Annotated in this window: 72 protein-coding genes; 37 read left to right on the top strand and 35 right to left on the bottom strand. The window is 50.4% G+C overall.

The genetic code is table 11. The features are described 5' to 3' along the window. Window positions 1-267: 267 nt before the first annotated feature. Together hslU and hslV are read right to left on the bottom strand one after the other, a co-directional pair. Window positions 268-1,608, bottom strand: a complete 1,341-nt coding sequence (gene hslU, locus E1189_RS21215; protein ID WP_155163170.1) for an ATP-dependent protease ATPase subunit HslU — start codon at window positions 1,606-1,608, stop codon at window positions 268-270. A gap of 27 nt (window positions 1,609-1,635) precedes the next feature. Further along, on the bottom strand, window positions 1,636-2,178 hold the full coding sequence (hslV, locus tag E1189_RS21210) for an ATP-dependent protease subunit HslV (RefSeq protein ID WP_155163169.1): 543 nt from the start codon (window positions 2,176-2,178) through the stop codon (window positions 1,636-1,638). Window positions 2,179-2,351: 173 nt separating this feature from the next. On the opposite strand from hslV, the gene E1189_RS21205 reads away from it, so the two are divergent. Further along, window positions 2,352-2,738 (top strand): hypothetical protein, encoded by a 387-nt coding sequence (locus E1189_RS21205; protein WP_155163168.1) that lies wholly within the window; start codon window positions 2,352-2,354, stop codon window positions 2,736-2,738. 17 nt (window positions 2,739-2,755) lie between these two features. Here the strand turns inward: E1189_RS21205 and trpC are convergent, their stop codons facing one another. The 6 genes from trpC to rpe form a co-directional block, all read right to left on the bottom strand. Further along, on the bottom strand, window positions 2,756-3,565 hold the full coding sequence (gene trpC / locus E1189_RS21200) for an indole-3-glycerol phosphate synthase TrpC (protein WP_155163167.1): 810 nt from the start codon (window positions 3,563-3,565) through the stop codon (window positions 2,756-2,758). Between the two features lie 14 nt (window positions 3,566-3,579). Continuing rightward, entirely contained in the window at window positions 3,580-4,617 is a 1,038-nt protein-coding gene (gene trpD / locus E1189_RS21195) for an anthranilate phosphoribosyltransferase (protein WP_155163166.1), read from the bottom strand. 14 nt (window positions 4,618-4,631) lie between these two features. Continuing rightward, on the bottom strand, window positions 4,632-5,231 hold the full coding sequence (locus tag E1189_RS21190) for an anthranilate synthase component II (RefSeq protein WP_155163165.1): 600 nt from the start codon (window positions 5,229-5,231) through the stop codon (window positions 4,632-4,634). Between the two features lie 20 nt (window positions 5,232-5,251). Then, window positions 5,252-6,724 (bottom strand): anthranilate synthase component I, encoded by a 1,473-nt coding sequence (trpE, locus tag E1189_RS21185; RefSeq protein WP_155163164.1) that lies wholly within the window; start codon window positions 6,722-6,724, stop codon window positions 5,252-5,254. A gap of 368 nt (window positions 6,725-7,092) precedes the next feature. Further along, complete coding sequence (locus E1189_RS21180; RefSeq protein ID WP_155163163.1) at window positions 7,093-7,797, bottom strand: phosphoglycolate phosphatase; 705 nt, start codon at window positions 7,795-7,797, stop codon at window positions 7,093-7,095. 31 nt (window positions 7,798-7,828) lie between these two features. Further along, a complete protein-coding gene (rpe, locus tag E1189_RS21175) occupies window positions 7,829-8,500 on the bottom strand; it encodes a ribulose-phosphate 3-epimerase (RefSeq protein ID WP_155163162.1) in 672 nt (223 codons plus the stop codon). 331 nt (window positions 8,501-8,831) lie between these two features. Between rpe and E1189_RS21170 the strand changes: the two genes are divergently transcribed. Then, window positions 8,832-10,409: an AbgT family transporter gene (locus tag E1189_RS21170; protein ID WP_155163161.1), complete on the top strand. Its 1,578-nt coding sequence runs from the start codon at window positions 8,832-8,834 to the stop codon at window positions 10,407-10,409. A 199-nt stretch (window positions 10,410-10,608) separates the two neighbouring features. Here E1189_RS21170 and E1189_RS21165 read toward each other — a convergent pair whose 3' ends face one another. Together E1189_RS21165 and E1189_RS21160 are read right to left on the bottom strand one after the other, a co-directional pair. Continuing rightward, the gene (locus E1189_RS21165) at window positions 10,609-13,104 is read right to left on the bottom strand and encodes an ABC transporter permease (protein ID WP_155163160.1); all 2,496 of its coding nucleotides are present in this window, start codon (window positions 13,102-13,104) and stop codon (window positions 10,609-10,611) included. Further along, window positions 13,104-13,838 carry an ABC transporter ATP-binding protein gene (locus tag E1189_RS21160; protein WP_155163159.1) on the bottom strand — a complete coding sequence of 245 codons (735 nt, stop codon included), beginning with the start codon at window positions 13,836-13,838 and terminating at the stop codon, window positions 13,104-13,106. The genes E1189_RS21165 and E1189_RS21160 overlap by 1 nt, the downstream gene beginning before the upstream one ends. Here E1189_RS21160 and E1189_RS21155 point away from each other — a divergent pair. After that, complete coding sequence (locus tag E1189_RS21155; protein ID WP_329602157.1) at window positions 13,813-14,472, top strand: arylesterase; 660 nt, start codon at window positions 13,813-13,815, stop codon at window positions 14,470-14,472. The two genes, E1189_RS21160 and E1189_RS21155, sit on opposite strands and share 26 nt — an antisense overlap. Window positions 14,473-14,492: 20 nt before the next feature. On the opposite strand, the gene E1189_RS21150 is transcribed toward E1189_RS21155, so the two are convergent. The 4 genes from E1189_RS21150 to E1189_RS21135 all read right to left on the bottom strand — a co-directional run bounded on the left by E1189_RS21150 (window position 14,493) and on the right by E1189_RS21135 (window position 18,603). Then, window positions 14,493-15,875 carry an AMP-binding protein gene (locus tag E1189_RS21150; RefSeq protein ID WP_155163158.1) on the bottom strand — a complete coding sequence of 461 codons (1,383 nt, stop codon included), beginning with the start codon at window positions 15,873-15,875 and terminating at the stop codon, window positions 14,493-14,495. Window positions 15,876-15,994: 119 nt separating this feature from the next. Continuing rightward, complete coding sequence (gene djlA / locus E1189_RS21145; protein ID WP_155163157.1) at window positions 15,995-16,807, bottom strand: co-chaperone DjlA; 813 nt, start codon at window positions 16,805-16,807, stop codon at window positions 15,995-15,997. 15 nt (window positions 16,808-16,822) lie between these two features. Further along, the gene (gene murU / locus E1189_RS21140; RefSeq protein ID WP_408014783.1) at window positions 16,823-17,548 is read right to left on the bottom strand and encodes an N-acetylmuramate alpha-1-phosphate uridylyltransferase MurU; all 726 of its coding nucleotides are present in this window, start codon (window positions 17,546-17,548) and stop codon (window positions 16,823-16,825) included. Beyond that, window positions 17,521-18,603: an aminoglycoside phosphotransferase family protein gene (locus tag E1189_RS21135; protein ID WP_196221551.1), complete on the bottom strand. Its 1,083-nt coding sequence runs from the start codon at window positions 18,601-18,603 to the stop codon at window positions 17,521-17,523. The genes murU and E1189_RS21135 overlap by 28 nt, the downstream gene beginning before the upstream one ends. A gap of 280 nt (window positions 18,604-18,883) precedes the next feature. On the opposite strand from E1189_RS21135, the gene E1189_RS21130 reads away from it, so the two are divergent. From E1189_RS21130 to E1189_RS21100, 7 genes are all read left to right on the top strand, one after another. Next, on the top strand, window positions 18,884-21,853 hold the full coding sequence (locus E1189_RS21130) for an LPS-assembly protein LptD (RefSeq protein ID WP_155163155.1): 2,970 nt from the start codon (window positions 18,884-18,886) through the stop codon (window positions 21,851-21,853). Between the two features lie 19 nt (window positions 21,854-21,872). Then, window positions 21,873-23,171, top strand: a complete 1,299-nt coding sequence (locus E1189_RS21125) for a peptidylprolyl isomerase (protein ID WP_196221550.1) — start codon at window positions 21,873-21,875, stop codon at window positions 23,169-23,171. A 20-nt stretch (window positions 23,172-23,191) separates the two neighbouring features. After that, window positions 23,192-24,190: a 4-hydroxythreonine-4-phosphate dehydrogenase PdxA gene (pdxA, locus tag E1189_RS21120; protein WP_155163153.1), complete on the top strand. Its 999-nt coding sequence runs from the start codon at window positions 23,192-23,194 to the stop codon at window positions 24,188-24,190. 16 nt (window positions 24,191-24,206) lie between these two features. Next, window positions 24,207-25,037 carry a 16S rRNA (adenine(1518)-N(6)/adenine(1519)-N(6))-dimethyltransferase RsmA gene (gene rsmA / locus E1189_RS21115; RefSeq protein ID WP_155163152.1) on the top strand — a complete coding sequence of 277 codons (831 nt, stop codon included), beginning with the start codon at window positions 24,207-24,209 and terminating at the stop codon, window positions 25,035-25,037. 15 nt (window positions 25,038-25,052) lie between these two features. Then, a complete protein-coding gene (gene apaG / locus E1189_RS21110; protein ID WP_155163151.1) occupies window positions 25,053-25,430 on the top strand; it encodes a Co2+/Mg2+ efflux protein ApaG in 378 nt (125 codons plus the stop codon). Window positions 25,431-25,459: 29 nt separating this feature from the next. Next, on the top strand, window positions 25,460-26,266 hold the full coding sequence (locus tag E1189_RS21105; RefSeq protein WP_155163150.1) for a symmetrical bis(5'-nucleosyl)-tetraphosphatase: 807 nt from the start codon (window positions 25,460-25,462) through the stop codon (window positions 26,264-26,266). A 137-nt stretch (window positions 26,267-26,403) separates the two neighbouring features. Further along, a complete protein-coding gene (locus E1189_RS21100) occupies window positions 26,404-27,621 on the top strand; it encodes a type II secretion system F family protein (protein ID WP_155163149.1) in 1,218 nt (405 codons plus the stop codon). 683 nt (window positions 27,622-28,304) lie between these two features. On the opposite strand, the gene E1189_RS21095 is transcribed toward E1189_RS21100, so the two are convergent. Both E1189_RS21095 and E1189_RS21090 read right to left on the bottom strand, forming a co-directional pair. Next, window positions 28,305-30,050: a hypothetical protein gene (locus E1189_RS21095; protein WP_155163148.1), complete on the bottom strand. Its 1,746-nt coding sequence runs from the start codon at window positions 30,048-30,050 to the stop codon at window positions 28,305-28,307. A 26-nt stretch (window positions 30,051-30,076) separates the two neighbouring features. Then, on the bottom strand, window positions 30,077-30,484 hold the full coding sequence (locus tag E1189_RS21090; protein WP_155163147.1) for a DUF3024 domain-containing protein: 408 nt from the start codon (window positions 30,482-30,484) through the stop codon (window positions 30,077-30,079). Window positions 30,485-30,737: 253 nt separating this feature from the next. Here E1189_RS21090 and E1189_RS21085 point away from each other — a divergent pair, with 253 nt between their 5' ends. Together E1189_RS21085 and E1189_RS21080 are read left to right on the top strand one after the other, a co-directional pair. After that, window positions 30,738-31,415, top strand: a complete 678-nt coding sequence (locus tag E1189_RS21085) for an anaerobic C4-dicarboxylate transporter family protein (protein ID WP_329602163.1) — start codon at window positions 30,738-30,740, stop codon at window positions 31,413-31,415. A 61-nt stretch (window positions 31,416-31,476) separates the two neighbouring features. Next, window positions 31,477-32,175, top strand: coding sequence for an aspartate/glutamate racemase family protein (locus E1189_RS21080; RefSeq protein WP_155163145.1), 699 nt, complete (start codon window positions 31,477-31,479; stop codon window positions 32,173-32,175). A 72-nt stretch (window positions 32,176-32,247) separates the two neighbouring features. Here the strand turns inward: E1189_RS21080 and ald are convergent, their stop codons facing one another. Next, window positions 32,248-33,369 carry an alanine dehydrogenase gene (gene ald, locus E1189_RS21075; RefSeq protein ID WP_155163144.1) on the bottom strand — a complete coding sequence of 374 codons (1,122 nt, stop codon included), beginning with the start codon at window positions 33,367-33,369 and terminating at the stop codon, window positions 32,248-32,250. Between the two features lie 446 nt (window positions 33,370-33,815). On the opposite strand from ald, the gene E1189_RS21070 reads away from it, so the two are divergent. The 3 genes from E1189_RS21070 (at window position 33,816) to E1189_RS21060 (ending at window position 36,901) form a co-directional block, all read left to right on the top strand. Then, window positions 33,816-34,694 carry a prepilin peptidase gene (locus tag E1189_RS21070; protein ID WP_329602156.1) on the top strand — a complete coding sequence of 293 codons (879 nt, stop codon included), beginning with the start codon at window positions 33,816-33,818 and terminating at the stop codon, window positions 34,692-34,694. A 13-nt stretch (window positions 34,695-34,707) separates the two neighbouring features. Further along, on the top strand, window positions 34,708-35,322 hold the full coding sequence (gene coaE / locus E1189_RS21065) for a dephospho-CoA kinase (RefSeq protein ID WP_329602155.1): 615 nt from the start codon (window positions 34,708-34,710) through the stop codon (window positions 35,320-35,322). Window positions 35,323-35,671: 349 nt separating this feature from the next. Then, window positions 35,672-36,901, top strand: coding sequence for a dicarboxylate/amino acid:cation symporter (locus E1189_RS21060; protein WP_155163143.1), 1,230 nt, complete (start codon window positions 35,672-35,674; stop codon window positions 36,899-36,901). Between the two features lie 32 nt (window positions 36,902-36,933). Here the strand turns inward: E1189_RS21060 and bioA are convergent, their stop codons facing one another. After that, window positions 36,934-38,205 (bottom strand): adenosylmethionine--8-amino-7-oxononanoate transaminase, encoded by a 1,272-nt coding sequence (gene bioA / locus E1189_RS21055; RefSeq protein ID WP_329602162.1) that lies wholly within the window; start codon window positions 38,203-38,205, stop codon window positions 36,934-36,936. A gap of 116 nt (window positions 38,206-38,321) precedes the next feature. On the opposite strand from bioA, the gene E1189_RS21050 reads away from it, so the two are divergent. Both E1189_RS21050 and E1189_RS21045 read left to right on the top strand, forming a co-directional pair. After that, complete coding sequence (locus E1189_RS21050) at window positions 38,322-39,503, top strand: endonuclease/exonuclease/phosphatase family protein (protein WP_155163141.1); 1,182 nt, start codon at window positions 38,322-38,324, stop codon at window positions 39,501-39,503. Window positions 39,504-39,553: 50 nt separating this feature from the next. After that, window positions 39,554-40,411 (top strand): 6-pyruvoyl trahydropterin synthase family protein, encoded by an 858-nt coding sequence (locus tag E1189_RS21045; protein ID WP_155163140.1) that lies wholly within the window; start codon window positions 39,554-39,556, stop codon window positions 40,409-40,411. A gap of 106 nt (window positions 40,412-40,517) precedes the next feature. Here the strand turns inward: E1189_RS21045 and E1189_RS21040 are convergent, their stop codons facing one another. The 5 genes from E1189_RS21040 to E1189_RS21020 form a co-directional block, all read right to left on the bottom strand. Beyond that, a complete protein-coding gene (locus E1189_RS21040; protein WP_155163139.1) occupies window positions 40,518-42,371 on the bottom strand; it encodes a hypothetical protein in 1,854 nt (617 codons plus the stop codon). Window positions 42,372-42,461: 90 nt separating this feature from the next. Next, entirely contained in the window at window positions 42,462-44,111 is a 1,650-nt protein-coding gene (gene groL / locus E1189_RS21035) for a chaperonin GroEL (RefSeq protein ID WP_155163138.1), read from the bottom strand. A 48-nt stretch (window positions 44,112-44,159) separates the two neighbouring features. Then, a complete protein-coding gene (locus E1189_RS21030; protein WP_155163137.1) occupies window positions 44,160-44,456 on the bottom strand; it encodes a co-chaperone GroES in 297 nt (98 codons plus the stop codon). Window positions 44,457-44,686: 230 nt separating this feature from the next. Beyond that, on the bottom strand, window positions 44,687-45,190 hold the full coding sequence (locus tag E1189_RS21025) for an FxsA family protein (protein WP_196221549.1): 504 nt from the start codon (window positions 45,188-45,190) through the stop codon (window positions 44,687-44,689). Between the two features lie 154 nt (window positions 45,191-45,344). After that, window positions 45,345-46,052, bottom strand: coding sequence for a HugZ family pyridoxamine 5'-phosphate oxidase (locus tag E1189_RS21020; protein WP_155163135.1), 708 nt, complete (start codon window positions 46,050-46,052; stop codon window positions 45,345-45,347). 365 nt (window positions 46,053-46,417) lie between these two features. On the opposite strand from E1189_RS21020, the gene E1189_RS21015 reads away from it, so the two are divergent. The 8 genes from E1189_RS21015 to E1189_RS20980 all read left to right on the top strand — a co-directional run bounded on the left by E1189_RS21015 (window position 46,418) and on the right by E1189_RS20980 (window position 56,278). After that, on the top strand, window positions 46,418-48,226 hold the full coding sequence (locus tag E1189_RS21015) for an acyclic terpene utilization AtuA family protein (RefSeq protein ID WP_329602154.1): 1,809 nt from the start codon (window positions 46,418-46,420) through the stop codon (window positions 48,224-48,226). Between the two features lie 72 nt (window positions 48,227-48,298). Next, entirely contained in the window at window positions 48,299-49,171 is an 873-nt protein-coding gene (locus tag E1189_RS21010) for an SDR family oxidoreductase (protein ID WP_155163133.1), read from the top strand. A 3-nt stretch (window positions 49,172-49,174) separates the two neighbouring features. Then, window positions 49,175-50,791, top strand: coding sequence for an acyl-CoA carboxylase subunit beta (locus E1189_RS21005; RefSeq protein ID WP_155163132.1), 1,617 nt, complete (start codon window positions 49,175-49,177; stop codon window positions 50,789-50,791). 70 nt (window positions 50,792-50,861) lie between these two features. Further along, a complete protein-coding gene (locus E1189_RS21000; protein WP_155163131.1) occupies window positions 50,862-52,019 on the top strand; it encodes an acyl-CoA dehydrogenase family protein in 1,158 nt (385 codons plus the stop codon). Window positions 52,020-52,033: 14 nt separating this feature from the next. Next, complete coding sequence (locus E1189_RS20995) at window positions 52,034-52,861, top strand: enoyl-CoA hydratase/isomerase family protein (protein ID WP_155163130.1); 828 nt, start codon at window positions 52,034-52,036, stop codon at window positions 52,859-52,861. After that, complete coding sequence (locus tag E1189_RS20990; protein WP_155163129.1) at window positions 52,858-54,816, top strand: acetyl/propionyl/methylcrotonyl-CoA carboxylase subunit alpha; 1,959 nt, start codon at window positions 52,858-52,860, stop codon at window positions 54,814-54,816. Before E1189_RS20995 ends, E1189_RS20990 begins: the two co-directional genes overlap by 4 nt. Continuing rightward, window positions 54,813-55,445, top strand: coding sequence for a TetR/AcrR family transcriptional regulator (locus E1189_RS20985; protein WP_155163128.1), 633 nt, complete (start codon window positions 54,813-54,815; stop codon window positions 55,443-55,445). Before E1189_RS20990 ends, E1189_RS20985 begins: the two co-directional genes overlap by 4 nt. Then, on the top strand, window positions 55,442-56,278 hold the full coding sequence (locus tag E1189_RS20980; RefSeq protein WP_155163127.1) for an SDR family oxidoreductase: 837 nt from the start codon (window positions 55,442-55,444) through the stop codon (window positions 56,276-56,278). The genes E1189_RS20985 and E1189_RS20980 overlap by 4 nt, the downstream gene beginning before the upstream one ends. A gap of 936 nt (window positions 56,279-57,214) precedes the next feature. On the opposite strand, the gene E1189_RS20975 is transcribed toward E1189_RS20980, so the two are convergent. Further along, window positions 57,215-58,711, bottom strand: a complete 1,497-nt coding sequence (locus E1189_RS20975; RefSeq protein ID WP_155163126.1) for a hypothetical protein — start codon at window positions 58,709-58,711, stop codon at window positions 57,215-57,217. Between the two features lie 354 nt (window positions 58,712-59,065). Then, on the bottom strand, window positions 59,066-60,001 hold the full coding sequence (rssA, locus tag E1189_RS20970) for a patatin-like phospholipase RssA (RefSeq protein WP_329602153.1): 936 nt from the start codon (window positions 59,999-60,001) through the stop codon (window positions 59,066-59,068). Between the two features lie 107 nt (window positions 60,002-60,108). Here rssA and E1189_RS20965 point away from each other — a divergent pair, with 107 nt between their 5' ends. The 3 genes from E1189_RS20965 (at window position 60,109) to E1189_RS20955 (ending at window position 65,122) form a co-directional block, all read left to right on the top strand. Continuing rightward, window positions 60,109-62,406: an alpha/beta hydrolase gene (locus tag E1189_RS20965; protein ID WP_155163124.1), complete on the top strand. Its 2,298-nt coding sequence runs from the start codon at window positions 60,109-60,111 to the stop codon at window positions 62,404-62,406. A 216-nt stretch (window positions 62,407-62,622) separates the two neighbouring features. After that, window positions 62,623-63,858 carry a multidrug effflux MFS transporter gene (locus E1189_RS20960; protein ID WP_155163123.1) on the top strand — a complete coding sequence of 412 codons (1,236 nt, stop codon included), beginning with the start codon at window positions 62,623-62,625 and terminating at the stop codon, window positions 63,856-63,858. Window positions 63,859-64,411: 553 nt separating this feature from the next. Further along, the gene (locus E1189_RS20955; protein ID WP_196221548.1) at window positions 64,412-65,122 is read left to right on the top strand and encodes a hypothetical protein; all 711 of its coding nucleotides are present in this window, start codon (window positions 64,412-64,414) and stop codon (window positions 65,120-65,122) included. Here the strand turns inward: E1189_RS20955 and dgt are convergent. From dgt to moaE, 5 genes are read right to left on the bottom strand one after another with little or no spacing between them, the layout of a single operon-like run. After that, a complete protein-coding gene (gene dgt, locus E1189_RS20950; protein WP_155163121.1) occupies window positions 65,101-66,564 on the bottom strand; it encodes a dGTPase in 1,464 nt (487 codons plus the stop codon). The genes E1189_RS20955 and dgt overlap by 22 nt on opposite strands. A gap of 54 nt (window positions 66,565-66,618) precedes the next feature. Next, window positions 66,619-67,695 carry a molybdenum ABC transporter ATP-binding protein gene (gene modC / locus E1189_RS20945; protein WP_155163120.1) on the bottom strand — a complete coding sequence of 359 codons (1,077 nt, stop codon included), beginning with the start codon at window positions 67,693-67,695 and terminating at the stop codon, window positions 66,619-66,621. Beyond that, window positions 67,695-68,363: a molybdate ABC transporter permease subunit gene (gene modB, locus E1189_RS20940; protein ID WP_329602152.1), complete on the bottom strand. Its 669-nt coding sequence runs from the start codon at window positions 68,361-68,363 to the stop codon at window positions 67,695-67,697. Before modB ends, modC begins: the two co-directional genes overlap by 1 nt. A gap of 11 nt (window positions 68,364-68,374) precedes the next feature. After that, complete coding sequence (modA, locus tag E1189_RS20935; protein WP_155163118.1) at window positions 68,375-69,142, bottom strand: molybdate ABC transporter substrate-binding protein; 768 nt, start codon at window positions 69,140-69,142, stop codon at window positions 68,375-68,377. Then, the gene (moaE, locus tag E1189_RS20930) at window positions 69,139-69,597 is read right to left on the bottom strand and encodes a molybdopterin synthase catalytic subunit MoaE (protein WP_155163117.1); all 459 of its coding nucleotides are present in this window, start codon (window positions 69,595-69,597) and stop codon (window positions 69,139-69,141) included. The genes modA and moaE overlap by 4 nt, the downstream gene beginning before the upstream one ends. Window positions 69,598-69,876: 279 nt before the next feature. On the opposite strand from moaE, the gene E1189_RS20925 reads away from it, so the two are divergent. From E1189_RS20925 to moeA, 5 genes are all read left to right on the top strand, one after another. Next, window positions 69,877-70,794: a hypothetical protein gene (locus E1189_RS20925; protein WP_230460575.1), complete on the top strand. Its 918-nt coding sequence runs from the start codon at window positions 69,877-69,879 to the stop codon at window positions 70,792-70,794. Window positions 70,795-70,830: 36 nt separating this feature from the next. Further along, window positions 70,831-72,534, top strand: coding sequence for a SufS family cysteine desulfurase (locus E1189_RS20920; RefSeq protein WP_155163115.1), 1,704 nt, complete (start codon window positions 70,831-70,833; stop codon window positions 72,532-72,534). 169 nt (window positions 72,535-72,703) lie between these two features. Continuing rightward, the gene (gene moaA / locus E1189_RS20915; protein WP_155163114.1) at window positions 72,704-73,684 is read left to right on the top strand and encodes a GTP 3',8-cyclase MoaA; all 981 of its coding nucleotides are present in this window, start codon (window positions 72,704-72,706) and stop codon (window positions 73,682-73,684) included. A 3-nt stretch (window positions 73,685-73,687) separates the two neighbouring features. Next, window positions 73,688-74,221, top strand: coding sequence for a molybdopterin-guanine dinucleotide biosynthesis protein B (gene mobB / locus E1189_RS20910; protein ID WP_155163113.1), 534 nt, complete (start codon window positions 73,688-73,690; stop codon window positions 74,219-74,221). Window positions 74,222-74,296: 75 nt separating this feature from the next. Continuing rightward, a complete protein-coding gene (gene moeA, locus E1189_RS20905) occupies window positions 74,297-75,532 on the top strand; it encodes a molybdopterin molybdotransferase MoeA (protein ID WP_155163112.1) in 1,236 nt (411 codons plus the stop codon). A 64-nt stretch (window positions 75,533-75,596) separates the two neighbouring features. On the opposite strand, the gene E1189_RS20900 is transcribed toward moeA, so the two are convergent. Then, window positions 75,597-76,988, bottom strand: coding sequence for an MATE family efflux transporter (locus E1189_RS20900; protein ID WP_155163111.1), 1,392 nt, complete (start codon window positions 76,986-76,988; stop codon window positions 75,597-75,599). Between the two features lie 174 nt (window positions 76,989-77,162). Between E1189_RS20900 and E1189_RS20895 the strand changes: the two genes are divergently transcribed. Further along, the gene (locus E1189_RS20895) at window positions 77,163-78,290 is read left to right on the top strand and encodes a methyltransferase (protein ID WP_155163110.1); all 1,128 of its coding nucleotides are present in this window, start codon (window positions 77,163-77,165) and stop codon (window positions 78,288-78,290) included. A gap of 99 nt (window positions 78,291-78,389) precedes the next feature. Here E1189_RS20895 and E1189_RS20890 read toward each other — a convergent pair whose 3' ends face one another. Then, a complete protein-coding gene (locus E1189_RS20890) occupies window positions 78,390-78,992 on the bottom strand; it encodes a TetR/AcrR family transcriptional regulator (protein WP_155163109.1) in 603 nt (200 codons plus the stop codon). Between the two features lie 144 nt (window positions 78,993-79,136). Here E1189_RS20890 and E1189_RS20885 point away from each other — a divergent pair, with 144 nt between their 5' ends. Beyond that, window positions 79,137-79,661 carry a TIGR00645 family protein gene (locus tag E1189_RS20885; protein ID WP_155163108.1) on the top strand — a complete coding sequence of 175 codons (525 nt, stop codon included), beginning with the start codon at window positions 79,137-79,139 and terminating at the stop codon, window positions 79,659-79,661. A gap of 107 nt (window positions 79,662-79,768) precedes the next feature. Here the strand turns inward: E1189_RS20885 and E1189_RS20880 are convergent, their stop codons facing one another. Further along, window positions 79,769-80,491 carry an SDR family oxidoreductase gene (locus E1189_RS20880; protein ID WP_155163107.1) on the bottom strand — a complete coding sequence of 241 codons (723 nt, stop codon included), beginning with the start codon at window positions 80,489-80,491 and terminating at the stop codon, window positions 79,769-79,771. Window positions 80,492-80,535: 44 nt separating this feature from the next. Here E1189_RS20880 and E1189_RS20875 point away from each other — a divergent pair, with 44 nt between their 5' ends. Further along, on the top strand, window positions 80,536-81,471 hold the full coding sequence (locus E1189_RS20875) for a LysR family transcriptional regulator (protein WP_329602161.1): 936 nt from the start codon (window positions 80,536-80,538) through the stop codon (window positions 81,469-81,471). A gap of 82 nt (window positions 81,472-81,553) precedes the next feature. On the opposite strand, the gene E1189_RS20870 is transcribed toward E1189_RS20875, so the two are convergent. Together E1189_RS20870 and folD are read right to left on the bottom strand one after the other, a co-directional pair. After that, on the bottom strand, window positions 81,554-83,710 hold the full coding sequence (locus tag E1189_RS20870; protein ID WP_155163105.1) for a hypothetical protein: 2,157 nt from the start codon (window positions 83,708-83,710) through the stop codon (window positions 81,554-81,556). 271 nt (window positions 83,711-83,981) lie between these two features. Then, window positions 83,982-84,875, bottom strand: coding sequence for a bifunctional methylenetetrahydrofolate dehydrogenase/methenyltetrahydrofolate cyclohydrolase FolD (folD, locus tag E1189_RS20865; protein WP_155163104.1), 894 nt, complete (start codon window positions 84,873-84,875; stop codon window positions 83,982-83,984). Window positions 84,876-85,105: 230 nt separating this feature from the next. On the opposite strand from folD, the gene E1189_RS20860 reads away from it, so the two are divergent. Continuing rightward, entirely contained in the window at window positions 85,106-85,336 is a 231-nt protein-coding gene (locus E1189_RS20860) for a hypothetical protein (protein ID WP_155163103.1), read from the top strand. The last annotated feature ends 199 nt before the right edge of the window (window positions 85,337-85,535 follow it).

Here is an 85,535-nt window from a genome sequence, read left to right as displayed (position 1 = left end):
CTTGTCATGATCATCAAAGCGCTTGTCATGCTCAGATTGATGCTTTTTAATTTGCTTAACATCCTGCCGCGTTTCACCAAGCAGCCGAACGACATCAGTTAGAGTATTGAGATTATGGTCGGGATCATTTTTAGCTTTCAGGACCATTGCGATTGCTTACCTGTAATAAATGAGCGTACAGCGTAGCAGATATTTACACAGGGGAAGCCACAAAAAAACCTGCCATGCCACGCACAACAGGTTTTTATATTGAAACAGCAACTCTTTTTAGAGAATATAACGGCTCAAATCTTCGTCCTGTACCAAGTCACCCAGGTATCTGGTCACGTATTCACCATCTATGGCAACATTCTCACCGGCAGCAGCCATATCTGCTGCGCCAAAAGAGATCTCTTCCAGCAGACGCTCCATAACAGTGTGAAGACGACGGGCACCTATATTCTCAGTACGCTCATTCACCTGCCATGCAACTTCAGCAATCTTGGTGAGTCCACTCTCCATAAACTCGATGCTCAGACCTTCAGTCTTCATCAGTTCTTTGTACTGCAGAGTCAGAGACGCATCTGGCTCAGTCAGAATGCGTTCAAAGTCCTGTACACTCAGAGCCTTCAGCTCAACACGAATAGGCAGACGACCCTGCAACTCCGGAATCAGGTCGGACGGTTTGGACAAGTGGAATGCACCAGAGGCGATAAACAGAATGTGATCTGTTTTTATCATGCCGTACTTGGTGTTTACGGTGCAGCCTTCTATCAGAGGAAGCAGGTCGCGCTGTACCCCCTCACGGGACACTTCACCACTGCCACCACCAGAACCAGCACGCTTGGCAACTTTGTCGATCTCATCCAGGAAGACGATACCGTTTTCTTCAACGGCCTGAACGGCTTTCACCTTCAGCTCTTCTTCGTTAACCAGCTTGCCAGCTTCTTCATCCTGCACCAGCTTCAGAGCGTCTTTTACCTTCAGCTTGCGAGTCTGCTTTTTGCCGGTGTTCATGTTGGAGAACATGTTTTGCAGCTGGCTGGTCATCTCCTCCATGCCGGGAGGGGACATGATTTCCACGCCCATCTTGGCTTCCTGGATATCAATCTCGATTTCCTTGTCATCGAGCTGACCTTCACGGAGCTTCTTGCGGAAGATCTGGCGGGTACCACTTTCTTCTTTAGGCTGACTGTCTTCTGAAAAACTGCGGGCCGGTGGTAGCAGAGCATCGAGGATACGGTCCTCTGCCGCATCCAGAGCGCGGTGCTTCACCTTCTCCATTTCCTGCTCACGCATCATTTTGATGGCAGCGTCCATCAAGTCCCGAACGATGGACTCGACATCTCGGCCAACGTAACCCACTTCGGTAAATTTGGTTGCTTCAACCTTAATGAAAGGAGCATTTGCCAGACGTGCCAGACGCCGAGCCACTTCTGTTTTACCCACACCGGTTGGGCCAATCATCAGAATATTCTTGGGGCTGATCTCATTGCGCAGGTCGGCATCCACCTGCATTCTGCGCCAGCGATTACGCAGAGCAATAGCTACGGCGCGCTTGGCTTCGTCCTGGCCGATAATGTGTTTGTCCAGCTCGTGAACAATTTCGCGGGGAGTCATGTTAGACATAATTCTTATCTCAAGCCGCTAAAGCGATTACTCGCTGTCTAGCTCTTCAATGGTTCGGGAATGGTTGGTGTAAACGCAGATATCACCAGCAATATCGAGGCTCTTCTTCACGATTTCCAGAGCAGGCATATCCGTATTCTGATTCAGGGCAATCGCTGCAGAACGAGCAAAGTTGCTGCCAGAGCCGATCGCCAGAATGCCATCCACAGGCTCCATCACATCACCATTACCGGTAATAATCAGGGAAGCCTTCTTATCTGCCACAATCAGCATGGCTTCCAGACGCTGCAGAGTGCGGTCGGTACGCCACTCTTTGGCAAGCTCCACTGCGGAGCGAACCAGTTGCCCCTGGTGCTTTTCCAGCTGGGCTTCAAAACGCTCAAACAGGGTGAAAGCGTCGGCAGTACCACCGGCGAAACCAGCAATAACCTTGCCATCGTAGAGGCGGCGCACCTTGCGGGCATTGCCTTTAATCACGGTGTCACCCAGAGAAACCTGACCATCACCACCAATAACAACCTTGCCGCCACGACGGACGGAAAGAATGGTTGTACCTCTGAACTGTTCCAAGAGAAACTCCTGCAAATGCATCTATGGAGGGGGATATGGGGCGGCTATCTGAAAAATTCAAGGAGACAAACAAAAAAGAACCTATTCAGACTCTCTAACATATATGTTATTGAAGGAACCTGAGCAGTGAAGACCAGCCTAATGGGCAACATATTCCACTAAGAGAGAATCCTATGCTTCCTGCTGTTACCCACGCCCTGCGCTCTACCAATCAAGTGGTTCAATCCCCGGAAACCGCACAGCCAGTCGTCGCAATATTTAAAGACCAGTGGACCTGCGTAGCTTTTGAAGGTCACATCAAGCACATGACAGAATGCGTCAAGTGCGGTAATGAGTATGCCGATATCGCAAGAATGAAGCTCATAAAGGACAACACCATTCGCATCGCTTACCAGTGCAAGCCTCAATGCAGCCTGCTTATTCCTCGTGAGCAACTAGAAAGAAACATCTATTTACCCGCTAGAATTATTCAACAACAGTTGCCTGCCAAACGATCCAGCGCTCACAATGGCGAAAATTGCTGCGACGAGTATCCTCAGCCAAAAGCTATGAAGAGATAAGTACCCAAATCATTGCTTTATAGGTACCCTTGAAACAACCGAGCCAGTTCTTCACCCGGCTCCTCTGCACGCATAAAGGCTTCACCCACCAGAAACGCACTCACTTTGTGGCTAAACATAGCCGCAATATCAGCACGGGTATGAATACCGCTCTCAGTAACAACCAGCCTGTCGTCAGGAATCTGCGCCAATAGAGAGTAAGTGGTTTCCAGAGTGACATCGAAGGTATGCAAATTCCGGTTATTGATACCCAGCAGCTTGTTATCCAGCTTGAGGGTATGCTCCAGCTCCTCAGCATTGTGTACCTCGATGAGCACATCCATACCCAGCTCACCGGCCAGTGCATTCAGTTCAAACATAACCCGATCATCCAAAGCAGCGGCTATCAACAGAATGCAATCCGCCCCCAAAGCACGGGCCTCATAAACCTGATAGGGTGAGACGATAAAATCCTTACGAATCACCGGAAGCTGACAAGCATTGCGCGCGTCTATCAGATAGTTTTCATGCCCCTGAAAAAAGTCACGATCAGTAAGAACCGACAGACACGCCGCGCCTGCCTTTTCATAGCTTCGGGCAATTTCTGCGGGATGAAAATCCTCACGAATCACGCCTTTACTGGGAGACGCCTTCTTAATCTCCGCGATAATTCCGGCATGGCCGACATTCACACATGCCGTAATAGCATTTACAAAGCCCCGAGGCGTATCCGCCTGTAAAGCTTTCTCTTTAAGGCTGGCCAGTGGCATCATTTCTGAGCGCTCAGAAATTTCTTCCCATTTCCGGGCAATAATTTTTTTCAGCACTGTTGGAGTATCAGGTGTCATTGTTCCCCCCTCCCTCAGTCGTTTTTGAAAACGCTGGTGAAGTCGGCCAGCTCTTTCATTTTTTCTAACGCCAGACCGCTGGAAATAGCATCCTGCGCCATAGCCACACCTTCCTGCAGAGAACTGGCGACATCGGCTGTGTAAATCGCCGCACCGGCATTCAGGGCAATGACATCAGCCGCCTTTTTGGCATACTTGCCTTCCTGCTTGCCCAGCGCATCGCGAATCAGTGCCAGAGACTCTTCAGGGCTATTGACCTCCAGCCCAATCAGGCTCTGGCTATCAATACCAAGTTCTTCCGGTTTAATGTGATACTCGTTCACCTCTCCGTCCTTCAGTTCCGCAACCAGCGTCTCACTGGCAAGACTGATTTCATCCAGGCCATCCAGGGCATGGACAACCATGACATGGTTATTACCCAGGCGTTGCAATACTTCCGCTATTGGACGACACAGTTCACCCGTAAACACACCAATCAGAAGATTAGGCACACCAGCCGGGTTGGTCATAGGGCCGAGAATATTCATAAAAGTACGAATACCCAGCTCTTTGCGGGGGCCAACAGCGTACTTCATAGCCGCGTGGTGATTCGGGGCAAACATAAAACCAATACCGATTTCCTCCACTGCACGGGCCACCTGCTCAGAGGTAAGATTCAGATTAACACCCGCCTGCCTGAGCACATTAGCACTGCCGGAGCTGCTGGAAACCGCCTGATTGCCATGCTTGGCCACAGATACGCCTGCTGCTGCTGCAACAAAAGACGATGCCGTTGAGACATTAAACAGGTTTGCACCATCACCACCAGTACCCACGATATCCACAAGGTATTCTGCTTTCACTTCTACCTTCGAAGCCAATTCCCGCATTACGGTGGCGGCACCGGCAATTTCATCAATACTCTCGCTCTTCATGCGCAATGCAGTGAGAAATGCGCCGATCTGTGCCTCAGTTGCGCCGCCAGTCATAATCTGATGCATAACCGCTTTCATCTCATCAAAGCTGAGATCAAGGCTTTGTACGACGCGGCCAATTGCTTCTTTAATATCCATCGTATTTCCCACTCTCAGTGCTTATTGAGTTGATGTTGTTGTTTTAAAAAGTTGGCCAGCAGGTCATGGCCAAAGTCCGTCATGATAGACTCTGGATGGAACTGCACACCTTCAATCGCCAGCTCCTTGTGGCGTAAGCCCATGATTTCATCCATGGAGCCATCGTCATTTTGAGTCCATGCGGTGATTTCCAGACACTCTGGCAGCGTCCCTTTATCCACAACCAGAGAATGATAGCGGGTACAGGTGAATGGGTTATCCACACCTTCGAACACACCCACGCCATTGTGATACACCGGAGAGAGCTTGCCATGCATCACCTCGCGGGCACGGATAACATCACCGCCAAATACCTGCCCGAGACTCTGATGCCCCAGACAAATCCCCAGCAGAGGAATCTTGCCGGCAAAGTGACGAATAGTATCCATAGACACACCGGCTTCATTGGGCGTGCAGGGGCCGGGGGAGATCACGATATGGTCAGGCTGTTTAGCCTCAATCTCTTCCACTGTGATTTCGTCGTTTCTGTATACCTCAACGTCAGCACCCAGCTCACCCAGATATTGCACGACGTTGTAAGTAAAGCTGTCATAGTTGTCGATCATCAAAAGCATGTGTTCTGTCTCCGTACTTCTCAAAGGCCATCTCGCGCCATATCTACCGCACTGAAAATGGCACGGCCTTTATTCAGCGTTTCCTTCCACTCCAACTCCGGCACAGAGTCTGCAACCACACCGGCACCTGCCTGAATATTCAGCTGCCCATCTTTAATCACAGCAGTGCGAATAGCGATAGCAGTGTCCATATTTCCATTCCAGGAGAGGTAGCCCACGGCACCGCCATAGATACCGCGTTTAACTGGTTCCAGTTCATCAATAATTTCCATAGCCCGCACTTTGGGCGCACCGCTGAGAGTCCCTGCTGGCAGCGTGGCTCGCAGAACATCCATTGCCGTCAGGTCATCCTCTAACTGCCCGGTCACATTAGAGACAATATGCATGACATGGGAGTAACGCTCCACAACCATCTTGTCGGTCAGATTTACAGAGCCGGTTTTGGCCACACGCCCGACATCATTACGACCCAGATCGATCAGCATCAGGTGCTCGGCAATCTCTTTCGGGTCAGCCAGCAGTTCCTGTTCCAGCTCTATATCCCGCTCAACCGTTGCACCCCGTTTACGGGTACCGGCAATCGGGCGAACGGTCACCTCACCGTGTTCCAGGCGAGCCAGAATCTCCGGCGAAGAGCCTACCACGTGAAAATCACGGAGGTTCAGATAATACATATAGGGAGAAGGGTTCAGGCAGCGCAGGGCACGATAGAGATTCAGCGGATGCTCATCATAAGGTAACGTCATACGCTGGGAAGGCACCACCTGCATCACATCCCCGGCAAAGATATAGTCCTTTATTTTATCCACAGAGGCTTTGAAGTCGTCTTCTTTCCACAGAGGGGTGAAGGTTTTTTCTGCCCGGTCTTTCTTGCCGTCGCCGGATGGCAGATAAGCACGTTTGTTCTTCAATGCCTGCAGGCGTGCATCAATAGCAGCTTCAGCGCGTACCAGAGCATCAGTCTCCGACGGATCAACATGGGTGATGAAAGTGACTTTGCCGGTGAGGTTGTCAAACACCACCAGATCATCCATCACCATCAAAAGAATATCCGGCGTACCCAGCACATCTTCAGGCTGAGAGTGTGCAAGGCGAGGCTCAATATAGCGCACAGTGTCGTAACCGAAATACCCCACAAGGCCACCATTAAAGCGAGGCAAATCGGGCAAATCCGGAACCTTAAACTGTCCCATGAAGGTTTCGATTTCTGCCAGCGGGTCCTGCACCTGACGCTGCTGAACAGTCTGACCATCGGTTTCCAGCACCCATTCATGGCCGGTCACCTTGAGCACCGTGCGGCTACCCAAGCCTATAAAGGAGTAACGGCCCCACTTCTCACCTCCTTCCACAGACTCCAGCAAACAGGAGTAATCGTTATCTGCAAGCTTGAGATAGGTAGAGAGAGGGGTGTCAAAGTCAGCCAGCACCTCACGGGTGACAGGTATACGGTTATACCCCTGACTGGCCAGTGTCTGAAACTGTTCAGGCGTCATGGCAGGTAATCCCTGTAGCGTAAATTTTTATCTGAAAATAATTGTAAATTCGATACCGCATTACACCATTGGGTAAGCATAAGCGGCAGGGGCGGTCAGGCGCAGAAACGCCATCGCCAGAAAAGAGGGGCAAAGATCAAGATCGGATTGTAAGTAGTCAGGCTATTCACTGGCCACTCCGTCTTATCAAAAAGTCAGCCACCATTCAGAGGGTAAGCTGGTGCGGATAAAAATATACAATGCACGAATACTATAAAAGCTGGAGAGCAATAGCAAACACCTCGCTGACATTCTCACTAGCAGCAGTGTCTAAGGCGTATCCCTCCCTTTCAGGGGGGGAGAGAAGGATACGGAATGGCAATCTTACCCTAACTTTGCTGAATCAGGATCAACTCATCCAGAGAGCTAACCAGCAAATCAGGATGAAAACTTTCAATCGGTTCGCCATGATTGTAGCCATAAGGCACCCCCACACACTGAACACCAGCAGCTTTAGCCGCTGCGATATCATGACGGGAATCTCCAACCATTAAGGTGTGCTCCTTTGACACCTCAGCCTGTGTCATTACATGAATCAAAGGCGCCGGATCAGGCTTTCTCAGAGGCAAGGTATCACCACTCACCACTTGGGAAAAGTAGTTATCCAATCCCAGTTGTTGTAGCAAATTACCAGTGAATCGTTCGCTCTTATTCGTAATAACGGCCATGTCCACATTGAGGCTTTTCAATGCATTCAGGCATTCATACACCCCATCATAAACCACACTGTAATGACCGCAGCTTTCATCATAGGCACGGTCGAAAAGATCTTTTGCCCGTAAGAATTCTGGCGAAGTCATATCTTCTGCCCACTCATGCAACTGTGCATCACGAAGTGCTCGCTGAACCAGCTTCGCTATGCCATTACCAATCCATACCCGCACCTTGTCGGTGCCAGCTGCTGGCTTGCCCAGCTCTTCGAGCATGGCATCTGTTGCCGTTACAATATCCGGCACACTGTCCACCAGCGTGCCATCAAGATCAAACATCACCAATTGGGGCATCTGGCCCGCAAACAGCCGGTGAATAAGCATCCCTGCCTCCAGGAATTCTAATGAAAAGTGTTTATCTGACCTGAGCCAGTTCATTACGCATCTGGCTGATAGCCGTCGCATAATTTCCCGAGTTATAAATGGCAGAGCCAGCCACAAATGTATCAACACCCGCTTCAGCAATCTCACGGATATTACCCACGCCCACGCCACCATCAATTTCCAGACGAATATCCAGACCACTCTCATCAATCATCTTGCGCACTTTACGGGCTTTATTGAGAGTAGAAGGAATAAACTTCTGACCACCAAATCCAGGGTTCACGGACATCAACAGAATCATATCCAGGCGATCCATCACATACTCAAGACAATCAGGAGAAGTCGCCGGATTCAAAACCAGACCAGCCTTGGCTCCACCATCACGAATCATCTGCAGGCTGCGATCCACATGCTCAGACGCTTCAGCATGAAAAGTAATGTAACTGGCGCCCGCCTTCAGGAAGGCCTCAATCATGGCATCAACAGGTTTTACCATCAAATGAACATCAATAGGCGCAGTAATGCCGTAATCCCGCAGGGACTGACATACCATAGGGCCAAACGTCAGGTTGGGAACATAGTGATTGTCCATAACATCGAAGTGGACAATATCAGCACCGGCATCCAGCACCGCCTGCGTATCTTCACCAAGGCGAGCAAAATCAGCAGAGAGAATGCTGGGCGCAATCTGAAAGTCTTTCATGGTATCTCTTGTCAAAGGTCGCGAGCGTGGAAAATCGGGATTATAACGGCTCACTTCAAGTACGGCTATTTATCAGCAACGTAAAGATATATCTGTTTTCAGGTCAAGGCAGGGTTTCAGGATTCAGCATCAAGCTTCTTTTTGTAAGGATGCCTCAGGACTTTTTCCTGCATTGATCTTAATCAAGGATTCGATAGCGACTTATACGTACATTGCCCTCCAACGGTTGAGCTGATCAAATTAACACAAAACCCAACAAAATCACTCACCCGATACGTTCACCAAATAAAAGCCTGCTAAGGCTAACATGCCAACAAAAAAGGGAACCACAATGTCCAGCGCTCACGCGGAAAGCGGCGGTAATATACCGCCGAAGCACCGGCAGTCTATTGCCGATCGCACCCTGAATTTTATAGAACGCAATGGTAACAAGCTGCCCTCACCGGCGATGTTGTTCCTTTACTGTCTTGCTATTACACTCGGCCTGTCGTTTGTTTTCTCGTTGATCAGCTTCGACATGGTCGACCCCCGCTCCGGTGAAACCATCGCCATCACTAACCTGATGACCGGAGACTACCTCGCCAGCTTCCTCGCCTCCTCTGTCACCACCTTCACCTCCTTCCCACCACTGGGAGTGGTACTCGTTGCCATAATGGGTGTTGGTGTTGCAGAAAGCTCTGGCTTTATCAGCACCACTCTGAAGAAACTCCTTAAGATGACCCCCACCAAATTCATCACACCTATGGTGGTGCTGATTGGTGCTATCAGCAGTATCGCTTCCGATGCTGGCTACGTGCTGGTTATCCCTATGGGCGGTATTATTTTCTATGCAGCGGGCCGTCACCCACTGGCTGGTCTGGCTGCGGCATTTGCCGGTGTATCCGGTGGTTTCTCTGCAGGTCTGGTGCCCAGCGCCATTGACCCACTGCTGCAGGGCTTCACCCAGGCCGCGGCCCAGACTTACGATCCCACCTACATGGTGAATCCGCTGTCTAACTTCTTCTTCACTTTCTCCTCCACCTTCCTGGTGGGTGTAATGGGCTGGTTCGTCACTGACAAGATTGTTGAGCCTCGCCTGCAGCGCAATGTGAAGATTGATGAGAATATTGAAATCGATCAGGACCTGGACACCATCAGCGAAGACGAAGCTCGCGGCTTCCGTAACGCCGGCCTGACCATGCTCGGTATGCTGGTTGCTCTGACGGTCATCGCCATTCCTGAAGCGTCCCCACTGCGAAACAGCGAAGGCCTGCTGACGGCCTTCAATGCGCCACTGATGGGCTCTATTGTTCCACTGATTTTCCTGATCTTCCTGATTCCTTCCATCGTTTATGGTCGTGCAACAGGTAAGTTCAAGAACTCTGGTGATGTGATTAATGCCATGGGCGAGTCCATGGTGCCAATGACTGGCTACATGGTTATGGCGTTCTTCTGTGCGCTGTTCCTGAAGGCGTTCGGTGATTCCAACATGGGTACTCTGATTGCCCTGTCTGGTGCGGAAGTTCTGCAAGCCATGGACATGCCTGGTCAGTTCACCATCATCGGCATTATCCTGCTGACCTGCGTTGTAAACCTGTTCATCGGCTCCATGTCTGCCAAGTGGGCACTGATCGGGCCTATCTTTATTCCCATGCTGATGGCTGTGGGTATCTCTCCCGAACTGGCACAGGCCGCTTACCGTGTGGGTGACTCCGCGTCCAACATCATCACGCCGATGCTGACCTACTTCCCGCTGATCGTGATCTTCTTTCAGCGTTACTCCAGGGAATCTGGTATCGGTACTGTGGCCTCTACCATGCTGCCATTCTCTATCGTATTCCTGATCGGCTGGACTGCCTTCCTGTTACTGTTCTGGGGGTTGGGCCTGCCGCTGGGTATCGCATCTACTTACGCCTACCCAATCGGCTAATAAAACGATACAGGTCATGTAATAAATACCCCCGAGATGTGAGTCTCGGGGGTATTCTTTTGTAGAGAGTCTTATAAGTGAAAAGTTTATCCACCAAAGCAGTGATCAACCTCCTGAATTACCTGTGGATAACCTTTCTATATTGGACGGTTCTAAGCTTTCATTGATGTGTTCATTTTTTGATCAGAATCAACATTTATCATATGCCTTTCAAAACATTTGAAGGTGACTGCTGTACAACACGCCGTACGCCCAACCACCCCGCGAAGCCAATGACCACAGCACCAAACAGCGGTAAGGAGAGCCACAACCACCATACAGGCGCCCAACTTATCTCAAATACACGTGTATTCAGCCAGAGGCTGCACAACTCTGTGCCAGCAGCGCCAATCAAGCCAGACACTGCACCAAACAGCACAAACTCACCGGCCTGCATGACCACTAACTGACGACGACTGCCGCCCAGCGAGCGAATCAAGGCGCCTTCCTGCAGGCGATGATCGATACTGGATTCAATCACAGATGCCATGACCAGTAACCCTGCCAACAGCAACGCACCCAGCATAGCTTCCACTGCTACAATGGACTGCTCCAGCATTTTTCGCACCTGGCCGATAACAGAATCCAGATCCAGCAGTGTCAGGGTTGGGAACTGAGTGATGAGCTGGTTTAGAAGCATTTTATCCCCAGCCTGCAGGTAAAAGCTGTTCAACCAGGAAACAGGTAAATCTTCCAGCGCAGCTTTCGGGAAGATCATGTAGAAGTTCGGGCGGAAGGATTCCCACTGCACGTCGCGTATACTGGTTACTGTTTCCGTCACTTCACGGCCTGACACCATAAACGTCAGCCGATCTCCCATCTTGATACCAAGGTGCTCAGTCATCTCTTCTTCAACAGAGACACCTTCCGTTGCACCTAACTCCCACCACTCGCCCTCCAGCAAAGTGTTGGTTTCCGGCAGTTCGGCCGACCATGTAAGGTTCAATTCTCTGTTAATAGAATTGTGACCCCGCTCCTCTTTAGAAACGGCCTGTCGTACATCCACACCGTTAATTTTCACCAGTCGTCCACGAACAATAGGAAACAAAGCACTGGATTCAATACGACTGTCTTCCAGAAAGGTACGATAGCCTTCCACAGACTCCGGCTGAATATTCAGGGCGAAGTAGTTTGGGGTATCTTCCGGCAAATCCCGCTGCCAGCGGTCCAGAAGATCAGTTCTCAGCACAAGAACAATCGCCATCGCCATAAAGGTCAGGGAAAACGCCAGCAGCTGTGCCGAAGACTGAGAGCGCTGCTGAATCATCCGCTTTAAACCCAATCGCCAATAGAGAGGCATGGGCTGTCTTGAGATTCTTTTATCCACAGCCAGCATGACAAACTGCACACCAACAGAAACTGTCACCAGTATTCCAGCCCCGGCCATCACAATGCCTGCTGTCATTAATAACTGCCCGGTGTGATACCAAAGAAGCAGTACCATAGATGCCAGTGAGAAAGCATAAACCAACCATGTAGATGGTGGTGTTGGTGCCAGTTCCCGCCGTAATACGCGCAACGGAGACACATTCTGCAATCGTAATAATGGAGCCAGCCCAAAGCCCAACAGGGTGATAATTCCAGTGGCTCCCCCTACAACCATGGGCAGGATACCCGGTTGAGGCAGCCAATCTGGCAGCACGCCTTTCAACAGCGCAACAATACCCGCCTGCATCAGCCAGCCAAGGGCTACACCGGGTATAGCCACCAGCACAGCGACCAGCACCAACTCACCGATAAACAGGTTCATAACCTGGCTGCGACTGCCGCCAAAACAACGCATAATGGCAGAATTATCAAAACGTCTTTCCGCAAACCGACGGCTGGCCATAGCCACGGCAATACCGGCCAAAAGAATCGCCGCCATACTTGCAAGACCAAGGAACTGCCTGAGCCGGACAACAGAGTTTCTTAAATCACGACGGCTGTCGTCCGCCATAATCAGCTGTTCACTGGCATTCAGCTTACCTTCCGACCAGGTTTGAAAGCGCTGCAACTGCCGTTGATCTCCGGCCAGCAAGGTTTTCCAACTGACTCGACTGCCCGGCTGAATCACCCCCGTCGCTTGCACATCCTGCATATTGAACATCAGGCGTGGAGATAAACTGTAGAAGTCTCCGCCACGGTCGGTTTCCAGAGTAATAGCTTTGGTAACTGTCAGTTCAGTCTCACCCAGCGTTACTTTGTCACCTATTTTTACACCCAAAAGCGGAAACAACCTTGGTTCCAGCCATGCCTCACCCGGTGCGGGCGTTTCATCCAGCGGCGCATCTTCCACAAATGGTTCAGGGGAGCCGCGCATATAGCCACGCAGAGGGTAATTGCCTTCCACGGCTTTGGCGGAAACCAGCTGCATTTCATCCCCAGTCATCACCACAGAGGGAAACTCCAGCACTGTGGATAACTCCAGACCCTGCTCCGCAGCACCAGCAGAAATACTATCCTGCAAAGGCTGAGGGCTGTGGATAACCATATCCGCACCAAGCACTTCGGCCACCTGCTGACCGAGAACCAACTGCAAACGATCGCTGAACAAAGAGATGGCCGTGCTGACGGAAACCGCCATTAACAGGGAAAGCACCAGCAGCCACAACTCACCGGCTCGCCAGTCACGCACCATAAATCGCCAACAGAGCTTCGTGTTGTTCAAACTCATTATGCCCCCCGTCCTGATTCACCATGAAGAGCACCACCTTGAAGATGCAGCACACGATCACAGCGATTTGCCAAATCAAGATCATGAGTAACCAGCACCAGCGTAGTGCCACTTTCCCGATTCACTTCAAATAACAGTTCAATAATCTTCTCACCGGTTTTCTCATCCAGATTGCCAGTGGGCTCATCGGCAAAGAGAATGGCAGGCTCACCGGCAAAGGCACGGGCAATGGCCACCCGTTGCTGTTCTCCTCCAGACAACTGCTTGGGGTAATGATCCATACGCTGATCCAGCCCCACTCGTTCAAGCAAGTGTCCGGCACGTTTAACAGGATTATCCTGACCAGACAGCTCCATCGGCAGCATTACATTTTCTAAGGCCGTGAGGTTAGGAAGTAGCTGAAAAGACTGAAACACAAAGCCTACGTGCTCCCCGCGTACACGAGCACGGTCGTCTTCATCCAGGTGATCGATACGGGAACCTGCCAGCACGACCTCCCCCGAGGTAGGCTGGTCAAGTCCCGCAAGAATACCCAGCAGGGTGGACTTACCGGAGCCTGATGCTCCCACAATAGCCGCTGCTTCTCCCGGCTTGATCTGCAGATCAAGGCCAGCCAAGATAGTCAGCTCACCACTGCGGGCTACAACCGTTTTGGTGAGATTTGAAGCCGCAACAGCAAGTTGCTTTTCATCACTGGGGGAATTACTGGTGTTATCAACAAAAAGGTTGGCCATAGGTTACCGTCTTATCATTATGTGGCTGTTGACAGCACTGCTTCTCGTTGGTTTGGGATTGTTCAGCCAACAGGTCAGAGCTGCAGAAAAAACGTTGTTGGTGTATGGCGACAGCCTGAGTGCCGCATACGGCATTGAACTGGAGAAAGGCTGGGTCGCACTTTTAGGGGACAAATTACGCCAGACACACCCTAAGTGGCAAGTAGTGAACCTGAGCATCAGCGGAGAAACCACATCAGGCGGCTTAAGCCGTTTACCAAAAGCTTTAAAAACGCATACACCCGATCTGGTATTGCTGGAGCTGGGTGCCAATGATGGTTTGCGAGGAACACCCTTGAAAGCCATCAAAGACAACTTCACTGCCATGATGACTATGATGGCAAAAGAGAAGATTCCGGTATTACTGTTTGAAATGCACATGCCGCCTAACTACGGCACGGCATACACCAAACGTTTTAACGGAATTTATAAAGATTTAAGCGAGACGTTTAGCGTACCACTTGTCCCGTTCTTTTTAGAGGGTGTGGCTGGACACGCAGAGTTAAACCAGCCAGACGGGATTCACCCCACTGCCAAGGCTCAGCCAAAATTGTTTGAGAACGTTTGGCCGAGCCTTAAACCACACCTTAAATAGGGGGGGGGGGAGGGGTCAAATCAGGACGGCTCTTCCACCCGCCCTACAAACCGATAAAAACGGGGGTTCTGTTCATCAATGACGAACAAGTCTCCCGTTCCCTGATAACCATCTTTGTAGCAAGGTTCTTCGCTCTCACCTTCTGGTTCACTGGGATAGTAACGATCGAACAGCGAAGGGCCTTTCACAAACAACTCCCCGGGAGTGCCCGGTTCGGTAATTTCCTGCGCATCACCCGCTACCAAACGAGTACGTACCATGCGGGACATACGGCTGTTCCAGCCATCCACCTGTTCATCAAAACGGGGAAACAGATGCTCTTCCCACTGGTCGCAACGATCGGCCGGTGTCGCCATAAGGCTGGCGCCTTCACTGGTGCTGTAGCAATTCAGGACAGCGACTTTTCCAGAACTGGCAATTTTCTGGGCAATGCCAGTATCCATAGAGGAAAAGCCGGAAATCACTGTACGCAATGAGCAAGGCTTACCCATGCTATCCAGTAACTCCTGTACAGCCACCAGCTGTGCCGGAGGCACGCCTGCACAGGTAATACGATTCTGTTCCAGCTGCTTTTTGAGAACCTCAGGCTCGCCCGTCTGGTTCAGCACCAGTCGCGCACCAGCCATCAGCCAGTTATAGAGAAACGCACCAATGCCCGACACTTCCGAAAGGGAAAACGAACACAGTAGTGAATCCCCATTACGCAACCCTGCCCCCTCATAAACAAATGAGGCCAGGGCAAACCATTGATTGTGGGTTCTGGGTATAGCGGGGTGTCTGTCCGTGTGGCGCTTCCATGTCAGGGTAAACACCTCATTAGGCGACACTGGCATAGAATCCATAATCGTCCCGAGGTGGCGAATTTCCTCAGGGGTAGCCGGCGATTCCAACGACAGGTTTAAAATATCCCCCACTGCAGATGGTGAGAAGCTGGCAAACTGACAGGATTCCGGCAGCCACGTACGCGCCTGCTTCAGGAGGTCCCGGTGACGATAACGACACCCCACATACATCACCGGCTCCAGCTGCAAAGACACTTCCGCCAGACTCGCCGTACTTTGATCCACAGACATGGGACACAACAGTGCACCAATACGAGCAACAGCCAGATACAGTACAACGGTTTCAACGGTATTGGGAAGTTGAGTCACAACTACCTGATCTTTCTTCAACCCTGCTGCCAGGAGGCGGGCACTGACATCGCGAACAGCAGAGAAAAGATCACTGTAGGTGAGCTGGCGTGGCGGCAGGTCGCTAAAGCTTTCACGGTCGGGAGGGTCAACCAGCGCAAGGCGCCCAGGGTGAATAGCTACAGTCCGTCGGAACAGGCTTTCCAGGGATTCCTCGCCCCAGAATCCTCGGCGTACGTAAAACTCGATAGACTCTCTGCTGCTGGTTTGCATGATCTGAACGCTTTTTTATGAGTTGTTATGATACACGTACAAAACGAAATCAGACTAGCCAGTCACAAACATAACATCAACCGTTATTTGCCTGAGCCAGCCTGATTGAACGACAGCGATCAAGAACTCTGTTTACGGTGCTTTTGAATCAAATCATAAGCCGCCTGAATTTCCTGCGTCTTCTTCTTCGCTACTTCCATCATCTCTTCCGGCAAGCCTTTGGACACCAGCTTGTCGGGGTGATGCTCACTCATCAACTTGCGCCATGCCCGTTTCACATCCCTGTCGCTGGCATCACTGCTTACACCCAGCGTTGCATAGGCTTTTTTCAGTTCATCGGCAGAGGAGCGCCCCTGCCAGCTACCCTGCTGATATCCACCACCAGCATGGTGAGAATAAAATGCCCGCTGTGCCTGAAAACGCTGGAACAGCATGTCAAAGGCCATTTTATTCACACCCAGCCAGTGACAGGCTTCGTGAAGGATATCCATTTCTGCCGGACTGATTTCACCATCCGCAAACGCCGCCTGCAACTGAATTTCCAGAAACATCTGAATCAGGCTGCCACCGGCACTCTGACGAAAATTGGTCAGTACCCGACCAATATCTGCTCCGCTCTTGCCTTGGTTGAACAGGCGAATCGCCTGCTGGCGTTGTTCCGGGCTGAGGCGCATCTGATTCATCAGCGCAGTCGCCAACTGAATCTCTTCTTCTTTCACACGACCATCAGCCTTGGCCAGCTTGCCCATTACCAGAAAGGTGGCTTCAAAGAAGGCGGTTTGAGTTTGCGTCTGGCGCTGGCGGCCATACACCATGCGGGGACGCTTACTTTGATTATCGAGCCATGCCCCCAGCAGCGCGCCCATAATTGCACCAAAGGGCCCGCCAAACATCATGCCGAGAAAACCAAATAAAACTGTTCTGAACCACATAAAATTATTGATCTCTTAACACTGCTCGCCAAATAGGCCTGCAGTAATATCCTTTTCCAGAGCCTGTAGTCGTTCCGGAGTTCCTACATCCAGCCAATACCCCTGATGCAGCTCTCCGGTCACTCTGCACTCAGTCATTTTCTCTTTCAGCAAAGGTGCCAGAGGAAAAACGCCGGGTTCGCAATTATCAAACAATTTGGGATGAAGAACACTGATTCCTGCGAAAGTGTGCTTATTTTTTCCACCGGTGCTGACTTGCCCATTCTCCAGAGCAAAGTCGCCATCGGGATTATGGCTGGGATTGGACACAAGTACCAAATGTGCCAGCATCTCAGAGTCAGTCAGTGTCAGGGAAAAAAAGTTTATATCGGTAAACACATCGCCGTTCACTAACAAAAAGGGTTGCTCCCCCAACAGTGGCAGCGCTTTGAAAATCCCGCCTCCGGTTTCCAGAAGCTCACTTTCACGGGACCAGAGGATATTAACGCCCCAACGCTCACCATTGCCAATCGCCTGCTCCAGCTGTTCACCCAGCCAGGAGTGATTAATCACGATGGTTGTAAAACCGGCAGCCACCAGCTTTTCAATGTGCCACTCGATCAGAGGCTTACCACCGGCAGGCAAAAGGGGCTTGGGGGTATGTAACGTCAGTGGTCGCATGCGGGTACCTTTGCCCGCCGCCAGAATCATGGCTGTCTTCAAAGGCTGGTTCATCAGTTCACCAGCCTGTAATCCTGCCACCAGGATTGCTTGCCCAAACGGGGAGCCACTTCTTCCTTCAGCCATTGCCCAGCATCCGCCAGTTCACTGTAACGCTCACACACCCATTGGAGATAGGCAAACACTCGGGGAATATCGTTGAGATAGCCGGTTTTCCCATCACGTTGCCAGAGTCGTATAAAGATGCCCAGTACCTTGATATGGCGTTGTGCCCCCATCCAGTCAAACCATTGATACAGCTTTTCCTTCTCTACGCCCTGTAGATGGGGAGACTGCCCGGCAAACTTATCCAGCCATTGGTATACCTGGCTTTGAGGCCAGTCGATATAGCAATCCCTGAGCAGGGATACGGGATCATAAGTCACCGGCCCCAGCACAGCATCCTGAAAATCAATCAGGCCCAAACCGTCGGGCAACATCATAATATTGCGGGAGTGATAATCCCGATGAACAGGAACTGTAGGCTGCTCTAGCGCAGAAACTGTTATTTTATCGAACAGCTCGTTGAGAAGCGCCTGCTCATCATCTCCTAACTCCATTTGCAAAAGCGTCTGCAGGCACCACTGAGAGAAAAGGCTCATCTCGGCCTGAAGGCGTTCGGCATTGTATGTCGGCAAGGGATAATCTTCAGGAACATGTGTACTTTGTAAAGCCAGCAACGACGCCATGGCCGACACATAGAGCTTATCTACACGCCTCCCTTCCACACGATACTGATCGAGGCTGGAATAAAGCAGCTGATCCCCAAAGTCTTCCAACAGCATATAGCCACGGCCCACATCCACCGAATGCACAGCGGGAGTGCGCACGCCCTGGGCACGCCAGCTGCGAGCGATGGAAGTAAAACGCTTGCAATCCTCATGCTCTGGCGGAGCATCCACGGCTATAAAACTGGTATTATTGGCGGTTTGCGCACGAAAGTAACGCCGGAAACTGGCATCACCGGAGACCGATTCCAAGGCTGTACTTTTACTACGCCCCAGCGTTATGGAAAGTTGCTCACTACACCAGTTATCCAGCTCGGAGTAGCGGTCATCGTCCGTGTTTGTACCTGACAGCGTGGGATTTGATTCCATGAATGAACAGATTCCTTCCGGCATTTAACGAGATTTCGACTAGCTTATACCAGCATCAGAGCCTGCTGGGGCTTTCAGATATGGTACAACACACTCGCTGATAAGTATGAGGCTTTCTTCATGCTCTGTGATGAACCCGAGTATTGCAGTATCATGCTCCTTTTTTGACGGGTCACGACTCATACTCAGGTGCACCGCCTGACATTGGATGGCACGAGATCAGGAGTAACCTTAGCGCGTATACGTACCGTCTGTACGCGCAAGGGGAATCTCGCCAGATATGATGGAGTCACCAACAGAAGCCGACGGGAAGGCCGGATTCAAACCGATGGCAAAAAACATCTTTATCTTGAGAAACAAACTCCCTCTGGTTATCACCACAGGTCTGCTTGCCAGTTTGCCTGTACTACCAGCAGCGGCGAATACAGAGCTCACACAGGACACCCAATGGCTGTGTCAGCAGAATACAGCGGGGAATGGCTGGCAATGTAATATTGCCCCCAGAAAGGCAGGCCCTATACCATTCGCCAAACGCGCCCCTGTTACACCTGCGCTGAAAAAAGCACCTGACATTCCAGTGGTTGTTGAAGGTCAGACCAGCCGTGCAGACAGCGCTCTGGCGGTTACAGCCCTGACAGCACCAGCTAATGCGGAGGTCTCCGCTCTGCCCGTTAGTCCTACAGCGGCAGGCTCCGAACAATCCACGTCCGTAGCCAGCGCCTTTGCTACTCTGGACTGGCGCCCCCTGAACCAGCTTCCCGCAGCCAGACAGACCACACGCAGCGCGCTGATGTGTGAAGGCGGCTATGTGGAGCCTTATCGCCCCGGCATTGATTTCAAAGGCGATCCCTCCGACGCACCGATTTTCGCGGAGGCAGATGAGTCCACTTATCTGGAAACCGGCCAGGGTACACTGACCGGCAATGTGGTTGTTCGTCAGGGCTATCGCCAGATTGAAAGTGATGTCGCCAATATGGACCGTAACACCAGCGAATCCAACTTCATTGGCAATGTTGTTATTCGCGAACCCAATATACTGATGGTGGGTGATCGTGCCGATGTGAATATGGACAGCGGACGAGCGGAAGTCACCAATGCCAAATATGTTTTCCATGATGCTGGCAGCCGGGGTAAGGCTCAAAGCATTACCCGTCGTGAAAGTGGCATTATTGATCTGGACAAAGCCACCTACACCACCTGTAAACCCGGTAGTTGCGTCTGGAAGCTGGATGCGGGAAAAGTTGAGCTAAACCCAACCAGCGGATTTGGCACAGCCACCAACGCCACGCTGGATCTGTGGAACCTGCCGGTGTTTTACACACCATGGATCAGCTTCCCTCTCGATGATCGCCGCAAGTCCGGCCTGCTGTTCCCCTCCTTTGCCTGGGACTCTGGCACCGACGGCAATGGTTTTGATTATACCCAGCCCATTTACTGGAATATTGCTCCGAATATGGATGCCACCATCACCCCCCGGGTGATGACAAACCGTGGCGCACTGGTGGAATCCGAGTTCCGTTACCTGACCCCATCAGCAAAAGGTGAACTGGGCGGAGCCTACACCACTGCCGACCAGGTTGAAGACAAAAACCTGAATTACGACCAGAACCGCTGGATGGTCAACCTGCTCCATGAGCAGAACCTCACCAGCAACTGGAGCTACAGGGTCAACTACACCGATACCAGTGACCGTGAGTATTTCGATGATTTCGGTACAGCCCTGAATGTTGACTCCATCAGCCCGCTGAAAAAAGAGATTTACACGACTTACGAGGGTGGAGGGCAAAGCTCTAATCAGTGGAAAGTCAGCCTTGGCACCCAGCAGCTGGAGAATATGACTCAGGATGCTGATGACCCTTACAACAAAGATATCGACTTCGACCTGACTGGCGCCTGGGATATCGGCTCTGGTTTTGGCTTTGATTACGCCGTGGGTTATACCGACTTCCAGCGGGATAAGGACTGGAAGTATCAGAAACAGCAACTGGTCACAACAGTTCCCGGAGAAGATGTTTACCGCGGTTTATGGGGTGAGCCGACAAGCAAGAACACAACCCATGCTATTGGTCAGCGCCTGAATACGGATTCCACCGTGAAGTACCGCTTTCAGAACATCTACTCCTTTGTAGAACCCGGTGTTCAACTTCGCACTGTGAATTACGATCTGGACCGTGTTGATGCCAACTCAATCTACGTTGACCAAAAACCCTTTAAAGACTTTGGCTATAGCGACAGCGACCTTCAGAAACCATCCACTGCGGGTGCAACGTACTATCTCGACAGCGGCCTGTTCTTCGACCGCCCAGCCAGCTTTGGCAACATGAAGTTCACCCAGACTCTGGAACCTCGGGCCAAGTATGTTTACACCCCGCATATCAAAGATCAGGATCTCAACCCTAACTTTGACTCCAGCGAAAGCTCTTTCAGTTACAGCTCCCTGTGGAGAAATGACCGCTTCTCCGGGCCGGATCGTATCGGTGATACCAATCAGCTGGCTCTCGGTATTACCAGCCGCTTCCTGGAAGACAATGGCTACGAGCGTTTCAAGTTCGGTATTGGCCAGATTTTCTATTTCCAGGATCGCAAACTATTTATTGATGCAACACTTAACGATAACAACAAAAACAATGACACGAATCTGACTGAAACCAACCAGCGAAAAGTTGATGCCAACAAAGCCTCAACATCACCACTGGCTACCCAGCTGGTGTGGAATATCCGTCGCGACCTGAGACTGACTCAGGACTGGATGTATAACACCAATGCAGGGCATAACTCAGAGTACGCAATTGGCATGCAGTATCTGCCAAAGGCCGGCAGCGTGTTCAATGCCCGTTACCGTTACCGGGATCAGGTTGACCGGACAGTGAAAGAAAGCTCAGGGGCGAACAAAGGCAATAATAAAATCGTTAACGGTAAGCCGGTCTATACCTCCGGCAACCTGGAAGAAGTCGATTTCAGTGCCGTATGGCCACTCACTCCACAGTGGAGCGTGCTGGGCCGTTACACCCACGACCTGACTAACAAACGCAATATGGAAAGATCGTTTGGTTTTGAACAGGAATCCTGCTGTTATATGATTCGAGTGATGTATCGTAACTGGATTGATCCAACCAAAGACATTGATACCGCTGAAACAGATAAAGGTATCTTCTTTGAGTTTGTACTCAAAGGTCTGGGCAACATTACCAGTAGTCGGGTTGGTGCCTTCCTGAACGAAATTACCGGATACAGCAGCCGTAAGGACTGATATAAGTTACGTTATGACAATGAAAAGCATTCGAAACGCCCTGCTATCCGCCACTCTGGCGGTGGCAGGCTTATCTGCCGTTGCCAACGTAGCAGTGGCCAAGGTTGTTCCTCTGGACAGAGTTGTCGCGGTTGTGGATAACGATGTCATCATGGAAAGCGAGTTGAACAGCCGACTGGAAACAGTTCGTCGCCAGATCCAGGAGCGCAACACCGCACTGCCCCCTGAGAATGTGCTCAAACAGCAGGTATTGGAGCGATTGATTATCGAAGACCTGCAGCTGCAGATTGCCGACCGCGCAGGCTCTCGTATCGACGATGCCTCCCTGAACGATGCCATTCGCAGCATTGCTGGCCGTAACGGCATGAGCCTTGATCAGTTCCGTGAGGCACTGGCTCAGGATGGCCTGTCTTACAGTGATGCCCGTGAGCAGATTCGTCGTGAAATGCTTATCAACCGTGTGCGCCAGCGCCGGGTGATGGAGCGTATTCATGTGACCGACCGGGAGGTGGAAAACTTCCGTAAGTCCGAAGAGGGTCGTCAGCAGTTGGCTATTGAGTACCGTCTTGGCCACATTCTTGTATCTCTGCCAGAAGGTGCAACGCCTGATCAGATTGCCAAAGCCCGTAAAAAGGCCGAAAGCATTTATGAGCAGCTGAAAAACGGAGCTGACTTCGCCCAGACAGCCGTCTCCCAATCCCAGAGCCAGAATGCGCTGGAGGGTGGCGACATCGGCTGGAGAAAAGCCGATCAGCTCCCCACCCTGTTTGCCGAAGTAGCCGTTGACCTGAAGAAGGGTGAAGTGTCCCGCCCTATCCGTAACCCCAGCGGATTCCACATTATCAAGCTGACAGATACCCGTGGTAATGAGCAAACTCTACAGGAGCAGGTGAAAGCCCGTCATATTCTGATCAAGCCCAATGAAGTGCGCAGCGATCTGGAGGCCCAGGAGCTGGCCCGTAACCTTTACAGCCGTCTCGAGAAAGGTGCAGATTTTGCCGAGCTGGCCAAGGCCTACTCTGATGACACGGGATCGGCCCTGAACGGTGGAGAGCTGGGATGGTCAAACCCACAGGATATGGTTCCAGCCTTCCGCGAGAAGATGCTGTCATCGTCACTGAATGTGGTTAGTGAGCCCTTCAAGAGCCGCTTCGGCTGGCATATTCTTGAGGTAGAAGGTAAGCGCAAAGAAGATATCAGCGATAAAGTACGCGCCGCACAGATTCGTGAGATTCTTGGCCAGCGCAAGTTTCAGGAAGAACTTCAGGTCTGGCTACGCGAACTGCGCGATCAGGCTTACGTAGAAATTAAACTCTAACGCTCAAAACTACACCCCGTATGTCACAAAACCGGATTCCACGGCTCGTTATCACCTCTGGCGAGCCAGCCGGTATTGGCCCCGATCTCTGCTTGATGCAGGCTACCCATAGCCATAGAGCAGAGATCGTCGTCATTGCCGACCCTGACCTTCTCCATGCCCGGGCTAAACAGCTCAGCCTTGATGTTTCCATAAAGCTATTCAGCCCGGAAAAATCTCCTGTTCCAGCGAAGTCGAACGAGCTGTTGGTGTACCCCTGTAAACTGCAGCAGGACGTTACTCCCGGACAACTGGATCCACGCAATGCCAGCTATGTACTGGATATACTCACCATGGCTGCAAAAGGCTGTGAAGATGGTTTATTTGATGCCATGGTGACCGCTCCCGTGCATAAAGGCGTTATCAATGAGAGTGGTGTTGCTTTTTCCGGCCACACGGAATTTCTCGCAGAACTCACCCATACACCGCAGGTTGTGATGATGCTGGCCACAGAGGGGCTGCGAGTTGCACTGGCAACCACTCATCTGCCACTTTCCCAGGTACCTGCGGCCATTACCAGTGAGTTACTGAACGATGTGATTACGATTCTCCATACTGATTTGAAAACCAAATTTGGCATTTCAGAACCCCGGATACTGGTGTGTGGCCTGAACCCTCATGCAGGTGAAGATGGTCATTTAGGGCGGGAAGAGATTGACATCATTGAACCTGCACTGGCCAGGCTGCGGGGACAGGGTATGAACCTTTCTGAGCCACTGCCTGCGGATACTATTTTCAACCCCGGCAGGCTGGAGCACGCGGATGCCGTACTGGCTATGTATCACGATCAGGGTTTGCCGGTACTGAAATTCAAAGGTTTTGGAGAAGCCGTGAATATCACACTCGGTTTGCCTATAATCCGCACTTCAGTAGATCATGGAACTGCCCTTGATCTCGCAGGTACCGGGCTGGCCCATGAAGGTAGCCTGAACACTGCCATTGTCTATGCCCTTGATATGATCAGCGCTCAGTTGCCTTGATCATACTCTATGACCCATGAGTAACACGACTATCAGCACTTCTATTGATAAACCGGCCATTCCTCATAAAGCGCGAAAGCGTTTTGGCCAGAACTTCCTCCATGATCCGGGCGTTATTGATCGTATTATCCGAGCCATTGGCCCTCGCACAAACGATCACCTTGTAGAGATTGGTCCGGGTCAGGGTGCCCTCACCAACCAGCTTCAGGCCACCGCACAGAAGATGGATGTAGTGGAGCTGGATCGTGACCTGATCCCGTTCCTGAAACTTCAGTTTGGTCTGAACGAGAACTTCACCATTCACGAAGCAGATGCTCTGAACTTCGACTTCGCCAGCCTTCGAGAAAGTGATGAACAGCTGCGCATTGTCGGCAACCTGCCCTACAACATTTCCACACCATTGATCTTCCATCTGGTGTCCTTTGCCGACATCGTAGAAGACATGCACTTTATGCTGCAGAAGGAAGTGGTAGATCGCATGGCTGCTGGTGCTGGTGAGAACAATTACGGCCGCCTCAGCGTAATGGTGCAATATTTCTGCAAAGTGGATTACGTTTTCCACGTTGGCCCTGGTGCATTCAACCCGCCCCCCAAGGTGGACTCTGCCATTGTGCGCCTGACACCTTATAAAGAGCTGCCCCACCCCTGTAAGGATCATCGTTTACTGGATCGCGTGGTGAAATCAGCTTTTGCTATGCGTCGAAAAACCATTCGTAATGGCCTTAAGCAGCTGATTACCGGGGATGAGCTCTCTGAGCTGGATATTGACCCAAGCCTGCGTCCAGAGCGTCTGCCTCTTGAGTCCTTTGTGAAAATTGCCGATTATCTGGCTGACAAACACAGCTGACAACAGGGGCTGCCCTTGGAAAGCCATCGCCTGATAGATGTTCGGGTAGAAACCGAGTTTCTGCCTGATCGTTCCAACGCTGCTAAAAAGCAATTTGCTTTTGCTTACCACATCACAATTACCAACAAAGGTGATTATGGCGCGAAGCTGCTAACCCGACACTGGTACATCGTTGATGGTGACCAGAAACAGCAGGAGGTTCAGGGCGATGGTGTTGTTGGGCAGCAGCCCTATATCCTGCCCGGCTCCAGCTACTCTTACAGCAGTGGCTGTATTCTTGATACACCAGTTGGCTGCATGCACGGTTCCTATCAAATGCTGGAAGATACCGGGGAGTTTTTTGATGCACACATCCCCCTTTTCAGCCTGCGGGTTCCTGCTGCTATTAACTAATACGTTCTCATCTCACAATTTGAATTTTAATGACCACATACGCGGTTGGTGATATTCAGGGATGCTATAGCACCCTTCGCAAGCTTCTGGACAAGGTGTCCTTCGACGAAAGCAAGGACAAACTCTGGGTGGCCGGAGACCTGGTGAACCGTGGCCCCGAAAACCTTGCCACACTCCGCTACCTGAGAGGTCTGGGAAAACAGTGTATTGCTGTTCTCGGCAACCACGATCTTCATCTGCTCGCCATTGCTGCGGGTGCACGCAACCCTAAACGCAATGATACCATTGAAGATGTTCTCAACGCTCCCGACCGTGACGAACTGCTTCACTGGCTCAAGCATCGTCCTCTTGTACATTACAGCGAAAAGAAATCCTGCATTATGGTTCACGCTGGCATCCCTCCTATCTGGAGTGAAAAGAAATGTCTGAAGCACGCCGCAGAGCTGGAGGCTGCCATTCAAGGGCCAGACAGCGATGCCTTTTTCCACAATATGTACGGTAACGAGCCTGCGACCTGGTCGAAAGAGCTGGAGGGCATTGATCGTCTGCGCATCATTGCCAACTACTTTACTCGCATGCGTTTTTGCAACGCCAAGGGCATGCTTGAACTGGATTCCAAAGGCAATACACCGCCTTCCGGTTTTGCACCATGGTTTCTTCACAACCACAAACACTCAAAAAAGACTACAGTGATATTTGGGCACTGGGCAGCTTTGGAAGGCCGCGTTTTCAAATCGGGATATGAAGCTCTTGATACCGGTTGTGTGTGGGGAGGTTGTCTGACTGTGATGCGCATCAAAGACCGGGTCAGGTTTTCGGTGGACGCTGACGGGTAATTCCCAGTACTATCTGAGGAAATAACCACTCAGCCAGTCCGGTTTACCAACAACAAGAATCGGTATGCGCTTCAAAGAAATATAAAGATTTAATGCGGCCGGGCCCAGGGTCGGAGCATTTAAGGACCGCTTATCAAATGGCAGATAAAAATAACAAATCCTCGATTTTTGTCTGGGAAGGAAAAGATAAAAATGGTCGCCTCGCCAAAGGGGAGCTTTCGAGTAAGTCTCTGGCGCTGGCCAAGGCTGAGCTGAGAAAGCAGGGGATTAGCCCTACTAAGGTGCGCAAAAAGAGCATCAATATTGGAGGTAGGGGCAAGAAGATCAAGCCCATGGACATCGCCCTGTTTACCCGGCAGCTCGCGACAATGACCAAAGCGGGCGTCCCCATGTTGCAGGCCTTTGACATCACTGCTGAGGGTATGGAAAAGCCAGCAATGAAGGATTTGTTGGGACAGATCAAAAATGATGTAGCAGGCGGTACCAATCTCGCCGACTCCCTTAGAAAACACCCTAAATACTTTGATGAACTCTACTGTAACCTTGTACATTCCGGTGAACAGTCTGGAGCGCTGGAGTCTCTGCTGGATCGAATCGCAACTTACAAGGAAAAAAGCGAAGCTTTAAAAGCCAAAATCAAGAAGGCCATGAACTACCCCATTGCAGTTATGGCTGTGGCCTTCATTGTTACCGGTATTCTGCTGGTTAAGGTTGTACCCCAGTTTGAGGAGGTATTTGCCGGGTTTGGAGCCGAACTGCCAGCCTTTACTCAGATGGTCATCAACATCTCAGAGGTGATGCAGGAATGGTGGTATATCGTGATCTTCGGCTTTGCCATCTTTATATTCGTCTTCAGAAAGCTGCTGGAGAGATCACAAAAAGCCCGAAACAAGATGGACCTGTTTATATTGAAGGTTCCGGTTATCGGCCAGATTATCGACAAGTCGGCCATCGCCCGTTTCGCACGAACACTCTCAACCACCTTCGCCGCCGGTGTACCACTGGTTGAAGCTCTCGACTCCGTAGCTGGCGCCGCTGGTAACGTGCTATATAGAGAGGCGGCTATAAAAATCAAAGAGGATATATCCACCGGTCAACAGCTTCAGTTTTCCATGCGCAACACAAATGTATTCCCGTCTCTGGCAGTGCAGATGGTTGGCATTGGTGAAGAATCCGGTGCTCTGGATGAGATGCTGGACAAAGTCGCCAACTACTACGAAGACGAAGTGGATAATATGGTTGACGGCCTCACCAGCCTGATGGAGCCGATGATTATGGTGGTTCTGGGTACACTGGTTGGTGGTTTGATTGTTGCGATGTACCTGCCGATCTTCCAGTTGGGTTCTGTGGTTTAAAACAGCTTTGTAGAAAGGTATTAAAACTATTGACATATGAATTAAACTATTAACACATAGAAATCCTGAACTGTTTTTCCTATGGCTGTTGTAATTTCATCTGAAGCTTGAGAAAGGCACACAACTCTATTTATCCGTGACCATCATCTTGTAAACATCGATGCCAGTAGAGGACCTCAAAATGGCCAGTATCAGGCTAAGTACCCGGACCATTGCTTTCGCATAATGGTGGCGAGTGAATTTTTTCGCACTTCAAGGAACAACGTCGGGGGCGTAGCCCGCTACGTGACAAGAGTTGTGACGCAGCAAGGGCGAAAAAAGACGCCGCCAGACTATGCGAAATCAATGGTCAGGGTACTTATTCTTCTTATCACATCAAGAATGCGGACAGAGCCTGACAGAAGAATTGATGGCCATAAACTGAGGGATCAACAAAAGTCTTTTTATATGCGTTCAGCGTGACTATGTTCCCGCCACTGACTGGTGACAATACCTGAAAAGGCAACTAACCCGGTTGCATAATGCAACACTTCTATATCAAAGGGTTTACTTGTTGGTGTTGTTCGTGACACACAAATATATCCCTTCCGCAGACCCACATGTTTACTGGGTTACAGTCTACCAATCAACGGTGGGAACATAGCCCAAAACAAGCCTTTTCCTCAACCGTGTACAGGAAGCTATCAGGAACATCCAACGCCCATAGCATTAAGGCTATCCCTGAATTTCTTTTCTTTGTTTTTTGGTATAACAACCTGAAGTTTGCCCAGACGCTGACACCATTTGGATAACACTTTGTCGTTTACGATCAGGTCAGCAATCTCCGGGGTTTTACACGTCATAACAAGCGCTTCGCTGTGAAGTTTAACTGCATCTCGGTTAGCTTCAGCCTGTTTCAGAAGGCTCTCACAGTCTTCTGGCAGAAAAGGTTGATTTTCTCGCATGAGTAAGAATGTTCTTAACTCATCGATGCTGCCGCCTACCTGAATAACCTCACTGATTTTTTTCCGGGATAGTTTCCATGTGTTCTCTTTGATGTTATCGGCGTAGAGCGACAGAAAACGCTGCTCCCAAGGCGTTGGGGTTTGCTCAAAAACAACACGGCCCTGCCGCTGAATGGTGAGTGTTGTTTCTGTCGACTCTGCTTCCGTTGCCTGATAGCTGCCAGACAAATCCAGTGCGTATGCCCCCAGAGAGGTCAGTCGGAAAAAACGCAAGCCATCGTAACGGCTCAGACATTCCATATCCCCAAAGTCGTCGTAATAGCAGTTGTCACTGTTTGGCGGAGCCATCACCACATCAATCAGGCCTAATGTGGCAGCATACTCCACCAGAAAACAGCGTATGTAGCGAGCTTCCAGTAAATCCCAGGGAGCGTTATAAAATTCTCCATAACTGGAATCATAGATATACAGGTAGTCCGGCTCTGCAGTAATTTCGAGCTTAGAGCCTGTCGTGAACATAAACTTGGAGAAGTCTTCGAAGGCATACCACGCCCCTACTCGACACCCCTTTAGATAAGTAATAATTTCCTGCCTTCTGCCCTTAACATCAGAAAAAAAACGCTTCCCTTTCCCGGTTTGTCCTTTGATGGTGTTAATACGACGAAATTCATCATCGGAGCTTCTGGTTACCCACTGCTCCCAAATTTCCTTCACCGTTTCCGCTGAGTTTTTTCCAGTGTTCTCTGCCAGAAGCAGTGTCGTTTTTGAGCACTTGCTGAACTTACTGTTCTCTAATAACCTGAGCCAACCATAAGACACCATAAGATCCATGCCTTTGGCTTCATCACAGGATGTCTTTTCATAGTATTCATGAGTGTCCTGAGACACTTTCTTTAGCGTGGCCAGAGAAGCTACTCCGGTTTTATCACTAACTTTGATTTGTTTGTCCTGAAGTAAAACAAGCAATGATTGCAGTTCACTTGGCGCCAGGCGTTCACGTTGAAAAACCTTGTAATGATCCGGCAAAGGATCAGGCAAAGTGCAGGATTTGAGCATGTCCGGTTCCGGCGGATCAATCAGCGATTGCAGAATTGACAACAAACCATCCGGTATTTTTGGTGATCCGTACCGGTCACCCTGAGGGTAGAAAAAGGGTTCAACCGATTCAGATAACCCTGCTCCGTAGAAGTAGAGAAGGCCATTTTTTCTGGTGCCTTCAGGAAACTCACCATACTTCGCTTCAAAGCGAGGCTTTTCAATATGCCCGTTGTAATGAAAAACAGACTCTCTTATGAATATCATCTCCAATTTCGGGAGTTTTTTCAGATAGGGCTTCAACAAGATCGGGTCAGAAAGCCCTTCACGCAACGCTTCTATCAGAAAAGCCTTACGAATTTGCTTTGGTTTAACACCAAAGTAAGTGAAATAACGCTTTTTCAGCGTATCAACGGTTTCCAGGTCTATTGCTTGTTGTAAATCTGACATGAGACTGTGTGCACTCTTTAATTGGGCTACGGCAGAAAGCAGGTTTCATTGGCAATCAGGTCAAAGCATTCCTGAATATCGACATCATAAAATACCTCAGCCCACTGTCCGGTGTGTCGCATATACGCCAGTGTGTAGTTGTTGCTGCCTTTATACGCCATGCGAGCAATCTTTATCTCAAAGTACGGGCGGATAGCCTTAGGGCTCGGGCAATGAGAAGTACCACAGAAATAGAAAAAACTGCCATGCCACTTGGTAAAAATATCCACCAGGTAGTTGAAGTCGTGATCTTCGGGGGGAGGCTTAATATGTTTTGGCCTGAGGTAACTTTCAACCCACTGATCCGCCTGCTCTTTAAGAGCAGCCTTTGTTGATGCTGAAACTTTGGGGTGTGATGCCCTTTTGGTGGCAGGCATCCACATATATTGACTCATAGTATTCTCTTCATAACTCTTCACAAGAGATTGGTGCAGATTTATAAGTCAAAAAAGCAAGTATTGCCACAACTCCAACAAGGCTCTAACTCCCGCTTAACTTTGAAGCGGTGACGAGACAGGCTGTACTTTCCATAACAGAGTGCAGTCTTTATACGCATTGCGGCCTAATTGGTAGTCTGAGCTCGTGTTCATGATCGCCTCATCTCTTTTTTATCCTGCTCTCTGGCTGTAGTTTCTCAATAAGTGAGAAATCAAATCAACAACCGCAACGACTTTAGACAAGAAGCTGCCTGCCTCTTCACACCATGCTATTCTGTTGTTTGTGATTGTACTGCTGTCGATTGTGGCTGTCGCCATGTTCCCGTCTATTCGGACGATTCAAGGTTCGACCATTGGCATGTCCACAATCATTCAAATGATGATGTTGGCTTTCGGTGGCATTATTCTTCTGGTAACCAAAACGCCTACTGTCAAAGTCCCTGACGGTGTGGTTTTTAAATCAGGTCTGGTTGCAGCCATCGCAATCTTTGGTATTGCGTGGATGAGTGACACTTATTTCAAGTTCGCTATGCCATCTTTCCAGAGCCATATCATGGATATGGTGCAGACTTACCCTTGGACCTTCGCGCTCGCCATGTTCATTGTATCTGTGGTTATGAACTCCCAGGCGGCTGTTTGCCGTATGATGCTGCCCGTTGGTTTGGCTATGAGGCTGTCTCCACAGCTACTGGTTGGCATCATGCCTTCCTGCTATGGATATTTCTTTATCCCGAATTACCCATCTGATATTGCCACCTGTAACTTCGACTCCTCAGGCACCACGAAAATTGGCAAGTATTACTTTAACCACAGCTTTATGACGCCCGGCCTGATTGGCGTTATTACAGCCTGTATATCCGGCTACCTGCTGGCTGGCCTTATGTTCTAACCAAACTCTCCCGATCGGAGTAGAATCAGAAAGTAATTATCCACTGCCGCGAGAGCATTTTATGAAAACAATAGGCCTGCTCGGAGGAATGAGCTGGGAATCCACCCAAAGCTACTACAAAACAATCAACGAAAGCGTGAAAGTCAAACTGGGCGGTTTGCATTCCGCGAAAGTCGCTCTTTACAGCGTCAATTTCGCCGAGATAGAAGAGCGCCAGCATCAAGGCAAGTGGGATGAAACTGCTGAGATTTTATCGGATGCAGCTCTCAGCGTAGAAAAAGGTGGCGCAGACTTTCTGCTGATTTGCACCAACACCATGCACAAGGTTGCTCCTCAAATCGAAGAGAAGCTCAGCATACCGTTACTGCACATTGCTGATACCACAGCAGAGAAGCTGATTGAAAGCAGTGTGAAAACTGTTGGCTTGCTCGGTACTGCCTTCACCATGGAGCAGAATTTCTACAAAGGCCGACTGACAGATAAGTTTGGTATTGATGTTGTTGTTCCTGAGCAGGAAGACAGACAAACCGTGCACAACATCATCTATCAGGAGTTGTGCAAAGGGGAAATCAAGGAAAGTTCTCGTCAGAGCTATATCTCCATAATCGACAAGCTTAAAGAGAGCGGTGCAGAGGCTGTTATTCTGGGGTGCACCGAGATTGCTCTGCTGGTTCAACAGCAACACACAGATGTGCCTTTATTCGATACCACAGCCATTCATGCGGAAGCTGCGGTTCAAATGGCCTTATCCGAAATTTGATTTCTCCATAAAAAATCCCCGGCTGATCACTCAACCGGGGACTGCTTTTTCACAACTCAAGCTGCTTTGGTTTTAGATTTCCTGCAGCATTTCCCGTGGGGAACGGTATTCCAGATCCTGAGCTTCAGCAACTTCTGGGCAAGTGATCACGCCCTTGCATACGTTCAGACCGTTCAGCAGGTGATGGTTTTCTTCCATCGCCTTACGTGGGCCCTTGTCAGCCAGTTCCAGAACGAATGGCAGAGTTGCGTTGTTCAGAGCCATGGTGGAAGTACGAGCAACCGCGCCAGGCATGTTCGCTACGCAGTAGTGAACTACGTCGTCAACGATGTAAGTAGGTTCAGCGTGAGTAGTGGCCTTGGCAGTTTCTGCACAACCACCCTGATCGATAGCTACGTCAACAATCGCGGAGCCTTTCTTCATCTTGGAGATAAGATCACGGGTGATCAGCTTAGGAGCCGCAGCACCTGGGATCAGAACGCCACCGATTACCAGATCAGCTTCAGTTACGTACTGCTCGATAGCGTGACGAGTGGAGAAGATAGTCTTGATACGGTTGCCATACTGAGCGTCCAGCTTACGCAGAACTTCTACAGAGCGATCCAGAACAACAACGTCAGCGCCCATGCCAACAGCCATTGCAGTTGCGCTTGCACCTACAACACCACCACCGATAACAACAACTTTGGCAGGTTCAACACCAGGAACGCCACCCATCAGTACGCCACGGCCACCGTGAGCTTTTTCCAGGCAGTGTGCACCAGCCTGAATGGACATACGACCAGCAACTTCAGACATTGGAGCCAGCAGAGGCAGGCGGCCAGCGTCGTCGGTTACAGTTTCGTAAGCGATGCAGGTAGCACCGGATTCGATCAGGTCATTAGTCTGAGGAACGTCTGGAGCCAGGTGCAGGTAAGTGAACAGAGTCTGATCACGACGCAGGCGCTTACGCTCTACTTCCTGAGGCTCTTTAACTTTAACGATCATGTCCGCCTGAGCGAAAACGTCTTCAGCCGTTGGCAGAATCTTTGCGCCAGCAGCGATATAATCTTCGTTGGAGAATCCGATAGAAGCACCGGCGTTGTCTTCAATAACTACGCTGTGGCCGTGGGAAATAACTTCCTGAACAGACATAGGAGTCAGGCCAACACGGTATTCGTGATTCTTAATTTCCTTAGGTACGCCAATAAGCATAACTATTCCCTTTTCTTTGTGATCAGTAAGTGTATACACCTAGATTAATGCAAAAAATGCAGTGGATGACTCTGTTCTTTCAAACAAAACAGAATTTTTATCTAAATAGGCATTTAAAAAGGCTACTTTTCAGGAAAAAAAACTACAAAAAACCAAACATATAAATTTTTATAAAATTTTCAAATTTGTTTTACTTAGTTTACGCATTGAATTTAAGCAATTACCCAACACACATGCGCTTAATACATTTTTGACCTGCATCAATTACAACAACTTCACACAAAATCGAATCAGCTCATGTACTAACCAGTACGTTCAGATATTGAACAGGCCCAGGTACTTAAGACAACCCCAGAAATATATGATTTCATAATGATGAGTATTTATACTCAGTTAACGACATCGCCCAGACCGGCGGATAGCAAATTAGAATAAGGACATCCCTAGTGGCTGAAATTGAAATACTCCTGAGTCATCCAACTATCTGGATCTGGTTTGTGACTATTCTCGGATTACTGGTTGGCAGCTTTCTGAATGTAGTCATCCATCGCCTCCCCACCATGATGGAGAAGCAGTGGACGTGTGAGTGTCAGGCTTTGCTAAACCCTGATGCCGATACTTCAGAAGACAACTCACCCCGCTATAATCTTTTGGTTCCCCCTTCTTCCTGTCCGAAGTGCGAGCACAAGATTCGCCCCTGGGAAAATATTCCTGTTATCAGTTATCTGTTTTTGCGGGGCAAGTGCGGCAACTGCAAAACCCCTATTTCTATCCGTTACCCTATTATTGAACTGGCCGCGGGTCTGCTGGCCCTGTTAAGCGCACTGGCTTACGGACCGGGCCTGGTTTCCTTTATGGTATGCGTGTTGAGCTGGATGCTGCTGGCAATGTCCATGATTGATGTTGACCATCAGCTCTTGCCCGATTCCATGACCCTGCCTCTTCTTTGGCTGGGATTGCTATTAAATGCCAACAGCATGTTTGTCCCACTGGAAGATGCTGTTTATGGTGCAGCTGCGGGTTACCTCTCGCTCTGGTCTGTTTACTGGCTGTTCAAGCTAGTGACTGGCAAAGAAGGTATGGGCTTTGGAGACTTCAAACTGCTCGCCGCCCTCGGTGCCTGGATGGGCTGGCAATTCCTCCCACTGATTATTCTTCTTTCTTCCATGGTGGGAGCTGTTACAGGCATTGCCATGATTGTTATACGAGGACGGGACCGTAATATCCCTATTCCCTTTGGCCCTTATCTGGCAGCCGCAGGTTTAATTGCCATGTTCAAAGGGGACGAACTTATTTCCAGCTATCTGCAGATGGCTATCTACTAAGGAGTAAACAACGGTGTTTGTTGTTGGAATCACCGGAGGTATCGGTTGCGGGAAAACAGTTGTGACCGACTATCTTGCCCAAAAAGGCATTGTCGTTGCTGATGCTGATAAAGCATCACGCGTTGTTGTGGAATCAGGAAAACCGGCTCTGCAAAAGATTGAAGAGCACTTCGGCAGCAACATGATTTTTGAAGACGGAAGTCTGAACCGTCGCGCCTTACGGGACATCATTTTCCAAAATGCGAATGAAAAAAAATGGCTGGAAAAACTTCTGCACCCACTGATTAACCAGCAGTTAAGGTTGGAGCTGAGTCTGGCTCAGTCACCTTATGTTATTTTGGTTTCACCTTTGCTTTTTGAAACCCGGCAGCATGACATGGTTGATCGGATTCTGGTGATTGATGTGACTGAGGAGGTTCAGATTGAGCGAGCTATAGCTCGCGATAACATATCCCAAGAGCAGGCTGAATCTATTGTACGCTCTCAGTCTTCGAGAGAAGAGCGTCGGAGTCGAGCGGATGATATTGTGAATAACAGCGGCTCTCTTGAGCAACTGTATCAGCAACTGGAAACACTCCATCGTTCCTATCTGGAGCAGGCTCGGGAAGCGCAAAGCGACCACCCTTGAACAGTTCAACATAACGGGTATTGCCTATGCGCTGCCCGTGAGAGACTAACAGTATATTCCCCTCTTCTATTAACGTGACGGTTAGCTTTCAATATAAGTTCAATAGCGCGATTGTTATCGGTTAAAACAGACACTTCCATCTTACCAAATCAAATACAATCCAGAGTTCTGACAAACAACAACCATACAGACGGAGCCTCAGCCCAAAGCAACACTTAACAAACGAAAGAGAATAAGCAAATAGCGAATGAACCTTAGATTGGCATAACAAAAGGTCTACCTTTGTGAACCATCAAGGCCAACCCCTTGTCTCTATTAATGGGATGGCAAAAAACAAAGGGGACGTCACATGGCCAGATCGGAAAAAGCTATACGCTTTCCATTCATACAATTTTTGGGGTCAGGAACACTCATTCTTGTCGCAGCAGCTCTTGGCATTGTGTGTGGGCTGTTGGATATCGCCGCTATTTATAGTGTGGCTGAAGCTGTCGGCGAACTGTTTATCCGGTTACTCAAACTGGTGAGCACACCTATTATTTTCTTTTCTGTGCTTTCAACCCTCACAGGCATGGCCAACCTTCACGATGCTGGTGTTCTTGGTGGAAGGGTTATCCGCTACACTCTGCTCACAACTATTATTGCCGCCACCATTGCCCTATTGCTGTTTTTGTTGATTAATCCGACCGGACAGGTAGATTTATCAACCTCTATAGCTGCTGCAGAGTTAACCGAGTCTCATTCGGGGTACTGGCAGTATGTCATTGAAATCATTCCTACCAGTTTTATCACACCGTTTCTGGAAGGGCAGGTTATCAGTGTGCTGTTTATCGCCCTGGTGTTAAGTCTTGCCATTCTGAATCTGCCTATCCATCGCCGTGAGCGACTGCAGATGCTGTTTGAAGATTTGTTTGCTGCCATTATGAAACTCACCGCAGGCTTTCTGAAACTTTTGCCTCTGGCGGTATGGGCGTTTGTCACTACCTTTATTGAAAGTCTTGCTCGGGAAAGTGTTGGCAGTCACCTATTGCTGTATTTCACCTGCATTCTGCTGGCGAATGTCGTGCAGGCGGTTGTGATTCTCCCTTTGCTGCTGGCCTCAAAAGGCATATCGCCTGTTCAGACATTTCAAGGTATGGCACCGGCTCTCACAGTCGCGTTCTTTTCAAAGTCTTCCAGCGCGGCTCTGCCTGCTGCCATGGATGCAGCCCAGACACGGCTGGGCATCAGCTCACGGGTGGCTCGCTTCAGCTTTCCTTTATGCACAACCATTAATATGAATGCCTGTGCGGGTTTTATTCTGATTACCGTGCTGTTCGTCTCCATGCTCAGTGGCATGACATTTACTGTCGCAGAACTGGCCGCCTGGGTTGTCATCTCGAGTATCGCAGCAGTGGGAAATGCCGGTGTTCCCATGGGTTGCTTCCTGCTGGCCAGCACATTGCTGGCCACCATGAACGTACCTCTGGAACTGATGGGTGTTATCCTTCCTGTTTATGCACTGGTTGATATGCTGGAGAGTGCAATCAACGTCTGGTCAGACGCCTGTGTCACCAGCATTGTTGATAAGGAAACAGCCTAAGAGAGCTCTCGAGAGTTAAAGCTCGTCGAGAGTTAAAGCTCAGCCACGACGTTACGTATTCCGGCACACAGAAATGCCAGATCATCATCACTCATAATGTAGGGAGGCATCACATACACGAGTTTGCCGAAGGGGCGAACCCAGATGCCTTCTTTCACTAGACGTGGCTGCAACGTATGCATATCAACAGGCTCTTTTAGCTCAACAACGCCTATAGCACCCAGCACTCGCACATTCGCCACAGCTGACATTTCCGTGCAGGCCTGCAGGCCTTCCTGCAACCGGTTTTCGATACGGGCCACCTGCCCAGACCACTCGCCTGTCGCCAGAAGATCCAGGCTGGCACAAGCTACACGGCAAGCCAGTGGGTTCCCCATAAATGTTGGGCCGTGCATAAACACGCCCTTATCACAGATGGTATGACTCACCTCTTCCGTGCAGATCGTTGCCGACAGTGTCATCACACCACCTGTCAGAGCCTTACCTACGCACATAATATCAGGCACAACATCAGCATGTTCACAGGCAAACAGCTTGCCGGTACGACCAAAGCCTGTAGCAATCTCATCGAGAATCAACAGCACGCCATACTCATCACACAGCTCTCGCACCCTACGCAGATAATCAGGAGAGTAAAAGCGCATGCCTCCGGCTCCCTGCACAATCGGCTCAAGGATAATAGCCACCAGATCCTGATGATTCTCATCCAGCGCCTGCTTCAGTTCGGTGATATAGCTTTCATCCCACGCATCATGGAAGCCACAGGCTGGCGCACCTACAAAAATATGCTCCAGCAACACACCACGAAACAAAGAGTGCATGCCATTTTCCGGATCACACACCGCCATTGCCCCGAAGGTATCCCCGTGATAACCGTTACGCACGGTCAGCAGACGCCGACGATTATCATTGCCTTTGCAACGCCAGTACTGCACAGCCATTTTGATAGAGACTTCCACAGCCACGGAGCCGGAATCTGCCAGAAATACCGTTTGCAACGGCTTCGGTGTCATTTCTACCAACCGCTTACAGAGCTCAATGGCCGGCTTGTGGGTGATGCCACCAAACATCACGTGGGGCATGGTTTGCAGCTGATCCTGTGCTGCAGATATAAGCGCCGGATGGTTATAACCATGAATTGCACACCACCAGGATGCCATGCCATCAACGAGTACAGTGCCATCCGTGAGTGTCAGATGCACACCGTCTGTTGACTCCACAGGGCACACCGAAATGGGATGGGTCACAGATGTATACGGATGCCAAATATGCTCCCTGTCAAACTGCAAATCGTCATCTGTCACTGTCGCATCTGATGTTAGCGGCACTCTACTCACGCCTGCTCCTTGAACCGGTGTCTTAAGTTTTTGCAAAATTGTTCTATCCTTCGCATCCAAGCAAAAAATAACTGCAAACTTACATGCTGAAAAGTTTTATTTGCTCCAGGCTACGCCAGCAGGGCTTTATTACTCTGGCACTGTTGACCGCATTATCTACCGCTGGTCTGCTGGCTGTGACTGCGCCCGTTTTACCTTATCTGTTGGGTTTTCACCCTGCCGATCTGGAGCACCATCCTGTTTACTGCACAGCCCAGACGCCTAAAATCAAACCCGGCGAACCCATCAAAGTGCTGGACTGGAATATCCAGTTTCTCGCCGGAGGTTACTACCCCTTCTGGCACTCTGACTTCAACTTGCCTTTGCTCACAGAGGGCGATATTCAAAAAAATCTGGAGGGTATTGTCAGGGTTATCCGAGAAGAAAACCCCGACATCATTCAGCTGCAGGAAGTTCACAGAACCCACCCACTCACTTTTCATAAAGATCAGGTCAAAATGCTCCATGGGAGGTTGGCCGACATACTGCCCTGCTACAGTGTTGGCACATACTGGAAAGCTCACTTCATTCCTAGCCGCTATATGACTGGTCAGATTGAAATGTCACTGGTTACCATGAGCCGCTACCGAATGGACAGAGCCACGACAGAAACTCTTCCTTCCACACGGAGAATGCGTATTCTTGTGCCGTTTTATCCTCGACACTCCCTGCTGGAAACCCGCTTTCCATTGGAAGGGGGTGGTTTTTTCAGCACCATCAATACTCACCTTGATGCTCCTACACTGGGCCGGGGCGACATGAGCGGACAGGTACATACCCTGCTCACACGAGTGACTCGCTGGACAGAAAGGCGAAGGCTATGGATGTTATCGGGTGATTTTAATATTCTCCCCCCGGGCTTTTATGACAACTTGCCTGAGAATCAAAAAGCCCACTATACGTCTTACTCACCTCTTACACCGTTTTATCAGAACTTTAAAGGTATCCCCGAACTCAACGATGTTCTTGGACCAAATGGCCATCAGTGGCTGACAGCCTACGATCTAAACCCTGAGCTGGATCTGGTGATTGATTACATTTTCCACCCTCACTACATCCATTCAGAGAACAGTGCAGTAAAACATGTACCACTGGACCTTTCGGATCATATGCCCGTGATAACGACTCTCAAACTCAAGCCCGAAAGCCAGGGCCTGTTGAGCTCGATTATAAAACCTCAAAAGACCGTGGAAGTCAGGGAAAGATCGCCAGATGACAAGAACTGACATACAATCCTGCCACCCAGAATGTATGCAGAGTCAGATTAGTTTTTATAATGAGCGCTTTATTCGTAGAACAACTCACCACCATCGACTTTTCCTACCTGTGCCCAGAACGCGGGCTAACCGGTGAAACCTGGCTGGTTGATGTCGTACTGACCGGTGAGTTGAACGACGAGGGTATGGTCTTTGACTTTGGTCATGTAAAGAAAGAGATCAAAACCATGATCGACAGTTATGCAGACCATGCCCTGCTTGTCCCTTTAGACCACCCGGCTGTGACTATAAAAGACGAGAAAGAATATCGCACGGCCGAACTCTCACTCAAAAGTGGTGGCTTTATCACCTGCCAGGCTCCACTGCCAGCCATATTGCCTCTTCCTGTTGATGGGATTACTCCGGAAGCTATCCGCCCACTGCTGGAGAAACATATTCTAAAAGGTTTGCCTGACAATGTGCAGAGTGTAGAAATGCATCTGTACCCCGAAGATATTCAGGGTGCTTATTTCCATTACAGCCATGGTTTGAAAAAGCATCAGGGGGACTGCCAGCGCATTGCCCACGGTCATCGTTCACAAATAAAAATATATAGCCACGATAAGCGCAGTACCGAGCTGGAGAGCCAAGTTAGCGGCCAGTGGCAGGATATTTATCTCGCCACTCGCGAAGACATTATTGGCTCCGAGGAAATTAACGGTATCAAGCACCTGAGCTTTGGTTATCAGGCCATCCAAGGGCGCTTTGAGTTGCAGATTCCTGCTAAGCGCTGCTACTTGATGGATACTGATACAACCATTGAACTAATTGCAGCTCACCTGGCTCAATCGATTGCTGACGATCAGCAGAGCGGGTCTGTGAAAGTGATTGTAAATGAAGGCTTTCACAAGGGTGCTATCGGTATTGCATCGGCTTAGAGGACTAAGTAGCTTCTACTCACCAGGGTCTATCGAACTTAGCCGTCCGTAACGAGAAAAAGACCGGTTTGAGACAGTTTTTATGCTGATTAAGCCCGACAGGCTGCTAGAGGCCCTTAGAATCAAAAGTCATTCCGTGATAGGGCCATATGCCTGCTATTGGGTCACTAAGGTAATATTGTTGGGGATTGCCAAAGCCAAACAATTCTCTACCTGTCGGGTCACTGCGACTCAAATGCTCTGTGGCTATATAGTGAGTGTTCGGATTTTTAAAGGAGACAGGTATCGGAATAGCTAATGGCAGCACGGTATATTGTTGATGCTGCTCATATAACTGAGGTACCTGAGTGAAAGCTGATGGGAAAGTCATTGCCGTAGTCGAAGCACCCACATTTCCATCAAGATTTATCTGTGGAGGCAAAATAGACGCATTACCTCGCCGACACGAGCCTTCACCTAAAACAATAACAGCCTTCTTCCGCTCGAAACTTCTCAATTTTTCAGGGTCCGACCTACTGACATGAAACTTGGGATAGGGATGATCAACAGTGAGATAAGACAACTGAGACATCTCTTCATTCCTCATCAACGGAGCTGGTGACACCTCCTCCAGATCATCGCTATCCATAGTGCCCACAACAAGATCATCTGAGGTGGAATGCTCTTCCTTCTCCCAGTGCTCCGACTTCATGCAGGGCCATTCCACTCCGGAGGATTGGTTGAACTCTGAAATTTCTCCTTTTTCTACCCCTCCGGGCTTCCAGCGTCCGGTTTTAAACACATCCTCGCAGGCAGAGAAATAAATATTCTTTACTGGCCCCGGCTCTGTTTCCAGGCGAGCATAGGAGACAACGGGGTTGATCATATCCGCTCCCACACCCCCTCGCCGTACGCTGATATCTGTCCACATGTTTGTATCCAGATTTGAAATAAAAGTCCCGACATCTGTTGCTACTGTTAAATAGCCCTTCCGAGTCCCTACCGCATTCGCGGTATAATCAATAGCGCGTATTTCCTGAAACGACAGTTTGCGCTCATCATCCAGAATAAAGTCTGTTGGGGAAATTTCTGTAGATCGTTCGAGCTGCAGGCCATGGGCCTTGGTTCTCCTGTAAAAATACAGCATTTTTGATGTGGCAATAAACAGGCCTATAGACGTCATCTCAACCCCCCGCAGAGGATCTGATGTTTTCAGATTTTTACGGTACAGAAGGTATCCTACCGGATTGACTTCATTAATACTGCTCGTATTCACATCAACACGGTAAAACGCAATCATTCCATCGTTGTCATCAGTAGAGCCCGGCTCTTCAACACAAACAATCACATTAAACTCACTGCTAGTATTATGCGCTCCTTCGCCGGAATCAATATCGTACATTTTTTCATAAGCTCGCAGATGCGTTACCCAAACAAGCTCCTCTGAAATCTTCGTAACCCCTTTCTGGCTGTAGCTTGGAGCATGATGCGGCCAGGGTTCTGTTAATAACTTCTTCGTATAGTGGAGCTGGTACAATGCACCTTTACTTCCAAGATATATCCAGCTTTTGTCATAGCTATTATGAACAGTCAGAGCTCCCGTGAGCTCTCCTGCCCTGCCATCCATAAGAAAAAAGTCAGCGGGCAATCCCAGCTCTCCGATTGACTTACAGTAGGCTGGTGCGTACTCGGCTGTCTGCATGCAGAGCTTAGTACCATCCATACTGACCCAGACAGCAACCTTTTCATCAAACGACACAAGGCTTTTTTTATCCGGTAAATTCTCACGCCCAAATATTCCAAGCGAGGCTTTTGGGAAAACAACAGCCCCTACGCCCATCAGGCATATGACAAAATAAATCAGCTTTGTGCGAATCGTATGAATAACCGTTCCCCCATAACAGTTATAAAAAACCAGATCATTAAAAGTCCATACAGTTAAGACGAAAAAACCGGCTTCGCCACCCTTTCGATACAACAAAAAAAACGGCTCGTGACATAAGACGTCGCAAGCCGTTTTTTTCAGCTGAGCTGAGGAGGGTATAGCGGCTTAACCGCTAACGGGGGATGATTACATCATACCGCCCATTCCACCCATTCCACCCATTCCACCCATACCGCCCATCTCAGGTGCAGCAGGCTTGTCTTCAGGCAGTTCAGCAACCATCGCTTCAGTGGTGATCATCAGGCCAGCAACGGAAGCCGCAGCCTGCAGAGCAGAACGGGTTACCTTAGCTGGATCCAGAATACCCATTTCCATCATGTCACCGAATTCACCAGTGGCAGCGTTGTAACCGAAGTTACCTTCACCATTGCGAACCTTCTCAACAACAACAGATGCTTCGTCACCAGAGTTAGCAGCGATCTGACGGATAGGGCCTTCCAGAGCACGCAGAGCCAGGGCGATACCGGCTTCCTGCTCCTTATTCACACCTTCAATAGAGATATTGCTCAGAGCGCGGATAAGGGCAACACCACCACCGGCTACAACACCTTCTTCAACAGCGGCGCGGGTTGCATGCAGAGCATCTTCAACACGAGCCTTCTTCTCTTTCATTTCAACTTCAGAAGCAGCACCCACCTTGATCACGGCAACACCGCCGGCCAGCTTGGCAACACGCTCCTGCAGCTTCTCTTTGTCATAGTCGGAAGAGGAGTTTTCGATTTCCGCACGAACCTGCTCAACGCGAGCAGAGATGTCTGCCTGGTTGCCAGCACCGTCAACAACGGTGGTATCTTCCTTAGTGATCACGATACGCTTGGCAGTACCCAGATCGTCCAGGGTGACTTTTTCCAGGCTCATACCAATCTCTTCGGAGATCACAGCACCACCTGTCAGAACAGCGATATCCTGCAGCATAGCTTTGCGACGATCACCGAAACCAGGGGCCTTCACAGCGGACACCTTAACGATACCGCGCATGTTGTTCACAACCAGAGTTGCCAGAGCTTCGCCTTCAACATCTTCAGCGATGATCAGCAGAGGCTTGCCGGCCTTGGCCACAGCTTCCAGAGTCGGCAGCAGATCACGGATGTTGGAGATCTTCTTGTCGAACAGCAGGACGAATGGGCTTTCCAGTTCAGCAGACATGCTTTCCTGGTTGTTGATGAAGTAAGGAGACAGGTAGCCACGGTCGAACTGCATGCCTTCTACAACATCCAGTTCGTTTTCCAGGGAGTTACCTTCCTCAACGGTGATAACGCCTTCCTTACCCACTTTATCCATAGCTTCCGCAATGATGGCACCAACGGTTTCGTCGGAGTTAGCGGAGATGGTACCAACCTGTGCGATAGCTTTGCTGTCAGCACAAGGAGTGGACATGTCCTGCAGCTGGGCAACAACAGCGGCAACAGCCTTGTCGATACCGCGCTTCAGATCCATTGGATTCATGCCGGCAGCAACGTACTTCAAGCCTTCATTTACGATGGACTGAGCCAGTACCGTCGCGGTAGTAGTACCGTCACCAGCCTGGTCGTTAGCCTGGGAAGCTACTTCCTTAACCAGCTGTGCACCCATGTTTTCGAACTTGTCTTTCAGTTCGATTTCTTTCGCAACAGATACACCATCTTTAGTGATGGTTGGTGCGCCAAAAGACTTCTCCAGCAGCACATTGCGGCCCTTGGGCCCCAGAGTTGCTTTTACAGCGTCAGCCAGAATGTTAACGCCTTCGAGCATTTTTTTGCGAGCGTCGTCGCCAAACAGGACTTGCTTAGCAGCCATCTTGATGTTCCTTTATTGGGTTAGAAAGTCATGCAACAGGCGTTGCAGTTACTCAGCTTCGATCACGGCCAGGATGTCGGATTCAGACATCAGCACGTGCTCAACACCATCGATCTTGATGGTGTTGGAATCGCTGTGATAACCACCGAATACGACCTTGTCACCCACCTTAACAACCAGCTCGATCAGGTTGCTGTTGTTGTCGATACGGCCAGCACCAGTCGCAACAACCTCTCCGCGGTTGGTTTTCTCGGCCTTGCCTGGCAGTACGATACCGCCAGAAGAAGTCGTTTCACTTTCAAAACGGCGCACGAGCACCTGGTCACGCAAAGGACGAAGCTTCATTGATCGTCTCTCCAACTCTGTTTTTAGTAAGAATGCCAATCGGCTTTTCAAAATATCCACCGCGCGGTACCAGATTGGCTAGCGAGGTGGTTATCGGGGAACAGTACCTGCTCCACCGACGAAAACTGTTTACCACAGGCCTTTCGGATATCATCTTCGATAAAGCGCTGCGGCCGCCCGACATGAATGGGGGCCGTGATTTCGCATTTCAACCCCACAAATCGAAAAAATTATTCTTCTCTTCGGTACTCGCCATCAATCACATCGCGAGGAGTGGGTTGACTGAAAGGCTGCTGGGTGCGGCCTCCAGAATCAGCTCCAAAGCCCTGTCCAAAACTGGCACCAGCAGAGCCACCGGAAGTGTATACCTGAAATCGAGAGCTGCTTGAGAGTCTTTTAATGATTTTTCTACGGATGGGAGCAATCAGACCACACAGAGCGATGCAGTCAGTAATAAAGCCGGGAGCCAGCAAAAGGGCGCCACAGAAGGCAATCACCAAACCTTCCATCATCTCCATGGCGGGGATCTGCCCGGATGCCATTTTTTCACGGGCACGGGTCAAGGCAGAAAACCCTTCCTGACGCAGAAGAAACAGACCTGCAGAAGCCGTGAACAGAATCAGGGCAATAGTAGGCAGCACACCAATCAGACCACCAACTTTAATAAGAATCATCAGTTCTGTTATGGGAAACAAAACCAGAAAAAAGAAACCAAGCCGCACTTTATTCTCCATGGGAGACAGCATCTCCGTTAGTGACAAAGGCTATATGGCGGTGGGCTTTTTGATTTCAAGGCGGGGAGACAGAAAAGTGAAAAACTATACACTTTACATACAAATCGCTTGGATACCAGCAGCCCCCGTTTAAGAGCTGCTGAGAATTTTGCAATCAGGCAGCCTTAGCCATAGCTACCAGAAACTGACGAATATCTCCGGCACTCTCAGCTTTATGTTCAAAAGGTATACGCACCAAACGCTTGTCAATGCGAACCATAAATCCATAAGGGTCGACACCAGCCATTTCCGGTGTTATACCTTCTGGTAGTTCAATACCAGCCTGGGCGCAGTATTTGAAAATGGCATCACCATGATCTTCATTCATATGGTTCACTACGCCTTCTTCCACAAAACCGGCGAAGGGATTAGCTTCCACAATCAAATCATTTTCAAGCCAGTGAATATCACCAAAGCCGCCAATGTAGCGATTGCGCACCGGAACAATGCGATAAAAATCAAAGTTGTGAGTATTGTGATAGCCACGGGATTCCGGGAAATAGTTGTAGTAACGCTGAATGGCTGCTTCATCGGTAATCTGTTCTGCATCGCCTACCCAGGTTAAACGGGCGCCGGTTTGCACATCGTCCATATTGGACTGAGCAACAATTAAAGACACCTTGGTGTTCTTGGCAATATTGCGGGTGTGCTGGGCCAGGGAGCTGATCAGAATAACCGGGTAGCCATCACCATCCAGACAGTAAGGTACAACGGAGCCAAAAGGGTAGCCTTCCAGAACCCGGGACTGGGTGGATAAAACACCGCTGTATTCTGTTCTCAAAAACTCTCGGGCATCACGGGCTGAAACGGTTCTATCGCTCATAGTTTTCGCTTATAAAGTTCGTCGAGTATGGTCTTGAAAGTGGCTTTACGCTCTTCTTACGAATGATAATAATTATCAATTGCAAGTCAACCGATTCTGTTTAGCTATGCGTTGAGTGTCGTAGAAATACATAGATAAGCCAGCAGCTCCCATCCCATAGGCTATACAGCTGGGCAACACTAGGGCTGACAGGCCCCGGAGCACCGTTCAGGCTAACAAGGGAGAGACCAAAGGAAACCAGTATCCCTCTCTAATCCGTGGACGCAGAATAAAGATACGTAGTTATACTTGTCGACCAAGCGCTTGCTTGGTAATCTCACTTATCGTTTTTGAGCTTCCATTTTTCTAACAGTGAGATTCGCACCGTGGCTGATAATAAAAAAACCGTGCGCATAGGCTGTGCCAGCGCCTTCTGGGGAGACACTGAAACTGCTGCCCACCAACTGGTACGCAAAGGCAATCTGGATTATCTGGTTTTTGATTATCTGGCCGAGGTCACCCTCTCCATCATGGCCGGTGCCCGCATGAAAAACCCAAGTGCCGGTTATGCCCCTGATTTTATCAAATACGCCCTCAAGCCCGTTCTTTCTGAGATTGCCGAGCAAGGTATAAAAGTCATCAGTAATGCGGGTGGCGTAAACCCCGGCGCTTGCCGAGAGGCGCTAGAAGAGCTTATTAGAGAATCCGGGCTCGACCTCAAAGTTGCCCTTGTTCTGGGGGACGATTTGATGCCGCAAGTGAAGGCGTTAAAGACAGCAGGCGTCACTGAAATGCTCACAGGCAATCCCATGCCCGGTGGCATCGTCACCATGAACGCTTATCTTGGAGCCGAACCCATTGTTCAGGCGCTCAAAGACGGTGCAGATATTGTTATCACCGGCCGTATTGCCGACAGTGCTGTTGTGACTGCGCCATTGATTCACGAATTCAACTGGCCCAGTGATGAATACACCCTCCTTGCTCAGGCCAGCCTTGCAGGGCATATCGTCGAGTGCGGCGCACAGTGCACCGGAGGCAATTTCACAGATTGGGAAGCCATTCAAGATGGCTACGACGATATGGGCTTCCCCATTATCGAATGTCAGACCGATGGCTCATTTGTTGTCACAAAACCGGAAGGTACCGGCGGACAAGTCACCCGGGAAACTGTTGCAGAACAGCTGGTTTACGAAATTGGTGACCCCCGTGCCTACTACCTGCCCGATGTCGTGTGTGACTTCACCCACGTTGAGCTGGAAGAGGTCGGCACCGACAGAGTACGCGTAACAGGTGCTGTCGGCTTTGCGCCCACCAACACTTACAAAGTGTCTGCCACCTGGATGGATGGTTTTAAATGCTCTGCCGCCTTCCTGCTGGCAGGCATAGATGCTCGCAAGAAGGGTGAAGCTGTTGCCAGCGCCATTCTCAGCAAAACCAGTCGTTTGTTTGAGGAGCGAGGGCTAGGCACTTACACCGGTCACAATATCGAAATTCTTGGCAGCGAAGCGACTTACCATGAACGTTCTCAAGCGCAAGGCACACGGGAGGTGGTAGTGCGCATCACCGTATCCCACACCAACAAACAGGCACTGACGCTTTTCTCGCGGGAAATTGCTCAGGCTGCAACGGGCATGGCACCGGGCATTACCGGCGTGCTGGGTGGCCGCCCGAATGTATGGCCGGTGATTCGTTTATGGTCCTGCCTTGTTGATAAGAACCAACTGAGTGTTCAGGTGGAAGCGGCAGGGCAGACAACAGATGTCGTGGTTTCAGACTCTGAAGGCTTCACACCTCCGGGAGATCAATCCTTGCAGGAGTTTGTGCCCGAAGCCTGCGGCGACTTCTCGGCAACTGTCCCCCTGATCAAACTCGCTCTGGCCCGCTCCGGCGATAAGGGCAACCACTCCAATATTGGTGTGATTTCTCGCAAGGATGAATACCTGCCCTTTATTGCCAGTGCATTAACGGAAGAGGCTGTTGCGAAATGGATGGAACCCATGCTCGATCCGGAAAATGGCAAAGTGACCCGATGGGTTATGCCGGGCATTCATGCCTTTAACTTTCTGCTGGAAAACAGCCTGGGGGGCGGTGGCGTTGCCAGCTTGCGGATTGACCCGCAGGGCAAAGCGTTTGCACAGCAGTTGTTGGAGTTCCCCATTCCCGTTCCCGATGAACTGGCCAGAGACCTTTTATAACTCAATCTATTCAGGCGGAGGTTCTCCGCCGGAACTCTAATCCAAAAAATAATAAAAACTTCGGAGTATCGAATGTCCTACAAATCCATCTTTAAAGATGATGCGTTCAAAGACAAAACCATCATCGTTACCGGCGGCGGCAGCGGTATCGGCCGCTGCACAGCCCATGAGCTGGCAGCACTGGGCGCCAACGTGGTGATTATTGGTCGTAAGCAGGAAAAGCTGGATCAGGTAATTGCGGAAATCAGCGAAGATGGCGGCACTGTCAGTGCATGGTCTCTGGATATCCGTAACGAAGAGGCTGTGCAGGCTACCGTGGCTGAGATTGTGACACAGTTCGGCGAAGTTCATGGTCTGGTAAACAACGCTGGCGGACAATTCCCCTCCCCCATGGAAGCTATTAACAAAAAAGGCTTCGATGCCGTTGTCGCCACCAATCTCACCGGTGGTTTTCTAATGGCCCGGGAAGTGTACAAAGCTTCAATGCGTAAACATGGCGGCAATATCGTCAATATCACCGCCGACAACTGGGGCGGAATGCCCGGCATGGCCCACTCCGGCGCAGCACGGGCAGGTATGGATAACCTCACCAAAACCGCCGCCTATGAATGGGGTCCGGATGGTGTGCGAGTGAACGCCGTGGCTCCCGGCTGGGTGGCATCCAGCGGCATGGACACCTACGAAGGCGTTATGAAGGCTATTATTCCGAAGCTGAAAAACAGCGTACCCCTGGGGCGTATGGCGACAGAAGCGGAAGTCAGCGCTGCTATTGTTTTCTTGTTGAGTGACGCCGCCTCCTTCATCAATGGCGACACAATAAAAGTCGATGGTGGTGCACCGCTGGGCAGCAATATCTTCCCTCTGCGCAAAGCAAAAGTGGAAAACAGCCCGGCCTGGGATGGTTTCCACCGTGCCGTTATGCCCGATGTGCTCAAGGAGGATTAAACCATGCCGGTGATTGAATCTCTGATTGATACCAGCAGCCAGACCTTTCAGGAAAACCGGGAGGTAATGGAGCAGCACATTCGCAGTTTTCGGGATATTGAAAAGCTGATTGAAAACAAGGCCTGGGAAAAGAAAGCCAAGTACGAAAAGCGTGGACAGCTTCTGCCCCGTGAACGCCTTGAACTGTTGATTGACCCGGACAAGCCTTTTCTGGAACTGTCCTCCCTTGCCGGATACAAGATGTATGGGGACAGAGACGGCAGCTCCGCAGGGGGGGGTGCCCTGTGCGGTATTGGCTATGTGTCGGGTATTCGCTGTATTGTGATGGTGGATAACTACGCTATCAAAGGCGGCACCATCACCCCTATCGGTTTGCAGAAGCGTTTGCGCCTTCAGCAAATCGCTCTGGAAAACAAACTGCCCATGGTCGCCTTAGCCCAGAGCGGTGGGGCGGATTTGAACCATGCGACAGAAACCTTCTCTCCCGGAGGCCGTGCGTTCTACAACCAGGCGCGTATGTCTGCTGCCGGGATTCCCCAGATCACTGTCGTTCATGGCAGTGCTACGGCGGGGGGCGCTTATCAGCCCGGCTTGTCGGATTACACGGTCATGGTACGCAAGCAGGCGACTATGTATCTGGCTGGCCCCCCTTTGCTGAAAGCGGCCACCGGTGAGATTGCCACCGATGAAGAACTGGGTGGTGCTGAGATGCACTGTCAGGCGGCAGGTACCGGTGAATATCTGGCGGAGGATGACCATGATGCCATTCGCATTGTACGGGAAATCATGGCCATGTTGCCTTGGGAGAAAAAGCTCCCTGCACTGCCTTCTGAACCTTTTGAAGAGCCACTTTACGATATCGAAGAGCTGTTGGGCATTGTGCCTGCGGATTTGAAAACCCCTTACGATGTACGGGAAATCATTGCCCGCATTGCCGACGGTTCAAAATTCCTTGAGTTCAAGGGCGAGTACGATCAGCAAACCATTTGCGGTCATCTTTCCATTGAGGGCATGACCTGCGGTGTGATTGGCAACAATGGCCCGATTACCCCGGAAGGTGCCACCAAGGCAGCACAGTTTATTCAAACGCTGGACCAAAGCGGTATTCCCCTTTTATTTCTCCACAACACCACGGGTTTTATGGTGGGGACTGAGGTGGAGCGCAGCGGCATTATCAAACATGGTTCCAAACTGATTCAGGCGGTGGCGAATGCCCGTGTACCCCGTATCAGCATTGTAATCGGAGGGTCTTATGGTGCGGGCAACTATGCGATGAGTGGTCGTGGCTTTGACCCGCGCTTTCTGTTTGCCTGGCCGAACAGTACGACCGCTGTGATGGGCGCGGCTCAGGCAGGCAAGGTGTTGCGCATTGTGGCTGAGGCGAAGATGGCTCGCTCTGGTCAGCAGGTGCCTGCTGAGATGATTGATGCTCTGGAACAGAAAACCGTTAAACAGATGGCGGAAGGTTCGTCGGCTTTGGCCTGCACGGCCCGGCTTTTGGATGATGGTTTGATTGATCCACGGGATACCCGGCGGATATTGGCTTATTTGCTGGACATATGTCGTATGGCGGAGGTTCGTGAGCTGAATTCTACGACTTTTGGTGTTAGTCGCTTTTAAATGAGTTCCTCCCTCCAGCACTTTTTTGCGAGTACGCGAATTCGATAACAATAAAATTTGGAGACAAACCATGAAATTCACCCAGGAACACAAAGAGCTGCAACGCACCGTCCGTAACTTTATTGATATGGAAATGAACCCATACACAGAGCAGTGGGAACGTGAAGGGAAGTTCCCCGCCCACGAGCTGTTCAAGAAAATGGGTGACCTTGGTCTGCTGGGTATTCACAAGCCTGAGAAGTTTGGTGGTCTCGGCTTGGATTACAGCTACCAGATGGCGTTCGCTGAAGAGCTGGGAACAGCCCGTGCCGGTGGTGTGGCTTTGGCCATTGGTGTGCAAACCGATATGGCAACACCGGCGCTTGCCAAGTTTGCCAGTGATGAGCTGAAAGAAGAGTTTCTGGCTCCCGCCATTCGTGGTGAGAAAGTGGCGTGTATCGGGGTGAGTGAACCGGGTGCCGGTTCCGATGTCGCAGCTTTGAAAACCACTGCGAAAAAAGACGGCGATGATTATGTGATTAACGGCACCAAAATGTGGATCACAACCTCCACTCAGGCGGATTTTATGTGCCTGCTGGCCAACACGTCAGACGACAAGGTTCACAAGAATAAATCCCTGATTGTTGTGCCTATGGATACGCCGGGAATTTCCTTCTCCGACAAACTGAACAAAATGGGTATGCGCTCTTCCGATACTGCACAGGTGTTCTTTGATGATGTGCGGGTTCCTCAGCGTAACCGTATCGGTGCAGAAGGCACTGGTTTTATGATGCAGATGGTTCAGTTTCAGGAGGAGCGTCTGTTCGGTGCAGCCATGGCTGTGAAAGGGCTGGAGCAGTGTATTAACGACACCATCACCTACTGTAAAGAGCGCCACACCTTTGGCCAGCCTTTGATTGATAACCAGTACATCCACTTCCGTCTGGCAGAGTTGCAGACCGAAGTGGAAGCCCTGCGTGCCTTGATTTATCAGGCTACCGAAACCTATGTCGGCGGTGGTGATGTGCTGATGCTGGCATCCATGGCGAAACTGAAAGCCGGCCGTTTGAGCCGTGAGGTGACCGATGCCTGTCTGCAGTTCTGGGGCGGCATGGGCTATATGATGGAAAACGATGTGAACCGTGTTTACCGGGATATGCGCCTCACTTCTATTGGCGGCGGTGCCGACGAAATCATGCTCGGCATTATCTGCAAAACCATGGGCATTCTGCCCGGCAAGCGCAAGTAACAGGAGAGTGACTTATGTCTTTACCTGATTGCTCAACCCTGTTGCTGTCCCGCCAGGGGCCTGCTCTGGTGATTACCTTTAATCGCCCGGAAGTGCGCAACGCCCTTAGCCTTTCCACGGTGCAGGAGTTGCTGTCTGTTTTTGATGCTGCGTCCATCAACCCTAAAATTCGTGCCATTGTGTTGCGAGGTTCTGGAGGGCACTTTTGTGCAGGTGGCGATATCAAGGACATGGCGGCTGCCAGAGCCAACCTGAACAAGGATGACTCTGATCCCTTCTATGAGCTGAACCGCACGTTTGGTCAGCTGCTGGAAGCCGCTGAACAACTCCCGCAAGTGGTGATCTGCGTGCTCGAGGGCACGGTGATGGGAGGCGGCTTTGGTCTGGCCTGTATCTCCGATATTGCTCTGGCGCACAAAGACGCTCGCTTTGCCCTGCCCGAAACAGGTTTGGGAATTCCCCCCGCACAGATTGCTCCGTTTGTGGTGAAGCGCATCGGCCTGACTAAAGCCCGCCGCCTTGCCTTACTGGGTGAAAAGTTTAACGGAGAGGAATCGGTTGTTCTCGGAGTCAGTCATGAAGTGTACGACACCACGGAGGCATTGGATGCGGCTCTGGTCGATATTCTCACCAAAGTACAGCGTTGCGCCCCTGGCGCTAATGCCGTCACCAAAAAGTTGATGCTCTCTGTTCAGGAAAAGCCCATGAAAGAGTTGCTGGATGGTGCAGCACGGGATTTCTCTGCGGCAATCCAGGGGCCGGAGGGTCAGGAAGGTACTATGGCCTTTATGCAGAAACGCCTGCCCGCCTGGGCGGAGCCAGAAACGGAGGCTGATGGATGAGCCAGTTCCATAAAGTATTGATTGCCAACCGTGGGGAAATTGCCTGCCGGGTGATTCGCACAGCCAAGGCCATGGGTTATCGGACAGTAGCCGTGTATAGCGAGGCGGATGCCGATGCGCCCCATGTCGACCTTGCCGATCAGGCTGTTTGCATTGGGCCTGCACCGGTGAGTGAATCCTACCTTCGCATCGGCAATATCATTCAGGCGGCACACACCTCCGGGGCGGATGCCATTCATCCCGGTTATGGTTTTCTCTCTGAGAATGCAGACTTTGCCACTGCCTGCAAAGATGCTGGTATGACGCTGGTTGGCCCTCCGCCAGAAGCCGTTGCCCTGATGGGCAGTAAACGTCAATCCAAGATTGCCATGGAAGCGGCGGGTGTACCTTGCATTCCCGGGTATCAAGGGGATAAACAGGATGACGACACCTTACTGAAAGAGGCCCAGCATGTTGGTTTCCCGTTGATGGTGAAAGCCTCAGCCGGTGGCGGTGGCCGGGGTATGCGACTGGTGACCGATGATTCTGATCTCGCTGAACAGATCAAAAGCGCCCGCAGTGAGGCCACCAGCGCCTTTGGCAGTGGCGAGCTGATTCTGGAGCGCGCTATCCTTGAGCCTCGCCATGTTGAGATTCAGGTATTCGCTGACCAACATGGTAATGTCGTATATCTGGGTGAGCGGGACTGCTCCATTCAGCGTCGTCATCAGAAGGTTGTTGAAGAAGCACCTTCCCCTGCTGTGGATGAGGAGCTTCGCAAGCGTATGGGTGCTGCGGCCGTTCTTGCGGCTGAGAGCTGCAACTATGTGGGCGCAGGCACCGTAGAGTTTCTGCTGGATACTGATGGTAGTTTCTACTTTCTGGAAATGAACACCCGTCTACAGGTGGAGCATCCGGTCACTGAACTGATTACCGGCACCGATCTGGTGGCCTGGCAGCTGGATGTGGCGGCAGGCAAGCCTCTGCCCCTGACTCAGGATGACATCGTCCTCACCGGTCATGCCATGGAGGTGCGCCTCTATGCAGAAGATCCGGCTGAAGGCTTTATGCCCCAGACAGGCCTGATCCAGAGCTGGCAACCCGCTTCTGGTGAAGGCGTGCGTATCGATGATGGCATACGTACAGGGCAGGAAGTTACGCCTCACTACGATCCGATGCTGGCGAAAGTGATTGCTTACGGCAAAGATCGTGATGAAGCCCGCCGCCGTTTAATTCGCGCGGTGGAAGATTCCGTACTCACCGGCGTGCATACCAACAAAAACTGGCTGGCAGCCATTCTTAAACATGAAAATTTCGCGGCCGGACTTTCCACTACCGCTTTCCTGAATCAGTTTGGTGAAGAGGAAAGCCTGCAGCCTGTTGCACCGTCCCTGGCCATTCAGGGCTTAGCAACTTTGCTTCTTCGCAAAGGGATGAGCTCCCATTCATGGAATAGCAATGGGCAGATCCGGTTTGCATGCAGGCTTGGGTCAGGTGACCAGAAAACCGCACTCACACTTATTAATGGCGAAGGCGGGAACTGGACGGTATCGGCCGAAGAGGATAGTGCAGGCTTTACACTTCATAGCGCGAATGAAACCACTGTTTTGTGCACCGTTGCTGGTGTACGACAGCGTTTCACCTACACCCTCAGTCATCACGGACTCTGGCTGAACACGACAACCGGCTGTTATCACTTCCAGGATCACACCCATGTCGCTGCCAACGCAGAGAGTGGTGAGGGTTCCGGAGAAATCCGGGCCAGTATGGACGGCTTGATTGTAGATGTGCTGGTTGCTGAAGGAGAGGCTGTCAGCCGAGGACAAACCGTGGTGGTTCTGGAAGCCATGAAGATGGAGCATCCGTTAAAAGCCGCCTGTGATGGCACGCTTTCGGGCCTTTCGGTGAGCTCCGGCGATCAGGTTAAAGTGCGCCAGATTCTTGCAACAGTGTCCAAGGATGAAGCGGCCGCATGAAGATATCTTCCATAACAGAACCCGACAGCCCCCGAGGCCGGTTACTGGAAGCTGCAGCCAAGCTGTTTCGTAAAAAAGGCTATGACCGCACAACAGTTCGGGATATTGCTAATGAGGTAGGCATCCTGTCCGGCAGCATATTTCATCACTTCCGTAACAAGGATGAAATTCTGCGGGCAGTGATGAGCGATTGTGTAGAGAACCTGCTCTCATCTATGGCTGATGCACTCAGGCTGGCCAAAACACCAGAGCAGCGAATTCGCACCATGATTCACTGTGAACTGGAAGCCATTCTGGGGGAGAAAGGCAACGCGCTGACGGTACTGGTATTTGAGTGGCGCGCCTTGTCGAAAGAGAGTCAGGGATCATTGCTGGATCGTCGTCATGACTACGAGCGCCTCTGGCAAAAGGAGTTAATGGCTGCAGCAGAGGCAGGTATTACCCGGCGGGCGATTGATCCTCTTATCCTGCGCCGATTTCTCGGTGGCGCCCTTTACTGGACAAGCAACTGGTATCAGGAAGACGGCGATTACAACCTCGAGCAGCTGACGGATCAGGCTCTGCAGTTTATTAAAAGTGATAACAAGATCTCAACAGATTCTGAGCAGCAACTGGAGTTCTCACTATGAATGAGCGAACACTCAACAAACGCATCATTTTTATTACTGGTGCCAGCCGGGGTATTGGCCGAGCTATTGCCTTGAAGTGTGCCAGCGAAGGCGCGAATATTGTTATCGCTGCCAAATCCGATGAACCTCACCCAACGTTGTCAGGTACCATTCACAGTGTGGCAAAAGAAGTGGAAGACGCAGGAGGCCAGGCACTGGCCTTGAAAGTGGATGTGCGGGATGAGGCTCAGGTTCAGGCAGCCATGAAACAGGCCGCCGACCACTTTGGTGGAATTGATGTGCTGGTAAATAACGCCGGTGCCATCAGCCTGACACCGGTAGAGACCACGCCAGTAAAAAAATATGACCTGATGAATCAGATCAATTCCCGTGCGGTGTTTGTCTGCTCTCAGGCCGCACTGCCTTATCTGAAAAAATCAGAAGGCGGCGGACATATCCTTAATCTTTCACCACCATTGAATCTGAATGAAAAGTGGCTTAAGCCTTATGCGGCCTACACCCTCAGCAAATACGGTATGACCATTCTTACTCTTGGCATGGCCAGTGAGTTTAAGCGCTACAATATTGCGGTAAATTCCCTGTGGCCTCGCACCACTATTGCCACAGCCGCACTCGCCAGTGTTGGGGGTAAATCCCTGAACGCCAAGAGCCGCAAGCCGGAGATTATGGCGGATGCGGCCCGGGAGATTTTTGTTACGCCTGATCGTCTTCTAACAGGTCAAGTTCTTCTGGATGAAGATCTTCTTCGGGAACGGGGTATGACGAACTTTGTTCCCTATGCCTGTGATCCTGAGAATGCAGATAATCTGTTTCCGGATCTGTTTCTGGATTAACATCCCAGTCATAGTCATAGTCATCTTCATCAACAGCAGGGCTAATCCATCTGAGAACGCCCCGTTGTTCATTCTCGATTCTGTCCAGAGCTTCCCTGGCTCTGGACAGATCTTCATGCACCAGTACCAGTTTTTTCTGCACTCTCAGGCCGTAGTCCCCGGCTCGAATAAAGTAATACAACGCCCCGGCCATAAGCTGAGCAACCAGATAATGGGTCGCGCTGTCATAGCGCAGCTGCTCTGTTGTAGAGAAACCAGAATCGGCAGGCAGATCATGGGAGAGCCGTTTCATCCACCAACTTGATCCATGATTCTGTTTCAACTGGTGCCAGTTTGCATTCGACACAGAAAAGGTCAACAAGCCAAATAGCTGCCCTGCGCCCATGGCCTCCATGCTGTACTGAATATGGGAGTATATATCCACATGACGACCATGGCTGGTCATGCGAACCAGCTCATAGGCCAGGGTCATCGCCATAGCTGTGTAAAAACTGCTCATGCCTGAGGTGCTATAGAAGCTGTAATCCCTGGCCATCACAGTGCTCATCATTCGTGCAAGCAGGGTTGATAGTGAACCATCTAACAAGCTCAGAGCAGCTGTGGAGGCCAGGGACATTAAGTGTGTCACTTCACTGCCGCTATCATTTTTCTCCAGAGTGCGGGTAAGATAATCAATCTGCCCCAGTACTTCGGCTTTTAACTGAGCCAGCTCGTACTGCTGCTCCCAGACTCCGGGATAATCGGCTCTGGCATATCCACCAGCTATTAATCCCAGCCAGCACAAGATTACACAGACACTTTTTATTGCACAGGCCGTTCTTATTACTTTCACGCTTTTGCCTTACCCCCAGCTAATTGTAATTGGACAACAGGTACATTCGTCCGAGAACAGAGTGTAGAAAGGAATCCACCCATTACTGTAAAACTTGGTTACCCCTAATGAGCTTTATCTCCCGGTGACCATCCTCGACGCTCATGATATTCAAGCGACAGTGCATCAGAACTTTCTGGCGGTTTTTCCCAACTAAACCGTTGCACCGCAATAATATCCTGCCCCCTTCCCGTTGCATGTTGTTGTAGAAGTGATTTTATCAGTTTGAGTTTTGGAGGTAGTTCATAGGGGCTGTTATCTGTCGCTGATATTGTTGGTAACGCAGCTATAACTGGCCGACTCGCAGTTGATTGAAAGACAGATCCAGCACCGGCCAATGGAGGCTGGGAAACCAGCGCCTCTTCTTTCTTAGAAGAAGGCTTCAGGGTGTCCATACCACTCATAATTGAGTCAAGTAAATTATGCGACGGCTTGGGAAGTTCCACTTTTACTGGTGTTCTGGACGGCTGGACTTTGAGATCGGGAGTAATAGCCTCATCAGAAGCGGGTACCTTTGGGGAAGAAGGACTGACTATTTTCTCCCCGTTCGGAAACGTCAATAATGTCTCCGGTTGCTGGTGTCTGGCCTTTCTCTGTTGTAAGTCTTTAAGAGCAGTGGTTGACCTGAGTGCGGTCTTCTTTAAAAGTGCAGCCTGTTCTGCTGAGCCTTCAGAGAAGGAAAAATTCCTGACATCCTTTCGCCATGTTGGTTTCATTCCCAATTTTATATTTCCACCGGCACGCATCTCCGAAGTTCTCAACCAATACGTAGCCAGTGTTCTTTCACTGTCATCGAGGAAATCCCGATGCAGTGCAGCATTAAGGACAAACTTAATATGAGGAACAAGCAATGGATCCTCTTCCAGATCTGAGTCTCCCATATCCCCAAGCGTAACCCTGCTGACACATTCAAAGTCCATATCTGCATTATGTAAACACACTTCCGCCCTATAGAGTGTTTTCAGAGCCAATTCCTCCCCCCCTTCACTGGGTGGATCAGGATCAGGGTAAGCAGATAGAAATAAAAACTTTTTCACAAACTCCGCATCATCATGGGGTAACAAATCTGCCTCTTCTTCCAGTTTTTTTGACGAATTGGCTCGAGGAAAGGGAATTGCTGGCTTTGTTCGCTGCTTGTATCCGGAAGCCAGACTCTGGTATTCCTTCTCCCAGTCAAATGGTGTCAGCCATTTTGAAAGCAGGCGTTTATTCACCCATTCCAACGACAGTCGGAGGTGTGCCTCCTGCTGTTTAGTAAGGGCTTGCTGGTTTATCAGGTGAATCATATGTGCCAAAGCTGGCAGCAAAAGAGGATCACGTTCGCTCAGATAGGTTATTAACTCCTTATCCGCATCGTCAGGCAAGTTCAATTCACTACTTCCTTCCAAAAAATAAGGGTCCTTGTACCCGTAATCTGTAAGCCAGTCCTGCAGGTGTCCTTTAAAGTCCACAAGCAGGACATGCATAGTCTGATAAGGAAAAAAGCTGGGAGGGAGTGGGTGAAGCTCTGGGTAAGCGACTTCAAAAAGATTAATACGGTATTTCTCCGCCTCTTCTCTCATAGAAGTGAGCTCAGGGAAGGATTCAGTCCATTCAATGAATTTTTCCGAATCCAGCAGCTCCTCAACCGGTAAGGGGTCCGGAGCTACTGTCTGTAACCGCCTTTCCGGTTCTTCAACCGCACATCCAAAAGTACTGAACAAAATCAGTGGCAGCAAAAGAGCAACGCCTGAAACAGACAGAACATTTTTCAGCCAGAAAGGCTTTGTCCTGCACTCCTTCATAGAAGTTGCCAAGTGTCTTTGTTGTAAAGCGCCTGCAGTCATACTGTCCGGAAACAACTCTTACTAACGGGACGGCTAGTGTAGTTTCGAACTTAGGATTCGCCAGATATAGTCTCTTCCAATATGATCAGCTTATGGCATAACTTCCAGGGGTAAACCACTGATATCAAGAATACGACTGCGAGCATTGGCCACAACCGCCTGCCCTTCCCGAATAGCATCATGTGCTCGCTCAAAGTCCGTCATACCTATGTCACTGACCCGTGGCGATAACAGCACATCCGGTGGATCTCCCGCCATACGGCTGCGAGTAATGCGATCCTGCATAATGTTGATAGACGCAGCCATCACATCCATGATGCCGGGGTTATCTTCATGGCACTCGTTACGGCTGACCTGCTTACTGGTGGCGGAGGCCAGCCATGATGTAATCCGCTGAAACGGGTTAGACTCGCCATCGCCCGCCCCATCAACAGAAGCCTTGTCTGCCGGAGGGTTATTGCTATGACGTCCCACCAACTGCGTGTTCAGGTCCACTGCAATCACAATATCCGCACCAAGAGCACGGCAGAGAGAAACAGGAACCGGATTCACCAGGCCACCATCCAGCAGCCAGCTACCATCCTTACAAACCGGGCGGAACAGCCCCGGGAATGTACAGGACGCCCTTACGGCTTCCAGCACCGAACCGGTTCTCAGCCAGTGTTCCTGACCGGTCTCCAAGTCGGTAGCCACTGCACCATACAGGCATTCCATCTCCTCAATGCGGGTATCAATGCCCGTCTCTCGAAAAAAACTTAACAGTTTATCACCCCGGACCAGTCCGCCAGCCAGACTGACATCCACCAGCCCCCACACATCCCGGCGATTGAGGGAGCGCACCCACTGTTCAAAGTTTTCAAGGTGACCAAGGGCACTCACAGCTCCTACTAAAGAGCCAACGGAACATCCTGCATAGACATCCGGTTCGATACCCAGCTGCCGCAGCTCTTTCAACACGCCGATATGGGACCAGCCTCTGGCTGATCCTGACCCTAGCGCTACGCCGATCTTTTTACCGTGAATCACACGTCCTCCTTCCTGAAGCCACAGGGTTTACAGATGAAAACTGGCGTAAGCCACCAGAAAAAACTAGGTTTATTTCCCGTGAAAAGTAATGGAATGTAACGCCATCTGTGGTTTATCTTCAAGATGCAACATGGATTCTCCGTATAAGGGTGATTCAGGCAGTTTTTATCTGTTTATTGGTATTACTGCCGGGTATAGCACTGGTTTCTGCGCAAGAGTCAGACACACCGGATGAAGAGCGTCCTTGTAAAGAGGAGCGCCTGCAGCTCGAGCAAACCCAACGCCTGCTGAATGCTTCACCACAGGCACTGAAAAGCAGGGGTTACATCAAACGGTTTCCTTTCCCGGCGAAAGACAGGCTCATCACCGGCGTAGCAAAACAGCTTGTCATTCCCGGAGCCCTGCTGTTTGCCGGAAATTTCAGCCTGGGATTTTTATCCCAGCAACTCAACCAGGCTATTCCCAGCGAGCCCATACGCCGACTGGCTTATCCAATGCTGACTCTCCTCTGGGATCAGGTGCTCTCACCGTCCCGTTCACTGTCTGATGCCTTGTCCCGGGGGGCTCCTGCCATCATAGATGGTGCACTGATACTGGCCACCCAAAATGCCAGCTGGGGTGGACAACTGTCATCCCTGTTCCGCACATCTTCTCTGTTGTACAGCTCCTACCGGGTTCTGGAAAAAGACCTGCTTCATGAGCTCCACAAATGGCAAACCTATAACACCAAACCCATTAACCTTGAGGGAGACAACCTCCCTCAGGGGCTCGCGCTTTTTCTTGAAAGAGGCCACCCTCACCCCGAGCTTGGCGATACACGTCTGGCAATAATTATCCCGCTACTGGAAGAGCACAAACTGGTACCAGCAACCGCCCAAACCCCCATCAGCGCCCTGAACAATCTTGCCGCTATTGTTCAGAACAACGGCATTCGGGCTCTTTATCTTTATCCCTCCAATAACAGCGAGACGCTGGAGCTGTCTACGCAAGCCTGCAAAAGCGAGTGCTCCGATGATGTAAACCTGATTCCACTGCCTACTATACGAGGCAGCTGGTGGACGACACTGGCCAGTAACTACCCTGCCTATGGCAACACCACGCCGCTGCAGATTTTTGATCCGTTGTCGCCTGCCCTTCTGGAAGCTATCGCCGGGTTTTATCAGGCGGATATGACCTCTGTTAAGCACCCTTTGACTGTTAAATCCTCCCAGTTGCTCGTTCGCGCCCAAAAGCGATCGGGGTTGTCAATTCTCAGCGCCAAAGGTCATTTAAATATCTGGCTGGTTGCCGGAGAGTCGGGCATTGTGCCCGGTTACCGGAACCCACTTCCCAATATTTCCCTGCAGGCTACGGAAACGTTTCGCAGTAGCATAAGGCATCTGGAAAAACATGTTGAGGAGCCTGTCGTCCCTGGCTGGGCTCATTTGCCTCTGCAACTGGCCCGCCTGTTTGTCCTGGCAAAAATACAGTCCTGGAGCTGGATGCAGGGCGTGAACACCGGCATAGGTTTAGAAGCACGGCAAATCTTTCAGGGTATAAAAAGGAAGTGGAAGCATACGTTTATTCCTCAGCACACAGACCGTATGACAATCACTTTTAACGATGGTCAGAGTGTGACAGCCAACCTTATTCTCTCTGCACAGCCACAAAAAAAACTGATTGTCCTGTTTCACCCTACCCGTGGTTCATCTGATGATATTGCCAACAGCGGCTACTTCGGCCTGACAAAAAAAAGGGGGATGACAGAAAGTGATATTCCCGATCTGCCGGAAGGGGTAACACTCAAAGAGCCAACCAGACTGGGGAACTACCTGAACAACCATGGGTATGATGTTTTCTGTGCAGAATATCGTGCCTATCGAAAGGAAGGCACGGCTGGTAAGGATTACCTCTATCCCGACAAACGGGATCAATTTTACAGTGACACCGTGGAATCCTTCGATGCCATACTGGCAAAAGGCCGGGAGCTTTATGGCGAGGATGGTTACGAAACGGTGCATGTTGTCGGATATTCTATCGGCTCCTGCGCAGCCAGCCATCTGGCTCGTGTACGGAAGGATAAAATTCGCGATGTCACCCTGCTGGCTCCCTTTCGCAAGCTGACGGAAATCTATCGTAAGTTCATCTATGTTCCGATTCCTTTTGTGGATTTTCTCCTCAAGTTTCCCATGAACAATCAAATAGAGCTGGAACAAACGACAGTGCCTGTTCATATTCTTCATGGGGAAGACGACAGAGTTATTTCACCCGTTTACAGTCAGGAAATGGCCAGCCACCTTCAGCAGGCTTTTGGGGATAGTCACCGAGTCACCCACAAAACGTTCCCGGGCTTAAAGCACGATGGCCTTTTGAAGGATGCTGAACTTATGGATCATATGATCAAAATATTCTCCGGCGAGATTTAAGTAAGTTAGCAGGTTCCTGATCACCCAGATCGATGCGTAATAATAACCACAGAAAATAAATTGACAATTTACTGACAAAACACTTTAATAACGTTCATTACAATTCTGCAATACCTGCAAGACACTGATCTGCTTCCTTGTCTTATCGGGCTTCACCACCTGAACAACCTTGCATTGAATCGCTGTCCTTATTATTTAACCACCCTAGAGTGAACTATGACTACCAAAGCTCCCTCCCAAGGGTCATCCAGCCTTCCGAACCGGCTGGGTGACCGGGAATTCGCCTTACTGGCTGCACTGATGATGGCCCTTATTGCTGTGGGCATTGACATGATGCTACCGGCCCTCCCTGAAATCAGCTCTGATCTCGGTATTACCGGCACAAACAACCAGCAAATGATTATCACAGCGCTGATGGCCAGCTTTATCGTTGGTCAGATTATTTTCGGACCATGGTCAGATAACGTCGGAAGAAAACCCCTGGTCATTCTGGGCAGTGGATTCTTCATTATTGGCGGCCTGATCTGCGCTACGGCAGACACACTGCCTGTTATGCTGGCTGGTCGTCTGGTGCAGGGACTTGGTGTTGCGGCTCTTCGTATTCTGGTACTCAGTATGATACGAGATCTGTACGAAGGCGCAGCAATGGCTCGCATGATATCCCTGGTGCTCTCTCTGTTTGTATTGATGCCTTGTCTGGCACCTATGATTGGCCAGATAACACTGCAGACGAGCGGCTGGCGTATGATTTTCTTCCTGCAAGTCATCGCATCCGCACTGATTCTGGCATGGTTCTGCCTGCGTCAGCCGGAAACTCTGGCACAGCAAAACAAAAGGCCGTTCAGTTTAAAAGGGCTGGTTGTAGGAATGCGGGAAACCTGGAAACACACAGAAACACTGAGCTATACACTGGCTATTGGTATGGTGACCGGTGTTTACTACAGCTACCTGTTTTCAGCACAACAGATGTTCCATGATGTTTTCCACGTGGGGAACAAATTCGTCCTCTATTTCGCAATGCTGGCGTTTATGTACGGTCTTGCCAACCAGGTTAATGCGCGGCTTGTTATGCGTTTTGGTCCGAAGAAGCTCGTGCGCATTGCCAGTACTGTCATGATCGTGGCCAGCCTGGCGATGCTGTTCAGCAGTGAATTTTACGGAACCGAACTGCCGCTGACACTCTTTATGGCCATCATGCTGGTTGTCTTCGCCTGCAACAGTTTCCTGTTTGGCAACCTCAACTCGTTAGCCATGCAGCCTTTAGGGCATATGGCAGGCATGGCCGTGTCTGTGATCAACCTGCTCAGTGGTGTCGTGGCATGGATGATTGGCACCTACGTAGGCCATCTCTTTAATAACACGGTGATCCCTTTTGCTATTGCCGCAATTATTTGTGGTACGGTTTCCTGGGCCGCCATACGACGAGGTGGCCGCCAGGTAGCTACTGCGTAATCCGACAAACTACTCAGTCCCTCAATAGCTTCTTCACAGGCCTTTTTATACTTGTCAAAAACGGCCTGGGAGAAAAGACGTGCCCGGTGCGACGCCGGGCTACGCAGCGTAAGGTTTTTTAGGTGTGGTTTAGCTCTCGAGGAACCACGAAGGGCAGACACAGGAAAAACCATCCTCGTTGTTATAGGTACTATCTGGATTGACAGGCTTCTCACGAATACCTCCTCCTGATACCTGTCTATGCAAGAGAAGATTCCCATTATCATCTTTAGCATAGAGGTAAAATGTGGTTACACGTTCCTCAAGACATAGAGCAGAAGTCACACTTCACCGCCCTCCTTACCACTTACGAAGCCAATGCCGGGCTAACGGCCGCACCGTATGTCGAGTAAGACGGTATTACCAAGATACGGCTAAACAACTGAAATTTTCTTCACACCAGCTCCAAAGAATAAAAGAAGAGGATGCGCTGAAGCTTCTATCCAGCCAGCCTCAACTGGTAGAAAAAATAGCCAGAGTGAAACCCCGCATACCCGGAACCAGAACCCTCAAGTTGTTAGGTAAAGGAGGGTCAAAATCTTGTTACCTTATCCGGTTCAAAGATGCAGACAAAGCACTGCTCACACTTTCTGCGCCGGAATATTTTAAGTACGAGAGGATGATAAAAGAACCGGCCAGCAGCAAAATCATCAGGCGCCTGGGACTGGATTCAAGCTGTCAGTATGAACTGGTCAATGTCCCCTATGGAAGCACACTGGCCCCTGGGATTTTAACTACGCCATTCCAACAGCAAGGTGGTGTGATCTTCGAGCTCAATGGGCCTTCAAACTCATCACTCCTTGGGCAAACTGTAAATATCAAAGGCCATGCTACCAAAATAGAAAGCATCAGCAGTGACGAGGATTATCGGGCATTAATTGACACAGTCTGCAAAGAAGTGGCCCTTCTGGAAAAAGAGCACATAAGTATGAGAAGAGACAGTATCAATCTGCATTTAACAGAAGAAGGCGTTATACGGCTCTTTTTCTTTGATTTTGATGGCCTAAATATCGATCCAAACCAATGCACTTCAGAGCGAGGGATCAAATGGTTTGCAGAGCATATCGCAAGCTGTCTGAATGAAGCATTATGCGATTGCTCGCATCAATGCTCACAATACCTGCAAAGCTTGAACTATGAATCCGCAAAAGCAATGATTGCCGAAGGCATCAAGCACCATTTGGCCACTATGGGACAAAACACTCAAATGGCCGAAAGACACTGATACTCATCCAGCACGAAGTTATCTGTCATCCCGCTCATATAATCAATCACCAGCCGGCAGCGGTAATACCATTCCAAAGCTGGCTGGTCATCTGGCGAGCCACTCAGTCCCTCAACCGCTTCCTCGTAAGCTTCTTTATGCTTGCCGGATAAGCGGTGATACAAGCGCTGGGCAATAAAGTGTCGGCTGGGTTCGCCGTTTACGATATGGGTAAACTCTTCCCGGCTTATATCCAGCAGCGGACGATAAATATCCATTAAGCCCATCAAGGCGGCGTAGCCTCGCAGTTCGGGGGTTTCCACTTCCGGTTGGCTGAATACGTGGCGGCGAGCGACCCATTTCAGGGTTAGCAGTGCGAGATGTTGTTCTGAGCCGCCATCAATCAGAGGCTCGTCAAGGCTGCCGTCGAAGACCTCCTGATGGCGCTCGCAGTAACGCCTGGTGGCGTAATCCACCAGATCTTTCGAGAGCTTGGTACGAAAGCGAGTGATAAACAGGTGAGAGGTGGCATTCTCATCCAGCGCCCGCTCCACAATACCGGGCAGATAACGGCTTACACCTACACCCGCTCTTCGACATTGACTGTCCCACTCTTCCTGCAGCAATGCCTGAAGTTGGCGAAGGTCAAGAATGCCTTTGTCTACCGCGTCCTCCAGATCCGCAATGCAGTAAGCAATGTCATCTGCCGCTTCCATAATGTACACCAGCGGATAACGGTGGCCGGGAGCAATATCGAGATGCCGCCATATCATCTCCAGCAATGGCTCTTCACTGTAATAACACCCCGGCTTTTTGTGGCGATAGGTGTAACCCTTATCGGCTTCGGTTTGCCAGGCAGGGCATGTGTACTTCACCAGTGCGGCAATCTGCGAGCAGGTGAGATTCAGCTTTTGCAGACTGTGAATGATGCGCAAGCCCTGGGCATTGCCTTCAAAGTGGAGCAGGTCGGGTAAGAGTTTCTCTTCAAAGAGCGGAGTTGCAGCCTGAGAACCTGCTGCCTTTTCAAAGCAGGGGCGGGCGTGTTTTTCCATCCAGTCGTTGATGGCGGCCTCACCAAAATGGCCGAAAGGTGGATTGCCCACGTCGTGCATCAGGCAGGCCATTTCCACAAGGTTGGTGAACGCCGTTTCTATACCTTCCAAACCCAGTGATTTGAGCTGACCATTTTCCTTAAATTCGTTGAGAATAGAACGGGAGATAAACCGCCCGGTTTGCTGTACCTCCAGAGAGTGTGTCAAACGGCTGCGCACAGCGGCATTGGTTTCGAGGGGATAAACCTGGGTTTTCTGCTGAAGTCTGCGAATGGCGGCCGATTGAATCACTCGGCCACGGTTACTTTCCGTTTCCTCCACAACATCCCGGCCTTCAACGGTTGTCGGGCGTTGTCGTCGGCAGGTGATTTTGTTGCGATAGCTTATGGCACTGCTTTTGGAATGACTCATGGGCGGCTCGTTTGAGTGCTTTCATCTCCCAAACAATACACGCCTGCAAGCAATTTAAACAACCTCCAGACACGCAGCCTTAAAATGGGCGTAAACCGTTATACCAAGTTTTAACCCTAACCGGTGACGAGACTGTCGTGTAATCAGCGCTATCAGAGCCTGCTCGTCAAGGGTCAGCCTTACCAAAGCGTGATGGTCGTCTATATCCTGAATATCCGTAAGTGTGGTCAGCAATCGGTTCTGAATGCTGATCTGGCTGATATTTTCCAGACACAGGCTGATCTCCGAAGCCGGTACCACCACCCGCACTTGCTGGCCTTGCCTCAGATTGCTCTGATTCACCATCAAAGAACGACCATCCACCTCCAGCTCTGTCATACCATAGGGGCTGTCGGTATTCACAACCCCCGCTTCCAGCACCGAAAGTGCCTGGTCATCCGCCAGAGAGCCTCGGGCACGGTTCAGCATCTGCCGTGTGGGGCCACGCTCTTCAATACAGCCGTTGTCCATCAGTACTACCTCATCAGCCAGACGGGCAATCTCTTCCCGGTTATGGCTGACAAACAGCACCGGTACGCCAAACTCACGGTTAATCTCCCGCAACCGCGGCATGATGGATGTTCTTGAGGCCCAGTCGAGTGCAGAAAGAGGTTCATCCATCAGCAGCAGCTTGGGGGAACCCAGCAAGGCACGGCCAATAGCCACCCTCTGTCGTTGACCTCCCGAGAGTCTGGTAATAGGACGATCCAGCAGCGACACAATACCCAGCCATTCAACCACATGTTCAAAGGAGAGCGTCTCCGAAGCCGTGTCCAGATATTTGCGATTACGCCGCAGTCCATAGTTCAGGTTGCTGCGCACGCTCATATGGGGAAACAGACGACCATCCTGAAATACATAGCCAATCCCCCGCTTATGGGGCGGAACAAAGGCAGCCTCACTCTGCCAGAGGGTGCTATCAAACTTCACTGAGCCTTGCACATGGCGCTCAAGCCCGGCGATGCAACGCAACAGTGTCGTTTTTCCACAGCCTGATGGCCCCATTACACCGGTGACACCGTTCAGGGAAAAGCTCTCCCGCACCTGCAGCTGGAACGCATCCCGTTCGCAGTGAATATCCAGCAACAGCATCAACGGTGTTCCTTCCTTTCAAGGCTGTAAAGGCTCACCAGCAATATCAGTGCAAACAGCAGCAACCCTGCTGCCATGGTGTGAGCGCTGGTAAAGTCCTGGGTTTCCACTGCTTCAAACAAGGCGATAGAGAGCACCTGGGTTTCACCCGGCAGATTACCACCAATCATCAGCACGACTCCAAACTCCCCCACGGTATGGGCAAAACCCAGACAGGCGGCCAGCAGAACCGCTCTCAGGCTTTGAGGCAATACGATGGAAATAAACTGATCCAGCGGACCGGCTCCCAAAGTGGCGGCGGATTCCAGCAACCCCTTGTCCAGCTGTTCAAAAGCCCGCTGCAAAGGCTGCACAACAAAGGGAAGAGAGTAAATCACCGACGCCACCACCAGCCCGGTAAAACTGAAGGCCAGTGTGGAGCCGGTCATATCCAGCCAGAGTTTACCCGGCAGGTTTTGTGGGGAGAACGCCACCAGCAGATAGAAGCCAAGCACAGTGGGCGGCAGCACCATAGGCAGCCCCACCAGCGCTTCAATCACTGGCCGTGCCCGGCTTTTCATATTCGCCAGCTTCCATGCCAGAGGTAGCCCTGCCATCATCAGAATCAGCGTTGTGGTGCTGGCCAGTTTCAGGGTTACCCACACTGCCTGCCCCACAGTTGTTTGCAAAAGCTGCTCCGTCATTTGTGCCCTGTGGGGTGTACTCCGGGGTAGTAACCCGCGTCCTGTATCTGTTTCTGCTGAGCTTCGCCTTCAAGGTATTCCAGGAATTTTTGAGCCAGCCTGGAGTTAGGTGCAGATTTGGGAATCACGGCCTGTTGTTCGATGCGATCATACAGGTCTTCTTTCAGTACCAGATAATCGCCCGTCACATTATCTGCCCGCAGTTGGGAGAGAGCCACAAAGCCAGACGGCACGTTACCGGTTTTCACAAATTGCCACGTTTGAGCAATATTGTTGCCCTGCACCAGCTGATGCTTTTTCGTGTCCAGCAGCCCCATATGTTCCAGCACCTGCTGCGCCGCTAAACCGTATGGAGCTGTTCTTGGATTGGCAATAGCAATGCGCCCTTTCTCTGCCTTGATGGTCTGGTAGGCAACTTTGCCCGCACCGGGCTTCCAGTAGGCCAGCCGACCGTAAGCATAAGTCACCGGCTTATCCAGAGCCTTGCCTGCATCTACCAGCATTTGGGGACGACGCTTATCCGCCGCGAGGAACAGATCAAAGGGGGCGCCATGGCTGATCTGGTTATAAAGCGCACCGGTTGAGCCCACAGAGATTGCCACTTTATCGCCGGTTTGTTTCTCAAACGGGGTAACCAGCTCTTTCAGAGCGGAATGAAAATTTGCAGACACCGCAATTTTCAACACATCGGCGCTGGCCTGAACAGAGATCACGGCACCCAGTGCAAGCCCTGCCAGCCCTTTAATAACTGATAAAATTTTCATTCTGCACTCTCGTCTTCCCAACGCTCTGCTGCCTGGGCATCAGAATCTCGGGCTTCTACCCATCGTTCACCATCAGTGGTTTGTTCACGCTTCCAGAACGGTGCACGGGTTTTCAGATAGTCCATCAGAAACTGGCAGGCATCAAAGGCCGCCTGGCGGTGGGCGCTGGCCGCCCCCACAAAAACAATCTGATCGCTGATATCCAGCTGACCGACACGGTGAATCACCCGCAGCTCATCCAGTGGCCAGCGCTTTTTGGCCTCATTCACAATAGTTTCAAGAGACTTCTCCGTCATCCCGGGATAATGCTCCAGATAGAGGCCGCCTACGGTGTCCCCCAGATTCATATCCCGAACCAGGCCACTGAACATCACGACAGCTCCTGTACCGGAAGATTGGCGCAAAGCGTCATATTCTGCGGCCACATCAAAATCTTCGGCCTGGACACTTATCATGCAAACACTCCAAAAAACATGGGTTCTGAGGGGTGTACAGGATACTGGATTCATGGGATTGGGCAAACAGCCAGTATTCCCAACAATTCTGTTTGAGATTCCAGCTCAGTAAATGGGCAACGAATGTTGTCTGTGGCTGTCTGAGAGTATTGATAATCATGGGTTACGGATACTTCAGACATGTCAGACCAACACGCTTTCGCTTCGTTATATTCAGTGAGCTTTCGTAAAATCTGCATTGCCGTGCTCGTGTGTATTCTCTGTAATGTGCCCACTTTGGTGGCCGAGAATACAGGTCATGCTCCACGTACAATTCCCATACCCGACATAGTGTTTCGCTCCGTCGATTCCAAAGTGTACCCTGAGTTTCCCCAAGGTATGACCTACGACCTTCAATCCCTGCATATCCCCTATGAGCTGAAAAATATGATGGACTTGATTCGGGAGTGGTATCCCCGGCTTCGGGAAATGCTCTGGACAGATGAGGAGTTAAGCACGGATACCATTATTCACATTGAATTTCGGGAAAGGGATGGCAATCAACCGGAACACAAAGGCGCGATCGCTCGTATCACCAGAAATAATGAACTGATTATTTACGACCGTTATCTTAAAAAAATCAAAGCCAGCGCTGCAGACAGCGAACAGAAAATATCCGGTGGAGGGCTGATCCATGAACTCACCCATATGATTCAGGCACGCTTTCGGGTTCACGACAGGCGCCCCCGCTGGATGAGTGAAGCACTGGCCGATTACTTTCGTTATTCCGTTTTTGAAGCCTACGTTTTTGATAAATTCCTCGCGAAAACCAGAAAAGAGATGATCAATCATGTGATTCAGGATCAATTTAAAGCCAGTACCTGCAACATGAGCGGTAGAGATTTCACCTGCGCGGATTTTGAACACAGAGGTTACAGCTTCTACAAGAAGCCCATACATGCGGCCGGTATGCTGGTTATGATGGAACATCGCCATCCCGGGCTGGTAAAAAAAATTCACAGAAAACTGTTCGACTCAGTTGTCAACAAATACGATTTTTTTGACAAAGAGATCAGTGACTTCCTTCTCGTAGAAACCGGTAAGGATCTGGAGAAAAACTGGTGTGAATATATAGCTCTTGTGGATGGAAAATCCGAAGAGGAAGCAACGCTGCACTGTTATCCTGAAGATTCATGGTTCTACGGGCTCTTCTGGTGATGTAGTATTGCGCCGGGCTCCACAAGACATCCCCCCATGACGGCAAATCTTCACCTTCAGTTCCCTATCCTTTCCGAAACTTTTCACGGTCATCCACTGGTTTGGCTGGATAATGCAGCCACAACTCAAAAGCCTCAGGCTGTGATTGATGCAGTAAGTCAATATTACATCCGCGCCAACGCCAATGTTCACCGGGCATCCCACATGCTCAGTGCACGGGCGACCCATGCCTTTGAGGATGCGCGGGATACGGTACGTCAGTTTATCAACGCTCGCTTTACCGATGAAATCATCTGGACTCGGGGCGCAACCGAGGCCCTCAATCTTCTCGCCCACAGCTGGGGCAGAAGCAACCTGAAAGCCGGTGATGAAATTATCCTCTCGGCTATGGAGCACCACGCCAATATTGTACCCTGGCAGCAGATAGCTGAGGAGACTGGCGCACTCATTCGCGTAATTCCCGTGACACCTGAAGGTGAACTGGATCAGCAGGTCTATCAGCAACTGCTGGGACCAAAGACAAAACTCGTGTCTGTTACCCATGTGTCCAACGCACTGGGAACAATCAACCCTGTTGAAACCATGATTGCTCAGGCTAAAACCGTGGGAGCCACCACCATTATTGATGGTGCTCAGGCTGTTGCTCACTTTGATGTGGATATGCGCAAACTGGGCTGTGACTTTTATGTATTCTCAGGGCACAAGGTTTATGGCCCTACAGGCATCGGCGTTTTGTATGGTCGTCGGGAACTACTGAATGATATGCCTCCCTGGCAAACCGGTGGCGAAATGATTGAGCAAGTCAGCTTTTCAGGCACCACCTTCAACAAACCACCGTTCAGGTTTGAAGCAGGAACCCCCAATATTGCAGGCGTGATTGGCCTGGCCGCTGCAGTAACGTTTCTCAACAGCCTTGACCGCAAAGTGATTGCCCAGCAAGAGCACCAGCTGCGTACACGACTGGAACAAGGTATGGAACGAATCCCCGGCATTCACCGTATCGGAACATCCCAGAACAAAACCGCTGTCGTCTCTTTTTTGATCGACGGATTCCACAATCAGGATGTTGGTGTTCTTCTGGACCAGCAGGGGATAGCCGTACGCACCGGTCACCACTGCGCCATGCCGCTGATGGAAGCATTGAACCTGCCCGGCACCGTCCGGGCTTCTCTGGCCTGTTACAACACACGTGAAGATGTAGACCAGATTTTGAAGGCTTTGCAAACCCTGTGCACTCAAGCTGAGAACCATGAGCCAGTACCACACCCTGCTACCGCTCAGGACTCAAAGGCTCTCCCTGACATTTTTACATCTATGCCAGTCTACAATCCACAGGGTTTGACGGAGCTGCAAGACACTCTTCTGACCAAACACAACTGGCAGGATCGCTACCGCAGTATTATGCAGATGGCCAGAAATCTGCCTAATCTCCCCGAAGATATGCGTCAGGAGTCAGCCAAAATTCCCGGCTGCGAAAGCAGCCTCTGGCTGCATCACCACTATCAGGAAGACAGCCACACCCTGTACTTTGCCGCTGGCAGTGATGCAAAAGTGATACGAGGCCTGACCGTTATCGTAATGAGTTGTTTGAATGGCCGTACTCCCGATGAGATTTTAGCCTGCGACATTGAACGCCTATTCGTAAAACTCGAACTGTCCAGTCACCTGAGCCCATCCCGAGGTAATGGTTTACGCGCAATTGTTCAGGAAATTCAGGGGATTGCACAACGATTCCTGTGACAGTAAGGGGAACACCATCATCCAAAGGTTACAAAGTCTGTTATGATGAGGCGACTATTTGATCTTCAACGATGATTCAGACTTTTTAAATCAAAAAAGAGCGCCGAGCTGATGCCTCTAAAGTGATGAGAAATCCCACAGCCTCCCGGACCTTTTGGAAAGGTGTTCAATGAAAAAACTGCAAGACCGCCAGGGGCGAAACTTCCCCTATCTGCGCCTGTCTATCACTGACCTCTGTAATTTCCGGTGTCAGTACTGCCTGCCCGATGGTTGTCACACTCCCCAGCATAAGACTGCCATCAGTTTGGACGAAATTCGTCGTCTGGCAAGTGCATTTGCTGCTTTAGGTACCAATAAAATTCGTATCAGTGGCGGGGAGCCCTCCCTTCGCAGTGATTTCTACGACATTATTCATACAATCAGGAATATTCCCGGTATCGAGACTGTCGCGGTTACCACCAATGGCTATAAGATGGATCGCCGGGTTGAGCGCTGGATTGATGCCGGTATGACTCACCTGAACGTCAGCATCGACAGCCTTGAACCGGCCATGTTCCAGCGTATCACTGGCCATAACCGTCTGGATGAAGTACTGGGTGGTATTGACAAGGCACTTGCAGCAGGCCTGCCTTCCGTGAAGGTGAACACCGTGTTGATGAAGGACATCAACGACAAGGAACTGGATCGCTTCCTCGGCTGGATTAAAGATCAACCCATTACAGTACGCCTGATTGAGCTGATGGAAACCGGTGATATGCCGGACTTCTTCCAGAAACATCATCTCTCCGGGCTGGTCGTTCGCCAACAGCTGCTGAAAAAAGGCTGGACACAAATGATTCGCCCAGACAATGCTGGCCCGGCCCAGGAGTTCAGTCATCCGGATTATCAGGGGCACATTGGCCTGATCATGCCTTACTCCCGGGATTTCTGTAATAGCTGCAACCGCCTGCGAGTGAACAGTCAGGGCAATCTGCAACTGTGTCTGTTTGCTGACAAGGGATACAGCCTCCGTCACTTGCTGCAAAGTGATAATCAGCAAGAACTGCTGATTGCCCGCATTCAGGAAGTGCTGCAGCTGAAAGAGGACAAACACTTTCTGGATCAGGGCAACACCGGCGCAACCACCAACCTGTCGATTATTGGTGGCTGAGATATGTCTAACGCGTTGTACAAAGGGCTGCCAGTTCTCGGATTTGCTGCTTTCAGCGGCACAGGCAAAACCACTCTGCTGGAAAAGGTGATTCCTCTTCTGAAAGAGCGAGGCCTGCGCCTCGGCCTGATTAAGGCCTCCCATCATCGGGTTGATCCGGACAAACCCGGTAAAGACAGTTATCGCCTGCGCCACGCAGGGCTGACTCAGACCGTTCTCAGTATGCCCGGCCGCGCCATGTGTATTACCGAGCGTCCTGCAGACGATCCCTCGCTGGCAGACCAGCTGCGTCTGCTGGATTGCACCCAGCTGGATATGATTCTGGTGGAAGGCTTTCGGGATGCCGATATTCCCAAGGTGGAGCTGCACCGCACAGACTTTGAACGTCCTTACCTGTTTGAAACCGACGCCAATATTATTGCTCTGTGTCAGGATGCTATTCACCCGTCCACCAACCTGCCTCGAATGGATATTAACAACCCTGAAGAGGTCGCAGATTTCACCTTCAATTTTTACCTGCATCACAGGCAGGCTTAAATTATTTGCCTCTTTCTGCAGAACAGTTTGATTCTGATCAACACAATTGACGGTATCGATTAAGGAGTTTCTCACATGTCTGATTGCTGCTCCGCACCAGGGCTGATGCTTCTGGACGACGCACTCAACACACTGTCCGCAGGTGTTACGCCGGTAAAAGAAACCGAAACACTGCCTCTGGCGTCCTGCGATGGCCGTGTTCTTGCGGCTAATATCATCTCGCCGATGAACGTCCCCCCCCACAACAATTCGGCCATGGACGGATACGCTCTGGCAGCCGCTGATCTGGAATCAAGCGACACTCTGCCAGTGGCAGGTCAGTCGTTTGCCGGACACCCGTTTGAAGGCACCTGTCCGGCCGGGCAATGCATCCGCATTATGACCGGTGCAGCGATTCCAGAAAGCACCGACGCTGTCGTCATGCAGGAGCAGACTGAAAAAACCGAAAACGGCATCCGCTTCCTGAAAACCCCAAAACCGGGCAGCAATATACGCAGGGCTGGTGAAGATATCAGCGAAGGCTGCATTGTACTCACGGCTGGTCATAAGCTGCGTCCACAGGATCTTGGCCTGCTGGCGTCTCTGGGTATCGCGGAATTAAAAGTCTTTCGCCGTGTGAGGGTTGCCGTATTCTCCACTGGGGACGAACTCAAGCTTCCCGGTGAAACTCTTGGTCACGGAGACATTTACGACAGCAACCGTATTGTTGTGACCACCATGCTCACCCGCTTAGGGCTGGAAGTGATTGATCTGGGTAAGCTGCCCGATGAGCGGGACGTAATTCGTGAAGCCCTGGTTCGTGCCGACAATGAAGCGGATGCGGTTATTACCTCTGGCGGTGTCTCTGTAGGCGATGCTGACTTTATCAAGGATATTCTGGTAGAGCTGGGGGAAACCGGCTTCTGGAAACTGGCGATCAAACCCGGCAAGCCCTTTGCTTTTGGCAAGCTGGCCAACAGTGTTTTCTTTGGCCTTCCGGGGAATCCGGTGTCCGCTACTATTACTTTGAACATTCTGGCCGTTCATGCACTACGGATTATGTCTGGAGAAGTGGCTGCCAAGACGCCTTCCCTGAAGGCTGCCTCCGGTACCAGACTGAAGAAGGGGGCAGGCCGCAGAGAGTTTCAGCGGGGTATTCTGTCCACTGATGAGCAGGGGCATGCAACGGTTGTTACCACGGGGAGTCAGGGCTCCGGCATTCTGCGCTCCATGAGCATGGCGAACTGTTATATCGTGCTGCCTGAAGAGAATACAGGTGCGGAAGTGGGTGACCTGGTGTCAGTTGTGCCCTTTGACAGCTTGCTGAATTGATCTTCAGGGCTCATTGGGAAAGTGTCGGGTTACGCATTATGCATACAGTAACCCGACATAAGTATTAAGTGGCTTCTGCCAGATAAGCGTTCCGTTCTTCCATACGCTCTGGCCTGTTATAAATCAGCCAGTAGAACCAGCCGAACAGCAGCAGTCCTTTTACAATAGATGTCAGAGACACACTCCACCAGACACCTTCCAGCCCAATACCCTCAAAGCCCATTACTCCGCCAGACAACAGCAGCGCCAGTGGAATCCGAGAGCCGGTCAGCACAATACTGACCAGAGACGGCGGCACGGTTTTCCCAATACCATAAAAGGCACCCGACGTGGAAATTTCCATACACATAAAGACCTGACTCACCGCCAGAATCCCGAGATAGATGCCCCCCAGATGGATAGCATCCGCCTCTGGAATAAACATGCTGAAAATTTCCTCACCAAACCCGAGGAAAGCCAGCGTAGCCATCAGCCCCACCAGTACACTGATAGAAACCGTAACCAGAAAACCCTTATAGATGCGGTACCACTTGTTCGCCCCAAAGTTCTGACCGGTATAGGCTCCCAGAGCTGTTGAAAAACCACTGGCCGTCATCCAGGAAATCGCTTCAATCTGTGCACCTACACTCTGCACAGCAATAGGCAACGCGCCCCATGAAGACACAATTTTCGCAATCATAATAGAGAAGCTGATAAACAAGGCACTGTTAGCCGCAACCGGCACACCCAGCCGGATAATTTTTTGGGCAATCACTTTTGTTAAACGGAAAGACTCTTTCGTCAGCTGGATGATGGATTCACCTTTAAGGATCTTCCAGCTGAACAACCCGAATACAAACAATTGGGCGAGAATAGTGGCCAGTGCTGCGCCGTTTGACCCCAAAGCAGGCAGAGGCCCCCAACCAAAAATAAACAACGGGTCGATAATAATATTCAGCAGCAAACCTGCAGATGTCATACGAAAAGGCAAATGACTATTACCCGCACCAGTGAATACCCCACCCAGAGTAGGGGTGGTGTAATAAAAAGGTGCCCCCAAGGCAATAATCTTGAGATAGGAAATGGCCATGTCATTCACATCCATTTCTTTCAAATCAAAAAAGCCGATGAGTTGCTCTGAGAATAGAAATGTGAAAACCCCGAATACAACAGCAAGAATCACAGCCATTAACACCGCATTACCGGCATAACGGGAAGCTTTATCTTTATCACCCCGCCCGACTTCCTGGGATACGGTAATTTCCACACCGGATTTCATCGCCATCAGCAGCGAGATACCGAACCATGTAAAAAATGTAGCCGTGCCCACTGCAGCAACAGCATTGGCACCCACACGTCCCAGCCAAATCATGTCCACCATGTTGTACGCCATTTGAACAAACGACATGCCAATGATGGGCAACGCCAGACGCACAAGGGACGGCACAATTGGCCCTTGAGTTAAATTCTGATTCATTGATTGCAAGAAGACTAAAATGAGAAGGAACTGTTGTTTATCAGCGGCATTAAGCACGCAATCGCCTCCCCATTCAATTGCGGCAAATACGGATATGGCCGTATTGCGATATACAGGGAGATCAGCAACAATCCCGCCTTTCCCTTACCAGCCCCCTCTACAGGCGCTCTTGCTATGGAAACCCTCTCCAGTCCCTTCGGCATATTTCAACTTCAGCGCGTGCCTGTCCGCAATAAAGAAACCCTGCGAGCCTGGGATGCTGCCGATGAATATTTGCTTCATCACGTCTGGGAGCTGAGCCTTTCCAGTGAGCATGCTGGTCAGGTTCTGGTTGTCAACGACAGCTTTGGTGCTCTCACTCTGGCACTGGCTCCCTTTAAGCCGGTGAACTGGAGTAATTCCTGGCTGGCCCATGAAGGGCTGCGCCATAACGCTCGCTTAAACGGAACGGATATCAGCGACATACAGTGTCTGCCATCGACAAAAAGTTTAGATTTCTCGCCCTCCGTCGTATGCATGAAACTACCCCACAACACCTGTCTTCTGGAAGAGCAGCTACAAGCGATTCGCAAGGTTGTACCGGCTGGTACTATGCTGATTGCTGCCGATATGGCCAAGCATATCCACACTTCCACACTGGAGTTGTTTGAAAAGCACTTTGGCGCCACCAGCACTTCCCTGGCAAAGAAGAAGGCGCGCCTTATTTTTTCCACTGTGGATAAAACTCTGCCGGAGAAATCATCAAACTTCCCCAAAATCATCGAACATAACGGTATGAAACTGGTGAACCACGCTGGCGTGTTCTCCCGACAGAAGCTGGATATCGGTACCCGCTTTTTCCTGCAACACCTGCCAGAGGCCCAGCAGGATGCTTCCATCATTGACCTTGGCTGTGGCAATGGTGCTCTGGGCGTGTACATCGGCCAGTGTAACTCCCAGGGGCGCATTCATTTTGTCGATGAGTCTTATATGTCTGTTGAATCTGCCAAAGAGTCCTGGCTGGCCAATGGCCTGGATGACCGCGCCCAGTTCACACCTAATGACGGCTTAACGGGTTTTCCAGAAAACTCTGTGGATATCATCGTCTGTAACCCTCCGTTCCATCAAGGTAACGCTGTTGGGGATCACATTGCATGGCAGATGTTTAAGCAGTCCCATGATGTCTTAAAGAGAGGTGGTGAGCTGCGGATTATTGGTAACCGTCATCTGGGGTATCACGTGAAGCTGAAGCGACTGTTTGGCAATTGCCAGACTGTGGCAAGCAATAATAAGTTTGTTGTTCTTTCTGCTCGCAAAAAGTGATAGCCAAGGCTACCAAGGTCTTCCAGCACTAGACCGGTCGTCTTGTTATTTTTTAAAAACAGGACAGTCTTTTAATGCAATTGGCCCGGTGTGTATCTGTTATTTGACCGGGCTGAACAACCTGTCAAGCGTCAGCTCCAAGCTGTCTTCCAACAACGCCGGGGTTCCTTCCAGCTGCATTCTCAGGAGAGCACCTTCCCACTGGTTCCAGAACAGATCGGCCAGTGTTTCAGGAGGCATATCACTTCTCACCTCCCCTTGTTCCTGCCCTTTTGCCAGCAGAGCAGCAAAGTGTACGCGCCACTGTTGATACATGCGGCACATGGTTTCTCTACACAGCTGGCTACTGAAAGAAATCTCTGCTGCCATATTGCCTAGCAGGCAACCCCTGTGGCAGCTTTCTTCCATGAAATGAGTAATCATATTGCGATAAGCAAAGCGAATAATCTGCAAGGGTGAGCCAGTATGGTTGTCAATCACCACATTGAACATCTTCAGCAGATGACCCATGTAATACTCAATAATCTCAGAGGCGTAGACTTCCTTACTTGGAAAGTAATTATAGAAAGATCCTTTGGGTACACCAGCCGCATCCAGAATCTGCTTCAGGCCCGTTCCGTTATAGCCATTTTCCGACAGGAGCTTCACCCCCAAATCAAGCAGCTCTTGTCGTATATTTTCACTTCGTCTCGGTCGAGCCATGGTTATTAGTTCATCAATTTATATCTGACCAGTCGTCTTTTAATTAAACTACACGTGAAAATATCTCAGTCAAGTGTTGATTATCACAGGCACAGCGATTATCGTGCCCCAAATTCCCCCGCTAGCATGTAGTTATCCGAACGTATGGAAAGACTAATTGAACGACTGATGTATTCTGCCCGGTGGTTGCTTGCACCCATGTATCTGGGGCTGGCTCTGGTTTTGGTTGCCCTGCTGCTGACCTTTTTTAACAGCATTGCTGATCTTCTGATTGATATCTTCGTCCTATCAGAAATCGCCGTCATCCTTCAGGTTCTGACCCTGATCGACTTATCTCTGGTGGCAGGCTTGATTGTCATGGTGATGTATTCTGGCTATGAAAACTTCGTATCCAAGCTGGATATTGACGAAGGCACAGAGAAACTCAGCTGGCTGGGCAAGATGGACTCTGGCACTCTAAAAGCCAAAGTTGCCGCTTCTATCGTAGCCATCTCCTCGATTCAGCTTTTGAAAATATTTATGGATGCCCAAAGCTACGATAATGACAAACTGATGTGGAACGTGTTGATGCACCTGACCTTTGTCGCCTCTGCATTCTTTATGGGTATACTTGACTGCAAGAGCCGCCAGAGTGGTGCCAACAAGTATACAAAAGCTAAAGGGCCTTGATCCGTAATCGAATATTGCCCCTCCAGGAACTCGCTCACAGTGGTAAAGAGGCTCCCGGTTTTGCCGGGAGCCTTTTTTGTATCACTTATTTACACTGCCACGAGCCATTATGGCTGTTGACGGGTAGCGCTGATTACCAGCTCACGAATACACACATTCTGAGGCATGTTGTAGATAAAGCTGATACTGTCAGCGATATCCTTAGGCACGATGGCGCCCCCGATAGAGGTTTTCCAGTCTTCGTAGCCAGAAATCACTTCATCAGAAGTAGTGTGGCCCAACAGTTCAGTTTCTACGGCCCCTGGCGCGATGGTTACTACACGCACATTGTCGTCAGCCACTTCTTCACGCAGAGTCTCGCTCAAGCCATGAACACCGAACTTGGTGCCACAGTAAGCCATATGGGCAGGGAATCCCTTAATGCCCGCAACAGAGCTGATGTTAACGATAGTGCCGCCCTTACGCTCACGCATGCCACCAACAACCGCATGGATGCCGTACAGCATACCCTTCAGGTTTACGTCGATCATGGTGTCCCACTCGGATGGATCCTGTTCGTGGGCGGAACCTAACTGCATCAGACCCGCGTTGTTTACCAGACAGTCAACTGGTCCATAAACCTCTTCGGCTTCACGGATAGCCGTAACCAGCTCTTCACGGTTGGTCACATCAACCTTGCGGCACAGGGCATTGGGCAGATTCAGTGCTTCCAGACGCTCCAGACGACGAGCAACCAGCAACAATGGGTGGCCGGCGGCACTGAACTGACGGGCAACTTCTTCGCCGATACCAGAACTTGCACCTGTAATCACAACCAAAGGTTTGGACATTGTCATTGCTCCTGTAAACTGTGGGGTCTGACCCCATTGACTTGATGTGCTGCAGTTTATGCAACGCAGCTATAAGTCGGAAATATCGTTTTCGTATCCCTCTCATAACTTCACGTTATGACCTGATGCTATCCCTCTTTTTGGAGCCCGCTTTGGATCTGAAGCTGTTAAGACAGTTTGTTGCCGTCTATGAAGAAAAAAGTATGACCCGTGCCGCCGGCCGGTGTCATATCTCACAGCCAGCATTGTCTAACGCAATACGCCACCTGGAAGATGACATCGGCCGTATACTCTTTAACAGAACCAGCCAGGGCACACAGCCCACGCGGGAGGCTGAGCAGCTTTATCCTGTAGCACTGCGCAGCCTGAAGGATTTCGATCAAATCAGTAACCTGTTCAGCGCGCCGCAAAGCGCTTCACCACTCACTCTTGGAGTGATGCCAGAGCTGCCTCAGCGAGAAGTCGCAAAGTTTTACCGGATAGTTCGGGCGCTCCTGCCTGTCAATCCCCTTAATCTTGTGCATCACACTCAATCCTGTGACGCACGCATTATTCTGGATGTTATGAAAGATGAAGACGAGCTGTTTACTCCCCTTTGGCAAGAGCAGTATTGCTTTGTGACCCACCGGGATCATCCACTGGCCCAGAAAGACCGGGTGGAAACCAAAGATCTGGATGGGCAAACCTTTATCGTCTGCCCGCCCTGTGAATCCCATCAGAGAACCCTTGGTTTACTGGGGCAAATGGGGTTAAGCCCGGCACTGACATTAAGCGCCATGAGCAAAGATATGGTACGCCAGCTGCTAATTGCTAATGCCGGAGTGTCATTTCTACCGGAATATATGAGCACGGAGTGGGAGGAGCTGGTCGTGCGCCCGTTCGATGGGCCAACCCTGGGCAGAACCGCAGGGCTGGCCTGGACAAGTGGTCGCATGCCTTCGCCGGAGCTGGAAACCGTACTGAATACTTTTCGTCTTTAAGCGCCAGAAACAGCCTCAGCCGCCTGTTCCACATTCACTAAGTACCCGGACCATTGCTTTCGCATAATGATGGTTTGGGTACTTACACAGCCAAAGCGGATGTACCGGGCCCCTTGGGAGAACCCATCCCCATACTTTGATAAACGTAATACAGACTCTTACGGCCGCCGAGATACTCGCTGGTATCCCGGCCTCGACAGGGGATCACGTACTCTCTTTTATGGTCGCGTACAGCCAGAAAATGCTGATGTTTTTCAGGCGAAAACAGCATAATGACTGTGCTGTTGCGGGTGTGGTTTGTGCGCCCGATCTCAAAGGCGTCCTTCGGCCTTTCACACAGCATCTTTTTGTTCACTCTTACCTGCATTCCCTCTTGGGGTGGAAAGACAGATTCAAGTGCAGCCATGGTTTCTTTGGAAAAAATATGCTTCATAAAGGTCGCAAGCGTATCGGCAGGAAAGCTGTTGATTCTTTCATAGTCCCAACGATTGAATAGCGGCATTCCAATCCAGTTATCATAAGTATTATTAACAACTACGCCAAAAGGCTCATCAGGAAGAGCGAGTGGCGAGTGAACGTCTTTAAAATAGCTGAAAGGGTACATCCGGCAGCCCAGGAAGTTTTTGAATGTCTGCCAATGCTTACCAACACATTCCAGCTTCTCCTTTGAATACAGAGCTGCGTCTCTTTTCATAAATTCGTCTCGCAACTGCTCAGGAGACCAGCTCCGGACCTGTTGAGGTGTAAGATCAGAGGGAGAATCAAAGCGCCTTAGAACAGGCTGGACCAGCAGTTCAATCAGTGTTTTATAAATACCGCTGGGGCGGTTTGGATGAATGTCATTCACTGAGAGTACGTCCGACGAGCGAGCTTCAGGAGGGATAATGGTTTCCTGCAGTTTACGTAGCCCCATAATATGGCCGATCTGAGTTAGCTCTTTCTCTTTTGTGCGTGGTTTATTAGCGATGACCTGTACTTTCTCAGTCAACTTTTCTCCCATGAGATCACTCATCTTTTTCAACTTCCGGGTGACACCCTGCATTTTTTCTTTATCACCCCGAGCCTCGACAACCTCTTTTGTCTGCTCATCTATTATCCTGAATTTGACTTGGGCCCTGCTTTGTTTTTTTCGGGTAGCAGGTGGTGAAGTCATATCCTTGGGCAGCTCTACCTGACGTTCTGGTTTTGGCGGTTTCACGGCCACGACTGGCTCAATGTGAGTATCAGGAAGAGAAGGCTCGGGAGACTTATATTCTGCTTTTTCCTCCAGAAGCCTCTGCCAGGCATCTTTTGGTTTGTCTTGCTGCTCCGCCAGACGCTTGTTGTAATCCTGTCCAGCCTTGAAGACTGCATCCAGCCCGGCAATAGCCTCTTCGTATCTTTTCTGTGCCCGTGCCTCACGCTCTCTGTCTCTGGTCTCGGCTTGACGAACCTCCTCAGGGGAAGGTTGGGCAGTTATTTCCGCTGTGCCTTCATCTTCATCGGAAGAGTCTGCACTCGGTTGGGAGGGGGCTGATACGCCCGAGATCAAACCATTGACATCACACAGGTACTCTTCAAAGGCCATCAAATCATGAACAGCCAGTAATTCGTTTCTTTCCTCTTCTGAGGAGCAACGCGCCAGCCCCCAGTCTTTCTCAAAATTTTTATAAACACTGCACAAGCAGGATTTTTTCACATCCATCGCCAGCAACTCTGTAGCTTCCGTCTGCATGATCAACGCTTTTTTTACGATGGCTGAGGCATAAGGCTTCTGGGGCAGTGAAGCGGCAATACGCCGTATCTGCTCCATACATGACTGAAATTGAGGAATAACCTCTTCCGGGCAGGGTTTCACAAAACCTTTTGTGATCTGCGCAACCAGCATCTCCACATCTTTCGCTAAAGCCACTTGCTCAGATTTATCCGATACGGCTCCCTTGACTCTCTCTCGCAAAACAGAATCATCAAGGCCAAGCTTTTTGGCCATAGCTTTATGTTGATTCATGGCGATTCTCTGCTTTAGCTTTACAGCAAATACGCCAGAGTCCTCAAGTGACTCATCCAGGTAACTATCGTCCTCCAGTAACGCAAGTTCTTCACCGCATTGCTCAAAATTTTCTTCCAGCGTCTTCTCATCAATGCCAACCAATTGCCATTGAGAAGGGAGAAATTCTTTAACAGCCTTTGCCCGAATGTTTTGCCACTCTTGTGCACGGGGAGACGCCAGAGCTTTACTCTCCGGCAGATGCTTTTCCACGTCTTTTGATTTTATTTTCTCTTTTTCACTCCTCTCCGGGGCCCTCTGATCTTTGGAGTGAGAACCCTTGGTGGTCCCCCGTGATTTCATCGTCACTACCATACGTCCTGCCCCTAAAAAGTGAAATTGAGTTGTTCTGACACTTTGGAGACAAGAAAGTTAACGACGCTCAGCCATCAGAGCTAACAAACCGGTAAGAAAAAAGCCGTTGGAGTGAATAGCCCCAACGGCCTTGTCAATTATGGCGAGTGAGTATGAAAAATCAGGAGGCTTACTTTTCCAGATGCCACCATGCAGATTTCACTGTGTTCTTCATCAGCATGGTGATTGTCATAGGGCCGACACCACCGGGAACAGGAGTAATCTTGCCCGCAACCTTGCACGCTTCTTCGTAATCTACGTCGCCACTGAGAATGGCTTTACCGGTCTCTTCGCTCACGCCGATACGGTTAACGCCCACATCGATAACCGTCGCACCCGGTTTGATCCACTCAGGCTTCACCAGGCCGGGCACACCTGCGGCAACAATCAAAATATCTGCACGTTTGCAATGAGATGCCAGATCCTGAGTACGGGTGTGAACCATGGTCACCGTACTGTTCGCACCGGGGCCTTTCTGCCCCATCATTACAGAGATGGGCTTGCCGACGATGTTAGAGCGACCAACAACCACTACCTCTGCGCCGGAGGTTTCCGTGCCTGAGCGTACAATCATTTCCTGAATACCTGCGGGGGTACAGGGCAGGTAGCGCACCTGATCGCCACCAATCACCATTTTGCCCAGGTTGACGGGGTGGAAGCCGTCTACGTCTTTATCCGGATTAATGGCGTTGATCACTGCATCTTCGTTGATATGCTTGGGCAAGGGCAGCTGCACCAGAATGCCGTGAATGTCTGGGTCCTGATTGTACTTTTCGATCAGGGCCAGCAGCTCTTCTTCGGAGATATCTTCTGGCTGGTTGTCCTGAACTTCATGAAAACCCAGAGACAAAGCAGTTTTCACCTTCAGGGTCACATAACTGATGGAAGCAGGGTTTTCCCCAACAAGAATAGTCACCAGACCGGGCCCTTTACCGTGGGCCTCCTTCATACGAACCACTTCCTGCTCCAGCTCCGCAAGGATTTCCTTACGCATCTGTGTGCCGCTGATGATTTCTGCGCTCATGTTATTGCTCCCATTTTAGAAACAGACGAAACCATGCCTGTCCTTATCCCCACAGGCATGGTTTTCGAGATTTGGCAATCAGTTTGCCATGACGTCAGAGTATGTACAGAACCTAAATCACCAGAATCACGTTTTTCCTGTTCCTGTGCCTAGTACATGATTTCATTCCCATTGACCTTAGCAAAGAGAGCATCCTCTCAAGCTGGCATGATTGAGCTTTTGGTCCAATCATGCCCGTTAAGACCATGGTCATCAACGAAGAACTCAACACCCTGGAAGTGCGGGTACCGATCCGCTGGCTTCGCGTGAAAGAGAAGGTCGACAAGAGCGATCTCGCAAAGATTCTGCGGTTGACGACACTGGCCCCAGATATCCAGAAAGATTTGCTGCTGCGCAAAGGGGAGTGGGTTATCAGCAGGCGGATGTTGAGGAATGGCTTTCCGCTGGAGTGGCGGGCGTAGAGGCGACATCTACCCTGACACAGAGGGATAGTTAGTGCTAAGGTTCAAGCATTATGAATATAAAAACAAGAATGACTTATGCCTACCAACATCAATATTTCCAATAGCGGCTTTTTTTCATCACTTCCAGATCAGGATTATGAATCAAAACTGCGTGAATTTGGCATTTTAATGAAGCATGAAAAACTAATTGGTCTCT

Source organism: Parendozoicomonas verongulae (assembly GCF_009711465.1).
GTDB classification, from domain to species: domain Bacteria; phylum Pseudomonadota; class Gammaproteobacteria; order Pseudomonadales; family Endozoicomonadaceae; genus Sansalvadorimonas; species Sansalvadorimonas verongulae.
This window is presented reverse-complemented; position numbering and strand designations above follow the sequence as displayed.

Coding starts and splice junctions, on each gene's coding strand:
- E1189_RS21080 (WP_155163145.1), top strand. CDS start 31,477: ATGAAAACAATAGGCCTGCTCGGAGGAATGAGCTGGGAATCCACCCAA.
- ald (WP_155163144.1), bottom strand. CDS start 33,369: ATGCTTATTGGCGTACCTAAGGAAATTAAGAATCACGAATACCGTGTT.
- E1189_RS21010 (WP_155163133.1), top strand. CDS start 48,299: ATGTCCTACAAATCCATCTTTAAAGATGATGCGTTCAAAGACAAAACC.
- E1189_RS21190 (WP_155163165.1), bottom strand. CDS start 5,231: ATGCTTTTGATGATCGACAACTATGACAGCTTTACTTACAACGTCGTG.
- E1189_RS20900 (WP_155163111.1), bottom strand. CDS start 76,988: ATGAATCAGAATTTAACTCAAGGGCCAATTGTGCCGTCCCTTGTGCGT.
- E1189_RS21020 (WP_155163135.1), bottom strand. CDS start 46,052: ATGAGCGATAGAACCGTTTCAGCCCGTGATGCCCGAGAGTTTTTGAGA.
- E1189_RS20920 (WP_155163115.1), top strand. CDS start 70,831: ATGACGGCAAATCTTCACCTTCAGTTCCCTATCCTTTCCGAAACTTTT.
- E1189_RS21000 (WP_155163131.1), top strand. CDS start 50,862: ATGAAATTCACCCAGGAACACAAAGAGCTGCAACGCACCGTCCGTAAC.
- E1189_RS21050 (WP_155163141.1), top strand. CDS start 38,322: ATGCTGAAAAGTTTTATTTGCTCCAGGCTACGCCAGCAGGGCTTTATT.
- E1189_RS21170 (WP_155163161.1), top strand. CDS start 8,832: ATGTCCAGCGCTCACGCGGAAAGCGGCGGTAATATACCGCCGAAGCAC.
- E1189_RS21165 (WP_155163160.1), bottom strand. CDS start 13,104: ATGAGTTTGAACAACACGAAGCTCTGTTGGCGATTTATGGTGCGTGAC.
- E1189_RS21045 (WP_155163140.1), top strand. CDS start 39,554: ATGAGCGCTTTATTCGTAGAACAACTCACCACCATCGACTTTTCCTAC.
- modC (WP_155163120.1), bottom strand. CDS start 67,695: ATGCTGTTGCTGGATATTCACTGCGAACGGGATGCGTTCCAGCTGCAG.
- moaA (WP_155163114.1), top strand. CDS start 72,704: ATGAAAAAACTGCAAGACCGCCAGGGGCGAAACTTCCCCTATCTGCGC.
- hslU (WP_155163170.1), bottom strand. CDS start 1,608: ATGTCTAACATGACTCCCCGCGAAATTGTTCACGAGCTGGACAAACAC.
- E1189_RS21005 (WP_155163132.1), top strand. CDS start 49,175: ATGCCGGTGATTGAATCTCTGATTGATACCAGCAGCCAGACCTTTCAG.
- E1189_RS20990 (WP_155163129.1), top strand. CDS start 52,858: ATGAGCCAGTTCCATAAAGTATTGATTGCCAACCGTGGGGAAATTGCC.
- E1189_RS20880 (WP_155163107.1), bottom strand. CDS start 80,491: ATGTCCAAACCTTTGGTTGTGATTACAGGTGCAAGTTCTGGTATCGGC.
- groL (WP_155163138.1), bottom strand. CDS start 44,111: ATGGCTGCTAAGCAAGTCCTGTTTGGCGACGACGCTCGCAAAAAAATG.
- E1189_RS20885 (WP_155163108.1), top strand. CDS start 79,137: ATGGAAAGACTAATTGAACGACTGATGTATTCTGCCCGGTGGTTGCTT.
- E1189_RS21090 (WP_155163147.1), bottom strand. CDS start 30,484: ATGAGTCAATATATGTGGATGCCTGCCACCAAAAGGGCATCACACCCC.
- E1189_RS21105 (WP_155163150.1), top strand. CDS start 25,460: ATGACCACATACGCGGTTGGTGATATTCAGGGATGCTATAGCACCCTT.
- folD (WP_155163104.1), bottom strand. CDS start 84,875: ATGAGCGCAGAAATCATCAGCGGCACACAGATGCGTAAGGAAATCCTT.
- E1189_RS20860 (WP_155163103.1), top strand. CDS start 85,106: ATGCCCGTTAAGACCATGGTCATCAACGAAGAACTCAACACCCTGGAA.
- E1189_RS20985 (WP_155163128.1), top strand. CDS start 54,813: ATGAAGATATCTTCCATAACAGAACCCGACAGCCCCCGAGGCCGGTTA.
- E1189_RS20960 (WP_155163123.1), top strand. CDS start 62,623: ATGACTACCAAAGCTCCCTCCCAAGGGTCATCCAGCCTTCCGAACCGG.
- E1189_RS20875 (WP_329602161.1), top strand. CDS start 80,536: ATGTGCTGCAGTTTATGCAACGCAGCTATAAGTCGGAAATATCGTTTT.
- trpE (WP_155163164.1), bottom strand. CDS start 6,724: ATGACGCCTGAACAGTTTCAGACACTGGCCAGTCAGGGGTATAACCGT.
- modA (WP_155163118.1), bottom strand. CDS start 69,142: ATGAAAATTTTATCAGTTATTAAAGGGCTGGCAGGGCTTGCACTGGGT.
- E1189_RS20895 (WP_155163110.1), top strand. CDS start 77,163: ATGGAAACCCTCTCCAGTCCCTTCGGCATATTTCAACTTCAGCGCGTG.
- E1189_RS20995 (WP_155163130.1), top strand. CDS start 52,034: ATGTCTTTACCTGATTGCTCAACCCTGTTGCTGTCCCGCCAGGGGCCT.
- E1189_RS20890 (WP_155163109.1), bottom strand. CDS start 78,992: ATGGCTCGACCGAGACGAAGTGAAAATATACGACAAGAGCTGCTTGAT.
- dgt (WP_155163121.1), bottom strand. CDS start 66,564: ATGAGTCATTCCAAAAGCAGTGCCATAAGCTATCGCAACAAAATCACC.
- E1189_RS21150 (WP_155163158.1), bottom strand. CDS start 15,875: ATGCAAACCAGCAGCAGAGAGTCTATCGAGTTTTACGTACGCCGAGGA.
- djlA (WP_155163157.1), bottom strand. CDS start 16,807: ATGTGGTTCAGAACAGTTTTATTTGGTTTTCTCGGCATGATGTTTGGC.
- E1189_RS21060 (WP_155163143.1), top strand. CDS start 35,672: ATGGCCAGATCGGAAAAAGCTATACGCTTTCCATTCATACAATTTTTG.
- E1189_RS21135 (WP_196221551.1), bottom strand. CDS start 18,603: ATGGAATCAAATCCCACGCTGTCAGGTACAAACACGGACGATGACCGC.
- rsmA (WP_155163152.1), top strand. CDS start 24,207: ATGAGTAACACGACTATCAGCACTTCTATTGATAAACCGGCCATTCCT.
- E1189_RS21130 (WP_155163155.1), top strand. CDS start 18,884: ATGATGGAGTCACCAACAGAAGCCGACGGGAAGGCCGGATTCAAACCG.
- moaE (WP_155163117.1), bottom strand. CDS start 69,597: ATGATAAGTGTCCAGGCCGAAGATTTTGATGTGGCCGCAGAATATGAC.
- E1189_RS21030 (WP_155163137.1), bottom strand. CDS start 44,456: ATGAAGCTTCGTCCTTTGCGTGACCAGGTGCTCGTGCGCCGTTTTGAA.
- mobB (WP_155163113.1), top strand. CDS start 73,688: ATGTCTAACGCGTTGTACAAAGGGCTGCCAGTTCTCGGATTTGCTGCT.
- trpD (WP_155163166.1), bottom strand. CDS start 4,617: ATGGATATTAAAGAAGCAATTGGCCGCGTCGTACAAAGCCTTGATCTC.
- E1189_RS21160 (WP_155163159.1), bottom strand. CDS start 13,838: ATGGCCAACCTTTTTGTTGATAACACCAGTAATTCCCCCAGTGATGAA.
- E1189_RS21180 (WP_155163163.1), bottom strand. CDS start 7,797: ATGCTTATTCACCGGCTGTTTGCGGGCCAGATGCCCCAATTGGTGATG.
- moeA (WP_155163112.1), top strand. CDS start 74,297: ATGTCTGATTGCTGCTCCGCACCAGGGCTGATGCTTCTGGACGACGCA.
- E1189_RS21025 (WP_196221549.1), bottom strand. CDS start 45,190: ATGGAGAATAAAGTGCGGCTTGGTTTCTTTTTTCTGGTTTTGTTTCCC.
- E1189_RS21100 (WP_155163149.1), top strand. CDS start 26,404: ATGGCAGATAAAAATAACAAATCCTCGATTTTTGTCTGGGAAGGAAAA.
- E1189_RS21095 (WP_155163148.1), bottom strand. CDS start 30,050: ATGTCAGATTTACAACAAGCAATAGACCTGGAAACCGTTGATACGCTG.
- trpC (WP_155163167.1), bottom strand. CDS start 3,565: ATGACACCTGATACTCCAACAGTGCTGAAAAAAATTATTGCCCGGAAA.
- E1189_RS21205 (WP_155163168.1), top strand. CDS start 2,352: ATGCTTCCTGCTGTTACCCACGCCCTGCGCTCTACCAATCAAGTGGTT.
- E1189_RS20980 (WP_155163127.1), top strand. CDS start 55,442: ATGAATGAGCGAACACTCAACAAACGCATCATTTTTATTACTGGTGCC.
- E1189_RS20975 (WP_155163126.1), bottom strand. CDS start 58,711: ATGAGAGAAGAGGCGGAGAAATACCGTATTAATCTTTTTGAAGTCGCT.
- rpe (WP_155163162.1), bottom strand. CDS start 8,500: ATGAAAGACTTTCAGATTGCGCCCAGCATTCTCTCTGCTGATTTTGCT.
- pdxA (WP_155163153.1), top strand. CDS start 23,192: ATGTCACAAAACCGGATTCCACGGCTCGTTATCACCTCTGGCGAGCCA.
- E1189_RS21125 (WP_196221550.1), top strand. CDS start 21,873: ATGAAAAGCATTCGAAACGCCCTGCTATCCGCCACTCTGGCGGTGGCA.